This window comes from Salmonella sp. NW884 (genome assembly GCF_051700745.1).
Taxonomy (GTDB): Bacteria; Pseudomonadota; Gammaproteobacteria; order Enterobacterales; family Enterobacteriaceae; genus Salmonella; species Salmonella enterica.
The window spans coordinates 345,603-459,547 of record NZ_JAMMDE010000001.1; the positions used below are offsets into that span (position 1 = coordinate 345,603).

Annotated in this window: 119 protein-coding genes, 2 tRNA genes, 1 other RNA gene and 1 other annotated feature (2 of these 123 cut by a window edge); of the genes, 42 read left to right on the forward strand and 80 right to left on the reverse strand. The window is 50.1% G+C overall.

Features of this window, described 5'->3' with window-relative positions; genetic code table 11:
* Positions 1–278: the 5' portion of a monothiol glutaredoxin 4 gene (grxD, locus tag NA197_RS01705; RefSeq protein WP_000108176.1), read on the reverse strand. The gene continues 70 nt to the left of window position 1, outside the view; the window shows 278 of its 348 coding nt (coding positions 1–278); the start codon lies at positions 276–278; its stop codon lies off the left edge, out of view.
* A gap of 334 nt (positions 279–612) precedes the next feature.
* Here grxD and NA197_RS01710 point away from each other — a divergent pair, with 334 nt between their 5' ends.
* Positions 613–1,434 (forward strand): C40 family peptidase, encoded by an 822-nt coding sequence (locus NA197_RS01710; RefSeq protein WP_001779739.1) that lies wholly within the window; start codon positions 613–615, stop codon positions 1,432–1,434.
* Positions 1,435–1,560: 126 nt separating this feature from the next.
* A complete protein-coding gene (sodB, locus tag NA197_RS01715; RefSeq protein ID WP_000007294.1) occupies positions 1,561–2,142 on the forward strand; it encodes a superoxide dismutase [Fe] in 582 nt (193 codons plus the stop codon).
* Positions 2,143–2,224: 82 nt separating this feature from the next.
* On the opposite strand, the gene NA197_RS01720 is transcribed toward sodB, so the two are convergent.
* A complete protein-coding gene (locus tag NA197_RS01720) occupies positions 2,225–2,314 on the reverse strand; it encodes a YnhF family membrane protein (RefSeq protein WP_000102277.1) in 90 nt (29 codons plus the stop codon).
* Between the two features lie 295 nt (positions 2,315–2,609).
* On the opposite strand from NA197_RS01720, the gene purR reads away from it, so the two are divergent.
* The gene (gene purR / locus NA197_RS01725) at positions 2,610–3,635 is read left to right on the forward strand and encodes an HTH-type transcriptional repressor PurR (protein WP_000190992.1); all 1,026 of its coding nucleotides are present in this window, start codon (positions 2,610–2,612) and stop codon (positions 3,633–3,635) included.
* On the opposite strand, the gene punR is transcribed toward purR, so the two are convergent.
* Entirely contained in the window at positions 3,632–4,564 is a 933-nt protein-coding gene (gene punR / locus NA197_RS01730; protein WP_000269523.1) for a DNA-binding transcriptional activator PunR, read from the reverse strand. The two genes, purR and punR, sit on opposite strands and share 4 nt — an antisense overlap.
* A gap of 112 nt (positions 4,565–4,676) precedes the next feature.
* Between punR and punC the strand changes: the two genes are divergently transcribed.
* Both punC and cfa read left to right on the forward strand, forming a co-directional pair.
* A complete protein-coding gene (punC, locus tag NA197_RS01735) occupies positions 4,677–5,882 on the forward strand; it encodes a purine nucleoside transporter PunC (RefSeq protein ID WP_042947368.1) in 1,206 nt (401 codons plus the stop codon).
* Between the two features lie 289 nt (positions 5,883–6,171).
* The gene (cfa, locus tag NA197_RS01740) at positions 6,172–7,320 is read left to right on the forward strand and encodes a cyclopropane fatty acyl phospholipid synthase (RefSeq protein WP_000098878.1); all 1,149 of its coding nucleotides are present in this window, start codon (positions 6,172–6,174) and stop codon (positions 7,318–7,320) included.
* 41 nt (positions 7,321–7,361) lie between these two features.
* On the opposite strand, the gene NA197_RS01745 is transcribed toward cfa, so the two are convergent.
* Complete coding sequence (locus NA197_RS01745; protein WP_000493972.1) at positions 7,362–8,003, reverse strand: riboflavin synthase; 642 nt, start codon at positions 8,001–8,003, stop codon at positions 7,362–7,364.
* 216 nt (positions 8,004–8,219) lie between these two features.
* Here NA197_RS01745 and mdtK point away from each other — a divergent pair, with 216 nt between their 5' ends.
* From mdtK to NA197_RS01760, 3 genes are all read left to right on the forward strand, one after another.
* The gene (gene mdtK / locus NA197_RS01750) at positions 8,220–9,593 is read left to right on the forward strand and encodes a multidrug efflux MATE transporter MdtK (RefSeq protein WP_001175081.1); all 1,374 of its coding nucleotides are present in this window, start codon (positions 8,220–8,222) and stop codon (positions 9,591–9,593) included.
* Between the two features lie 151 nt (positions 9,594–9,744).
* Positions 9,745–9,821, forward strand: a tRNA-Val gene (locus NA197_RS01755).
* A gap of 10 nt (positions 9,822–9,831) precedes the next feature.
* Positions 9,832–9,908, forward strand: a tRNA-Val gene (locus NA197_RS01760).
* Positions 9,909–10,066: 158 nt separating this feature from the next.
* On the opposite strand, the gene ssaU is transcribed toward NA197_RS01760, so the two are convergent.
* From ssaU to spiC, 30 genes are all read right to left on the reverse strand, one after another.
* Positions 10,067–11,125 (reverse strand): SPI-2 type III secretion system apparatus protein SsaU, encoded by a 1,059-nt coding sequence (ssaU, locus tag NA197_RS01765; protein WP_001291715.1) that lies wholly within the window; start codon positions 11,123–11,125, stop codon positions 10,067–10,069.
* On the reverse strand, positions 11,122–11,901 hold the full coding sequence (ssaT, locus tag NA197_RS01770) for an SPI-2 type III secretion system apparatus protein SsaT (RefSeq protein ID WP_064000922.1): 780 nt from the start codon (positions 11,899–11,901) through the stop codon (positions 11,122–11,124). Before ssaT ends, ssaU begins: the two co-directional genes overlap by 4 nt.
* Positions 11,902–12,168, reverse strand: coding sequence for an SPI-2 type III secretion system apparatus protein SsaS (gene ssas, locus NA197_RS01775; protein WP_000999982.1), 267 nt, complete (start codon positions 12,166–12,168; stop codon positions 11,902–11,904).
* Entirely contained in the window at positions 12,165–12,812 is a 648-nt protein-coding gene (ssaR, locus tag NA197_RS01780) for an SPI-2 type III secretion system export apparatus protein SsaR (RefSeq protein ID WP_064043317.1), read from the reverse strand. The genes ssas and ssaR overlap by 4 nt, the downstream gene beginning before the upstream one ends.
* Positions 12,813–12,879: 67 nt before the next feature.
* The gene (gene ssaQ, locus NA197_RS01785) at positions 12,880–13,848 is read right to left on the reverse strand and encodes an SPI-2 type III secretion system cytoplasmic ring protein SsaQ (RefSeq protein WP_064043318.1); all 969 of its coding nucleotides are present in this window, start codon (positions 13,846–13,848) and stop codon (positions 12,880–12,882) included.
* Entirely contained in the window at positions 13,829–14,203 is a 375-nt protein-coding gene (gene ssaP / locus NA197_RS01790) for an SPI-2 type III secretion system apparatus protein SsaP (RefSeq protein ID WP_058115892.1), read from the reverse strand. The genes ssaQ and ssaP overlap by 20 nt, the downstream gene beginning before the upstream one ends.
* A complete protein-coding gene (gene ssaO / locus NA197_RS01795; protein ID WP_064043320.1) occupies positions 14,184–14,561 on the reverse strand; it encodes an SPI-2 type III secretion system apparatus protein SsaO in 378 nt (125 codons plus the stop codon). Before ssaO ends, ssaP begins: the two co-directional genes overlap by 20 nt.
* Positions 14,562–14,563: 2 nt before the next feature.
* A complete protein-coding gene (gene ssaN / locus NA197_RS01800) occupies positions 14,564–15,865 on the reverse strand; it encodes a SctN family type III secretion system ATPase SsaN (protein WP_064000923.1) in 1,302 nt (433 codons plus the stop codon).
* The gene (gene ssaV, locus NA197_RS01805) at positions 15,855–17,900 is read right to left on the reverse strand and encodes an SPI-2 type III secretion system apparatus protein SsaV (protein WP_001258216.1); all 2,046 of its coding nucleotides are present in this window, start codon (positions 17,898–17,900) and stop codon (positions 15,855–15,857) included. Before ssaV ends, ssaN begins: the two co-directional genes overlap by 11 nt.
* A complete protein-coding gene (gene ssaM, locus NA197_RS01810) occupies positions 17,885–18,253 on the reverse strand; it encodes an SPI-2 type III secretion system apparatus protein SsaM (RefSeq protein ID WP_000383700.1) in 369 nt (122 codons plus the stop codon). The genes ssaV and ssaM overlap by 16 nt, the downstream gene beginning before the upstream one ends.
* Before the next feature lie 57 nt (positions 18,254–18,310).
* On the reverse strand, positions 18,311–19,327 hold the full coding sequence (ssaL, locus tag NA197_RS01815) for an SPI-2 type III secretion system apparatus protein SsaL (RefSeq protein ID WP_077945922.1): 1,017 nt from the start codon (positions 19,325–19,327) through the stop codon (positions 18,311–18,313).
* Complete coding sequence (ssaK, locus tag NA197_RS01820; RefSeq protein ID WP_023234465.1) at positions 19,293–19,967, reverse strand: SPI-2 type III secretion system apparatus protein SsaK; 675 nt, start codon at positions 19,965–19,967, stop codon at positions 19,293–19,295. The genes ssaL and ssaK overlap by 35 nt, the downstream gene beginning before the upstream one ends.
* On the reverse strand, positions 19,964–20,512 hold the full coding sequence (locus tag NA197_RS01825) for a type III secretion system domain-containing protein (RefSeq protein WP_001531605.1): 549 nt from the start codon (positions 20,510–20,512) through the stop codon (positions 19,964–19,966). Before NA197_RS01825 ends, ssaK begins: the two co-directional genes overlap by 4 nt.
* Before the next feature lie 17 nt (positions 20,513–20,529).
* Complete coding sequence (gene ssaJ / locus NA197_RS01830) at positions 20,530–21,279, reverse strand: SPI-2 type III secretion system apparatus lipoprotein SsaJ (protein ID WP_039589834.1); 750 nt, start codon at positions 21,277–21,279, stop codon at positions 20,530–20,532.
* Positions 21,276–21,524, reverse strand: a complete 249-nt coding sequence (gene ssaI, locus NA197_RS01835) for a SctI family type III secretion system inner rod subunit SsaI (protein WP_023234466.1) — start codon at positions 21,522–21,524, stop codon at positions 21,276–21,278. Before ssaI ends, ssaJ begins: the two co-directional genes overlap by 4 nt.
* A gap of 11 nt (positions 21,525–21,535) precedes the next feature.
* Positions 21,536–21,826 carry an EscG/YscG/SsaH family type III secretion system needle protein co-chaperone gene (locus NA197_RS01840; RefSeq protein WP_000444713.1) on the reverse strand — a complete coding sequence of 97 codons (291 nt, stop codon included), beginning with the start codon at positions 21,824–21,826 and terminating at the stop codon, positions 21,536–21,538.
* Entirely contained in the window at positions 21,804–22,019 is a 216-nt protein-coding gene (ssaG, locus tag NA197_RS01845; protein ID WP_000350227.1) for a type III secretion system needle filament protein SsaG, read from the reverse strand. The genes NA197_RS01840 and ssaG overlap by 23 nt, the downstream gene beginning before the upstream one ends.
* Positions 22,020–22,112: 93 nt before the next feature.
* Positions 22,113–22,802, reverse strand: coding sequence for a pathogenicity island 2 effector protein SseG (sseG, locus tag NA197_RS01850; protein WP_058115895.1), 690 nt, complete (start codon positions 22,800–22,802; stop codon positions 22,113–22,115).
* Entirely contained in the window at positions 22,799–23,581 is a 783-nt protein-coding gene (gene sseF, locus NA197_RS01855; RefSeq protein WP_001580222.1) for a type III secretion systems effector SseF, read from the reverse strand. Before sseF ends, sseG begins: the two co-directional genes overlap by 4 nt.
* Before the next feature lie 15 nt (positions 23,582–23,596).
* On the reverse strand, positions 23,597–24,031 hold the full coding sequence (gene sscB / locus NA197_RS01860) for a SycD/LcrH family type III secretion system chaperone SscB (RefSeq protein WP_064043321.1): 435 nt from the start codon (positions 24,029–24,031) through the stop codon (positions 23,597–23,599).
* Between the two features lie 51 nt (positions 24,032–24,082).
* Positions 24,083–24,499, reverse strand: a complete 417-nt coding sequence (gene sseE / locus NA197_RS01865; protein WP_000249605.1) for an LcrR family type III secretion system chaperone SseE — start codon at positions 24,497–24,499, stop codon at positions 24,083–24,085.
* Positions 24,500–24,501: 2 nt separating this feature from the next.
* Positions 24,502–25,089: an SPI-2 type III secretion system translocon protein SseD gene (sseD, locus tag NA197_RS01870; protein WP_064043322.1), complete on the reverse strand. Its 588-nt coding sequence runs from the start codon at positions 25,087–25,089 to the stop codon at positions 24,502–24,504.
* Positions 25,090–25,104: 15 nt separating this feature from the next.
* On the reverse strand, positions 25,105–26,559 hold the full coding sequence (locus NA197_RS01875) for a type III secretion system translocon protein (RefSeq protein WP_064043323.1): 1,455 nt from the start codon (positions 26,557–26,559) through the stop codon (positions 25,105–25,107).
* Positions 26,560–26,561: 2 nt separating this feature from the next.
* Positions 26,562–27,035 carry a SycD/LcrH family type III secretion system chaperone SscA gene (gene sscA, locus NA197_RS01880; RefSeq protein ID WP_000711023.1) on the reverse strand — a complete coding sequence of 158 codons (474 nt, stop codon included), beginning with the start codon at positions 27,033–27,035 and terminating at the stop codon, positions 26,562–26,564.
* A complete protein-coding gene (gene sseB, locus NA197_RS01885) occupies positions 27,032–27,622 on the reverse strand; it encodes an SPI-2 type III secretion system translocon protein SseB (protein ID WP_064043324.1) in 591 nt (196 codons plus the stop codon). Before sseB ends, sscA begins: the two co-directional genes overlap by 4 nt.
* 6 nt (positions 27,623–27,628) lie before the next feature.
* On the reverse strand, positions 27,629–27,955 hold the full coding sequence (gene sseA / locus NA197_RS01890) for an SPI-2 type III secretion system chaperone SseA (protein WP_000972855.1): 327 nt from the start codon (positions 27,953–27,955) through the stop codon (positions 27,629–27,631).
* A gap of 262 nt (positions 27,956–28,217) precedes the next feature.
* Positions 28,218–28,460 carry a YscE family type III secretion system co-chaperone SsaE gene (gene ssaE, locus NA197_RS01895; RefSeq protein WP_000210204.1) on the reverse strand — a complete coding sequence of 81 codons (243 nt, stop codon included), beginning with the start codon at positions 28,458–28,460 and terminating at the stop codon, positions 28,218–28,220.
* Positions 28,461–28,467: 7 nt separating this feature from the next.
* A complete protein-coding gene (ssaD, locus tag NA197_RS01900; RefSeq protein ID WP_000323799.1) occupies positions 28,468–29,679 on the reverse strand; it encodes a SctD family type III secretion system inner membrane ring subunit SsaD in 1,212 nt (403 codons plus the stop codon).
* A complete protein-coding gene (spiA, locus tag NA197_RS01905) occupies positions 29,660–31,153 on the reverse strand; it encodes an SPI-2 type III secretion system protein SpiA (protein WP_064043619.1) in 1,494 nt (497 codons plus the stop codon). Before spiA ends, ssaD begins: the two co-directional genes overlap by 20 nt.
* Before the next feature lies 1 nt (position 31,154).
* Positions 31,155–31,556, reverse strand: a complete 402-nt coding sequence (spiC, locus tag NA197_RS01910; RefSeq protein WP_064043618.1) for an SPI-2 type III secretion system protein SpiC — start codon at positions 31,554–31,556, stop codon at positions 31,155–31,157.
* Positions 31,557–31,956: 400 nt separating this feature from the next.
* Between spiC and NA197_RS01915 the strand changes: the two genes are divergently transcribed.
* The 4 genes from NA197_RS01915 to mlrB all read left to right on the forward strand — a co-directional run bounded on the left by NA197_RS01915 (position 31,957) and on the right by mlrB (position 37,426).
* On the forward strand, positions 31,957–34,719 hold the full coding sequence (locus NA197_RS01915; protein WP_064043617.1) for a hybrid sensor histidine kinase/response regulator: 2,763 nt from the start codon (positions 31,957–31,959) through the stop codon (positions 34,717–34,719).
* Between the two features lie 30 nt (positions 34,720–34,749).
* The gene (locus tag NA197_RS01920; protein WP_000666334.1) at positions 34,750–35,388 is read left to right on the forward strand and encodes a two component system response regulator; all 639 of its coding nucleotides are present in this window, start codon (positions 34,750–34,752) and stop codon (positions 35,386–35,388) included.
* Positions 35,389–35,566: 178 nt separating this feature from the next.
* Complete coding sequence (locus NA197_RS01925; protein ID WP_064043616.1) at positions 35,567–36,295, forward strand: MerR family transcriptional regulator; 729 nt, start codon at positions 35,567–35,569, stop codon at positions 36,293–36,295.
* 171 nt (positions 36,296–36,466) lie between these two features.
* Positions 36,467–37,426, forward strand: coding sequence for a transcriptional regulator MlrB (gene mlrB / locus NA197_RS01930; RefSeq protein ID WP_001060717.1), 960 nt, complete (start codon positions 36,467–36,469; stop codon positions 37,424–37,426).
* A gap of 121 nt (positions 37,427–37,547) precedes the next feature.
* On the opposite strand, the gene fumD is transcribed toward mlrB, so the two are convergent.
* From fumD to ttrS, 3 genes are all read right to left on the reverse strand, one after another.
* Positions 37,548–37,760, reverse strand: a complete 213-nt coding sequence (gene fumD / locus NA197_RS01935; protein WP_064043615.1) for a fumarate hydratase FumD — start codon at positions 37,758–37,760, stop codon at positions 37,548–37,550.
* A gap of 97 nt (positions 37,761–37,857) precedes the next feature.
* Positions 37,858–38,478 (reverse strand): tetrathionate respiration response regulator TtrR, encoded by a 621-nt coding sequence (ttrR, locus tag NA197_RS01940; protein ID WP_000190927.1) that lies wholly within the window; start codon positions 38,476–38,478, stop codon positions 37,858–37,860.
* A complete protein-coding gene (ttrS, locus tag NA197_RS01945) occupies positions 38,453–40,231 on the reverse strand; it encodes a tetrathionate respiration histidine kinase TtrS (RefSeq protein WP_079849414.1) in 1,779 nt (592 codons plus the stop codon). Before ttrS ends, ttrR begins: the two co-directional genes overlap by 26 nt.
* A gap of 181 nt (positions 40,232–40,412) precedes the next feature.
* Between ttrS and ttrB the strand changes: the two genes are divergently transcribed.
* The 12 genes from ttrB (at position 40,413) to NA197_RS02005 (ending at position 52,846) form a co-directional block, all read left to right on the forward strand.
* Positions 40,413–41,147 (forward strand): tetrathionate reductase subunit TtrB, encoded by a 735-nt coding sequence (gene ttrB / locus NA197_RS01950; protein ID WP_001518945.1) that lies wholly within the window; start codon positions 40,413–40,415, stop codon positions 41,145–41,147.
* Positions 41,148–42,170, forward strand: a complete 1,023-nt coding sequence (gene ttrC, locus NA197_RS01955) for a tetrathionate reductase subunit TtrC (RefSeq protein WP_001660153.1) — start codon at positions 41,148–41,150, stop codon at positions 42,168–42,170.
* Positions 42,163–45,225: a tetrathionate reductase subunit TtrA gene (gene ttrA / locus NA197_RS01960; protein ID WP_052932023.1), complete on the forward strand. Its 3,063-nt coding sequence runs from the start codon at positions 42,163–42,165 to the stop codon at positions 45,223–45,225. The genes ttrC and ttrA overlap by 8 nt, the downstream gene beginning before the upstream one ends.
* A gap of 322 nt (positions 45,226–45,547) precedes the next feature.
* Positions 45,548–46,774 carry a PfkB family carbohydrate kinase gene (locus tag NA197_RS01965; RefSeq protein WP_064043613.1) on the forward strand — a complete coding sequence of 409 codons (1,227 nt, stop codon included), beginning with the start codon at positions 45,548–45,550 and terminating at the stop codon, positions 46,772–46,774.
* Between the two features lie 11 nt (positions 46,775–46,785).
* A complete protein-coding gene (locus tag NA197_RS01970; RefSeq protein WP_064043612.1) occupies positions 46,786–47,523 on the forward strand; it encodes a glutamine amidotransferase in 738 nt (245 codons plus the stop codon).
* Positions 47,524–47,581: 58 nt separating this feature from the next.
* Positions 47,582–48,475 carry a proline iminopeptidase-family hydrolase gene (locus tag NA197_RS01975; protein ID WP_001000508.1) on the forward strand — a complete coding sequence of 298 codons (894 nt, stop codon included), beginning with the start codon at positions 47,582–47,584 and terminating at the stop codon, positions 48,473–48,475.
* Positions 48,476–48,496: 21 nt separating this feature from the next.
* Positions 48,497–49,840 (forward strand): APC family permease, encoded by a 1,344-nt coding sequence (locus tag NA197_RS01980; RefSeq protein ID WP_064043611.1) that lies wholly within the window; start codon positions 48,497–48,499, stop codon positions 49,838–49,840.
* 163 nt (positions 49,841–50,003) lie between these two features.
* A complete protein-coding gene (gene ynhH / locus NA197_RS01985) occupies positions 50,004–50,234 on the forward strand; it encodes a protein YnhH (protein WP_418143684.1) in 231 nt (76 codons plus the stop codon).
* 7 nt (positions 50,235–50,241) lie between these two features.
* On the forward strand, positions 50,242–51,654 hold the full coding sequence (pykF, locus tag NA197_RS01990; protein ID WP_000751447.1) for a pyruvate kinase PykF: 1,413 nt from the start codon (positions 50,242–50,244) through the stop codon (positions 51,652–51,654).
* 310 nt (positions 51,655–51,964) lie between these two features.
* The gene (lpp, locus tag NA197_RS01995; RefSeq protein WP_001082307.1) at positions 51,965–52,201 is read left to right on the forward strand and encodes a murein lipoprotein Lpp; all 237 of its coding nucleotides are present in this window, start codon (positions 51,965–51,967) and stop codon (positions 52,199–52,201) included.
* An 82-nt stretch (positions 52,202–52,283) separates the two neighbouring features.
* Positions 52,284–52,526 carry a major outer membrane lipoprotein gene (locus NA197_RS02000; RefSeq protein WP_023226944.1) on the forward strand — a complete coding sequence of 81 codons (243 nt, stop codon included), beginning with the start codon at positions 52,284–52,286 and terminating at the stop codon, positions 52,524–52,526.
* Positions 52,527–52,606: 80 nt separating this feature from the next.
* Positions 52,607–52,846: a major outer membrane lipoprotein gene (locus tag NA197_RS02005; RefSeq protein WP_017465453.1), complete on the forward strand. Its 240-nt coding sequence runs from the start codon at positions 52,607–52,609 to the stop codon at positions 52,844–52,846.
* Positions 52,847–52,912: 66 nt separating this feature from the next.
* Here the strand turns inward: NA197_RS02005 and ldtE are convergent, their stop codons facing one another.
* The 7 genes from ldtE to sufA form a co-directional block, all read right to left on the reverse strand.
* Complete coding sequence (gene ldtE, locus NA197_RS02010; RefSeq protein ID WP_000817059.1) at positions 52,913–53,914, reverse strand: L,D-transpeptidase LdtE; 1,002 nt, start codon at positions 53,912–53,914, stop codon at positions 52,913–52,915.
* Between the two features lie 154 nt (positions 53,915–54,068).
* Entirely contained in the window at positions 54,069–54,485 is a 417-nt protein-coding gene (gene sufE / locus NA197_RS02015) for a cysteine desulfuration protein SufE (RefSeq protein ID WP_000729470.1), read from the reverse strand.
* A 12-nt stretch (positions 54,486–54,497) separates the two neighbouring features.
* Positions 54,498–55,718, reverse strand: coding sequence for a cysteine desulfurase SufS (sufS, locus tag NA197_RS02020; protein ID WP_064043041.1), 1,221 nt, complete (start codon positions 55,716–55,718; stop codon positions 54,498–54,500).
* Positions 55,715–56,986, reverse strand: a complete 1,272-nt coding sequence (sufD, locus tag NA197_RS02025; protein ID WP_000907944.1) for a Fe-S cluster assembly protein SufD — start codon at positions 56,984–56,986, stop codon at positions 55,715–55,717. The genes sufS and sufD overlap by 4 nt, the downstream gene beginning before the upstream one ends.
* Complete coding sequence (gene sufC, locus NA197_RS02030) at positions 56,961–57,707, reverse strand: Fe-S cluster assembly ATPase SufC (RefSeq protein WP_000948902.1); 747 nt, start codon at positions 57,705–57,707, stop codon at positions 56,961–56,963. Before sufC ends, sufD begins: the two co-directional genes overlap by 26 nt.
* Before the next feature lie 16 nt (positions 57,708–57,723).
* Positions 57,724–59,211, reverse strand: a complete 1,488-nt coding sequence (sufB, locus tag NA197_RS02035) for a Fe-S cluster assembly protein SufB (RefSeq protein ID WP_000089383.1) — start codon at positions 59,209–59,211, stop codon at positions 57,724–57,726.
* Positions 59,212–59,219: 8 nt separating this feature from the next.
* Positions 59,220–59,588: a Fe-S cluster assembly scaffold SufA gene (sufA, locus tag NA197_RS02040; protein ID WP_000418973.1), complete on the reverse strand. Its 369-nt coding sequence runs from the start codon at positions 59,586–59,588 to the stop codon at positions 59,220–59,222.
* Between the two features lie 426 nt (positions 59,589–60,014).
* Between sufA and NA197_RS02045 the strand changes: the two genes are divergently transcribed.
* Entirely contained in the window at positions 60,015–61,361 is a 1,347-nt protein-coding gene (locus NA197_RS02045) for an L-cystine transporter (protein WP_039590641.1), read from the forward strand.
* A gap of 287 nt (positions 61,362–61,648) precedes the next feature.
* Here NA197_RS02045 and NA197_RS02050 read toward each other — a convergent pair whose 3' ends face one another.
* The 3 genes from NA197_RS02050 to ydiJ all read right to left on the reverse strand — a co-directional run bounded on the left by NA197_RS02050 (position 61,649) and on the right by ydiJ (position 65,399).
* The gene (locus tag NA197_RS02050; protein ID WP_001537749.1) at positions 61,649–61,837 is read right to left on the reverse strand and encodes a YdiH family protein; all 189 of its coding nucleotides are present in this window, start codon (positions 61,835–61,837) and stop codon (positions 61,649–61,651) included.
* A gap of 98 nt (positions 61,838–61,935) precedes the next feature.
* Positions 61,936–62,346, reverse strand: coding sequence for a 1,4-dihydroxy-2-naphthoyl-CoA hydrolase (gene menI / locus NA197_RS02055; RefSeq protein ID WP_000637926.1), 411 nt, complete (start codon positions 62,344–62,346; stop codon positions 61,936–61,938).
* Entirely contained in the window at positions 62,343–65,399 is a 3,057-nt protein-coding gene (gene ydiJ, locus NA197_RS02060; RefSeq protein ID WP_064043042.1) for a D-2-hydroxyglutarate dehydrogenase YdiJ, read from the reverse strand. Before ydiJ ends, menI begins: the two co-directional genes overlap by 4 nt.
* A gap of 264 nt (positions 65,400–65,663) precedes the next feature.
* Between ydiJ and ydiK the strand changes: the two genes are divergently transcribed.
* From ydiK to aroD, 3 genes are all read left to right on the forward strand, one after another.
* On the forward strand, positions 65,664–66,782 hold the full coding sequence (gene ydiK, locus NA197_RS02065) for an AI-2E family transporter YdiK (protein ID WP_000248615.1): 1,119 nt from the start codon (positions 65,664–65,666) through the stop codon (positions 66,780–66,782).
* Between the two features lie 182 nt (positions 66,783–66,964).
* An RNA gene (rprA, locus tag NA197_RS02070) (antisense sRNA RprA) lies at positions 66,965–67,072 on the forward strand.
* Between the two features lie 62 nt (positions 67,073–67,134).
* Positions 67,135–67,893 (forward strand): type I 3-dehydroquinate dehydratase, encoded by a 759-nt coding sequence (aroD, locus tag NA197_RS02075; RefSeq protein WP_000860215.1) that lies wholly within the window; start codon positions 67,135–67,137, stop codon positions 67,891–67,893.
* 99 nt (positions 67,894–67,992) lie between these two features.
* On the opposite strand, the gene ppsA is transcribed toward aroD, so the two are convergent.
* Positions 67,993–70,371 (reverse strand): phosphoenolpyruvate synthase, encoded by a 2,379-nt coding sequence (gene ppsA / locus NA197_RS02080; RefSeq protein WP_000069333.1) that lies wholly within the window; start codon positions 70,369–70,371, stop codon positions 67,993–67,995.
* Between the two features lie 336 nt (positions 70,372–70,707).
* Here ppsA and ppsR point away from each other — a divergent pair, with 336 nt between their 5' ends.
* From ppsR to hemP, 3 genes are all read left to right on the forward strand, one after another.
* Entirely contained in the window at positions 70,708–71,541 is an 834-nt protein-coding gene (ppsR, locus tag NA197_RS02085) for a posphoenolpyruvate synthetase regulatory kinase/phosphorylase PpsR (RefSeq protein ID WP_000370992.1), read from the forward strand.
* A gap of 155 nt (positions 71,542–71,696) precedes the next feature.
* A complete protein-coding gene (aroH, locus tag NA197_RS02090) occupies positions 71,697–72,743 on the forward strand; it encodes a 3-deoxy-7-phosphoheptulonate synthase AroH (protein ID WP_001082194.1) in 1,047 nt (348 codons plus the stop codon).
* Between the two features lie 156 nt (positions 72,744–72,899).
* Complete coding sequence (hemP, locus tag NA197_RS02095; RefSeq protein ID WP_000089115.1) at positions 72,900–73,091, forward strand: hemin uptake protein HemP; 192 nt, start codon at positions 72,900–72,902, stop codon at positions 73,089–73,091.
* A gap of 35 nt (positions 73,092–73,126) precedes the next feature.
* Here the strand turns inward: hemP and selO are convergent, their stop codons facing one another.
* The 16 genes from selO to NA197_RS02175 form a co-directional block, all read right to left on the reverse strand.
* Positions 73,127–74,569, reverse strand: a complete 1,443-nt coding sequence (selO, locus tag NA197_RS02100) for a protein adenylyltransferase SelO (protein WP_023234482.1) — start codon at positions 74,567–74,569, stop codon at positions 73,127–73,129.
* A 61-nt stretch (positions 74,570–74,630) separates the two neighbouring features.
* Positions 74,631–75,344, reverse strand: a complete 714-nt coding sequence (ydiV, locus tag NA197_RS02105) for an anti-FlhDC factor YdiV (RefSeq protein ID WP_064043043.1) — start codon at positions 75,342–75,344, stop codon at positions 74,631–74,633.
* A 313-nt stretch (positions 75,345–75,657) separates the two neighbouring features.
* A complete protein-coding gene (locus NA197_RS02110) occupies positions 75,658–76,122 on the reverse strand; it encodes a C40 family peptidase (protein ID WP_001213256.1) in 465 nt (154 codons plus the stop codon).
* 76 nt (positions 76,123–76,198) lie between these two features.
* Positions 76,199–76,948, reverse strand: coding sequence for a vitamin B12 ABC transporter ATP-binding protein BtuD (gene btuD, locus NA197_RS02115; RefSeq protein WP_000080607.1), 750 nt, complete (start codon positions 76,946–76,948; stop codon positions 76,199–76,201).
* Positions 76,948–77,499, reverse strand: a complete 552-nt coding sequence (locus tag NA197_RS02120; protein WP_064043044.1) for a glutathione peroxidase — start codon at positions 77,497–77,499, stop codon at positions 76,948–76,950. Before NA197_RS02120 ends, btuD begins: the two co-directional genes overlap by 1 nt.
* Before the next feature lie 91 nt (positions 77,500–77,590).
* Positions 77,591–78,571, reverse strand: coding sequence for a vitamin B12 ABC transporter permease BtuC (btuC, locus tag NA197_RS02125; protein ID WP_000954984.1), 981 nt, complete (start codon positions 78,569–78,571; stop codon positions 77,591–77,593).
* A 202-nt stretch (positions 78,572–78,773) separates the two neighbouring features.
* Positions 78,774–79,073, reverse strand: coding sequence for an integration host factor subunit alpha (gene ihfA / locus NA197_RS02130; RefSeq protein WP_001229266.1), 300 nt, complete (start codon positions 79,071–79,073; stop codon positions 78,774–78,776).
* 4 nt (positions 79,074–79,077) lie between these two features.
* Positions 79,078–81,465: a phenylalanine--tRNA ligase subunit beta gene (gene pheT / locus NA197_RS02135; RefSeq protein WP_000672402.1), complete on the reverse strand. Its 2,388-nt coding sequence runs from the start codon at positions 81,463–81,465 to the stop codon at positions 79,078–79,080.
* A gap of 15 nt (positions 81,466–81,480) precedes the next feature.
* Positions 81,481–82,464, reverse strand: coding sequence for a phenylalanine--tRNA ligase subunit alpha (gene pheS, locus NA197_RS02140; protein WP_000018570.1), 984 nt, complete (start codon positions 82,462–82,464; stop codon positions 81,481–81,483).
* A gap of 62 nt (positions 82,465–82,526) precedes the next feature.
* Positions 82,527–82,650 (reverse strand) — a sequence feature (Phe leader region).
* Complete coding sequence (gene pheM, locus NA197_RS02145) at positions 82,601–82,645, reverse strand: pheST operon leader peptide PheM (protein ID WP_001386830.1); 45 nt, start codon at positions 82,643–82,645, stop codon at positions 82,601–82,603. (Overlaps the previous feature by 45 nt.)
* Positions 82,651–82,765: 115 nt before the next feature.
* Positions 82,766–83,122, reverse strand: coding sequence for a 50S ribosomal protein L20 (rplT, locus tag NA197_RS02150; protein WP_000124850.1), 357 nt, complete (start codon positions 83,120–83,122; stop codon positions 82,766–82,768).
* 50 nt (positions 83,123–83,172) lie between these two features.
* On the reverse strand, positions 83,173–83,370 hold the full coding sequence (gene rpmI, locus NA197_RS02155; RefSeq protein WP_001124225.1) for a 50S ribosomal protein L35: 198 nt from the start codon (positions 83,368–83,370) through the stop codon (positions 83,173–83,175).
* 95 nt (positions 83,371–83,465) lie between these two features.
* On the reverse strand, positions 83,466–84,008 hold the full coding sequence (gene infC / locus NA197_RS02160) for a translation initiation factor IF-3 (protein ID WP_001574431.1): 543 nt from the start codon (positions 84,006–84,008) through the stop codon (positions 83,466–83,468).
* A 3-nt stretch (positions 84,009–84,011) separates the two neighbouring features.
* Entirely contained in the window at positions 84,012–85,940 is a 1,929-nt protein-coding gene (gene thrS / locus NA197_RS02165) for a threonine--tRNA ligase (RefSeq protein ID WP_001144226.1), read from the reverse strand.
* Between the two features lie 259 nt (positions 85,941–86,199).
* Positions 86,200–87,054 (reverse strand): DNA/RNA non-specific endonuclease, encoded by an 855-nt coding sequence (locus NA197_RS02170; protein ID WP_064043045.1) that lies wholly within the window; start codon positions 87,052–87,054, stop codon positions 86,200–86,202.
* A gap of 20 nt (positions 87,055–87,074) precedes the next feature.
* Positions 87,075–87,365 (reverse strand): hypothetical protein, encoded by a 291-nt coding sequence (locus NA197_RS02175; protein ID WP_023239557.1) that lies wholly within the window; start codon positions 87,363–87,365, stop codon positions 87,075–87,077.
* A gap of 142 nt (positions 87,366–87,507) precedes the next feature.
* On the opposite strand from NA197_RS02175, the gene NA197_RS02180 reads away from it, so the two are divergent.
* Positions 87,508–88,467: a lipid A deacylase LpxR family protein gene (locus NA197_RS02180; RefSeq protein WP_001046434.1), complete on the forward strand. Its 960-nt coding sequence runs from the start codon at positions 87,508–87,510 to the stop codon at positions 88,465–88,467.
* 48 nt (positions 88,468–88,515) lie between these two features.
* Here the strand turns inward: NA197_RS02180 and NA197_RS02185 are convergent, their stop codons facing one another.
* On the reverse strand, positions 88,516–89,274 hold the full coding sequence (locus tag NA197_RS02185) for a DUF481 domain-containing protein (RefSeq protein WP_000770981.1): 759 nt from the start codon (positions 89,272–89,274) through the stop codon (positions 88,516–88,518).
* A gap of 288 nt (positions 89,275–89,562) precedes the next feature.
* On the opposite strand from NA197_RS02185, the gene pfkB reads away from it, so the two are divergent.
* The 3 genes from pfkB to NA197_RS02200 all read left to right on the forward strand — a co-directional run bounded on the left by pfkB (position 89,563) and on the right by NA197_RS02200 (position 91,849).
* On the forward strand, positions 89,563–90,495 hold the full coding sequence (pfkB, locus tag NA197_RS02190; RefSeq protein WP_064043046.1) for a 6-phosphofructokinase II: 933 nt from the start codon (positions 89,563–89,565) through the stop codon (positions 90,493–90,495).
* Between the two features lie 96 nt (positions 90,496–90,591).
* Positions 90,592–90,882 carry a type V toxin-antitoxin system endoribonuclease antitoxin GhoS gene (ghoS, locus tag NA197_RS02195; RefSeq protein WP_000146133.1) on the forward strand — a complete coding sequence of 97 codons (291 nt, stop codon included), beginning with the start codon at positions 90,592–90,594 and terminating at the stop codon, positions 90,880–90,882.
* A 106-nt stretch (positions 90,883–90,988) separates the two neighbouring features.
* A complete protein-coding gene (locus NA197_RS02200; protein WP_000267686.1) occupies positions 90,989–91,849 on the forward strand; it encodes a fructosamine kinase family protein in 861 nt (286 codons plus the stop codon).
* Positions 91,850–91,891: 42 nt separating this feature from the next.
* On the opposite strand, the gene NA197_RS02205 is transcribed toward NA197_RS02200, so the two are convergent.
* Positions 91,892–92,428, reverse strand: a complete 537-nt coding sequence (locus NA197_RS02205) for a YniB family protein (RefSeq protein WP_000222158.1) — start codon at positions 92,426–92,428, stop codon at positions 91,892–91,894.
* A 148-nt stretch (positions 92,429–92,576) separates the two neighbouring features.
* Between NA197_RS02205 and hxpB the strand changes: the two genes are divergently transcribed.
* The 3 genes from hxpB (at position 92,577) to tcyP (ending at position 95,510) form a co-directional block, all read left to right on the forward strand.
* Positions 92,577–93,245 carry a hexitol phosphatase HxpB gene (gene hxpB / locus NA197_RS02210; protein WP_064000644.1) on the forward strand — a complete coding sequence of 223 codons (669 nt, stop codon included), beginning with the start codon at positions 92,577–92,579 and terminating at the stop codon, positions 93,243–93,245.
* 137 nt (positions 93,246–93,382) lie between these two features.
* Positions 93,383–93,982: a metal-dependent hydrolase gene (locus tag NA197_RS02215; protein ID WP_000505804.1), complete on the forward strand. Its 600-nt coding sequence runs from the start codon at positions 93,383–93,385 to the stop codon at positions 93,980–93,982.
* Positions 93,983–94,118: 136 nt separating this feature from the next.
* Complete coding sequence (tcyP, locus tag NA197_RS02220; protein ID WP_001010662.1) at positions 94,119–95,510, forward strand: cystine/sulfocysteine:cation symporter; 1,392 nt, start codon at positions 94,119–94,121, stop codon at positions 95,508–95,510.
* A gap of 102 nt (positions 95,511–95,612) precedes the next feature.
* On the opposite strand, the gene cedA is transcribed toward tcyP, so the two are convergent.
* A complete protein-coding gene (gene cedA, locus NA197_RS02225; protein ID WP_000977510.1) occupies positions 95,613–95,855 on the reverse strand; it encodes a cell division activator CedA in 243 nt (80 codons plus the stop codon).
* A 364-nt stretch (positions 95,856–96,219) separates the two neighbouring features.
* On the opposite strand from cedA, the gene katE reads away from it, so the two are divergent.
* On the forward strand, positions 96,220–98,472 hold the full coding sequence (katE, locus tag NA197_RS02230) for a catalase HPII (protein WP_064043584.1): 2,253 nt from the start codon (positions 96,220–96,222) through the stop codon (positions 98,470–98,472).
* Between the two features lie 43 nt (positions 98,473–98,515).
* Here katE and chbG read toward each other — a convergent pair whose 3' ends face one another.
* From chbG to osmE, 7 genes are all read right to left on the reverse strand, one after another.
* On the reverse strand, positions 98,516–99,274 hold the full coding sequence (gene chbG, locus NA197_RS02235; RefSeq protein ID WP_000442730.1) for a chitin disaccharide deacetylase: 759 nt from the start codon (positions 99,272–99,274) through the stop codon (positions 98,516–98,518).
* A gap of 12 nt (positions 99,275–99,286) precedes the next feature.
* Positions 99,287–100,642 (reverse strand): 6-phospho-beta-glucosidase, encoded by a 1,356-nt coding sequence (locus tag NA197_RS02240; RefSeq protein WP_000078778.1) that lies wholly within the window; start codon positions 100,640–100,642, stop codon positions 99,287–99,289.
* A 124-nt stretch (positions 100,643–100,766) separates the two neighbouring features.
* Positions 100,767–101,609: a transcriptional regulator ChbR gene (gene chbR, locus NA197_RS02245; RefSeq protein ID WP_000983393.1), complete on the reverse strand. Its 843-nt coding sequence runs from the start codon at positions 101,607–101,609 to the stop codon at positions 100,767–100,769.
* Positions 101,610–101,619: 10 nt separating this feature from the next.
* A complete protein-coding gene (gene chbA, locus NA197_RS02250; protein WP_000459883.1) occupies positions 101,620–101,967 on the reverse strand; it encodes a PTS N,N'-diacetylchitobiose transporter subunit IIA in 348 nt (115 codons plus the stop codon).
* A 50-nt stretch (positions 101,968–102,017) separates the two neighbouring features.
* A complete protein-coding gene (chbC, locus tag NA197_RS02255; RefSeq protein WP_000073063.1) occupies positions 102,018–103,376 on the reverse strand; it encodes a PTS N,N'-diacetylchitobiose transporter subunit IIC in 1,359 nt (452 codons plus the stop codon).
* A gap of 82 nt (positions 103,377–103,458) precedes the next feature.
* Positions 103,459–103,779 carry a PTS N,N'-diacetylchitobiose transporter subunit IIB gene (chbB, locus tag NA197_RS02260; RefSeq protein ID WP_000412161.1) on the reverse strand — a complete coding sequence of 107 codons (321 nt, stop codon included), beginning with the start codon at positions 103,777–103,779 and terminating at the stop codon, positions 103,459–103,461.
* A 300-nt stretch (positions 103,780–104,079) separates the two neighbouring features.
* Complete coding sequence (gene osmE, locus NA197_RS02265) at positions 104,080–104,421, reverse strand: osmotically-inducible lipoprotein OsmE (RefSeq protein WP_001039301.1); 342 nt, start codon at positions 104,419–104,421, stop codon at positions 104,080–104,082.
* Positions 104,422–104,639: 218 nt separating this feature from the next.
* Between osmE and nadE the strand changes: the two genes are divergently transcribed.
* Positions 104,640–105,467, forward strand: coding sequence for an ammonia-dependent NAD(+) synthetase (gene nadE, locus NA197_RS02270; protein WP_000174984.1), 828 nt, complete (start codon positions 104,640–104,642; stop codon positions 105,465–105,467).
* A 120-nt stretch (positions 105,468–105,587) separates the two neighbouring features.
* Positions 105,588–106,469 (forward strand): excinuclease Cho, encoded by an 882-nt coding sequence (gene cho, locus NA197_RS02275; protein WP_001518228.1) that lies wholly within the window; start codon positions 105,588–105,590, stop codon positions 106,467–106,469.
* 74 nt (positions 106,470–106,543) lie between these two features.
* Here the strand turns inward: cho and spy are convergent, their stop codons facing one another.
* The 6 genes from spy to astC form a co-directional block, all read right to left on the reverse strand.
* A complete protein-coding gene (spy, locus tag NA197_RS02280; RefSeq protein ID WP_001229001.1) occupies positions 106,544–107,029 on the reverse strand; it encodes an ATP-independent periplasmic protein-refolding chaperone Spy in 486 nt (161 codons plus the stop codon).
* Positions 107,030–107,364: 335 nt separating this feature from the next.
* Positions 107,365–108,333, reverse strand: coding sequence for a succinylglutamate desuccinylase (gene astE, locus NA197_RS02285; RefSeq protein WP_045900106.1), 969 nt, complete (start codon positions 108,331–108,333; stop codon positions 107,365–107,367).
* On the reverse strand, positions 108,326–109,669 hold the full coding sequence (gene astB / locus NA197_RS02290) for an N-succinylarginine dihydrolase (protein WP_045900105.1): 1,344 nt from the start codon (positions 109,667–109,669) through the stop codon (positions 108,326–108,328). The genes astE and astB overlap by 8 nt, the downstream gene beginning before the upstream one ends.
* Positions 109,666–111,144 carry a succinylglutamate-semialdehyde dehydrogenase gene (astD, locus tag NA197_RS02295; protein WP_064043582.1) on the reverse strand — a complete coding sequence of 493 codons (1,479 nt, stop codon included), beginning with the start codon at positions 111,142–111,144 and terminating at the stop codon, positions 109,666–109,668. Before astD ends, astB begins: the two co-directional genes overlap by 4 nt.
* Positions 111,141–112,175, reverse strand: a complete 1,035-nt coding sequence (astA, locus tag NA197_RS02300) for an arginine N-succinyltransferase (RefSeq protein ID WP_001263889.1) — start codon at positions 112,173–112,175, stop codon at positions 111,141–111,143. The genes astD and astA overlap by 4 nt, the downstream gene beginning before the upstream one ends.
* Positions 112,166–113,392, reverse strand: coding sequence for a succinylornithine/acetylornithine transaminase (gene astC / locus NA197_RS02305; protein WP_000059506.1), 1,227 nt, complete (start codon positions 113,390–113,392; stop codon positions 112,166–112,168). The genes astA and astC overlap by 10 nt, the downstream gene beginning before the upstream one ends.
* Positions 113,393–113,837: 445 nt before the next feature.
* On the opposite strand from astC, the gene xthA reads away from it, so the two are divergent.
* Positions 113,838–113,945, forward strand: partial view of an exodeoxyribonuclease III gene (xthA, locus tag NA197_RS02310; protein WP_000673954.1) — the start only. Its footprint extends 699 nt past the window's final position; 108 of the gene's 807 nt are visible here — the first part of the coding sequence; the start codon lies at positions 113,838–113,840; the stop codon falls past the right edge of the window.

Consider the following 113,945-nt stretch of genomic DNA (forward strand, 5'->3'; position numbering starts at 1 on the left):
CGCTGATACATTTCAATCACAATATCACACCCGCCGACCAGCTCGCCGTCCACCCACAGTTGTGGGAATGTCGGCCAGTTGGCGTATTTCGGTAATTCAGCGCGAATATCCGGGTTTTGCAGGATATCAACATAGGCAAAACGTTCCCCGCAGGCTGAAAGCGCCTGAACGGCCTGCGCAGAGAAACCACAGCTTGGCAGTTTCGGTGAACCTTTCATATACAGGAGAATCGGGTTTTCAGCGATCTGGCGCTGAATTTTTTCGATAGTGGTGCTCATTGTCTCGCTTCCTTAAACTACTTTTACGACCGAAGCCTGTCATTGTAACGGGTCAGACTGGCAACGGAAAATAACATTTTCATCATGCCTTATTATTTTACCGTCTGCGGGAATAAGTTGTATACAAAATATCTTTTAAGCGGGTTGCCGCGCAGTGATTTGTAGATAACGCGTTCGTGTTTAGCATTAATTGCTATTTTTTTACATCTGTTAACGAAACATAGCTTCAGAAACCAAAAGCAATTACCAATCCGTGCTTTTGTAGATTAGAATTATCAGGTTTTGTAAATCATACGCAGGCATGAATCGCCTGCCTTTAACAGAGGATTGCTCAGTGGCGCGGATAAACAAAATCTCGATCACGCTCTGTGCTTTACTTTTTACTACTCTCCCCTTTACGCCAATGGCCCATGCTTCCAGGCAAGCCAAAGCGACGCCTGCTGTTTCTCATGTCACGAAAACGGCAGATAAAAAGAAAAGCACAACGAAAAAGATCAGTAAAACCAGCAAAAAAAACGTAAAAAAAACCTCAAAAACCAGCCGTTCTTCTTCCGCTTCTACGCCAAAACGTACCACCGCCGCCACGAAATCTCGTCATACGACGCATCGTCGTAACAGAACCGCGCCCACGTCAATCGCCGCCCTCGACGTAACGGAAAAATGCACGACGCGTAAAGGCCGTAAGCCGCACTGCGTGAAGGGGAAAGGAACATTGCCGGTCTCTATTGCCGATGCGCATCGTGCAAAAGTACAAAAAGCGACGAAAACCGCGATGTCCAAGCTCATGAATCAGATTGGTAAACCGTATCACTGGGGAGGCGCATCGCCGCGCACCGGTTTTGATTGCAGCGGTCTGGTTTATTATGCCTATAAAGATTTAGTGAAGATCCGTATCCCCCGAACGGCGAATGAGATGTATCACCTGCGTGACGCGGCACCCATTGAGCGTAGCGAGTTGAAAAACGGCGATCTGGTGTTCTTCCGTACGCAGGGGCGCGGCACCGCCGATCACGTTGGCGTCTATGTCGGCAACGGTAAGTTTATCCAGTCTCCGCGCAGCGGTCAGGAAATTAAGATCACCTCACTGAACGAAGAATACTGGCAACGTCATTATGTCGGCGCCCGCCGGGTGATGACACCTAAAACAATTCGCTAATATTTTATCCTGTCGTTTAACGACAGGATAACTTCTTCTTTTGCGCCACCTCTCAATTTGCTACCCTATCCTTACGCGCACCAGGGTTATTGTGCGTGCGCAATATTAATAATAAGGAGAGAAGCAATGTCGTTCGAATTACCTGCATTACCGTATGCCAAAGATGCTCTGGCGCCGCATATTTCTGCTGAGACGCTGGAATATCACTATGGCAAACATCATCAGACTTACGTGACCAATCTTAACAATTTGATCAAAGGCACGGCGTTTGAAGGCAAATCGCTGGAAGAGATCGTGCGCGCCTCCGAAGGCGGTATCTTTAATAACGCCGCTCAGGTGTGGAACCACACCTTCTACTGGAACTGCCTGGCGCCAAACGCTGGCGGCGAACCGACCGGGAAACTGGCTGATGCTATCGCGGCATCTTTTGGCAGCTTCGCGGAATTTAAAGCGCAGTTCACCGATGCCGCTATCAAAAACTTTGGTTCCGGATGGACATGGCTGGTAAAAAGCGCTGATGGCAAACTGGCTATCGTTTCTACCTCAAATGCCGGTACGCCGCTGACTACGGATGCAACGCCGTTGCTGACGGTTGATGTGTGGGAACACGCGTATTACATCGACTACCGCAACGCCCGTCCAAACTATCTGGAGCATTTCTGGGCGCTGGTTAACTGGGAATTTGTTGCGAAAAATCTCGCCGCATAAGTCTGAGTACGCAGAAGGTACGCCTTCTGCGTTTTAGAGAGGGATAGAATAGAGGAGACGCCCACCCTCAGAAGAGAGGAAATCAGTGCAGAGCGGCCGTTAATCCACCTGCGACAATCACGCCCAGAACAATCAGCGTAGTAATCAACGAAAATTTCAGGTCGGTACTCATCAAGTTTTCTCCTTTTTATTCCCACACAAAAAGTGATATAGCGCATTTTTGCACATTCCCGCATAAAAATCTCTCATGTTTTATATTGATAACTGTTTTTAACGCTTCCCCTTTTCCTCAAGATCAGACAAAATTCCAGGCTTACTGAATTAGCGTAACGGCCATTGACCCCTTCCTGACGTTCCGTGTCGTTTTTCCGGCGTGCCGCAACCCTGATGTTGCGATTAGGGTGTGTGTAGGCAAACGTTTACCTGGCGTTTCTCAGGAGCTTAGCGAGGGTCTGGAGTGAAATGTAATGGCAACAATTAAAGATGTAGCGAAACGAGCAAACGTTTCCACTACAACTGTATCACACGTAATCAACAAAACGCGTTTTGTCGCTGAAGAAACGCGTAACGCAGTCTGGGCGGCAATTAAAGAGCTGCACTACTCTCCCAGCGCCGTCGCGCGTAGCCTGAAGGTTAACCATACCAAGTCGATAGGCTTACTGGCGACCAGCAGCGAAGCGGCCTATTTTGCCGAAATTATCGAGGCAGTTGAAAAAAACTGTTTCCAGAAAGGCTATACGCTGATTTTAGGCAACGCCTGGAATAACCTGGAAAAACAGCGCGCCTACCTGTCCATGATGGCGCAAAAGCGCGTGGATGGCCTGCTGGTGATGTGTTCTGAGTATCCAGAACCTCTGCTTTCCATGCTGGAAGAGTATCGCCATATTCCGATGGTGGTGATGGACTGGGGTGAGGCGAAGGCCGATTTTACCGACACGGTGATTGATAACGCCTTTGCAGGCGGCTATATGGCGGGTCGTTATCTGGTTGAGCGCGGCCACCGGGATATCGGCGTTATTCCCGGCCCGCTGGAGCGCAACACCGGCGCGGGGCGGCTGGCAGGCTTTATGAAAGCCATGGAGGAGGCGCTGATCAACGTGCCGGACAACTGGATTGTTCAGGGCGACTTCGAGCCGGAATCCGGTTACCACGCGATGCAGCAAATTTTATCGCAGTCACATCGCCCTACCGCCGTTTTCTGCGGCGGCGATATTATGGCGATGGGCGCGCTTTGCGCGGCTGACGAAATGGGGCTTCGCGTACCGCAGGACGTTTCGGTGATCGGTTATGACAATGTGCGTAACGCCCGTTTCTTTACCCCGGCGCTGACGACGATTCACCAGCCCAAAGACTCTTTAGGTGAAACCGCATTTAATATGCTATTGGATCGCATCGTCAATAAGCGTGAAGAGTCACAGTCTATTGAAGTTCATCCACGCCTGGTTGAGCGTCGCTCGGTCGCTGACGGCCCGTTCCGCGACTATCGGCGTTAATCCCCGCTGTCGGGAGCCTCTTCTGGCTCCCGCAGCCACTCCCGATTCAACGTTTCGCTATCGCCCAAATAGTCCAGCAGCCATGCCAGCGCGGGCGAGGCTTCGTTTTGCTGCCACGTCACGCAACAGGCCGCATCGGGAAACGGATTCTCTAACGTCAGCGCCACCCATTTTCCGCTGTCTATCCACTGGCGGGCAAAATGCGTCGGCACCATTCCCACGCATAGTCCTGCCGACAGGCAGGTTGCCGATGACTCCCAGTCCGGTACGACGACCCTTTTTTGGTTATCCAGCAACCAGGTAATCCGTTTCGGTAAGGTTCGCGAAGTGTCTTCCCTGACCAGCGACGGCCAGTTGCGCAGGGTATCGTCGCTTAACGGCCCCGGCATCGACGCCAGCGGGTGATCGCTTGCCACTACGCAGCTCCAGCTCAGGGTCCCCATATCCCGAAAAGCGTAACGCCCCCCTACCGGAATCGCCTGCGTCGCCCCAATCGCCAGTTCGACACGCCCGTCGGAGAGCGCGTCCCAGACGCCGTTAAACACCTCCTGAAAAACCAGCAGTTCCACATCGTCAAAATGGCGATAGAAATCGACGATCATCTGCCGGGTACGTTCTGGTCTGACGATATTGTCCACCGCAATAGCTAACTGCCCGCGCCAGCCATTAGCAATTTGCTGACACTGTTGGCGAGTGATCTGCATTTTTTTGATAACAGAACGCCCTTCTTTTAAAAACCAGACGCCAGCAGGCGTCAGTTCAACATCACGGTGACGTCGTACAAAAAGCGGTACGGCCAGCCACTCCTCTAACTGACGAACGGTGTAACTGACTGCTGAAGGCACACGGTGCAGTTCCTGCGCCGCCGCGCTAAAACTGCCATTGCGCGCTACGGCGTCAACCACTTCAAGCGAGTATTCCGACCACATAATTTGCCTACAAAAATTTTGAATTCATTGGACAAATATTAACGTTTCACAACCGTAATTTCACTCCCTACACTCTGCGACAATGTCTGTCTGATAAGAAAGAGAAACAAATATGCAACCTGGAAAAGGTTTTTTAGTCTGGTTAGCCGGTCTTAGCGTGCTGGGATTTCTGGCTACGGACATGTACCTGCCCGCGTTTGCCGCCATACAGGCGGATTTACAAACGCCTGCCGCCGCGGTCAGCGCCAGCCTCAGCCTGTTTTTAGCTGGCTTTGCCGTCGCGCAACTCCTCTGGGGACCGCTATCGGATCGTTATGGCCGTAAACCGATTTTACTGCTGGGGTTATCTATCTTTGCGCTCGGAAGTCTGGGGATGCTGTGGGTAGAAAGCGCGGCAGCACTGCTGACGCTGCGCTTCGTGCAGGCCGTCGGCGTTTGCGCGGCAACGGTAATCTGGCAAGCGCTGGTGACCGATTATTATCCTTCGCAAAAAATTAACCGTATCTTCGCCACTATCATGCCACTGGTGGGATTATCCCCGGCGCTTGCGCCCTTACTGGGAAGCTGGATACTGACGCATTTCTCATGGCAGGCGATTTTCGCCACTCTGTTCGTGATTACGTTGTTGCTGATGTTGCCGGCGCTGCGCTTAAAACCATCGGTAAAAGCGCGTACCGAAGGACAGGATAAACTCACTTTCGCGACGTTGTTACGCTCTAAAACCTATCGCGGTAATGTGCTGATTTATGCCGCCTGTTCCGCCAGCTTTTTTGCGTGGCTAACAGGGTCCCCGTTTATTCTCAGCGCGATGGGTTACAGCCCGGCAGTGATTGGCCTGAGCTATGTTCCGCAAACCATCGCTTTTCTGATTGGCGGATATGGTTGCCGCGCGGCGCTACAAAAATGGCAGGGCTACCAATTGCTTCCGTGGCTGCTAGGGCTGTACGCGCTGAGCGTTATCGCCACATGGGGAGCGGGCCTTCTGAATAATACCTCACTGGTGGAAATCCTGATTCCTTTCTGCGTAATGGCGATTGCTAATGGCGCCATCTACCCTATCGTCGTCGCGCAAGCGTTACGCCCTTTCCCTCAAGCCACTGGGCGCGCTGCGGCGCTACAAAATACGCTGCAACTGGGGTTATGTTTCCTGGCAAGCCTGGTGGTTTCATGGCTCATCAGCACGCCGCTGCTGACCACCACCAGCGTAATGCTCTCTACCGTTGTTCTGGCGGCGTTAGGCTACAAAATGCAGTCTCATGCAGAGTGCGCTGAGACCGGGTTTCCTCATGCCAATGTCGCCCACGACAAGTCTCACTAAAAGCTTGTTAACCGCTGGTAATTAGCACGCTAACAATTTTCGGTTGAATCATCAAAAATTGCGGCCTATACTGATTCACGGTTGTTTATATTACGATAATTATTAGGCATTAACGGGAACCGGAGCGTTCCCGATTCACCATGGATGGCCTTTTCGGCAAGGGTTCCTCCCTTCCTCTGTTCTACGTCGGATAACTGGCTCACGGAATTGCCCGTGGGATTTCTCACAAAGCCAAAAAAGCGTCTACGCTGTTTTAAGGTTCTGATCACCGTCCAGTGATGGAGAAACTATGAGTTCATCGTGTATAGAAGAAGTCAGCGTACCGGATGATAACTGGTACCGAATCGCCAACGAATTGTTAAGTCGCGCGGATATTACAATTAATGGTTCCGCCCCGTCTGACATTCGTGTTAAGAATCCCGATTTTTTTAAACGCGTCCTCCAGGAAGGATCGTTGGGGTTAGGTGAGAGTTACATGGATGGCTGGTGGGAATGCGAGCGTCTGGATATTTTCTTCAGCAAAGTCTTACGTGCCGGTCTTGAAAATCAACTCCCCCACCATGTCAAAGATACGCTCCGTATCCTCGGCGCGCGTCTGATTAATCTACAAAGTAAAAAACGCGCCTGGATTGTCGGCAAGGAACATTACGATCTTGGTAATGACCTTTTTTCCCGTATGCTCGATCCCTATATGCAATATTCTTGCGCCTACTGGAAAGATGCCGATACGCTGGAAGCGGCACAGCAAGCCAAGCTGAAATTAATTTGCGAAAAGCTACAGCTACAACCGGGGATGCGTGTGCTGGATATCGGCTGCGGCTGGGGCGGTCTGTCGCAATATATGGCGACCCATTATGGCGTTAGCGTGGTGGGCGTAACGATCTCCGCTGAACAACAAAAAATGGCGCAGACGCGTTGCGAAGGTCTGGATGTCTCCATTCTCCTGGAAGATTATCGCGACCTTAACGATCAGTTTGACCGAATCGTCTCCGTCGGCATGTTCGAACATGTCGGGCCAAAAAACTACAACACCTATTTTGACGTTGTTGACAGGAATTTAAAACCGGATGGTCTTTTCCTGCTCCATACTATTGGTTCTAAAAAAACCGATCATAATGTCGATCCGTGGATCAATAAGTATATTTTCCCCAACGGTTGCTTGCCGTCTGTTCGTCAAATCGCCGAGGCCAGCGAATCACACTTTGTAATGGAAGACTGGCATAACTTTGGCGCCGACTATGACACGACTCTGATGGCGTGGCACGAGCGCTTTATCAATGCCTGGCCAGAGATTGCGGGCAATTATAACGAGCGCTTTAAACGTATGTTCAGCTATTATCTCAACGCCTGCGCGGGTGCGTTTCGCGCGCGTGATATTCAGCTTTGGCAGGTGGTATTTACGCGCGGCGTTGAAAACGGTCTGCGCGTTCCTCGCTAATCATCTCCCCCGCATTTCATGCGGGGGAATCTTATTTTCCGTTAGCCAATGTCGGCCTGATTTCTGACCGCATTTTCTCGTGTAGCCAGTACGCGTTCTACGGTATCGACAACCGCCTGCGTTTGCGGATCGATCTCGATATTCACACGCTCACCCAGTTTTTTTCTGCCAAGCGTAGTACGTTCCAGCGTTTCCGGAATGAGATGCACGCAGAAGCGCGTTGGCGTTACCTCGCCGACGGTCAAACTGATACCGTCAACGCCGATAAAGCCTTTGTACAGGATATACTTCATCAGGGACGCATCCTGCACTTTAAACCACACCTGATGGTTATTTTCGGAGGTCAGGATTTTCGCGATCTCCGCCGTCGTAATAATATGCCCCGACATCAGATGACCACCGATTTCATCGCTGAATTTGGCGGCGCGCTCTACGTTGACCTCATCACCTACCCTCAACGCGCCCAGATTGGTGATGCGCAACGTTTCTTTCATCAGATCAAAACTTATCTGGTTACCGTTTATTTCAGTCACCGTCAAACAGCATCCGTTATGCGCTACCGACGCCCCCGTCTCCAGCCCCTCCAGCATGTAGTCCGGTAACGTCACCACATGGGTGCGAAAGTTGGGTTTTTCATCAATCGATACCAGTTTCGCGGTACCCTGTACGATCCCCGTAAACATATCTTCAACTCCTGAAATAAATAAAAGCAGAACTGTTCAGCACAATAGCAGGTGGAAAAACAGCTTGCCAGCAATGCGCCGTTAACAACTGTTTTTTCACTGGAGAAATAGTAATACCCCGCTACAATAGACTGAAATTTCCCCTGCTATTTCTTTTGGCTGCCACTACGGCGGCTTTTTAGTCTTTCATATAACAACAAAATAAAAGGTGAATACGTGCAGAAGTATACCAGTGAAGCGCGTCAGTTATTAGCGTTAGCGATACCGGTGATCCTTGCGCAAGTGGCACAGACCGCAATGGGATTCGTCGATACCGTCATGGCAGGAGGCTATAGCGCTACGGACATGGCTGCCGTCGCTATCGGCACCTCTATCTGGCTTCCCGCCATTTTGTTTGGTCACGGCTTACTGCTGGCCTTGACGCCGGTGATTGCGCAACTCAATGGCTCCGGCCGTCGTGAGCGTATCGCGCATCAGGTTCGACAAGGGTTCTGGCTGGCGGGCTTTGTCTCCGTGCTGGTGATGATCGTCCTGTGGAATGCCGGATACATTATCCGCTCTATGCATAATATTGATCCGGCGCTGGCCGATAAAGCCGTGGGTTATCTTCGCGCGCTGCTGTGGGGCGCGCCAGGATACCTTTTCTTTCAGGTAGCGCGAAACCAGTGCGAAGGTCTGGCCAAAACCAAACCGGGTATGGTGATGGGATTTTTGGGCCTGCTGGTGAATATTCCGGTGAACTATATTTTTATCTATGGCCATTTTGGTATGCCGGAACTCGGCGGTATCGGCTGCGGCGTTGCGACTGCGGCGGTCTATTGGGTGATGTTTATCGCCATGCTTTCTTACATTAAACACGCGCGTTCAATGCGTGATATTCGTAATGAAACAGGCTTTGGCAAACCCGATAGCGTCGTCATGAAGCGCCTGATTCAACTGGGGTTGCCGATTGCGCTGGCGCTGTTCTTTGAAGTGACGTTATTTGCGGTCGTTGCGCTGCTGGTTTCGCCATTAGGTATTGTGGATGTCGCCGGTCATCAGATTGCGCTTAACTTTAGCTCGCTGATGTTCGTACTGCCGATGTCGCTGGCTGCGGCGGTAACGATTCGAGTGGGTTATCGTCTGGGCCAGGGCTCAACGCTGGATGCGCAAACCGCAGCGCGTACCGGTTTAGGCGTCGGCATTTGTATGGCTGTGGTTACCGCTATTTTTACCGTTACTCTGCGTAAGCATATTGCTTTGCTCTACAATGACAACCCTGAGGTCGTGGCGCTTGCCGCGCAATTAATGCTGCTCGCTGCGGTTTACCAGATTTCCGACTCTATACAGGTTATCGGCAGCGGTATTCTGCGCGGTTATAAAGATACGCGTTCCATCTTTTTTATCACCTTTACCGCCTACTGGGTGTTAGGTTTACCCAGCGGTTATATCCTGGCGTTAACGGATTTGGTGGTGGATCGTATGGGACCGGCAGGCTTCTGGATGGGGTTCATCATCGGCCTGACCTCGGCGGCGGTGTTAATGATGCTACGGATGCGCTATCTACAACGTCAGCCGTCCGCCATCATTTTGCAGCGCGCTGCGCGATAATACGACGATAGCCGTCGCATGGCGGCTATTTTCTCGACATGTTGCATATTTCCCCCGCAATCAGGTGATTTCAGGAAGAAAATTGCGATTTCCCTCTTGCCTCATTGCGGTTGTGACGCTAATATTCGTCCCCGTTGTCACCTACAACGTTGCGTTCATAGCTCAGTTGGTTAGAGCACCACCTTGACATGGTGGGGGTCGTTGGTTCGAGTCCAATTGAACGCACCATCATTTTAATGCGTCTGTAGCTCAGTTGGTTAGAGCACCACCTTGACATGGTGGGGGTCGATGGTTCGAGTCCATTCAGACGCACCAATCCATTATCTTGTTTAATTTTATAATACGCTATCTGGTGCTTGTGCCAGGCTAAAAGCGATTATTTTCAGTCTCTCACCTTTATCGTCAAGCGCTGCTCTATACTGTATTACCCCTCTTAACCTTCGCAGTGGCCTGAAGAAGCATACCAAAAGCATTTATGGTGTTTCGGTAGAATGCGCATAATCTATCTTCATCACCATACGTAACAAGGCTGCAACGGGTTCAAATAACGTTTCAGGAATTTTATCTCCGCGTTCCACTTCAAAAAATAATGAGCGGGCCAGCTCAACATTTTCAACAACGGGGATGCAGTTGCGTTCAGCGATGTTAACAATATAGTTAGCTTGAGCATCACTGCCTTTTTCCAGGACGCGTGGTATTGGCATATCGGTGGGATGATAGCCAAGACAAACCGCAATATGCGTTGGATTACGCACTACCGCAACAGATTGTTTAACAGATTGAGCTAAACTCCCACTTTGTATTTCACTCTGCATTTCCCGACGCCGCGTCTTCATTTGAGGGTCGCCCTCCAGATCTTTATGCTCCTGTTTTACGTCATCTTTACTCATTTTTAGATCTTTTCTAATCTTATAATATTGAAAAGAATAGTCCAGTATGCCAACGACGATATAAAAAGCCATCACCCCTACCCATAACCATTTTATTAAAGAAGAAACCACAAGCACGCCACAGGCTAACCCACAGTACGGTAGCGCCCGAAAAGTACTGGCATAATAATAAAAGAAAAAGGCAAAGATAAGAGATAGCATGATAACTTTTAGGCTGGATTTACATAATTCTACTACGCTATGTAAAGAGAATATCTGCTTAAAATTACTTACCGGATTTATATGCTCGCTTTTAAAACCAATGGCCTTGCTGGCAATAACCACCCCCACCTGAAGAAACACGCTACCCACAGTAGCAACTATTACCCCAGCGCCCAGAAACAGCAGTGCAGAAGTCAATGACTCTATTAAAGCATGACTCAATTGCGTTAATGCATAAGAAAATGGTTTATTTACTAATTGTAATGTGAAAGTTATTGACTCAATCAGTATCAAAATCATCTTTTCAGTAAAGAAATGAAAATACAAATAAAGCGCAATCAGCTGAAATAATGATGTTATTTCAATACTTTTGACAACCTGCCCTTCCTTACGGCCATCACGTAATTTCTTTTCTGTAGGCTGTTCTGTTTTCTCGCTCATACAGATGGAAACCAGTCTTTTAGATAAATATAAAATTTATCGCTTTCAACCAAATAGTGATGAAGAGCATAAGGGAATGAGATCAGGAGCGTCAGTAGAACTAATATACTTTTGAGCGGCATTGAGAAGAAAAACACATTCAATTGTTGTGCCGACCGATTTAAAAGACCTAAAGCCAGATCGGCTAATACCATACATATTATAGCAGGAAGAGAGAAGCTGATGCATAATTGATAAAGCGTTCTCCACTCTGCCTGGATATATTTTAAAAATTGCCGGTCAAATAATAAAGTATGCCCTGGTGGTAAATATTGATATGACTCATACAGAATATTTAATATAAACTCCATGCCGCCGCTTATAAAGAAAATAACACACAAAAACTGGCTGAAAAGCAAGCCAAAAAGTGAGGTTTCAGCTTCCATTGTAGAATTGAATATCGTACCCATTGTCGCGCCACGTAAAGTATCAAGCAGAAACCCCGCCATATCAACGGCCCAAAAGGGAACCGCCGCACAAAACCCAATTAAAAAACCAATAATCACCTCTCCGGTGACTAACCCTAACCAACTGTAATCTTTACCAATATGCATCATAATCTTCTGCTGGTAAATGATTGGTAATATCGGAAAGGTAAGTGACATAAGCACGCCATTACGTAAAAGTGCGGCCCCTAAACTGCCACTTTTTAATAAGGGAAGTAATAAAGAGAGGCTCAATGGTCGAATAAAAGCCACAGCCAATGCAATAAGCCACTCATTTACCTGTTGTGCCATTCAACCATGCTCTCCAATTCGTAACATTATCTGCCGGGTATAATTCAACAGGATACCGCTAAGCCATGGGTAGCTGACCATTAAGGTTATTGCAATTGCCAATAATTTAATCATAAACTGTAGCGTTTGGTCCTGTATTTGAGTCAAGGCCTGAACAAGGCTTACGATGACACCAACTACCGATGCCACCAACACTACCGGCATAGACGTAAAAAGGACGATCCATAAAAGTTGCGTTACAAATTGCGTCAATTCAGAATCATTCATGAAAAGCTCTGTACCAATTGCGCCAGTGTCAGATCCCAACCACCTGCCAGTAAAAATATTAGCAGCTTAAACGGTAATGAAATGGTCATCGGCGACACCATCATCATCCCCATAGCCAGCAGTATATTTGAAATAAGCAGGTCAATAGCCAGAAAGGGAAGATAAATAAGTAATCCAATCCGAAATGCCTGCGTTAACTGACTCACCGTAAATGCCGGAATTAATATGAGCAAAGAATCAGGTTTTATCTTTCTTTTTATGTCTTCAGGCCAGGTTCGTTTTATCAAATTCCGAAAATAATTGGCTTCCTTCTCTTCAGAGTTTTTTTGCAAAAACTGTCGATAAGGCGCTAATGCTTTACCGTCCCACTCAGACGTCCAGAAAGGAGCGCCAGCGACCTGAACCGGATGCCAGCGCTCTTTTACAGCTAATAGCGTCGGCCCCATAATGAATAAGGAAAGTACAAGCGCAAGGCCATACAGTGCGATATTTGGGGGAACTTGTTGAATACCCAGAGCATTTCGTAAAATCGAAAATACCACCGCCAGTTTAAGGAAAGAAGTTCCCATGACGATAATGAGAGGCAGTATTGAAAGCAGAAACAATATACCAATCAGTTGCAAAGGCGAATCGGGTAAAGACATACTGTATCTCTCATGACACGACCTGGAACGCTATTATATTGTTCGCATATTATTTTTCTTATCAGGTTTACGCTGTATTTTTGGAAAGATACCAACGTGTAATACGCACCATAAATTCATTGCCACAGGCAATCAACTCACCTTGCCCAATAATACGGTCATTTACTCTTATCGTCACCTCTGGCGCAAAACGTCCCCCTACAGGCAAAACGTCCCCCGTTTTAAGTTGTCGTAATTGTCCAATTTCCAGACTCACACGTCCGACCTCAAAGAGCACCTGTTGTGGTATCTGCTCAAGTTCGACTGAAGACGTTCCGTCACTCTTTGACATTGGGCTCCCTGACGCAAGTAGCGTTTCGATATCCTGGACTAATTCGTCAAATTTCATCGTGTTATCCTCTGTCAGCAACACCCTTGCGTAGATTCCCCCAGGTAGTTGAATAGCAAAAAAACCGAGTCTGATGTCGCCGAAGCAATGAATCCGAACGCCCATGCCGATTTCGATAGACTCAAGTTCGATTAATGTAAGCTGGCACCAGCCTGAATATACAGGGACTACCACAGGAGGGGTAGGATAAATCTGTTGACGCTCAGCAGAAAGTTCTCCGACTATATTGCGCAGAAAACCCGTTGGCCATGTAAAAATAATGCTATGGAACTCATGTTCTTCAACTGTCCATTTAATATGCAACGCTAGCTGATGTGGTAGATTACTGCAGGATGTTGGCGGTTCGTTCTGACAGAGGGTTGCATTACTGGCTTGCAATAACGGCGCCAGCCCCCATTCAGCTATTCCATATAGCAATTCAGGATCGATAACCGATCGATTAGCGGTGCCAATTAACCCTTCACACCAGCGCTGCCAGCATTGTTCTGCAATCCACACCCTACCCAGCTCATTATGATAATGTATGGTAAATAACGTCCCTTGCTGTACTGGATATTGTTGCATACTCAATGTCAGCTCACCAATGGTAGCGCCTTGCGTTGGAAGCATCTCCATCCACGGACGCTCTTCATTCGCTATTCTTAACATAGAATATCTCCAGGGAAATTATATACCCCATATGCAACAACTGAGACTCCAGCCACTGCTTTAGCGCTTTCATCGAACGGTAAATTTCATGATGAGGGACATTGACTCTTAACTGGATTAGCCCCCCTGATTCACATACTTCACACTCTACACCGTCAAGATAACCGCCACTAACACGATAACGTTGCGTGAAAAGCACATTCTTATTCAATGCTGCAGGAGGATTATTCTCACCAATGGGTAATGCCTGGTGCATGAGTTGTTCAAAGTCCATACGTTCCGCCTCCGCCTCGTTATCATCCTGATAAGACTGGCATGGCAACCCAAGACTTCCTTCAACTTTGGTAATACGCATCGCTTAATACCATAGTAATTTTTTCTTTCTTTTTCATAAGCGCATTAAAATTCTTCTGTAATTCGCTTCGCCGGGAGACAAGCTGCTGATACTGATTCTCTAACTGCTGCCGTTGCGTCAAAAAGCTCTGCGCCTGAGTGAATAACCCGGCCATTTGTTGTTTCTTATCCAACAATAAATGACAAGATAACGTACCTTGCCAGCCCATTAATTCTTTCAGTCTGGTAGACACTGCTAAAGCGCGCGTCTGGCAAATCTGCTGTTCCGTAATAATCGCCTGTTGCTGCTGATCAAGTACGGTAAGTTTGCTGCGTAATTGCTTTTCACGCCGCGCGATTATCTCCAGCAAAGTTTCCATGATCACTCGGTGAGGATTTGGTGTAATTTTTCTATGAGTAGCTCGGGTCCGCATACTTCATCCTTACTTTGTCGCAAAAATGTGCAAATATCCGGATAGGTATCAATGGCTTTGTCAGTATCTGTATCAACTCCTCGCTGGTATTCCCCAATGCGTATTAACAGTTCAACCTCCTGGTAAAGCGCCAGGCGCCGTCGCAATATCGCCGCCAGTTGACGATGCTCATGGCTGGTAACGACTGGAAAAACGCGGCTGAGCGTTGCCAACACGTCAATGGCAGGATAATGTCCCCTCTCTGCAAGCCGCCGGGATAGCACAATATGTCCGTCAAGCAGTGAACGGACTTCATCCGCCAACGGCTCATTCATATCATCGCCTTCCACCAGTACCGTATAAAATGCGGTAATACTACCTTTTTCCCCCATTCCTGTACGTTCTAAAAGTCGTGGCAATGCACTAAATACGCCTGGCGGATATTCTCCAGAAACCGCGGTCTCTCCGGCGGCCAGAGCGATTTCCCGTGCGGCCCTGGCATAACGCGTCAGTGAGTCGGCAAGCAAGACGACTCGCTTTCCATTATCGCGAAAAAATTCTGCTATCGTGGTGGCCACAAACAGCGCCCTCACACGCTCTAAGGCGGGTCTGTCAGAGGTTGCGACAACAATGACACAACGTTTTCGGGTCTCTTCAGACAGTGTAAAATCGATGAACTCGCGGACTTCTCGTCCACGTTCACCAATTAACACCAGAACATTGCTGTCTGCGTCTGGAGCATTACACAGCATCGCCAGAAGCGTGCTTTTCCCCACGCCAGGAGCAGAAAAAATACCCACTCGTTGCCCTTCGCCACAGGTCGCAACGCTATCAATAGCGCGAATCCCCGTCATTAATGGTTGAATGATAGGCTGTCGAACCATTGCGGGAGGAGGCATTGCATCATAGTCTTTCCAGCAGACGTCGGGCAGTTCGCGGCCATCAAGGGGACGACCAAAGCCATCAATGACTCGCCCTAATAACGCTTCGCCCACGGGAACCTGATGGCGTCGCCTTAAGGCCATCACTTGCTGCCCGCAGTGAAGTCCGATAGTACTCGTAAAAGGAGATAGCAAAGCTTTGCTGCCATTAATCCCCACGACTTCAGCAAGTTCTTCTCCAGGCTTTATACAGCACAACTCGCCCATAAATACCTCAGGCAACCACGCATTTAACAACGTTGCGCTGACATCCTGAATTCGGCCCCATCGACAATAACCATCGGGGGGCGGATATTTCAGCCTCAGACGTTGCATCAATTCATTCTTCATTGTCCGCCAACTCCTCTTCGCTAAGGTCAATACTTTCTACCACTTGTATAAGGCTCTCCTCTCCTAATTCCTGCCATGACAAAATCGGTACGTCGAACAAGGTGGCTTCTGTAATTTTTCGCAAGAAACGTCGGGTGTCGACAGAAGTGACAATGAATAATTTGGCTGACTGCTTCAGCGCTTGCTCGATAAGTTGCAGGATCTGCGTCTTATGACGAGACGACAGCGCAGTATAGGTCCCCATTGCCGTCTGGCGAATGGATTCACGCACGAGGTTTTCAATACCTTCGCCGATCCGCAAAATCGGCAGCGGTTTTCCTTCCGGATTAAGACGACGCAGAATATGACGACGAAGCGCGATACGGACATATTCTGTCAACATCAGGACATCTTTTTCACGTGGCGCCCAGTCAATTAAGGTGCCGAAAATAAGACGTAAATCTCTAATAGAAACCCGCTCTGATACAAGCCGTTGCAAAGTTTCAGCGATTTTATTAATGGGTAACTGGCGCTGAAGCTCTTTCACTAGCTCAGAGTAGTTTTTTTCCATCGCATTCATTAGATAACGCGTTTCCTGAACACCAATAAACTCTCCCATATGCCGAAGCAGGACACATTTTAATAAGGCAGAGATACGTTGGCTGCCCGCGAAAACGTCCAGTCCAAAACCTTGCGCCTTATGGGCCATGTCTTTTGTAAGCCAACAGATCTGCCCCATCCCGTTCGGTAACGTCTGGCTGTCACCCACCACACTAGCGTCCGCGCCTATTAATAAATAATCCGCCTGAGCGGGAATAGATAAACTAAATACGGGTTCCTGATATAGCAGTACCGTCAATTTTTCGGTGGGTTCAGGCAAAACCTCAATATTCACCTCAGGGAGAGGGACTCCGGTATCCTCAAATAAAAACCATCTCATGGCGTCAATATCACGAATCAGGTCGGCAGAATGTAACGTCGGGCTAAGACGTAAGATTAGAGGACATGCGCCGGGAACCATACTATCTTTTTCCGGTGCTTCGACGCCATTTGCGGAAACCACAGACTTTTTGCGGCGAATGAGGATAATTGGCAATGCTAACAACGCTGAAAAGAAAGCGAGAGTGATAAAAGGAAAGCCAGGAATTAAAGCGAGGAGCATTAAAACCACAGCGGTTAATATGAGAGACTGAGGTTGTCTGGCAATTTGAGAACTCAACTCTGTCGCCAGGTTCTGGCGTTTCTCACCCGGAACACGGGTGACAATAATTCCCGCGCTAAGGGAAATCAGCAGCGATGGAATTTGCCCACATAAACCATCTCCGATTGACAGTACGCTATAAGTGTGAACAGCCTCACTCATCGACATATCATATTGTACGATAGCAATAATGATACCGCCGATAATATTAACCAGAACAACAATAATACCGGCAATCGTATCGCCTTTAACAAATTTCATCGCACCGTCCATCGCACCGAGAAAACGGCTTTCCTGCTGGACGTGCTGTCTTAATGTACGGGCATGGTCTGCATCGATAACTCCGGCACGCAAATCGCCATCGATACTCATTTGTTTGCCTGGCATCCCATCAAGCGAGAAACGTGCGCTAACTTCCGCCACCCTCTCGATACCTTTTGTAATGACAATAAATTGCACGATAGTAATGATGGTAAATACGACCAACCCAACGGTGAGATTTCCTCCTACGACAAACTTACCGAAAGCATCCACAATATTACCGGCATTATGCTGTAACAGTACCAGCCGTGATGTGCTGATTGTGAGTGACAAACGATATAATGTAGTAATAAGTAATAAAGACGGAAATACCGATAAATCGAGAGGGTCACTAAGATAAATAGCAATTAAGAGCAGGATCACTGAAAACATAAGGTTGATAGTAATCAGGATATCAACCATCCAGGTCGGCAAAGGTAACAGCATCATCACGATAGCGATTAATAACACCGTCGCCAGAACCATATCCTGGCGACCCGCGCATACACTGAGCCACTGTTGCGCCCTGATTCCCTCACCTAACCATGAACGCATTGCGACTCCAGAAATTTTATTTGTCGATGATGTAATCGTAACCAGAGCTCGGCGGAGCTGGAAAGAGGAGGAGAACAGCTCATTGCAAGCCCATCGCGCAACAAAAATAATCGTTGAGGAATACCCTGGAACGCTGCAGGTTTCCAGTGAGTTAAGGCTTTAAAAAGCAGATCTTCGTCTAAGAAAGTTTGCTTGAGTATCTGACATAAGTGAATACGACCGTTATGATAGTTTAGATAGGTTTCATATTGTCCTTGCCGCCAGAACATATTGGTTGCTAAAGGCCGTTCAGCCAATCCTGCTAATTGAATAAAAAGCTGAATATTACGTTCAGTAATGAGATCCCAATCCATCCTGCCGCCTCATGATGAGCCAGAACGCCAATTTACCTAAATATTGAAAGCCAGGTATCAGAATAAAACCTGATTTATCTTTACTTCACGAAGCGTTTCGAGAATTTGTTCACGTTGATCTTCGTCGTTAAAACAGTTATCGGGTATCAGCATAAACTGCGCATCAAGTTGTTGGAGTAACCGATTGAACATCTTCGATGAAGAAACTATAGCGGTAAGTCTATCAAGCAACCAATCACTGAAAAGCCAGCGCTCACAAATGATATCGAGTAGTAGCGGCAGTAATGTATTAGGCGGCAACTGGCAAATCCACTCCTCACGCTGGCACTCTTTTTCAAGGCCAAGGAATAACAGCAAACGACGCAAACGTACTAATGCTGCGGCCAAACGACTTTGCTCCGAAGGTTCGATGCATATGCTAAGTTCAAAGGCTATGGCTCTTAGCAAAATACGGACCCGTTCACAGCGATCCGGCCAGTCTGCCACGCGTCTGAACCACTGCGATAAGGGCATTTCATCGTTGTCTATCGCCTGTTGCATAAAACGCTTCAGCGAGGACAGCGTAGCGGTATCCACTTCGCCAAGTTCCAGTAAACTAAAAACGGCAAGTTCCCATCCCTCCTCCGCTGTAAGCATATCCAGTTGCGATTGCAAATCGCGTTTTTTCTTTTTTGACAACCCGCCGGCAGTAAGCGCCATTGCAAGAGCGATAATTTGATACGCATTCTGTAAATCAGGATCACTATTCTCTTCGGTAAGCGGACGCAACGCTGCCCCATTATCCTCCTGTATTTGTTTTATCAAACGCAGCAAAGCCTGCTGTCTGCGCTCCAGTTTCTCAGCATCCGTGAATTTATAACTTTCGCGCAGTTTACCACTCAGCGCCATTCCTATTTCTTCCATCGTCTCATAGAGCGCTGCCCCCGTCGTTTCCTGTAACTCCTGGAGAGCTAACATTGAAGGCGAAATAACCTCTTGTTCCTCTATAACCTGGCCAGGGGTAAATGCTGTAGGGGGCGTCATTTTTATCTCATTAATTTTAATATCCATCGCTACCTCTTTTATCTTCACCATTACGTAACCATTTCAGTAATGCGTTGAAATGACGAGAAAGTGAAAACTCAACGGCATATCGTGTTGAGGAAAGTTCAGCCTGATCGGGAGAGAAACCAGGCTCGATAATCAACGTAAACCGCTTGCCAAAAGTTTCACGCATCAATGCCTCTTTTTCAGGATGAATACGCAAATAAAGCGCTCCCTCTTCCGCCATAGCCGTGGCCTGGCGTGCCAGACGATGGCACATAACACTGTCTACCGACTGTTGGTCGAACCAGGCCAACAGAACCTGTTCTATACTATTTTTAATATGATGCGCTGCTTGATCGACCAATGAACGAAATTGATTTTCATCTTCTTGTAAATGTTTTACATGCTGTTCCAGCCATTCCACTTCCATTTTTTCCAGCGTATTTTTACGCAACCACGCTAGTTCTTGTTGCTGCTCAACTTTCTGTTCACGCTGATAACGATAGGCGTCTCGGATGATTTTTTCAGCCTTACGGTAAGCGGAGCTCACAATAGCATGTGAAACTCTCTTAGCTTGTTGCTCTTGTGCAAATAAAGTTAATTGTAATGTTATCCACTGTGACTCAATAATATTTCGAGCGGGTAGCTTATGGTTAATTTCCGTCAGAGGAAGTGAAGTAAAACTCATAGCAAATGCTCCATGAAGATAATCTCGGTAAGAGAAGTCTTCGGCCAAAGTATACGCTGCGGAGGGGGTAATAATACTAATAGCGCATGTAAAACCGCATCATCATGCGCTTCCCGATTAAGAATGGCGGTACCGATCTGCAATGCAGTTTGTTGCATCACTTGCGGAGGAAGTAATTTGCCATCTCTTTGCCCCAACCAACCATATAGCTGCCAGATCTCATCCTCGCTAAACCACTGTAGAAGCAATTGCCGATACTCTGGTAGCATAAAATAGTCACTACACCTGAGTTTGAATAATCCCAGCCCAAAGGCAAATGCCGATATACGCGGCGCAAGACGAACCTGCCGTTTTTGCCTATCATTTAAACAGGCTGGAATAACAGAGCTTCCTCTTAGTCTATTTAACGCTCTGTCAAGAAGACGATCCAACTCGGGCCGATCGCCATAACGCCAGCAGTTTGAAGGATGAAAACCCAGCTTATCCAGCCATTCCGGTACAGCGTAACGAGCAGGTTGCCAGAAATAACGATAAAGTTGCAACACCTCGGGATCAGGTCGTCTCAAAAACGGCGTCTCAGGCAAAAATAGCCGATCAGGATGCCCACTCCTAATAACAGTCCTGTCAACGATAACATCAACTGATAAGGGTATTTCATCAACCAATTCACCACCTTCCCTTTATTGGCGTTGATAACGTCCATAATCCAGAATGTTTGTCTCGCGGGTACGTCAGGTACCATTCTGAATTCAGCTGGCTGCATCAAGATACTAATCTTACTGTATTGCAACCCAGGGATTGACATCTCTATTAAATCTTTAATTTTTACCCGAAAGGCCTCCATATTGACCTGAGGTGAATATTTTATAAATACGGCAACTGAGCTCGGAGAAGCGTTACTTCCCTCATCATAAGTCGGTAGCGCAATGGTCACTTTTGCATTAATCACGCCCTCCATCTGACTCAGCATTCCTTCAATTCTTTGTTCTTTTAAAAAATTAATCTTCTGCTGTTCTTCCTGGGGTGATACCACTAACTGATTAGCCGGAAACATCTTATCCGCCGTTGTAAACTGACGATGCGGATAACCGTTAAGTCTAAGTAGCTCAACCGCGTTAATAAACTGCGACTGCTCGACACGTAAGGTTACACCATCCTCTTCCTGTTTTTTTTCCGCATCAATATGATGCTGCATAAGTAATGCCAGCATTTGATTCGCCTCATCTTCTGGCAATGAGCGATAAAGATCCACATCACATGCCGTAAGAAAGAACGTAAGGACAGTAAGAAATACTATACGATGAACCTTCATGTCATGCTATCCAGCTTATTAAGCGCTTGCGATGCTGCGCCTGATATTCTGGCAAGATAATCGACGCCTACCGTTAACTGCATATAATCCATTTGTCTGGTCAACATAACCTGCGGTAATAAAGCACTGGCGTTACTGGTGGATGCATCATCTTTCAGCAATTGTTTAAAAAAATTAATTTGCTCCTGGCTCGGTTCTGCAGAGGACTTTACATAAGATTGAGTGCTTACAGGCACTACGCTCATATCAGAAATATTCAATTTTCAAACCCCTCATTTGGTGCAGGAAATAACAGACGCAGTGCCATAGCCTCTGGCAAATCAATATCCGATAAAATTTTCGCGGCTTTGAGCGGCTCATTTAAACCCGCCAACAATAATGCCAGACATACCAACTGTAATTTTTTATCCGGAACAATAACCGTTAGCGCTGGTAACATCGCATGTACCTGGGAAATCAAGCTATGGTTAACGCCCGCAAACATGATTTCCAGCAGCAACCTTCGAACATCGTCGCTAATAACTTCAGATTTTAGCAATGATTCCACTAAGCATATCCTTGATCATTTTGATCATTGAACTTTCGTAATTAATAAATGTAGAATACTGCTGTAAGGCAAATTGCACTTTAATCATCGATTCTGGGTTGAGCAAATCATTACCATTCATTTTGTCATTAATGGCCTGACCTGCCTGGTGCGCCATGTGGGAGAGCATATCCACTAATTGTGCAATATCCATAATGCTTTTCCTTAAAATAAATACATCGTAAGGATACTGGCAACATAGCAAAATTTTGAAAGCAATGAACATCCGGTATATACCTGAAAACGATTACTCCGGCGCACGTTGTTCTGGCTTCACCTGAGCCAGCAAACGATATAATGGGCTGCTGACCTGCATACCGGTCATTGCCATCCCATCCATACCGAAGCGAGTAAAACTCATTAGTCCGTAGGTAATATCATTAAGACGCTCTAATAAATGAGGCTGTAGTCCCAAACTACCACTCCAGTATGAATGCGTCATTACCGTCGCGGTTAAGGCTAATCTACCGCCCAGGGAGACGGCTTTAGCAATCGCCATACTTTTGCGTTGATTGGCGAAACAATTAGCAATATAAAAAACGGCATTGCCTATACTGTCGTGAGCCATAGGCAAATGATGTTTATGATGGTAGATAAGACAGGCGACATCCGCGATGGCAATAGCAAGGCCAATTCCCGCCAGGGCTAAGAGCGGTGCGCCTCCACCACTTAGCACTGTTAATGCTATTCCAGCGGAACAGCATAAAATCTGTCCGCCCAAAATGACCGTTTGCCAACTAAAAATTTCTTTTGGAAAACACTCTATCACTCGTTTCGCAAGCCCGGCCAATAACCGCTCTTTTCCTTGTTGAGGACCTATTCTACCACTCTCCATATTGGTTTCCGGATGTGGCAATGAGGGACATGGAGGTGATTCCTCAGGCGCGTTAACAGGACGTTGCCCTGCTACCTGAGCATTTGGGCTAACAGGTTTCATGGTTCTCCCCGAGATGTATGACCAGAACTGTCCATTAATGCAGGTGTAGTAGCAGATTGACAGAGCGCTGCCATTTGTTCCGCCAATAACACACTGGGATCGGTATGAAGTTCATCAACAGAATTTTCCTGATCGTCGCCGGAGGGGCGGGCAAGGCAATAATCCAGTACCGCACCTATCGCCGTCAGGCTAACGGAGGTAATTACACTCCCCATGTCCAAAGAGGCCGCTATATTTTCAGCGGCGGGCAGCGGAAACTGTAGGTGTATAACCAACGAAGAAATAGCGATTCCTGAACGTATTAATAAAGAAAGACAATTAGCAAGGGTGTTAGCGCAGTTAAGACTTGCCCCACATTTTAAGGCCAGCGCACTGACCACAAGAGCAACGCTATCACTGGCGGTTTGTAACGGCTCCTCTTGCTGACATATCAATTGATAATTATGATACGCACAGCAAGCATCCCCAATAGCAATCACGAGCGCCGCCCCCGCAAGAATAGCAATGGGTAATCCTGCCCCGCCAGAAATTACCGCTGCAGCAACCGATAATCCAAACACGACTGTCGCACCCAGCGCACGAATCGTGTATTGCATAAAATGTATAGCATAATCCCTCTGCTGCCTTATTTGTTCAGGCGTAAGCAGCACTGGGGCTGCGGGGGTGCCTGGGGCTGGAATTTCAGGGGGAGGAAACGATACCTCCTTCGCTTGTATATCGGAAGGAGGACTATTACCATCGACTATATTGCTTGCCGCTGACGGAATATGAATTTTCATATTTCGTTCTGTTATTTAAGCAATAAGAGTATCAACCATTTTTTGCGCATTCTGGCGAATCTCACTCCATGAGGCATCCGCATAGCTCATCTTGATTGCGGTTTGAAAAGCCTCTCTCGCCAACCCGGGTTCCCCCATCATTTTGAGACAGACGCCCGTTTGGTAAACCGGTTCTGGATGGCTGGCATCCAGCATCAAGGCATGTCCATAGAAATTAATGGCCGTCGTGTATTCTTTAAGCATCATCCAGGTGCCAGCCAATGCAATATGGGCACGCCAACTCCATGGCTGGGCCATCACCAGCCAGCTAAAATCGATTACGGCGCGCGAATAATCCCCCTCCTGCCATGAGGCGTAACCAGTGGCATAAACGGTTTCCGGATCAACAGATAATAGCTGTTTCAGAATGTCTTCGGGTATTTTATTTTTCTGATTTTCTTTCATCATCATACCTATTGATTGTTATTTTCACGTTATAATGATTTACGTCAGGAAGGTCATTTAAAAACGTCGCTGGATAAGATGCTCGGCGGATAAAATTGTCCAGTTATCGCCATCAAGCTGTGTAAAGGTCGCTCCCATTACTGTCAGGATGCGCAATAATTTCCTGCGTAGCATGGCTTTTTTTTCATCCAGAACGTCGGTGATTATCAACATCTTTAAACATGTTAACTGCGGGTGATGCACAAATATCCCGCGTAAAAGTCCCAGTAAGTGAAACAATTGCTGTGGTCGAGGTTGCCCGGGCGTCAGGCGTCTAAACTCACAAATAATCATTTCTTTTGCCTCAATACGATAGATCACCAGGTAAGGCGATAATATAAACTGCTGCCCAAGTAATATGGCGGTCTCCCCTAAATATGCAGGCTCAGTAAACACCTGATGCCGACGCAACCATTGCTCTATTTCTTGCACCATGTTTACCTCGTTAATGCCCGGAGTATTTCAGCAAGAACCGCGACCAGTGACGACCCCACGCCCATGATTTGTTGCATAATTTCAGTTGCTTTCTCCATAATTTCCGTCAGGGATTTATTATAGGATTGGAACCCATTTTGTTGCAGGTCGGCAATCGCTTTATCTTGATCACTTTGACGTTGCGCTGCACCGGCCCCCAGGCCCATGACGCCTCCAGCTGTGTGGCCTACGGCTTGACCCGCTATAAGACCGGTCTCCCCGCCTACGGCCCCTAATCCTATCGTCAGCACGCCCGACAATATTGCGCCACCCGCAGTAATCATTGATGCTCTAAACGCTTCATCAATTGTTTTCATTTGCGTCTGTAAAACATTGACTTGCAGTTCCCAGGACAGTCGTTGTTTTTCTACGTTATAGCTGCGCATGATATCGCGCAGCTTTTTGGCAAGCTCCATTAGCTTCATCCAGATATCATCAAATAACAGAAGCATTGATTCAGTACCCATTCCCTCCCCGGAGGGAGCTTGACTGGAAGAAGGCGTTAACCAGGAAGACACTGGTAATACCAGTGCTACGTTGCTCGCTTCCATATTTTTATCCTCAGATTAAGCGCGACAGCCAGCTATTCTCGCCTGAACGCTACTATAGTGATCAATGGTTTCTAATACATCTCTAAGCGCGGCACCGCTACCCTTATAAAGCTCCTCTAAGCGTTTTTGTTCTATCCTTTTTTGATCTTCCGTTTGTTGCATTATGAAATCCAGAAACCGTTGCTGAGTTATTAATTGCTCTATTTTCTTTTCGATCTTCGCTTTTTCTGTATTAACCATGCCAGTATTCATCTGACTGGCGCCCTCGGTTGCACATCTGATAGCCTGTAAGCCTTTAAATGAACAATCCCTCAGTAAGGCATACAGGATTTTTTTGAACATATTCCAGAGAACTTTCTTACGAAAATTTTTTAACAAAAATTTTTCCCCTTCTTGCGCATATTTTTCCAGGGCTTCTTTTGCCGCTTCTTTTGCCATGGCTTTCACCCCCTCTTTCGTAAAGCTTTTTCCCGCATTTTTTGTCATATTTTTTTCTACGTTACGAGAAAATTCGGCAGACTCCTCTTCCATCTCGCCCGGCGAAACCATTTCACGTTCAATCGCCTCAAATTGTTTGGAAAAATTTTCACTCACCTCTTCGCCAAACTTTTCAGCCAACTCCTCTATTTCTGCTTCCCCTGCACCAACCATACGCTCAACCATTTCTTCGCCTAAACCGGAGTCAAGCACTTTTGAAGCTGCGTCAGATAAGCCTCTCGTCGCCATAAAAGCACGACCAATCTGGAAAACATCCAGTGCCATCGCGACGGCTTCACAACCAACTTGAATTTTACTTGCCACGTCAATAATCGCCTGGCAGGTATCGTGGTCAGCACCGCACATCATTGCCGTTTCAGCTCCGGCTTTAACCATTCCTGCACAACCTGCGGCTATATAAGCTACGCCGCTAGCCATTTCTGCGGGATTACCGGACAGAAAACCTTCCACAACTTTTAAGGCGCCAATCACGGTTTCAAATATGCCGGTAAGCCAGTCAAAAATAGCGCCAAAAATGCCCGCTTTACGCGCTTTATCCTCCTGCTCTATCGCTTTCTGGATCTGCTCCTGATACTCCTTTACCTGCTTATTACGCAATGCATTTTGCACCTCAGTTGCCCGCTCAAGCTGTTGGCATAACGATTGGGCGTTATTACCAAAAACGTTGAGTATTAATGTCGTCATCATCATTGATAAAACAGTGGGATTGATATGCAAAAAGTCAGGCAATGATGGACGCTTATGATCTCCGGGTACGGCATCAAGCAGTTGCTTCAACGCATTGCTTGCCTCCTGAAGACTAATTTTCCCGGATAGCAGACACGCGGCGTTGCCATCGCCAAAAGTAGAATTCACACGATGCTGGCGCTTTCCCAGCGAACCCGAGGAAACGCAACTGACATTGCTTAAGTGATAATGTGTTAAGGCGGTTACTCCTGCGGCGCTATCGCTATTACTGTGAATTCGATTCATTTTTAGCTCCTGTCAGAAAGTTGCTGTAACATCTTTTCTGCACGTAATCGGAGGATTTGATGTTCACTGACCTCGCCGCAAATACGCACCACGGCCTTTAACGCTTTTATTGCATAACAAACGTTATCACACGCGAGGTAGCATTCCGCTGCGGCCCATGGCGCCTGCGGCGCATCAATCTTAATTTGCGCCGCGCGTCCATAAGCGTATATCGCTTCCCCCCAATGTTTTTGGGCCTGGCAGCATTCCCCTAACCGAAACCAGTAGTCAAATGACCAGGCATCATATATCGTCAGCAATTGAAAAAGTCGCGCTGCGCCGGCGAACTCTTTTACCTCCATAAGCTGCATGGCATAGCGATACAGAGTATTAAGCGGCTGTGTAACATCGTCATCCAACAACATACGCAGCGAGCCGCCACGCCGGAAAAATCGCATCGTGTCATGAGCCTGTTGTAGGGTCGGGTCTTTTTTCATGAGTACGTTTTCTGCGCTATCATACTGGAAATTTCCCCCCACTTACTGATAAGCCCCGTCAGTTGGGTAAGGACAGCGTTAAGCTCCTGAGACATTTTTTGAATTATTATCTGCCCCTGACTCATAAGATCGGTATTCCGGTTGGCGTCGTTATCCAAAGCCGCTTTGATCGCCTGTAGGCCACCTTTATCCAGCTTCCCATGATCGCCATATCTAGCCATGTATTCATCAATGGTCATACCATCGATGAGAATACCATTATCACGCATGTATTTAATTACATCCTCAGGCACCTCCTCTTTGGTTTTAGCATCCCCTTTGGCTGCTTTAGCAATCACCTCATCCATCTCATTTGATTTTTCCTGGGTATTTCTGGCACGTTCAGCGTTCTGCTGGACTTCAATAAATTTATCGTTTGCGATAGCCTGAATAACCATAAGGAGAATAAGCAAAACACCATACCCTTCGGCAAACGGATTTTGCTGGGATAAGTCATCCTGCCCCCCGGTATCAGTGTTGCTGACGCCGAAGCTATTTTTAAACACAATAGGGTTTTGACTTCCCCATAAGATGTTTCCTGAAGACATTATGCTTTACCTTTTTGTTTTTCCTGACGGTATCTCCACCGGGGCTTGAGCATTAAGTTGTTTCAGTCGTACTTCAAGTTGTTTAAACAAACTTACTATTTTCTTTAAATCCTTCTCGGCCTCCTGGTTAACCCCGGCAACGCCTTGTGGAAATAGGTTATGAAGAATACTCTCTGTCTCTCTGCTCTTTTTGGGGCTCTCTGCCCTTTCAGCAAGCTGTTGACTCACCTTAGCCCGGATTTGGTGAAATTTTTTAAGACAGTGATTTAGCTGCATGTAACTTTGCTCTAAATCACGATATTCACTAAACGCAGCCTTTTTCTTTATCATCATTCCCCTCCATATACACGATAGATAATTAACGTGCTAACTAAGAGCCTATCCCATTAGGGCTATTTTACTTGCCGTTTTGGACCTGGGCAGTGCTCGCCAAAACGCGTTAGCGTTTTGAACGCCGCTAGCGGCGGCCCGAAGGGCGAGCGTAGCGAGTCAAACCTCACGTATACATGTACGCTCCGGTTTTTGCGCGCTGTCCGTGTCCAGGCTGGCTGCGCCAATTAACGCCTGGTGGGATAGGCTCTAAGATATTTTTACTTTACTCTTGCTCACTCACTACAAGTGCGCTGTTATGGTAACGATAATAAATAATGTTGATGATATTTTCGGCCTGCTCGATCGCTTCAAGCAATAAGGTGTTTTGCTGATATTGCTGCGGATCCTGTAACCTACCGTTGTTCTCTTCTAACTGTTTCCGGGCAGCCCTTAATTGTAAAATTATGCCTTTGGCCTCTTCACGCGAATGAAGCAGCAAATCTTCTAACCGGGTCAGAGTTGTCATTTTCCACTCACTTAAAATCTAATGGATAGTTAATCAAAGTATCATAATGTTTAATCGTTACCACATCGGCACTCAGATGGACAATTTCTCCCCCATTGGGTAACAATGCCCCTACACGTAAACGCTCTTTATTCGTCAGTAATAAGTAATTACCATGGCGACTCTGTACAAAGCCAGCCACTGGCGCAGGCAGATACTTGCTTTCATCATGAGAAGGCGCAATATCCTGATAAATTAAAGAAAGAGCGGGGTCCTTTTTCTTTAATGCTGCTAACGTTTCTTGCAAAATGCGTTGATGAGATTCATCCAGTACACCACTGATAACAAAAGAGCGCCGCATTGGCGTAACATTGACAAGGCCCACTAAACCGTTCTCTATTATCGCAGAAATAATATCATCCCCCTGAGACTGATGAGAATGACTAATCTGCCAGTGCAATAACCCGGGAATATCTGCAAGTAATGGTTGAACCTTACGCCATTGCTGATCCATTTGTATATCATCATGAATTAACACGCTTCCCGGCCCTTCGCTGGATACTTCAGCATGCGGGTAACCCATTTTTATCAAAACATCCTGCACTTCTCGTATCAATAAGTCATCACAGATTACACCATCCCTATACATGACCCCCCATGATTCGAGAGTCGCTCTCACCTTTTGCATCTGTTCGCTTGACGCGCAATAACCGGACAACTGCAGGCTTCCATCTTCTTTCCATTGTGCCCGCACATAATGAATATTGCTTTTGTCTAATAAAAACTTAACCCGCAAAGGTAAATCATTTACCGTTTCAGGCTGACCGCCAATACTTAACAGGACACCCATTCCACCGATGAAAATCAAGAATACGCCAGCCAACCACCAGTACCCTGATCTGGAAACGGGTATTTGATAATCAGCAAGTTCACAATCCTGTTTACCAAACGCGATAGCCACTCCCGCAACCTGCAAAACCCCACTGGATGGTAGCGGCTTATTTGGATTAAATCTGCGGCCATTAACTCTAACTCTGGCTTTCCCGGCATCAACAAATAAACTATCTGCCTGTTCTCTCAGAATAATTTTTTCATTTATAGTAAGCGGAATACAAATATCGCATCCTTTCTCCCCCAGTGACAGGTTACCTTCATTCAGCCATACTTCCCGGCCTTGTAAAACGTGACCTAAAAAACGTATTTTCCAGGAGCTCTTTGGATTAACCATGAGATATGCCATTATTTACTACTGAGGCTTTAATCAAAAACAGCCTGATTACACTATGTACTTGAGTCGTATCATTGCGAAACAAATGGCCTACGACAGGAATATCGCCCAATAAAGGGATTTTGTTTTGCGAGTGGATTTGTTTACCTTGTTTAAATCCTCCCAGCAATAGACTCTGTCCGGCTAATAATGTGGCTTGCGAAGCAATTTCAGAATTTTGCACTTCGGGTAGCGGATCTGTTTCGCTTTGCGTATCACTTTGTTGTCCATCCTGAATATTAAGATTAAGCATTATTTTTTGCGTGCCATTGTCATTTAACAAGCGAGGTGTAACGCGCAACAAAGAACCCGTAGTGATGGATTCAAGTTTAGCCACTTTTTCTCCCTGCAGTTTGGTATAGAAAGTAATATTTTTATCCAGCACAGCCTGGATATTATTTAAAGTCACCACAGATGGCTGGGAAAGTACATAAGCCTGAGAGCTTTTTTCCAGGGCATTCAAACGCACCATAAAGTTTGAGGTATCGCTGATTACCGTTGAAAAACCGCTAGCACCACCGTCATTCAAACCTGTATTGAACGCAATTTTCTTGCCACCCAGCGACACTGCCGTTCCCCAGTCGATGCCTAACTGGTTAATATCTCCAGCATTAACATCGATAATTTTCACCGAAATCTCTATCATCTGCTGGCGTTGATCTAATTCTGTGATGAGTTTCCGATACCCGGCCATATTGGCCGCATAATCACGAACGATCACTGCATTCTGGCGTGGGTCGGCAGCAAACATGGGCAATGCCTGTGTAGCGGGTGAACCATTGTCCGTCGATGACGCCGGGACGCTGGTTTTACTCATCTCACGCAATACACTCACGACCCCTGGAACCACGACGGACTGATCGCGATATTGGTATTGGGTATCCATCGCAGTGGCATACTTAAGCGTGTATATACTTACACTAACCGCACTGTCTTTTCGTTTGATTAACGCATTATCCAACACCGAAGCTAATTGACTAATACGAGTCAGGCAACTGGGAACACCGCTCACCTCCACAGCTTTGGTACCGGTAATTTCTTTAACCTCGCATCCCGGTGATGAAAGGATATTCTGGCTGCGTAAGTAATGAATGAACCGTCCAGTAGATAAAATATTGAAAGTGATAACCTGATGTTTTAATAACGATGCAGGATATACATATAACATGCTGCCATCAAACCAGGTAAGCAAATCATATTGTGCTGCCAGGTTATTCAAAATGTCGACCGGTGGTCCAGGCGGAATTTTCCCACTAAATGTAGCTGTTATCAATGGGCTAATAGTAATAGCCGTATCATAGTTCTCTGAGAGCAGATGTAAAACCTCTGCTAATGGCATTTGTCTGGCATAAAGGGTGAAGTCATTACCTTTCCATGATAACTCATCACTCTTTGCTGTATTGAGTATAAATAGTAAAATTAAGATTAAACGTTTATTTACTACCATTTTATACCCCACCCGAATAAAGTTTATGGTGATTGCGCATTACATTTTTTAAAATGCAAGTTAAAGCCAGGTGTTTTTCTATCTCAATAGCAATAAGCTCAGAGCTACTACTTGTGGTATAATAACCGTTTAACCATCCCCCATCCGCTGTGAGCTGTATAGCATAATCATGGACGTCCGGGTGTGCTGCAAGCAGTAGTGTCACATAGGCAAGACAAGGCTTAGGTAAGCTTTCCAGGTCATTTAAGAACAAAGAAATAGAAAATGCTTCTGAGAAAATTTCTCCTCTGGCAGGATGCCCATCAATAGTCATTATCCAGGATCGGCTATTACCTTCGGCCTTGATATCCTGAATTAATGGAATGCCTTTTAAAACTGCCAGCATGAATCCCTCCTCAGACATAAATGGGAGTTTCTATCAAATTCGCTCACAACCACATCCGTAAAAAGCCTGATTCACATTTATTTCGACTATACTCTTCTTGTACAATATCAGGATGCTGTCTACATATACCTTGTCACAGGCGATTCTATCATTCGGATTTTCCGATAAATTCACAATTACACTTTCAGCATTGACATAAAAAATTACAATTTGAAAAATTATTTATTAAATAAACTGTTACGATGTTTTTACATCGCCACCTTATTAAAAAGTAATTGTAGTCATCGACTGGGTTATATATGAAGAAATTTATCTTCCTAATGATAACACCATCGATTAATCTTCTGATGAAACTATATGTACTGCGATAGTGATCAAGTGCCAAAGATTTTGCAACAGGCAACTGGAGGAAAGCATTATGAATTTGCTCAATCTCAAGAATACGCTGCAAACATCTTTAGTAATCAGGCTAACTTTTTTATTTTTATTAACAACAATAATTATTTGGCTGCTATCTGTGCTTACCGCAGCTTATATATCAATGGTTCAGAAACGGCAGCATATAATAGAGGATTTATCCGTTCTATCCGAGATGAATATTGTACTAAGCAATCAACGGCTTGAAGAAGCTGAACGTGACGCTAAAAATTTAATGTATCAATGCTCATTAGCGACTGAGATTCATCATAACGATATTTTCCCTGAGGTGAGCCGGCATCTTTCTGTCGGTCCTTCAAATTGCACGCCGACGCTAAACGGAGAGAAGCACCGTCTCTTTCTGCAGTCCTCTGATATCGATGAAAAAAGCTTTCGTCGCGATAGTTTTATTCTTAACCATAAAAATGAGATTTCGTTATTATCTACTGATAACCCTTCAGATTATTCAACTCTACAGCCTTTAACGCGAAAAAGCTTTCCTTTATACCCAACCCATGCCGGGTTTTACTGGAGTGAACCAGAATACATAAACGGCAAAGGATGGCACGCTTCCGTTGCGGTTGCCGATCAGCAAGGCGTATTTTTTGGGGTGACGGTTAAACTTCCCGATCTCATTACTAAGAGCCACCTACCATTAGATGATAGTATTCGAGTATGGCTGGATCAAAACAACCACTTATTGCCGTTTTCATACATCCCGCAAAAAATACGTACACAGTTAGAGAATGTAACGCTGCATGATGGATGGCAGCAAATTCCCGGATTTCTGATATTACGCACAACCTTGCATGGCCCCGGATGGAGTCTGGTTACGCTGTACCCATACGGTAATCTACATAATCGCATCTTAAAAATTATCCTTCAACAAATCCCCTTTACATTAACAGCATTGGTGTTGATGACGTCGGCTTTTTGCTGGTTACTACATCGCTCACTGGCCAAACCGTTATGGCGTTTTGTCGATGTCATTAATAAAACCGCAACTGCACCGCTGAGCACACGTTTACCAGCACAACGACTGGATGAATTAGATAGTATTGCCGGTGCTTTTAACCAACTGCTTGATACTCTACAAGTCCAATACGACAATCTGGAAAACAAAGTCGCAGAGCGCACCCAGGCGCTAAATGAAGCAAAAAAACGCGCTGAGCAAGCTAACAAACGTAAAAGCATTCATCTTACGGTAATAAGTCATGAGTTACGTACTCCGATGAATGGCGTACTCGGTGCGATTGAATTATTACAAACCACCCCTTTAAACATAGAGCAGCAAGGATTAGCTGATACCGCCAGGAATTGTACACTGTCTTTGTTAGCTATTATTAATAATCTGCTGGATTTTTCACGCATCGAGTCTGGTCATTTCACATTACATATGGAAGAAACAGCGTTACTGCCGTTACTGGACCAGGCAATGCAAACCATCCAGGGGCCGGCGCAAAGCAAAAAACTGTCATTACGTACTTTTGTCGGTCAACATGTCCCTCTCTATTTTCATACCGACAGTATCCGTTTACGGCAAATTTTGGTTAATTTACTCGGGAACGCGGTAAAATTTACCGAAACCGGAGGGATACGTCTGACGGTCAAGCGTCATGAGGAACAATTAATATTTCTGGTTAGCGATAGCGGTAAAGGGATTGAAATACAGCAGCAGTCTCAAATCTTTACTGCTTTTTATCAAGCAGACACAAATTCGCAAGGTACAGGAATTGGACTGACTATTGCGTCAAGCCTGGCTAAAATGATGGGCGGTAATCTGACACTAAAAAGTGTCCCCGGGGTTGGAACCTGTGTCTCGCTAGTATTACCCTTACAAGAATACCAGCCGCCTCAACCAATTAAAGGGACGCTGTCAGCGCCGTTCTGCCTGCATCGGCAACTGGCTTGCTGGGGAATACGCGGCGAGCCACCCCACCAGCAAAATGCGCTTCTCAACGCAGAGCTTTTGTATTTCCCCGGAAAACTCTACGACCTGGCGCAACAGTTAATATTGTGTACACCAAATATGCCAGTAATAAATAATTTGTTACCACCCTGGCAGTTGCAGATTCTTTTGGTTGATGATGCCGATATTAATCGGGATATCATCGGCAAAATGCTTGTCAGCCAGGGCCAACACGTCACTATTGCCGCCAGTAGTAACGAGGCTCTGACTTTATCACAACAGCAACGATTCGATTTAGTACTGATTGACATTAGAATGCCAGAAATAGATGGTATTGAATGTGTACAATTATGGCACGATGAGCCGAATAATTTAGATCCTGACTGCATGTTTGTGGCGCTATCCGCTAGCGTAGCGACAGAAGATATTCATCGTTGTAAAAAAAATGGGATTCATCATTACATTACCAAACCAGTGACGTTGGCTACCTTAGCTCGCTATATCAGTATTGCCGCAGAATACCAACTTTTACGAAATATAGAGCTACAGGAGCAGGATCCAAGTCGCTGCTCAGCGCTACTGGCGACAGATGATATGGTCATTAATAGCAAGATTTTCCAATCACTGGACCTCTTGCTGGCTGATATTGAAAATGCCGTATCGGCTGGACAAAAAATCGATCAGTTAATTCACACATTAAAAGGCTGTTTAGGTCAAATAGGGCAGACTGAATTGGTATGCTATGTCATAGACATTGAGAATCGCGTAAAAATGGGGAAAATCATCGCGCTGGAGGAACTAACCGACTTACGCCAGAAAATACATATGATCTTCAAAAACTACACCATTACTTAATATTATCTTAATTTTCGCGAGGGCAGCAAAATGAAAGAATATAAGATCTTATTAGTAGACGATCATGAAATCATCATTAACGGCATTATGAATGCCTTATTACCCTGGCCTCATTTTAAAATTGTAGAGCATGTTAAAAATGGTCTTGAGGTTTATAATGCCTGTTGCGCATACGAGCCTGACATACTTATCCTTGATCTTAGCTTACCTGGCATCAATGGCCTGGATATCATTCCTCAATTACATCAGCGTTGGCCAGCAATGAATATTCTCGTTTACACAGCATACCAACAAGAGTATATGACCATTAAAACTTTAGCCGCAGGTGCTAATGGCTATGTTTTAAAAAGCAGTAGTCAGCAAGTTCTGTTAGCGGCATTGCAAACAGTAGCAGTAAACAAGCGTTACATTGACCCGACGTTGAATCGGGAAGCTATCCTGGCTGAATTAAAGGCTGACACGACCAATCATCAACTGCTTACTTTGCGCGAGCGTCAGGTTCTTAAACTTATTGACGAGGGGTATACCAATCATGGGATCAGCGAAAAGCTACATATCAGTATAAAAACCGTCGAAACACATCGGATGAATATGATGAGAAAGCTACAGGTTCATAAAGTGACAGAGTTACTTAACTGCGCCCGAAGAATGAGGTTAATAGAGTATTAACCAGGGGCATCCGATGGTATTAAGCATTGGTCATATTTTGATGAGCCTTACGCCACGCAGTATTGCTCATCATCGACAAAATCCATACGGATGCCCTGGTATGCCGCACCATTTATCACTACCTTAGTCTTCATTTAATCATGATATAGTAGAATCCCCTTATTTAACGGGCTTTACCATGTCGTATTCTATCGGCGAATTTGCCAGACTATGCGGTATCAATGCCGCCACGCTAAGGGCATGGCAGCGACGCTATGGTTTATTGAAACCGCAGCGTACTGATGGCGGGCATCGCTTATACAGCGATGACGATATTCGACAAGCGCTTAGCATCCTCGACTGGGTGAGAAAAGGCGTACCGATAAGTCAGGTCAAACCCTTACTGTCGCGTCCGGTCATTCGCCTGGGCGATAACTGGATAACGATTCAGGAGACGATGCTTCAACATCTCCACGAAGGGCGAATTGACTCGCTGCGGCAGTTGATTTATGACTGTGGCCGGGAATATCCCCGCGCAGAACTGGTGACCCATTTATTGCGCCCGTTGCGCAGCAAAGTGTCCGCGCATCTTCCCGCCGTGATGACGCTGCGCGAAATATTGGATGGCATCATTATTGCCTACACCTCTTTTTGCCTTGAAGGCGACAGAAAAGCGCCTGGCAACAATGCTTTTATTAGCGGATGGCATCTCTCGGATCACTGTGAAATCTGGCTGGAAGCGTTGACTCGTACCGGACAAGAGCTGCGGCTCAATGTGCTTCCCTCTCCACCAGCCGTGCTGGCGCCCGAGCTGTTCGCCCAGAGAAAATGGTTCCTGGTGACCACCGGAAAACTCACTGCCGGGCAGAAAAAACAGCTTGCCCAGTGGCGCAACGTGGTCGCTTCGCTGGAGGTTATCACACTATAAGCGCTGAAATAGATTTCTTCCCCTCATTCTATCTTATTGATATTTAAGTACATCAAAAAAATCTCCGCGAAAACTTAGACAAAAAAACAAAGTTGTGTAAGTTTTAAATCAGCGTGAGATAACATTTTGCGCCATTGGCGTCAGTCGTCGTACTTTCAATAAGGGGGAATCATGAATAACAAACCCGTAGTCGGCATTAGCGGATGTCTGACTGGCGCCGCGGTACGCTTTGATGGCGGACATAAGCGTATGGATTTTGTCATGAACTCTCTGGCGCCGTGGGTGGCCTACAAACCGATCTGCCCGGAGGTGGCGATCGGCCTGCCCGTGCCCCGCCCTGCGCTGCGTCTTATCCAGACGACCTGTGGCGACATTCGGATGCGCTATAGCCATGCCCCGCACGATGACGTCACCGAGCGAATGAATGCCTTTGCCGATCGGTTTCTGCCAACAATAGGCGAACTGGCGGGGTTTATTGTGTGTGCAAAATCGCCCAGTTGCGGAATGGAGCGCGTTCGCCTGTATGATGAAAAGGGTAACAGGGGCCGCAAAGCTGGCACGGGGCTGTTTACCGCCGCGATGATGGACAAATATCCCTGGCTGCCGATAGAGGAAGATGGTCGCCTGCACGATCCGGTACTACGCGAGAATTTCATCGCACGTATCTTCGCGCTACATGAATTAAATGCGCTACGCGCGCAGGGCTTGAGTCGTCACAGTTTGCTCGCGTTTCATAGCCGATACAAACTTCAGCTTCTCGCCCACCACCAGGCCGGCTACCGCGAAATTGGCCCTTTCGTCGCGCGTCTGCATGAGTGGGACGATCTGGATGCCTTCTTTGTCCGATACAGAGAAAAACTGATGGCTATCCTGCGCCACCCCGCTTCACGTAAAAATCACACCAATGTGCTGATGCATATCCAGGGCTATTTTCACCGCGCGTTAAACAGCAGGCAACGCGCGGAATTACGCGAGGTGATTCTCGGCTACCGGGCGGGCCGACTACCTATCCTGGCACCGTTAACGCTGCTGAAGCACTATCTGGCGGAACATCCGGATGACTATCTACGCAGCCAGAATTATTTTGAGCCGTACCCTGATACATTAGGGCTGCGCTTAGCCATCACCTGATAACCCTGCGCATCGCTAACGGCGGGTACCCAGCCCGCCATGGTGACAATCGCGACGATTCAAAGACGATGCCCACTGTCATTTCGCTATTGCCAACAGACTGTTTCCACCCTGATAGCGGCTATGACCGCGCCAGAACGTTAATCACGGTTTCCATCGCCTGTTTTTCTAACGCGCTACGTTGGATGCGTTGATTCGCCAGCGCGGTTCTTAACACGCCCGCAATAACAATATATTTAGGCTCCTGCCCCAAATCGCGCATTTCCAGCACGACCTTGCCCACCACCCGGCACATCTCGCGGTACAGTTCGTCATCTTTTGTCGGTTTTGTCATACGTTTTACTCGTCGCCAGCTCAAACCAACAGAATATAACAGTCTTCTCAATTAAACAAAATTTGATGCAAATCAAAGAAATAACGCGGTTTATTATTCATGGCTCATACGTTGTTCGTATTCTGGTCTCTGGCGAGGCCATTTTTTCGAAACGCCTAATCAGTTCCGCCAGGCTACCGGCCTGCATTTTTTCCATGACTCTGGCGCGGTGCACCTCTACGGTACGCACCGCGATATTCATCGCTTCCGCAATTTCCCGGTTCATAAATCCTTTTGCCACCAGGCTGGCCAGCTCACGCTCTTTCGGCGTCAACTGCTGGTAACACAGTATAATCTCACGGCGCGCCACCGCTGCCGATGAAACCGTCAGCGCACGCTCCAGCGCCGCCTGTAGCGGTTTTACTGATACCGGTTTTTGCAGAAAATCGACGGCGCCGCGTTTCATCTGCTCCACGGCCATCGGTACATCGCCATGCCCGGTAAGAAAAACAACCGCCAGGGTACTTCCGCACTGGCGCAACGCATCATGAACGCCCTGCCCATCCAGTACCGGCATTCGCATATCCAGTAATACGACCCCGGCTTGATACAGACTGGCCTGCGCCAAAAAATCCGCCCCCTGCGTCCAGCATTTTACATCATATCCCAGACTTTCCAGTAAAAACGCGCACGCGTTAGTGACCGCCGTATCATCATCCAGTAGATGAATTGTCGCCATCCCTGCCCCCATTTTCATGTAAGAAATGTATCGTAACCACCGTTCCCGACAGACCGTCCGGCGCGGTCTGGTTCCTGATGCTGATATCGCCCCGCCCATACCGCACCAGCCGCTGGCAAATCGCCAGCCCTAAGCCCATCCCCTCTTTGCGGGTGGTCATAAACGGCTGAAACGCCTGACGTAATAGCGCCTCGTCGATTCCCCCGGCGTTATCCTGTAAAACGATGCTGATGCCGTTTTCAGTGCGTTCAGCAACGATCCATAAATGGGTGGCGCCCGCCTGAGCCGCATTAAGAATGATATTCGCCAGCACCTGTTCCAGCAGCACTGACGGCAGCGTTACGCACAGCGCAGCGCTAACCTCGGTATGCAGAGTCACTGTCGGAAACTGTTGCGCCATACGCAACAATTGCCAGACATGATCAATCGCCTCGCGAATGGCTATGGCCTTCCACGCTTCGGTTAGCACCGGGTTGCCCTGCGCCTGGCTGACCCAGTGACGCAGGTTACGCAGAGTATCCGCACCGCGTTGCGCCTGCTGGTCAATCTGCTCCAGCGCCGGCAGCAAGGGATGCTGTTCATCTGCAGCGCGCAGTCGAATCAGGCACCCCTGGGCATAATGTCGAATCGCGGAAAGCGGCTGATTAAGCTCATGGGCAAACCCGGAGGTCATTTCACCCAACACGCTCATTTGCCGGGCGGTTTCCAGCGCCCGCTCATGCTGATGAAGAACTACGCTATTACGTTCCAGTTGCTTTCCACGTCGACGCACCAGCAGCATGACCCAAATATAATTGAGCGTGAGCAACAGGAACGCCAGAATCACGCCGCCGACCATTAGCTGGTGCTGGATTAACCAACTTTTGACATCCAGCCACAGTCGACGCTGCTGAGGGTGCTGACGAACATCACGCAGCAACGCTTCCACCTGACTGGTGGACGCAGGCGCGCCCCAGTGAAATGGCGCGGCGGCGGGCGCGTTGAATAGCGCTCGCGTTACGCGATCCGCCAGCGCATCGCTTACCGCAGGTAGCGCCGCGAACGACCAGTCAGGATATAACGGCGTACTGGTTAAGCAAGGCAGGGGCGTCGGTCGGGAAAGCAGCGCGATAAAGTCCTTTTTATTAATCAATCCTTCCTGATCCATATTTTCTAACAGGCACACTGGCACAATTGCCGCCTGCACCGCTTTTTCGCGCAGCATATAGACTAAGGCATCGCCAGGAAATCCGGTAAAACGGAGATGAAAATCGCGCTCCGGGCGTAAGCCCGCGTCGCTGAGCGCTTTATAGCCTAATAAATAGCCGCCAAACGCCTGAGCATCAATCGCGCCGACGGTCTTACCGATGAGATCATGCGCCGTGGTGATGCCGCTATCGCGTCGGGTCAAAATCACGCTGCCAATAACATTACTCACTGCTTTCCCATCGCGCGTGGAGCGCAGGGAAGCTAACCAGCGCAGCGGCGCATGGCTGTTCAGTTGGACAAATTGCGCCGGGTTGGTTATCACAAACTGCACGGTTCCCTGGTTAACGGCCTCCTGCATTTGATGCAGATCCAGCGGCTGGATGTGAAAGGTTTCGCCTGGAAGCTGTTGGCTTAATGTCTTTGCCAACGGTTGCCAGTGGCTACGCGTAGACGCCTCGCCGCGCATGGCCAAAATACCGATATTCCACGTCCCTGCCCACGCGCCATGACAAAGTAGCCCTACTGCCGCCAACACCGCCAGGCGCCTTACGGTTTTACCTCTCACCCCAATATCCCTGTCAATTATGTTGTTTTAGATCAACAACAAGCCGGGTATGTGGTTAACCACAATAGAGCGCACCCCGTCTCGATTTTTACACTGTAAATCATCAACATTTTTTATTCATTACACATGAACCAACATCGTGACAAATGTTTCATTGTTGGCAATGTGGACGGGAGTCAATATGGACAGCAGTAAACGGCAATTTCTCCAGCAGCTTGGCGTCCTGACCGCTGGCGCCTCGCTGGTTCCGCTGGCTGAAGCGAAATTTCCTTTTTCGCCGGAGCGGCATGAAGGCTCTCCCCGACACCGTTACGCCATGCTTATCGACCTGCGGCGTTGTATCGGCTGTCAGTCCTGTACCGTAAGTTGCACTATTGAAAACCAAACGCCGCAGGGCGCATTTCGTACGACCGTGAACCAATACCAGGTCCAGCGTGAAGGTAGTCAGGAAGTCACGAATGTGCTATTGCCGCGTCTGTGCAACCATTGCGATAACCCCCCCTGCGTGCCGGTCTGCCCGGTACAAGCCACCTTTCAGCGGGAAGACGGCATTGTGGTGGTGGATAACAAACGCTGCGTCGGCTGCGCCTATTGTGTCCAGGCGTGTCCTTACGACGCCCGATTTATCAATCATGAAACGCAAACTGCCGATAAATGCACGTTTTGCGTCCATCGTCTGGAAGCCGGGCTGTTACCCGCTTGCGTAGAGTCCTGCGTCGGCGGCGCGCGGATTATTGGCGATATCAAAGATCCCCATAGCCGCATCGCCACCCTGCTTCATCAACATCGCGACGCTATCAAGGTATTAAAGCCGGAAAACGGCACGTCGCCCCATGTTTTCTACCTGGGTCTGGACGACGCCTTTGTCACCCCATTAATGGGCCGTGCGCAGCCCGCGCTTTGGCAGGAGGTCTGAATGACGCATTCACTCATCATTGAAGAAGTGCTGGCTCACCCGCAGGACATTAGCTGGCTGCCGTGGGCGGTACAATATTTCTTTTTTATTGGCATTGCCGCCTGCGCCGCACTGTTTGCCTGTTATCTTCACTGGCGGAAAAAAGACGCCGCAACAGAAGAAAATCGGGCATTACTGATTGCCATTACCTGTGCGATTACCGCACCGCTGGCGCTGACGGCGGATCTGCACCAGACCGCCCGCGTCTGGCATTTCTATGCCTGGCCGACGCCCTGGTCGTGGATGCCCTGGGGAGCGTTATTCCTGCCGCTGTTTACCGGATTTCTCGCCCTATGGTTCCTGGCGCAGCAAATAAAACGATTATTCAATAAAAGTTACAACGTCACAAAATGGTTGGCGTTAGCCAGCGCGCTTTGCGCGGTGGGCCTGTTGATTTATACCGGCCGCGAAGTCTCCGTTGTGCTGGCGCGCCCAATCTGGTTTAGCTACGCCTTCCCCGTGGCGATGTTTCTTAGCGCCTTACAGGCGTTCTTCGCGCTGATGATTGTCGCCGCCCGACGCGACTCGGTAAGGCTGCCAAAAATATTGTGGGGACAAATCTGGACGCTGGCGGCGCTGGGGCTGGTGGTGGCCATGTGGGTCAGCGGCGATACGCTTTCCGGCACGGCAATCCGTCAGTGGATTACCGTCGCCCTGTCAGCCAAATATTACGCTGTCGGCTGGGTGGCGCTGTGGGTATTCACACTGCTGTTCTGTAGCCTGGCGCTACGCCATCCGTTATCACAGCTAAGACGCGTCCTGCTGGTTCTCAGCGCGCTGGCGCTATGTTGGCTGATGCGCTGGACATTGTTGATTCAGGTACAAACCGTCCCCAAGTTCAACGCGCAATTTAACCCTTACTCGTTACCAGGCGGAACGGATGGCTGGCTGGCTATTCTCGGCACCTTCGGCCTGTGGATAGCGCTACTGATTATTATTCGTGAAACGCTGAACGGACTCACCAGGAGATTACAACATGGCTAATTTAACCCGTCGTCAGTGGCTAAAAGTCGGTCTCGCCGTCGGTGGGATGGTCACTTTTGGTCTGAGCTACCGTGATGTGGCGAAACGCGCAATTGATGGCCTGTTAAACGGGACGTCCGGCAAGGTAACGCGCGACCGCATCTTTGGCAATGCGTTAATTCCGGAGGCGCAGGCGCAAACACACTGGCAGCAAAATCCACAACAAACCATCGCCATGACGCAATGCTTCGGCTGTTGGACACAGTGCGGTATCCGCGCCCGGGTTAATGCCGATGGCAAAGTAATACGCATCGCCGGCAATCCCTATCACCCCTTGTCGCAGGAACACCCGATTGACTCGTCCGTCCCTTTTAGCGAAGCCATGGAGCAACTGGCGGGAGAAAGCGGTCTTGACGCCCGCTCAACCGCCTGCGCGCGCGGCGCCACACTGCTGGAAAGCCTGTACAGTCCGCTGCGACTGCTTGAACCAATGAAACGCGTGGGTAAACGCGGCGAAGGGAAATGGCAGCGCATCAGCTTTGAGCAGCTTATTGAAGAAGTCGTGGAAGGCGGCGATCTGTTTGGCGAAGGTCATGTGGACGGACTGCGCGCTATTCATGCGCCGGATACGCCAATTGACGCAAAGCATCCCAGTTTCGGGCCCAAAACCAATCAGTTACTGGTCACGAATACCAGCGACGAAGGCCGCGATGCGTTTCTGCGTCGTTTTGCGCTAAATAGCTTCGGCAGCAAGAATTTCGGCGCGCATGGCGCCTACTGTGGACTGGCTTACCGGGCCGGCTCCGGGGCGCTGATGGGCGATCTGGATAAAAACCCGCATGTCAAACCCGACTGGGAAAACGTGGAGTTTGCGCTCTTTATGGGCACCTCCCCAGCACAGTCCGGTAATCCCTTTAAACGCCAGGCGCGTCAGTTGGCGAGCGCCCGGCTGCGTGAGAATTTTCAATACGTCGTGGTCGCCCCCGCCCTCCCCTTATCAACGGTGCTCGCCGATCCTCGCGGTCGCTGGCAACCGGTCATGCCCGGCAGCGATTCGGCGCTGGCAATGGGGATGATCCGCTGGATCATGGATAATCAACGTTATAATGCTGATTATCTGGCGATTCCCGGCGTACAGGCGATGCAGCAGGCCGGCGAGCAAAGTTGGACCAACGCCACGCACCTGGTCATTGCGGATGAACTGCCGACGCTTGCCGGACAACACCTGACGCTGCGCCATCTTACGCCCGATGGCGAAGAGACCCCCGTCGTGCTGAATACCGACGGCGAGTTGGTCGATGCGTCCACTTGCCGACAGGCACGGCTTTTCGTGACGCAGTACGTTACGCTCGCCGACGGCCAACGGGTCACGGTGAAGAGCGGGTTGCAACGCCTGAAAGAGGCGGCAGAAAAGCTCTCGTTGGCGCAATACAGCGAACAGTGCGGCGTGCCGGAAGCGCAAATTATCGCGCTGGCGGAAACCTTTACCAGTCACGGACGTAAAGCCGCGGTCATCAGTCACGGCGGCATGATGGCCGGCAATGGGTTTTATAACGCCTGGTCGGTCATGATGCTTAACGCGCTGATCGGCAACCTCAGCTTGTCCGGCGGCGTCTTTGTCGGCGGCGGCAAATTCAACGGCGTTAGCGACGGCCCCCGCTACAACATGAACAGTTTTGCCGGAAAAGTGAAACCGTCCGGGTTAAGTATTGCCCGTAGCAAAACCGCTTATGAAGCATCGGAAGAATACCGCGACAAAATTGCCGGCGGGCAATCCCCTTATCCAGCCAAAGCGCCGTGGTATCCCTTTGTGGCAGGCCAGCTTACCGAACTGTTGACCTCCGCGCTCGAAGGCTATCCTTATCCGCTTAAAGCCTGGATTTCCAATATGAGCAACCCGTTTTACGGTGTTCCCGGTCTACGCGCCGTGGCGGAAGAAAAGCTAAAAGACCCTCGCCGACTGCCGCTCTTTATCGCGATTGACGCCTTTATGAATGAAACGACGGCGCTGGCGGATTACATTGTGCCGGATACGCACAATTTTGAGAGCTGGGGCTTTACGGCGCCCTGGGGCGGCGTAGCCAGTAAAGCCACTACCGCCCGCTGGCCGGTTGTCGCCCCCGCCACTCGCCGAACGGCGGACGGGCAACCTGTCTCAATGGAAGCATTTTGTATTGCGGTAGCAAAACGGCTCCATCTGCCCGGCTTCGGCGACCGGGCGATAACCGATCCGCAGGGCAATGCTTTTCCACTGAACCGGGCGGAAGATTTCTATCTGCGCGTAGCCGCTAATATCGCCTTTATGGGCAAGACGCCGGTCGCGCTGGCAAATCAGGAAGATATTTCGCTTACCGGCGTCAGCCGCATTCTGCCAGCAATTCAGCACACGCTTAAAGCTGATGAGGTCGGTCGCGTGGCGTTTATCTATTCGCGTGGCGGCCGGTTTGCGCCCGAGGATAGCGGCTATACGGAGCAACGGTTAGGTAACGCGTGGAAAAAACCCTTACAGATCTGGAATGCAGATGTCGCCGCCCACCGTCACGCCATCACCGGGGAGCGTTTCAGCGGTTGCCCGGTCTGGTATCCGGCGCGTTTGTCAGATGGTCGTGCGATTGACGACCAGTTTCCCATTGGACAGTGGCCGCTGAAACTGATTTCATTTAAATCAAATACCATGTCCAGCTCAACAGCCGTCATCCCGCGCTTACACCATGTGAAGCCAGCAAACCTGGTGGCGCTGAATCCGCAAGACGGCGAGCGTTATGGACTGCAACATGGCGATCGGGTACGGATCATTACTCCGGGCGGTCAGGTCGTGGCGCAAATCAGTTTGTTAAATGGCGTGATGCCAGGCGTCATCGCCATCGAACACGGATATGGCCACCGCGAGATGGGCGCAACGCAGCATTCTCTGGATGGCGTGCCTATGCCGTATGATCCACAAATCAGGGCAGGCATAAATCTTAACGATCTGGGCTTTGCCGATCCGACAAGAACCATTACCAACACCTGGCTCGACTGGGTTTCTGGCGCGGCGGTACGTCAGGGGCTGCCGGCAAAAATCGAGCGTATATAACCCCAGGGCCGGAGAGCGATATCGTCTTATTTCGTCGAGGGTAGCGACTGATAAGCGAACGCTGTCCGGCTGCATATACTCACTGAATCGTGCAAGCCCAACTATTTTACGTTCATCCCGTCATATTACATAGAAAATATATGACAACACTCACAAAACTATTTTCCCCTTCTGTAAGCAATTAATATTTAACACATTGGCTGCGCTTCTGATTATTGACATTCATTTGGGGTTACTTCCGGTTGACCGCATAATCTGTGATTGAATTCACCGCATGACAACATTGCCATAAATACAATTCAACTCACTACCCGGAGGCAATATGTTTAAAGAAGAAAGACGTCATGCCATCATTAATTTACTGATAAAGGATAATAGTGTTAGCGTCAGTAAACTTTCAGACCTTTATAAGGTTAGCCAGGAGACTATTCGTTCCGATCTACGCTATTTCCAGAAATCAGGTATGCTTCAGCGTTGCTATGGCGGAGGAATTTTAAACCGTGACGCGCTGAGTAAGCTTATCACTGAAAATAAGATTGATATTTCCAGCACTATCGCCACGCCAATCCATCAGGATGCAAAACTGCGCCGGGAAAACACAAAAAAAGCAGGCAAGGTATGTGTTTTAGGCTCATTCAATATTGATGTTTCAGCAACCGTGCCGTGGTTTCCACAAAGCGGAGAATCCATTCTGGCCAGCCAATTTGGATTCTATCTTGGCGGTAAAGGAGCCAACCAGGCTTTAGCGGCAAACAACGCTGGCGCTGCGGCACATTTTATTTTTAAAGTGGGCAAAGATCAGTTCAGCGCATTTGCTATGAATCATATTATTCAATCAGGCATCGCCTCATACAGCGCGTATCAAACAGATAAAGCACCCACCGGTAGCGCATTGATCTATGTCTCCGCCGTGGATGGCGATAATATTATCGCCATCTACCCTGGCGCCAATATGATGCTCACCACGCAAGAGATTAATGAGCAACACCGTTATATCGCCGAGTCTGACGTTATGTTAATGCAGCTCGAAACGAACATTGAAGCGTTGACTGAATTTATTCGCCTGGGAAAACAAGAAAATAAAATGATCATGCTGAATCCTGCCCCCTATACGAAACAGGTGACGCATTTATTATCTGATATTGACATCATCACGCCGAATGAAACTGAAGCCTCTTTTTTATCCGGCGTAACCATTACTGATATTAATGATGCGAAAAAAGCCGGAAATATTATTCTGCAATCCGGGGTGAAAAAAGTCATCATTACCCTTGGCGCCCGTGGCTCTCTGCTCTGTGAGCACGCCCGCACGTTGTATATTCCTGCGTGGAGCGCCGTGGTAAAAGATGCCGCTGGGGCCGGTGACGCTTTTAATGGCGCCTTAGCCGCCGCGCTGGCGCGACAAGCAGACATGGTCGCAGCCATTCAATATGCCTCCGCTTTCGCTTCTCTGGCGGTGGAACAAGTCGGTGCGTCGAGTATGCCTCAGCACTTGCAGGTTTTACATCGAATGCGTACCCAATCTAATAAAGTCATTAACATTAATTAACAGGTGACATAATGAAAATCTTATTTATTGGCGAATCCTGGCACATTCATATGATTCACTCTAAAGGTTTTGATAGCTTTACATCGAGCAAATATGAAGAAGGCGCAGACTATTTATTATCCTGCTTACGCCAGGGTAATATCGATGTGGACTACATGCCTGCCCATATTGTGCAAACTCGTTTTCCACAAACTGCCGAAGCATTAGCCTGCTATGATGCGATCGTCATCAGTGATATCGGTAGCAATACGTTCCTGTTACAAAACAGAACGTTTTATAATATGGACATTATTCCTGATGCATTACAACTTATCGCAGATTATGTTGCTGAGGGCGGCGGTCTGTTGATGATCGGCGGCTATTTATCCTTTACGGGAATAGAAGCAAAAGCCAATTATAAAAATACGGTTCTGGCGGAGGTATTGCCGGTTGATATGCTGGATGTAGATGATCGCGTAGAACTACCGCAAGGATGTAAAGCAGTAAATACTGCGGTAGAACATTTTATTACCCAGCCATTTAGCGAATGGCCGCCGCTGTTGGGCTATAACAAACTTATCGCCAAAGAAAATAGTCAGACCCTTGCTGAAATTAATGGCGATCCACTGTTAGTTATGGGTACTTACCATAAAGGGAAAGTATGTTGCTTTGCCAGTGATTGTTCTCCGCACTGGGGAAGTCCGCAGTTTCTGCAATGGGAACATTACGCCACCTTCTGGTGTAATGTTTTACACACAATAAAAAAATAATATTACCCAGGCGAATATAAATTTCGCCTGCCCTGCCACACACTGAGTCATTAAGAATATGAATGATACTTATCTCTATGGCGAAATGTTTTCTGAAAACATATTGACAAGCTATCGGATTTATGGCGACAGAAAATCATTACTCACGCCGCTCATTATCCTTCATGGCGGCCCTTCTGGCGGCTTTGATTATTTATTAAATTATCGCCGTCTGGCTGATGACGGGCGCATGGTAATATTTTACGATCAATATGGTTGCGGTCGTTCAACGCATTTTCCTCATGCCGACGCGTCTTTCTGGACTATTGCGCGTTATCTCCGTCAATTAACCCAATTAATTCATCACCTGGGTATTGGGCACGGGTATTCGATACTGGGACATTCCTGGGGCGGAATGCTTGCCGCAGAGCACGCCTGCTTACAGCCTGCCGGGCTTCGCGGGACGATACTGGCCAGTTCGCCGGCCAGTATCGCCCTGTGGCAACAGGAAGCCATACGGCTCTTTAACGCTCTGACGCCAATGTCCGATGACGATATCAAAAACGTCATTATGCCCGCCGTCATTTATCAAAACCCACCGGAACAGCTGGTCGCTTATTATGCCAGACACGTTTATACCCTCGCGGAAGAAGCCGTTCATGTTCAGCGATCTAATGCGCAGTTCGCCGCCGACCCTACGGGTTATCACATTTTATGGGGAACCAATGAACTGGCGGCAAATGGCAAACTTGCCGACTGGGATATTACGCCCCATTTGTGCCAGATACGCTGTCCTGTTCTGGTACTACGCGGCGAAAACGATCAGGCAACCGAGCGCGTCGTCTCTCCGCTGCTCTCTCACATTTCAGACTGCCGCGCGGTCACTATTCCTGGCAGCAGCCATAACCCGCATGAAGAAAATATCGCGCCCTGCCTCGCAGCGGTAAGCGCGTTTTTACGCGATCTGGCATAAAAAGCCATTAAGGTATTTATCATGAAAAAAGTCAAAAAATTGTCTCTTACCGATTTAGTGCTTTATGGTCTGGTGTTTATGGTGCCTATCGCACCAGTCTCTCTTTATGGCGTCGTTTATAATCTTTCGCACGGTATGGTTGCGCTGGTTTATATTATTGGCGCTATCGCGATGTTTTTTACCGCGTACAGCTACTCTACCTTATCGCAGCATATCTCCTCGTCGGGTTCGGCCTATGCGTATGCTGGCGTATGCATTAATCCCGCCGTAGGGTTTCTGACCGGATGGATATTACTGCTGGATTATCTTTTGTTCCCTACGCTCGTAGCGGTGCTGGGCGGTGTCGCGGTCCACGCTATTTTACCGCAAATCCCGGTCTGGGTCTGGCCGTTGATTTATGTGGCTATTGGCACCGGAGTCAACTATCTCGGGATACAGCAAACGGCGAAATTCGATAAGTTACTGGTCTTTATTCAACTCGGTATTCTGGCGATTTTCGTGCTACTCATTATCCGTCTGATGATGCAGGACAGTAGTCAGATAACGCTTTCCTTCCGGCCTTTTTTCGATTCACAGTGGTTCACCCCTGGGCTCATCGCAACGGCGATTTCGGTGGCTGCGCTGAATTTTCTCGGCTTTGACGCTATCAGTACATTAAGTGAAGAAAGCGAAGGCGGGGGACGCGCCGTCAGTAAAGCAACACTGTTGGCGTTAGTTTTGGCGACGGTACTGTTTATTATCGTTGTGGCGTTTGCGGCGTTCGCCACCGGTAACGTCGACCGCTTCGCGGAAGGTAATTCGACGAATGAAGCATTTTTCACCATTGCCGGCAACGTTGGCGGTATCTGGCTCAAAGTGGCGTTTTCCATCATTGTGGCGTTTGTGTGCGCCGTCGGCAACATTATTACCGCGCAAACGGCGGTGTCCAGAGTGCTATTTTCAATGGGGCGCGACCGAATGTTGCCCGCCTTCCTCGCTCACGTCCATACCACGCGTAAAACGCCGGATTATGCCATTCTGTTTACCGGCGGCGTCACCCTGCTGCTCAGCTACCTGTTTTCCGGCAAGATTGAATCTATCTCCACGCTGGTGAACTTTGGCGCGCTTTTCGCTTTTTTTGTCGTGAACCTGTGTGTGTTTATCCTGTTCAATTTCCGGATGAAAGCCCAGCGGCGCATTTTCGCCCATGTTATTTCGCCGATCATGGGGATGATCGTCATCGGCTACGTCTGTTTAAACATGAACATTCACGCTCTGATACTCGGAATTAGCTGGGCAGCCATCGGGATAGCGATACTGTGCTATCGAAAAGCACACAACCAAAACATCGCCATCGACCTGGAAGGCAAAAAGTTGCTCGATTGACATTATGCGCAACAACACCCGCTGTTGCGCAACGCCGCCCCTGTTCGGGCGGCGTCATCGCCAGCGACATCGTAAACAGCGTAATAACAAACCGTTGTGGATCTGCACAGATGTCTTTTGAAACAGGGTTTTCATTTTCCTTTTTTGTAAATTTCAGCGTATAATGCGCGCCAATTGTCTCTTGAATGGTTTCAGCGCATTGGACTGTAAAACTCAACGACTAAAATTATCCCCTTCCCGTTGGGCTGAAACGCGAGCACACATTCCTCTGCACGCTCTTTCGATGTCACCTATCCTTAGAGCGAGGCATCATCACTTTAGCAACACAGGCTTAGCTTCCGGGCCGTGCGCGCCCGAAGCCAGATTTCCATATCCTCCTCAACTTAAAGACTAAGACTGTCATGAAAAAGACGAAAATTGTTTGTACTATCGGTCCGAAAACCGAATCCGAAGAGATGTTAAGCAAAATGCTGGACGCGGGCATGAACGTGATGCGTCTGAACTTCTCTCATGGCGATTATGCAGAACACGGTCAGCGTATCCAGAATTTGCGCAACGTGATGAGCAAAACCGGTAAAAAAGCCGCTATTCTGCTTGATACTAAAGGACCAGAAATCCGCACCATTAAACTGGAAGGCGGTAACGACGTTTCGCTGAAAGCGGGTCAAACCTTCACTTTTACCACCGACAAATCCGTGGTCGGTAATAATGAAATCGTTGCCGTCACCTATGAAGGCTTCACCAGCGACCTGAGCGTTGGCAACACCGTCCTGGTTGACGATGGTCTGATCGGTATGGAAGTGACCGCCATCGAAGGCAATAAAGTCATTTGTAAGGTGCTGAACAACGGCGATCTGGGCGAGAACAAAGGCGTTAACCTGCCGGGCGTTTCTATTGCTCTGCCGGCGCTGGCTGAAAAAGACAAACAGGACCTGATCTTCGGTTGCGAACAGGGCGTTGACTTTGTTGCGGCGTCCTTTATCCGTAAACGTTCTGACGTTGTCGAAATTCGCGAGCATCTGAAAGCCCACGGCGGCGAAAACATCCAGATTATCTCTAAGATCGAAAACCAGGAAGGCCTGAACAACTTCGATGAAATTCTCGAAGCTTCCGACGGCATCATGGTTGCGCGTGGCGACCTGGGCGTAGAAATCCCGGTTGAAGAAGTGATTTTTGCGCAGAAAATGATGATCGAAAAATGTATCCGCGCACGTAAAGTCGTGATCACCGCGACTCAGATGCTGGATTCTATGATCAAAAACCCGCGTCCGACCCGCGCAGAAGCAGGCGACGTAGCGAACGCCATCCTCGACGGTACGGATGCGGTTATGCTGTCCGGCGAATCCGCAAAAGGGAAATACCCGCTGGAAGCCGTTTCTATCATGGCGACCATCTGCGAACGTACCGACCGCGTCATGAACAGCCGTCTGGACTACAACAACGACAGCCGTAAACTGCGCATTACGGAAGCGGTATGCCGCGGCGCGGTAGAAACCGCCGAAAAACTGGAAGCGCCGCTGATCGTGGTAGCGACCCAGGGCGGTAAATCCGCTCGCGCCGTGCGCAAATACTTCCCGGACGCCACCATCCTGGCATTGACCACCAATGAAGTGACCGCCCGTCAGTTAGTACTGAGCAAAGGCGTGGTATCGCAGCTGGTGAAAGAAATCAATTCTACTGATGATTTCTACCGTCTGGGCAAAGATGTCGCCCTGCAAAGCGGCCTCGCCCAGAAAGGCGACGTCGTAGTGATGGTCTCCGGCGCGCTGGTTCCAAGCGGCACCACTAACACCGCCTCTGTTCACGTACTGTAATAATTGTTGTGTGAATTAATTTGTTTAAAAAAGCGCCCTTCCGGCGCTTTTTTTATTTAATCGATAGCCACTATTAATAAAAAAATCAAATCGGATTTTACTATCTAATTGCGGATTATCTAAGAAGAATCCGATGGAAGCCCCCTGTTTTCTTTCGGTTTTTTAGGGACTTTCATGCATTTCGATGCTTCTTTGAGCGAACGATCAAAAATAAGTGCATTCCCATCAAAAAAATATTCTCAACATAAAAAAGTTTGTGTAATACTTGTAACGCTACATGGAGATTAACTCAATCTAGAGGGTATTAATAATGAATCGTACTAAACTGGTACTGGGCGCGGTAATCCTGGGTTCTACTCTGCTGGCTGGTTGCTCCAGCAACGCTAAAATCGATCAGCTGTCTTCTGACGTTCAGACTCTGAACGCTAAAGTTGACCAGCTGAGCAACGACGTGAACGCAATGCGTTCCGACGTTCAGGCTGCTAAAGACGACGCAGCTCGCGCTAACCAGCGTCTGGACAACCAGGCTACTAAATACCGTAAGTAATAGTACCTGCGTAATAAAAATGGCGCACATCGTGCGCCATTTTTTTTACCCACATAACCACACAAAGTATAATGTTATTGTTATGAACCGTACTAACCAGCTGATCTTAGGTGCAGTAGTTCTGGGTTCCACGTTACTGGCAGGTTGTTCAAGCAACGCTAAAATCGATCAGTTGTCTTCCGATGTACAGACGCTGAGCGCTAAAGTTGATCAACTGAGTAATGACGTAAATGCAATGCGTTCCGACGTTCAGGCTGCTAAAGACGACGCAGCTCGCGCGAACCAGCGTCTGGACAACAAAGTAGTATCCCACGTCCGTAAGTAATTTGACGCACGATATAAAATGGCGCACATCGTGCGCCATTTCTTTACCCGAATAACCATGCATAATATAATGATATTATTATGACCCGTACTAACAAGCTGATCTTAGGTGCAGCAGTTCTGGGTTCCACGTTACTGGCAGGTTGTTCAAGCAACGCTAAAATCGATCAGTTGTCTTCCGATGTACAGACGCTGAGCGCTAAAGTTGAGCAACTGAGTAATGACGTAAATGCAATGCGTTCCGACGTTCAGGCTGCTAAAGACGATGCTGCTCGCGCGAACCAACGTCTGGACAACAAAGTATTCCGCATCTGTAAATAATTTGACGCACAATATAAAATGGCGCACATCGTGCGCCATTTTTTTGTCCGTCGTTTGCTGCGAAGGCTACTGCGTCGCGCGCGTTTGCCCCTCTTCCCCGACAAAACCGTTCTGAGCGGATTCGACTGCGGTCGTATTTACCGCCGGCGTCTGCCCGGCGCTCACGCTGACAGGATACCCGGCTCGCCGGTATAGCGCCTTATCGACCAGGCGACTATCCACCCCTTGCGCGTTTCTGAACGCGGTAAATTCCGCAGGCAACACGTAGGGCATCGTCTGCACGTTTTGCTCTTCTTCCGGCGATAGCGGCCTGTGTACCTCTACATAACGAATGCCATTCGGCTCGACAGAGAATTTCACCGGCTGGTTAATCACTTTTACCGGCGTCCCCGTTCTGACCTGCGCAAATAACGCTTTGATGTCCGGCGCGTTCATGCGAATACAACCGGAACTCACACGCAGACCTACGCTATCCGGCGCGCTGGTGCCATGAATGAGATATTCCCCATTACCGTGCGCCAGACGCAGCGCATAGCGTCCCAGCGGGTTATTTGGCCCGGCAGGGATCACCGGCGGCAGCGTGATCCCCCGCTCAAGCGAACGTTGGCGTATGCCTGCCGTCGGCGTCCACGTCGGGTTGGGGATCTTTTGCCCTATCCGGGTGTCCATGACGGGAGTTTCCAGTCCCTGCAAACCGATGCCGATGGGATACACCTGAACGCGGTTTTCTCCCGGCGGGTAATAATACAACCGTAGCTCCGCGAGGTTGACGATAACGCCTTCCCTGGGCGCATCCGGCAATAGCATCTGCGAGGGAATGGTAATTAGCGTACCGGGCTTAGGCACCGGCGCAATCGTATTGTTCGCTTCAAGAATGAGCATCGCCGCCGTATCAAAACGCCGGGCGATAGCCTGCAGGTTTTTATCACCTTCCTGTACGGTATAGGTTTGATTCTGACCAATAAGACGGCTGCCTTCGGGCGGTAATGGATAATCAACCGCCCAGGCTGCCTGTAACGCGCTATACGCGCCGATAATAGTTAGCGTAATGAAAGACGCACGTTTCATACCAAACCTCCTGTATTCCTGGTGATGCCCTCTGCGACGACTGGTAGCGCTTCGCTTATCAGAACAACAAAATATACGCTCTGTCCACTCTGGATAAAGCGACGTCGCCGTCCGACAAAGGATTTGACATCAGGTAGAACGCTGTCTGTACAGTTTAGCTAAGAGTGGCGGCCTTAGCGCGAATTGCGCGAATCATTGCTTCCAGCCCCTGAGAACGAGAAGGTGTGAGGTGTTGCGTAAGCGCCATTTTTTCGAACCATGGCCGGACATCAAAATGCACAATATCCTGCGCCGTCATTTGGTGGTACAAAATAAATACCACCGCCATAAGGCCTTTAACGATCGCCGCGTCGCTGTCGCCCTGCAATTCGATAATGCCGTTGGCGTTTCGCCGCATCACGATCCACACCTGGCTCTGACAGCCATGAATCGTATTTTGCGGATTGCGATCCTGCGGATTTAACTCCGCCAGGCGCTGCCCCAACTCAATAATATATAAATATTTCTCTTCCCAATTAGCGCAACGCGTAAAGTTACGCAGCAATTTTTCTTTATCCGGTAGCGCAGCCATAAAACCTCACTGTTATCCCAATAAGCGGTGGATACGCGTTAATCCTGCCACCAGTCGGTCCACTTCTTCATGGGTGTTATACATCGCCAGCGAAGCCCGGCACATTGCCGGCACGCCATACCAGGCCATGAGCGGCATCGCGCAGTGATGCCCCGTTCGTACCGCGATGCCGTAATTATCAAGAAAGCTGCCGACGTCGTAAGCATGGTGTTTACCCAGATTAAACGCGATGACGCCCAACCGCTGCGCCGGACCATACAGCGTGATATCAGGCACCTGCGCCAGTTGCTCCAGCGCATAGCGCATCAGCATCTGCTCATAATCGCCAATCTTATCCAGTCCCAGCGACGTCACATAGTCAATTGCCGCGCCGAGACCGATGATGCCGCCAGTATTCGGCGTTCCCGCCTCAAAACGCCAGGGCGCTTTCGCCCATGTCGTTCCCTGCGTCAGGCTGACGGTCGAGATCATCGACCCGCCCCCTTCCCACGGCGGCATTTCTTGCAGCAACGCCTCTTTAACATACAGAATACCGATGCCGGTCGGCCCGTAAAGTTTATGGCCGGAGAAAACGTAAAAATCGCAGTCCAGCGCCTGGACATCAACAGCATGGTGCATCACGGCCTGGGCGCCATCCACCAGCACTTTCGCCCCATGCTGGCGCGCCAGCGCAATCATGTCCGGCAGTGGGTTTTCCGTCCCCAGCACATTGGAAACATGGGTAATGGCCAGCAGTCGGGTTCGGTCATCGAACAGTGCTGCTAAGGTCTCCAGCCGCAGCGTACCGTCAGGATGCAATGGGATCACGCGCAGTTCAGCGCCTTTGCGCTCGCACAGCATCTGCCAGGGAACGATGTTGGCGTGATGCTCCATCTCGCTGATGATAATGTTATCCCCGGCGCGAATATTTTCCGTTCCCCAACTGTTGGCGACAAGGTTAATGCCCTCCGTCGTACCGCGCACGAACACCAGTTCTTCTGCGGAGCGGGCGTTAATAAACCGCGACGCCTGCTTACGCACATTCTCCATGCTTTCGGTCGCCTGCGCGCTTAACGTATGGATACCCCGATGTACCGCAGCATAGCCGTGACGGTAGAAGGCAGATTCAGCATCAATCACCTGATTAGGTTTTTGAGCGCTGGCTGCGCTGTCCAGGTAAGCCAGCGGCAGGCCGTTAACTTCACGCTGCAGTATGGGAAAATCCGCCCGTATTTTTTCTACAGGAAATGTCATACCAGGCCTCCGGGCAGTCGCTGGCCGATTCGCGCCAGCACCTGCTGTTTAAGGGCGCTATCATGGATAGCTTCCGTTAACTCTGCGGCAAACGCGTAAAGAATCATGTGCCGCGCCTCCTGCTGCCTGATGCCGCGTGATTGCAGATAAAACATCTGCTCATCGTCAATACGCCCGATCGTCGCGCCGTGGCTGCACTTCACGTCATCGGCATAGATCTCTAATTGCGGTTTGGTATCGACTTCAGCCAGTTTCCCCAACAACAGGTTATTATTGGTCATCTGGCCGTCGGTTTTAATGGCGTGTTGCGCCACGTTAATCAGGCCATTAAAGACCGCGCGTCCTTTGTCGCTGACGATGGTCTTGTGCAACTGGCGGCTGTTACAGTAGCCTTTGTTATGTTCCAGCCATGTCCGCGTATCGCAGACTTCATTTTTCACCGGCATCGCCAGACTATTCAGTCGAAGCGTCGCGTTTTCACCATTCAGTTGTGAGCTGCTGTGGTGACGTAGTACTGCGGCGCCCAGCAGAAAACTGTGGCTAAACGCCGAGGCGTCTGTCGCCAGCAGAAGATCGTTATGCGCAAAGTGATAGCTGGACGCATTTTCAAACGCCAGTTTGATATGACGCAGTTGCGCATTGTCTGCAACGTTCATCGTCAGACGCGCGCCGGTAAAATGTTTTGCCGCTGTAAGGCTGACATAATGCTCAATAACCGTCGCTTCCGCGCCTTCCGCCAGCGCCAGATGGTGGCGATAATGCGCGGTGTTCAGCTCGTCGCCATCCACGCCCTGCGTGATATGCATTAACAGTAGCGGCCTGGTCGGACGCTGATTTCGCCGTACCTGTATATACGTGACACATTGCGCCAGGCTTTCCGTCAGATGCAGAAAAACCTCAGGCTGTACCGGCGCGGCAAGCGTCTGGCGCTCATCCCTGACGCTAACGTCAAATCCGCTGTTTTGCGTGCTATCACTGAGATCTGGCATAAACCGACCATCGACAAACACCAGCCGCACGGCATCGATTTGCAGCGCCAGCGCATCACGCTGTGCGGCGCTGATAGTCACACACTGCTGGATAAACTGGCTATGGGTTAAGCCCTCCAGCGGCGTGTATTTCCAGTCTTCATGTTTACGCGTCGGCAATCCCAGACGTAACATCTGTTGTAAATGTTGTCTTGCCTGCTCAGTTCGACTTTCTCTTTTTTCCTCAAAGAGATGCTGCCATTGCTGTAGCGCTTTACTGCTGTTCGGTAAGCCAGCCATAACCCTGCTCCTCCAGTTGTTTGACCAGAGTAAAATCGCCGGATCGGACAATTCGCCCCTGATAGAGGACATGGACGTAATCGGGTTTGATATAGTCCAGTATGCGCTGATAGTGGGTCACGATAATAAAAGCGCGTTTATCGTCGCGTAACGCGTTGACGCCTTCCGCCACAATTTTCAACGCATCGATATCCAGTCCGGAGTCCGACTCATCAAGGATGCACAGTTCCGGCTCCAGCACCGCCATTTGCAAAATATCATTGCGCTTTTTCTCCCCGCCGGAAAAACCGACGTTTACCGAACGGGTCAGCAAATCTTCCGGCATTTTCAGCAATGCGATCTTCTCTTCCATCAGATCCTGAAAATCAAAGCGATCCAACGACGCCTGCCCGCGGTAGGCGCGCACGGCATTCAGCGCGGTTTGCAGGAAAAACTGGTTACTGACGCCGGGGATTTCTACCGGGTACTGGAAGGCCATAAAAATCCCTTCGCCCGCCCGTTCCTCCGGCGACAGTTCAAGCAGATCTTTACCTTTGAACGTAACCGAGCCGCCGGTGACCTCATAATCTTCACGTCCCGCCAGAGTGGCGGAGAGCGTGCTTTTCCCGGAACCGTTCGGCCCCATAATGGCATGAACTTCGCCGGGGCGAATCTCCAGATTCAGGCCACGCAAAATCGCTTTTTCTTCCACACTGACCTGTAAATCTTTAATGCTTAACATGGGTTTTCCTTCATCATTAACCGACGCTGTGCTCAAGGCTAATCGCCAGCAGTTTTTGCGCTTCAACGGCAAACTCCAGCGGCAGTTCCGAGAAAACGTCTTTGCAGAAACCGTTGACGATCATCGAAATAGCGTCTTCTTCGCTGATGCCGCGTTGCAAACAATAGAAAAGCTGATCTTCACCGATGCGTGATGTTGTCGCTTCGTGCTCCAGTTGCGCGCTGTTATTGCGGCATTCAACATACGGGAACGTATGCGCGCCGCAGTCCGCGCCAATCAACATGGAGTCGCATTGGGTGAAATTTCGGGCGTTGGTTGCCGTCGGCATAATTTTTACCAGCCCACGGTAGCTGTTCTGGCTGTGGCCGGCGGAAATGCCTTTTGAGATAATGGTTGAGCGCGTGTTTTTACCGATATGGATCATTTTGGTGCCGGTGTCAGCCTGCTGATGTCCACTGGTCAGCGCAACGGAATAGAACTCGCCGATAGAATTATCACCGCGCAGAATACAGCTCGGGTATTTCCAGGTAATCGCCGAACCGGTTTCCGACTGGGTCCACGACATCTTGCTGTTTTCCCCTTCGCACAACGCCCGCTTGGTCACAAAGTTCAGAATGCCGCCCGTGTTGTTGTCGCCCGGGAACCAGTTTTGTACGGTGGAATATTTTACTTCAGCATCTTTATGGATGATGACTTCCACTACCGCGGCGTGGAGCTGATAACTGTCGCGTACGGGCGCGGAGCAGCCTTCGATATAACTCACATAGCTGCCTTCATCCGCCACCAGAATCGTGCGCTCAAACTGACCGGTTTTCTCGGCGTTAATGCGAAAATAGGTGGATAACTCCATCGGGCAACGCACGCCTTTGGGAACATAGATAAATGTCCCATCGGAAGCGACTGCCGCATTCAGCGCGGCAAAAAAGTTATCGTTCCCCGGCACGACGGTGCCAAGATATTTCCTGACCAGGTCAGGGTGATCGTGTATCGCTTCGCCAAAAGAACAGAAAATAATGCCCTGTTCCGCCAGTTTTTCACGGTATGTGGTCGCTACGGAGACCGAATCAAAAATCGCATCGACGGCGACCTCTTTCCCTTCGCGAACCGGAACGCCAAGTTGCTCGAAGGCGTCTTCAACCTCTTTACTCAAAAAGGTATTCGCGCCCGTTTGCTGTACGGCTCCCGGCTGGGAAACGCAGCTATCGTCGCAGTTTCCGCATGATGGCGCAGAGTAATAGCTGTAGTCCTGATAGTTCAGTTTATCGTAGTGCGCCTTCAGCCAGTGCGGTTCATCCATGTCCAGCCAGGCTCTATAGGCATTGAGACGAAATTCCAGCATCCACTCAGGTTCGTTACGCTTTGCGGAAATCGCGCGCACCACCTCTTCGCTGATGCCTTTTGCCAGTTCATCAGTGGGTAGTTGCGTGAAAAATCCTTCTTTGTAATTAAGGCGTCCGCCTGTCCAGATGCCGACCTCTTCCGTTGCTTCAGTATTACGAGACATAGTACCGCCTATACCCCAAAACTTTCGCCGCAGCCGCATTCATTCTGGGCTTTGGGGTTATGAAATTTAAATAACTGGTTCAGCCCTTCCTGTACGTAATCCACTTCTGTTCCGTCAATAAAAGGCATCGCCTGTAACGGTGCGAAAAGCTTTGCGCCTTCGGCTTCAAAAACCAGATCGTCTTTATCCGGCTCCCGAACGGTATCCAGAACATAGCCAAATCCGGCACATCCCGTCTGTTTTACGCTTAACCGCACGCCCAACATGCCCGGCTGCTTTGCTGCCAGTTCACGTATGTGCGCAGCCGCCGCTGGCGTTAACGTCAGCCCTTGCCAGGGGAAGTCCTCCGGGTTAAACGTGCCTGAATGCAATTCCATAGAGTTACCTCGCGTTCTTAATCACCAGGATATAACAGCATGTTAGTGATAATGATTATCACTTCAACCCCTTAACCGCAGGGGCTTTCCAACAAATGGTCATATTGAGCGCCTTTTATTAAGCATAGACCCTGTCCGCCAGGTCATACGACAGACAAAAAATCACTTAACATTTTGATAAGTAATGATTTATAAGATGTTAACCGTTCTGGCAGGTCAAAAACGAAAAGATGTATAGAAAATGACTATTTAATTAATAGGCTGTCGACATTGCCGGGCGGCGAGGTCAGAACCCCATTTTTTGTATGGATACCTGGCGTTGCGCTCTTTATAATCCGCTGCGGTTCTATAACTCAGTTTGAGCTATAGGTTTATGTAAACTCTTTCCGGCATTTCAGGTGCTGAATGAGGCAAGAGGCTTAAAATATGGTTGTTACGCTCGCGTATATCGCACTTTTTTTGGTTTTCTCGTGGGTCATCTTGAGAATTAATCAAAAAAGCGATTCCCTGTCGAAAAGCGTTTTTATCGCTATCTTTTTAGGGGCTGTTATTGGTTTATCCCTGCATTTTATTTCAGCAAATCACACTAAAACTATTATCGAATGGTACAGCATCGTCGGCAATGGTTACGTCCACCTGCTAAAACTGGTCGCTATACCGCTAATTTTTATTTCTATTCTTTCCGCCATCAATAAACTGGAAAATAGCGCCGGCATCGGAAAAATGTCGCTGACGATCGTCGGATGCATGTTATGCCTGGTGATGGTTGCCGGTTTTATCGGATTACTGACCGCTCATGTGCTGAGGCTTGACGCCAGCGCTTTTGTGCACATGCCGTCAATGTTAACTACAGAAGAAGTCAATAAGACTGCCGCGGTGTCGATTCCCCAGTTAGTGACATCGCTGATTCCGACTAATATTTTTCTTGATCTTACGGGGGCCAGAAGTGTTTCCGTTATCGGCATCGTTATCTTCACGCTAATAGCGGGGATCGCCCTGTTAAAGGTCAAAAAAGAGGCACCGGAAGAAGGTCAGAAATTAAGCGCAGGCATTAACGCTATTCAGATCTGGGTCATGAAGATGGTACGTATCGTTATTGCATTAACGCCCTATGGCGTCATGGCATTAATGACTACCGTATTTTCATCATACCGCCTTGAACAATTCGCCAGCTTACTTGGTTTTATCGGCGCCTGTTATATCGCGATTTTCATGATGTTTATCGTGCATGCCATCTTGCTGATCCTCAGCGGTAATAATCCAGCGCGTTATTTCAGAATGGTCTGGCCCGTCTTAACCTTTGCGTTTGTTTCCCGCAGCAGCGCAGCCTCTATCCCGCTGGCCATTTCCGCCCAGGAAAAATTTGGCGTACAAAGCACCATTGCCAATATTTCCGCCTCGTTTGGCTCCAGTATGGGGCAAAATGGCTGCGCCGGGATTTATCCGGCTATTATGGTAGCGATGATTGCGCCCACCATCGGCATTGATCCGCTCTCGCTGCATTTTCTGGCCGCGATGTTGCCTGCCATTGCGCTAGGGTCTATTGGCGTAGCCGGCGTCGGCGGCGGTGGTACGTTCGCGGCGCTGATTGTCCTGTCGACGTTGAATTTTCCCGTTGCGCTGGTCGGTATTTTTATTGCCATCGAACCTATCGTTGATATGGCCCGCACGGCACTGAACGTTAACGGATCGATGATGTCAGGTGTGCTGGCTAACCGTATTTTGAATAATCATACGGCTGACGACATGCCAGCGGTTATTGACAGACCTTAGTTTTTTACGCGCCCGGAAAAGAAAAACCCTTAAGTCTGTTCAATACAGGCTTAAGGGTTCCGGCCCCATCCGGCGCTTATCTCCGGCACTCTTAATGGCTTAGCTCTTGAAGGGGCATAAGAATAATCTCATAAAGAACGCGCGCCTTTTTAGCACAAATGGCGATCTGTATTTTTTTTAAACAAAATCAAGGGGGTTATCTATTACCTGGGGACAGTGTCTGGTGAGATTGCCTGGTAACATAGCCGGATGGCGGCTAACGCCTTATCCGGCCTACACAGACTTTATTAATGCACGCCCAACCGCCAAGCGAAATAGATCTCTTCTTTCAGTTCGGTTGCAGAGAGGGTGAGGAGATCGGCAAACTCTAACTCCAGCTGTTTTAAACGCTTCAAATACTGCGCGGGAGAAAGTTCGGTTTTATCACGGCGTAAAAATTCAATCGCCAGTTGGGTTGGGTCTAAATCAGTAGACATATCATCCTCGCTTATGTGTAAACGTGCACAGTATATCACCTTTTTCTGCGCACATTTTGACCAAAAGCAATATGCATCACACTTTTATGGTGACAACGTCACACAATCGCCGTAGTAAGGCGCGAAGAACAGCACAGACGTCCCTGTTCATCAAAGATCTCTATCTGCCAGACCTGATGGCGAGCCCCGGTATGCAACGCTTTACAGACGCCTCGTACGCGCCCCTGACGCGCCGACCGTACATGGTTGGCATTCACCTCCAGCCCCACCACCTTTTGCTCCCCCTGCGTACACAGATAACCTGCGACCGAGCCGATACTTTCCGCCAGCACCACAGACGCTCCGCCATGCAGCAAGCCGAACGGCTGTTTGGTGCGATGATCGACGGGCATTGTCGCTTCCAGCGTATCGTCCCCAATATGCTCAAAGCGGATATCAAGCAGGCCAACCATATTTCCTTCCCCCATCGCATTAAGCGCATCAAGGGTCACTTCACGTTTCCAGATCAACCTATAATCTCCAGTAATGCCTGCAACGGGTGACGCACGCCCGTACCTTCAATGCGTTTAACCTGGCTTCGGCAGGAATAGCCGGTTGCCAGGCAGCGGTTTCGCGGTAGACGTTGCATCGCCTGATGCCAGGATAGCTCATAAATTCCCAGCGAATTTTTATGATTGGTGAGTTCATGTCCATAAGTGCCCGCCATACCGCAGCAGCCTACGCTGACATTTTCCAGCTTCGCGCCAAAATGGGCAAAGATGGCGGCCCACTGCGCAGGCGCGCCGGGTAAAGCCGTGACTTCCGTACAATGACCAAAAAAGTACCACGGTTCGCCGCTCACCTCGACGGACAGTCTTGCATTTATTTCCTGCGCCAGCCATTCATTCACCAGCAACACATGAAAATCGCCGCGCTGTTCGCCCAGCGCCAGTTTATATTCGTCGCGATAACACAGGACCAGCGCCGGATCGACGCCCACCATTGGCATCCCCAACGCGGCGATCCGATTAAGGAACTCAGAGGTTTTTTTCGCCGTTTTCGCAAAGCGATTAAGAAAACCTTTAATATGCTGCGCCTTACCATTCGGCGAGAACGGTAACAATACCGGCCTCCTGCCCAGTTTTTCCGCCAGGCGGATAAAGTCCGCTACGACCCGAGCGTCGTAGTAGCTGGTAAACGGATCCTGAACTACCAGTACCGTTTTCGCTTTTTGCTCGGCGCTCATGCGCTCCAGTTGCTCAAGCGTCATATTAGCGGACGGATGGCCCACCAGTTGCTGTTGCAATGAAGGGGCAGAAAGCAGAGGTAAATCCACCATACCGATATGTTTTTTCGCCAGATTACGAACTACCGGTTGGTTAATAAAAAAGTTAAAGGTCTTTGGCGCACGCGCCATCAGCGGCGCGTAGGTCTCAACAGTCGCCACAAGATGATCGCGTACCGGACGCAGATAACGCGTATGGTAAAGCTGTAAGAAACGCGAACGAAACTCCGGAACATCGATTTTAATCGGACACTGGGTCGTACAGGCTTTACACGCCAGACAGCCGGACATGGCCTCTTTAACTTCATGGGAAAAGTCATACTCGCCTTTGCGTTTGTGCCAACTATTCCGGGTGCGGGCAATCAGCGTGCGTAAGCTGGCGCGTTTTTCTGGCAACTCCTTTTCCAGCTTCAACGGATCGACGCCGCGATCGGCCAATAGACGGAGCCATTCCCGCACCAGTGTCGCCCGCCCTTTCGGCGAGTGGATCCGGTTAAGGCTAATTTTCATCGACGGGCACATCGGGCTTTTCGCATCGAAATTAAAGCACAGGCCGTTACCATTACACTCCATAGCGCCGCGCCAGGTCTGCCGTACCGCCAGCGGAATTTGCCGATCCCAGGTGCCGCGTTTTACCGCATCCACCTTCATCATCGGCGCCTCTATCCCCTGCGGCGGACAGATTTTACCCGGGTTAAGTCGATTATGCGGATCAAAAGCCGCTTTTATTTTGCGCAGCTCGCCATACAGAACTTCTCCGAAAAAGGCCGGGCTGTATTCCGCACGGAAACCTTTTCCATGTTCGCCCCACAACAGCCCGCCGTATCTGGCGGTCAGCGCGACGACCTCATCGGAGATCTGTTTCATCAACAGTTCCTGCTGCGGATCGCACATATCCAGCGCCGGGCGCACATGCAGCACCCCGGCATCCACGTGGCCGAACATGCCGTAACTTAAGCCATGACCATCCAGCAGAGCGCGAAATTCGGCGATGTAATCGGCCAGATGTTCAGGCGGCACACAGGTATCTTCTGCAAAAGGAATCGGTTTGGCAGCGCCTTTCGCATTACCCAGCAGCCCTACCGCTTTTTTACGCATCGCGTAAATACGCTCAATACCCGTCAAATCGGTACAAAGTTGCCAGCCGATCACGCCCGCTTCCGCACGCGCCATCAGGCCATCCAGCCGGTGGCACAGCGCCTCGACCTGTCCGTCAATAAGCGCTTCATCGTCACCCGCGAATTCCACGATATTCAGGCCAAGCATCTCTTTATCCGGCACATCGGTAATCAATTCGCTAACGGAGTGCCAGACAATATCTTCCCGCGCAAGGTTAAGGACTTTGGAATCGACCGTCTCGACAGATAAGGCGCGCGCGTCAACCATAAAAGGGGCGTTACGCAGCGCGGAATCAAAGGAGTCGTATTTTACATTCACCAGACGGCGGACTTTGGGTATCGGGGTAATATCCAGCCGGGCTTCAGTAATAAACGCCAGCGTCCCTTCCGACCCCGTTAAGATGCGAGTGAGATCGAAGCGGGTCATGTCATCGTTAAAGACGTGGCGTAAATCGTAGCCTGTCAGGAAACGATTGAGCTTTGGAAAGCTATCGAGGATAAGTTGACGGTTTTCCAGGCAGGACTGATAGACGGTCTGATAGATGCGGCCTGGCATCGTCGTGTTTTCACCCAGCGTCCGGGCAAGCTCTACGGGCATCGATTGCGTGTCAAGGATATCGCCCCCCAACAATACGGCCCGTATGCCTAAGACGTGATCTGACGTTTTCCCATAGACCAGCGAACCCTGACCAGAGGCATCGGTATTAATCATACCGCCAAGCGTGGCGCGATTACTGGTGGAAAGTTCCGGCGCAAAAAAATAGCCATACGGCTTTAACGCCTGATTAAGCTGATCTTTTATCACCCCCGCCTCTACCCGCACCCATCCCTCTTCAGGATTAATTTCAATAATGCGGTTCATATAGCGGGACATATCAACAATAATGCCCTGGTTTAGCGCCTGGCCATTCGTGCCAGTACCGCCGCCTCGCGGGGTAAATATCAGCGACATAAAGCGCGGCTCCGCCGCCAGACGGGCAAGAAGCGCGACATCCGCCGTAGAACGGGGAAACACAACAGCATCGGGAAGAAGCTGATAGATACTGTTATCGGTCGACATTGTCAGACGGTCGGCATAGCTGGTTGCCGTATCGCCCGTAAACCCTTGCTGCTCCAGCGCCTGCAAAAAATTGAGCACCAGCTGAACGACGCCGGGTGCCTGAGAAATTTGTGGAATCATTATATTGACCTTTTCCTGCGGTCTATGTTGTGAACGGTGGCGCCCAACCCGGCGAGCGCGAGCGGTCTACGCACAGGAAGGGATGCTTAATCGTTTGCGTGTTGCGTTATTTGTTGTATCACATTTTTTTCCTGTGCGCCCAACAGAATTACATGCAGAATCGGCCTGTTAAAAACCGCTGAAATTGCTCATCATTATAGGGTGTGGTTTGCATGTTCACGTCGCGCCAACGTTCTGGCGCAAAGACAAAGGTGAAAAGTATTTATGGTAAATGTTCGTCAGCCCAGGGATATTGCGCAAGTGCTGCTATCGGTGCTGTTTTTAGCCATCATGATTGTGGCCTGTTTGTGGATAGTACAGCCTTTTATTTTGGGGTTTGCATGGGCAGGTACGATTGTTATCGCGACCTGGCCCGTTTTGCTGAAATTACAAAAAATATTGTGGGGCCGCCGCTCGCTTGCCGTACTGGTCATGACGCTGCTGTTAGTGCTGCTCTTCGTTATTCCCGTCGCCTTGCTGGTGAACAGCATTGTCGATGGTAGCGGCCCGCTCATCCATGCAGTGACCGGCGGCGATATGACGCTACCCGATCTGGCATGGTTAAATAATATTCCGTTGGTTGGCGCCAAACTGTATGCCGGATGGCATAGCCTGCTGGATATGGGCGGTAGCGCTATTATGGCGAAAGTGCGGCCTTATATCGGCACAACCACGACCTGGTTTGTCGGTCAGGCGGCGCATATCGGACGCTTTATGATGCACTGCGCCCTGATGCTGTTGTTTAGCGCCCTGCTTTACTGGCGCGGCGAACAAGTGGCGATGGGTATACGCCATTTTGCCTGTCGTCTCGCGGCTAAACGCGGCGATGCGGCGGTTCTGCTGGCTGCCCAGGCGATCCGCGCCGTGGCGCTTGGCGTGGTGGTCACCGCGCTGGTACAGGCGGTACTTGGCGGCGTCGGGCTGGCGATTTCCGGCGTGCCTTACGCTACCCTGTTGACGGTAGTGATGATCCTTTCGTGTCTGGTTCAGTTGGGGCCGTTGCCGGTATTGATTCCAGCCATTATCTGGCTTTACTGGACAGGCGACACCACCTGGGGCACCGTGCTGCTGGTTTGGAGCGCCGTCGTCGGCACTCTGGATAACGTGATTCGCCCGGTACTCATCCGCATGGGCGCCGATTTACCGCTGCTTCTGATCCTTTCCGGGGTAATCGGCGGCCTGATTGCATTCGGTATGATTGGTCTGTTTATTGGACCGGTGCTTCTGGCCGTGACCTGGCGTTTGTTCTCCGCATGGGTACATGAAGTTCCGGCGCCGACGAATGAACCAGAGGAGATCCTTGAAGAGCTGGATGATATCGAGGAAGCCAACAAGCAGTCATAATCCCGTCGGGCGGCATTGCCGCCCGATGCTTTAGCGACGTTTATCAATTCAACGCACACTCCATTTTGATTCGCCCGTCTGTTCCCCGCCGCATCTCATTTCTGTCGCAAATCCGTTACAGTTTTTAAACTATTGAGACGAATCTGATCGACGCAAAAAGTGCTCATGCCTACTATTAGCACACGGTTATAAATCAACACATTGATTTATAAGCATGGAAATCCCCTGAGTGAAACAACGAATTGCTGTGTGTAGTCTTTGCCCGTCTCCTACGATGGGCTTTTTTTTTTACTTCAAGCGGCCAGCCTCACCGTTCATAATGGCGAGAAGAAAAAAAACTGACAGGACACTCATGAAAACCGTCACCGTAAAAAATCTTATCATTGGCGAAGGGATGCCCAAAATTATCGTGTCGTTGATGGGAAGAGACATCAATAGCGTGAAAGCGGAGGCGCTGGCCTACCGCGAAGCTACATTCGATATTCTGGAGTGGCGCGTGGATCACTTTATGGATATCGCATCGACTCAATCCGTTCTTACCGCTGCGCGTGTTATCCGCGATGCGATGCCTGACATTCCGTTACTGTTTACTTTCCGCAGCGCCAAAGAAGGCGGCGAGCAGACAATAACCACTCAGCATTATCTCACGCTTAATCGTGCCGCAATCGACAGCGGCCTGGTCGATATGATCGATCTTGAGCTATTTACCGGTGATGCTGACGTTAAAGCCACTGTCGATTATGCCCATGCGCATAATGTTTATGTCGTGATGTCTAACCACGATTTTCACCAGACGCCGTCCGCAGAGGAAATGGTTCTGCGGCTACGTAAAATGCAAGCGCTCGGCGCGGATATACCCAAGATTGCCGTTATGCCGCAAAGCAAACATGATGTATTAACGTTACTCACTGCCACGCTGGAGATGCAGCAACATTACGCCGACCGTCCGGTAATTACTATGTCAATGGCGAAAGAGGGTGTCATTTCACGTCTGGCAGGGGAAGTGTTTGGCTCTGCCGCCACGTTTGGCGCGGTGAAGCAGGCTTCAGCGCCGGGGCAAATCGCCGTAAATGATCTACGCAGTGTATTAATGATTCTGCACAACGCCTGACCCGGCATTATGCAGGCGTCGGGCAACTTACGCCCTATCCGGCCTACACAACATGTTTCTTGTGCAGGCCGGATAAGCATAGCGTTATCTGGTCGCGGTTTACTTCTTCAGTTCCGCCAGACTCAGCCAGGTCTGTACCACGGTGTCCGGGTTCAGCGACAGGCTGTCGATCCCCTCTTCCATCAGCCAGGCGGCAAAGTCTTCATGGTCGGACGGACCCTGACCGCAAATTCCAACATATTTGCCCTGTTTTTTCGCCGCGCGGATCGCCATCGACAGCAGCGCTTTCACCGCGTCGTTACGCTCGTCAAACAGTTCAGACACCACGCCGGAATCGCGATCCAGCCCCAGCGCCAGCTGCGTCATGTCGTTAGAACCAATCGAGAAGCCATCAAAATACTCGAGGAACTGTTCAGCCAGCAAGGCATTGGACGGGATCTCGCACATCATGATGATCTTCAGCCCGTTCTCGCCGCGTTTAAGTCCCTGGCGCGCCAGCTCTTCGATGACCGCTTTCGCCTGGTCGACCGTCCGCACGAACGGGATCATGATTTCGACGTTGGTAAGGCCCATATCGTTGCGCACGCGTTTCACCGCTTCGCATTCCAGCGCAAAACAATCGCGGAAACTTTCTGCGACGTAACGACCCGCGCCGCGGAAGCCCAGCATCGGGTTTTCTTCATGCGGCTCATAACGTTCGCCGCCGACCAGGTTGGCGTATTCGTTGGACTTAAAGTCAGACAGGCGAACGATGACGCGTTTCGGGTAGAAGGCGGCGCCTAACGTCGCGATCCCTTCCGTCAGTCGACCAACGTAAAATTCACGCGGCGAGTCAAACCCTTTCATCATCTCACGAATGTCGTTTTGCAGCGCGGCATCCTGGTCGTCAAACTCCAGCAGCGCGCGTGGGTGAACGCCAATCATACGGTTAATGATGAATTCCAGTCGCGCCAGACCTACGCCTTCATTCGGCAGGCAGGCAAAGTCAAATGCCCTGTCCGGGTTGCCGACATTCATCATGACCTTCAGCGGTAGCTCTGGCATGGTGTCTACGCTGGAGCTTTTTACGCTGAAATCCAGCATGTCGGCATAAACATAACCGGTATCACCTTCTGCGCAGGAGACGGTTACTTTTTCGCCATCTTTCATGCGTTCGGTGGCGTCGCCGCAGCCGACTACCGCCGGAATGCCCAATTCGCGGGCGATAATCGCCGCGTGACAGGTGCGCCCGCCACGGTTAGTGACAATCGCCGCCGCTTTTTTCATGATCGGTTCCCAGTCCGGGTCGGTCATATCGGTGACAAGCACATCGCCAGGCTCAATACGGTTCATTTCGCCGATATCGTGAATAACTTTTACCGTACCTGCGCCGATACGATGACCAATGGCGCGACCTTCGGCAATGATTTTCCCCTGCGCATGTAGCGTATAACGCTCCATCACCTGGCCACGGGAGCGCACGGTTTCCGGACGTGCCTGCACAATAAAGAGCTTACCGGTATGACCGTCTTTCGCCCATTCAATATCCATCGGACGACCATAGTGCTGCTCAATCTGCACCGCTTGTTTCGCCAGTTCCTGCACTTCTTCGTTGGTGAGCGAGAAAATGTCGCGCTGTTCCTGCGGCACATCTTCAATCTTCACTTGCTTGCCGTGCTCCTGGGTGGCGGCGTAAACCATGCGGATTTTTTTCGACCCCATGGTGCGGCGTACGATGGCCGGACGGCCTGCCGCCAGGGTTGGCTTATGGACATAAAATTCATCCGGGTTAACCGCGCCCTGCACCACCATTTCACCCAGTCCCCATGCCGAGGTGATAAAGACCACCTGGTCAAAGCCGGATTCGGTATCGATAGAGAACATCACCCCTGACGAGGCGAGATCGGAGCGAACCATCCGCTGCACGCCAGCGGAAAGCGCTACGCCGCGATGATCATATCCCTGGTGAACGCGATAAGAGATGGCGCGATCGTTAAACAGAGAAGCAAATACGTGTTTCACTGCCACCAGCACCGCGTCGAAGCCCTGAACGTTAAGAAACGTTTCCTGTTGGCCCGCAAACGAAGCATCTGGCATATCTTCCGCCGTGGCGGAGGAACGCACGGCAAAAGAGGCATTTTCATCATCCGACGAAAGCTGCGCATAGGCATCGCGGATGGCGTTTTCCAGCGCCGGCTGGAAAGGAGTGTCGATAATCCACTGGCGGATCTGCGCGCCCGCTTTCGCCAGCTGGGAGACATCATCAATATCTGTCTTATCCAGCAGCTCATAAATGCGCTGGTTTACGCCGCTTTGATCCAAAAACTGGTTAAACGCATCGGCAGTGGTTGCAAAACCATTCGGAACGGATACGCCCATGCCGGAAAGGTTAGTAATCATTTCACCCAGGGAGGCATTTTTGCCCCCAACTCTGTCTACATCATTCATGCCGAGTTGGTTATACCAAAGCACCAGCGGTGACGAGCCATTGTTGGACATCGAACAATCCTTTTGTGATAAATGAACGAGTTTAAGAAACACATAGTTGCGTATTTATCCTGGCATACTTAAACCCGCGAAAAAAACGGTGAATCGTTCAAGCAAATTTATTTTTTCATTTTTTCAGATTGTTTACGTAGTTGCGCAAACCCGCGCATAGCACGGCATTCCCTGAATAACCCCCGGTATAAACTGCGTTTCCATGAAATGAAACACACTTTTCATTAATTATAAAAAGTGCCTGTCATTTTATAAAATAAGCGACAAGTTATACGTTTCCCGTTACTTTTAATTTATGCTTTCAGATAATTATGTTTACTCTTCAGGATGAACAGAATGGATAATGTTGTTGATCGCCATGTTTTCTATATTTCTGATGGTACCGCCATCACCGCCGAGGTCCTGGGTCACGCGGTTATGTCGCAGTTTCCGGTGACGATCAGCAGCATCACGCTGCCATTCGTGGAAAACGAAAGTCGCGCCCGCGCCGTCAAAGACCAAATTGACGCCATTTATCAGCAAACCGGCGTTCGCCCGCTGGTGTTTTACTCGATTGTTTTACCTGAAATTCGCGCCATCATCTTGCAGAGCGAAGGCTTCTGCCAGGATATCGTCCAGGCGCTGGTGGCGCCGCTTCAGCAGGAGATGAAACTGGATCCGACGCCGATCGCTCATCGTACTCATGGGCTTAATCCGGGTAACCTGAACAAGTATGACGCGCGTATTGCCGCTATCGATTATACCCTGGCGCATGATGATGGCATTTCATTGCGCAACCTCGATCAGGCCCAGGTCATTTTACTTGGCGTTTCGCGCTGTGGAAAAACGCCCACCAGCCTCTATCTGGCAATGCAATTCGGTATTCGTGCGGCTAACTACCCTTTCATCGCCGATGATATGGATAATTTGACACTGCCCACATCGTTAAAACCGCTACAACATAAACTGTTCGGCCTGACAATTGACCCTGAACGCCTGGCGGCAATTCGCGAAGAACGCCGTGAAAACAGTCGCTATGCCTCGTTGCGTCAGTGCCGCATGGAAGTGGCGGAGGTTGAAGCGCTGTATCGTAAGAATCAGATCCCCTGCCTGAACAGCACCAATTATTCCGTTGAAGAGATAGCCACCAAGATTCTCGACATTATGGGGCTTAACCGCAGGATGTACTAGCAAACTAGTTTAATGGGTTGGTTTTTGTTATCATGCCGTTCTGCCTGCGAGGTGTGACACGCCTCGCACTTGAAATCAGCAGGGATTGGTTTATCGTGATGCCCATCACTTCCCGGTAGTCCTGCCGTTGAAGCAACAAATTTCTGAGACTTGTAATGAACAGAACCGACGAACTCCGTACTGCGCGTATCGACAGCCTGGTAACACCAACCGAACTCGCGCAGCGGTATCCTGTATCGTCCTCCGTCGCCAGTCACGTTACCGACTCCCGACGCCGGATAGAAAAGATTTTAAATGGTGAAGATCCACGGCTACTGGTCGTCATTGGCCCCTGTTCGATTCACGATCTGAATGCTGCCATGGAATACGCGACGCAGCTCCAGGCACAACGCCAAAAGCATCAGGCGCGTCTGGAGATCGTCATGCGCACCTATTTTGAAAAACCGCGCACCGTCGTGGGATGGAAAGGCCTGATTTCCGATCCCGACTTGAATGGAAGTTACCGCGTCAATTATGGGCTTGAACTGGCGCGTCGCTTGCTATTGCAGGTGAACGAACTGGGAGTACCGACCGCCACAGAGTTTCTTGATATGGTCACCGGCCAGTTTATTGCCGATCTGATCAGTTGGGGAGCGATTGGCGCGCGTACCACCGAAAGCCAAATCCATCGGGAAATGGCTTCTGCGCTCTCTTGTCCGGTCGGCTTTAAAAATGGTACAGATGGCAATACCCGCATTGCCGTTGATGCTATTCGCGCCTCCCGCGCCAGCCATATGTTTCTCTCGCCGGATAAAGACGGACAGATGACCATCTACCAGACGAGTGGCAACCCGTATGGGCACATCATCATGCGCGGCGGTAAAAAACCGAACTACCACGCTGAAGATATTGCCGCCGCCTGCGACACGTTGCATGAATTTGATCTGCCGGAACATCTGGTCGTCGACTTCAGCCACGGCAACTGTCAAAAACAGCATCGCCGCCAGTTGGACGTATGTGATGATATTTGCCAGCAGATTCGTAATGGCTCCACGGCAATTGCCGGGATTATGGCAGAGAGTTTTTTGCGGGAAGGCACGCAAAAAATTATCAGCGGTCAACCGTTAATCTATGGTCAATCCATTACCGATCCCTGCCTGAACTGGGAAGATACGGAAGTTCTGTTGGAAAAACTTGCCGCGGCGGTAGACAGCCGCTTTTAATAGCTCGCCCATCCTGCCGGGATGGGCGTTTCTTCGATGCGTTACCCACCCTTTTCTCTACGCGCGCGTATATCACTCCACAGAATTAGCACTTGCTGTTATCGCATTAATTATTGATAATAATAATCATTGTGAGTTTGATTATTAATAAATAACATGTCGCGTATGGATAACACCGAGCTGCCTCACCCTAAGGAAATAGACAATGAAACGCTTCTCCCTGCCGCTGAACGGCGCGTCAACAGTCAGGCGCTATTAGGTCCGGACGGCAAAGTCATTATCGATCACAACGGTCAGGAGTATCTGTTGCGCAAAACTCAGGCCGGTAAGCTGCTGTTAACCAAATAGCGCTCCCGCCAGCAGACGATGCTGCTGGCATCTGGCTAACTTGAACAACTGACCTCCAGCCGCTTTCCCCACTCCGGCGGTCGGCTGGCATAGTCATCATCTCGATCGGTAAAAGGTTGACGTAAAACTTCATGCAACCGATGCAGTTCCGCCATGTCTCCTTGTTCAGCCGCATCTATCGCGCGTTGCGCCAGCCAGTTGCGCAACACAACCGCAGGATTCACGCGTTGCATCTGCTGCTGGCGCAGCGCGTCATCCACCGCCTCTGTGCGCAATCGCGCCCGGTAGCGATCGAACCAGGCATCGAACGCCGCGCGATCGATAAACGTATCCCGCAACGGCGAGGAAGCGCTCTGTTGCTCCGTATGGCTTAACATCCGAAATGTACGGGTATAGTCACTCCCTTCGCGCGCCATCAGACTAAACAATTCATTCAGTAAAGCGTTATCGTCTTTTTGCTCGGTAAAGAAGCCCAGCTTCTGGCGCATTCGCTGCCCATAGTGCGTTAACAACGCGTCCTGGTAGCGATCCAGCGCTCTGTTTAACGCGTCGATCTCAATAAAAGGGGTTAACGTCTGCGCCAGACGTTGTAAATTCCACAGCGCCACCGACGGTTGATTATCGAAGCGGTAACGTCCCTGATGATCGGAATGGTTGCCAATGAAGCCGGGATCGTAGTCGTCGAGAAAACCAAAGGGGCCATAGTCGATGGTCAGCCCCAGAATCGACATGTTATCCGTATTCATAACGCCGTGCGAAAAACCGACGGTTTGCCACTCGGCGATGAGTCTTCCGGTACGCGCCGCCACCTCTTCAAACCACAAAGCATATTTTTCCGGGACATCCTGCCATTGCGGCCAGTAATGACGAATAGCGAAATCAGCCAGTTGCTGAACTTTTTCCGGCTCACGGCGGTAGTAGAAATGTTCGAAATGACCAAAACGCATATGACTTTGCGCCAGACGCATTAACATCGCGCCCGTTTCCTGCGTCTCTCGCTGAACCGGCGTATCGCTGGCTACGATAGATAACGCGCGCGTAGTGGGAATACCCAGATAATGCATGGCTTCGCTGGCAAGACTTTCTCGTATGGTTGAACGCAGGACGGCGCGTCCATCCCCCATTCGCGAATAGGGTGTTAATCCGGCGCCTTTCAGATGCCAGTCGAGGGTCGAGCCATCCGCCAGGAGCTGTTCGCCCAGCAAAATACCGCGTCCGTCGCCGAGTTGTCCCGCCCAGATGCCGAACTGATGCCCGCTATATACCTGCGCGACAGGCGACATACCGGGTAATAAGGTTTCGCCGCCCCAAACGCCAGCGCCATTGGTAGCGTCAAATAACGAAGCGGGAATGGCTAACTGCTGCGCCAGTTCGTCGTTATACCAAATCAGTCGCGCATTTTTTAACGGTGTGGGTAAAAGCGCGGTATACGTTGCTGGCAATTCATCGCGCCAACGGGCAGTAAAAGACAGGGTCATAGGGCCTCCTGTCTTCAGTGTAGACGGTTAATCACCGGTTAAACACCGGCAAACAGAAAGGTTATCGCTGAACGAGTTTAATGAGCTGGCTTACCGGCACCGAAGGCCATAGTCCGCCCTGGAATGCGCTAAACCCCAATGGCGCTGCGCGCGCAAACATCGCCTCAGTATCAATACCGGCAATCATCAGCGACTCGCAGCTGGAGGAGATCTGGGCAACGATAGCGTGCATGAATGGTTCGAATGAGATCATTTCAGCTCGCTGCTGAATAAAATTTTTATCCAACATGACTCGTTTGAAAAGCCCATCGAAAATAGCTTTAGTCGACGCCTCGCCTGCCCCAAAAATTGCCAGCATTAATGGGAAATGCATTGCCAGATTAGCTAACGTTTCATTGTTTTTGCCCTGGTTTAACCCAGGATAATTCTCATTTATAGCTAATTCAAGAAACGGAAAGCGCGCTGCCCGGGAAAAAAGTTCGCTATCTAATAATAATAAGTCACTAATTGCAGGCGGTAAATTAAGCCATGCAATAAGTTTATGCTGAATAAAAAAGTGCTGACAGGTTTCTAACAACGCCAGTTTTTCAACAAACAGATAGTATTGTTCCTCCACCGAAAGGCGAGGCGCTACCAACTCAGTCGGCATCCGCACGGCACCGTCTTCAGCGGCAAACGTTGCAATAATCTCTAAACCAACAAGCCGAGCGTTTTCATCCATGACGGGAAGGAAAAAGAGTTCGGAATGGTAAAGCTCATCAAGTGAAGCAATCATTACGCCAGTCCCATGGTTAGGGCGCTATTCGCCATCCAGTCACTACGGACGGAAACAGACGTAACTTCAGATACTAATTGAAGCGTCATCATTTTTCTTGTTTACCGGTGAACCGGTTCCTTTTTTTAACTTACTCTGATTATAAACCAATATCCAATGTTGTACTTTTAACAGGGCGTGAACACGCCCGTTTTTAATAAAAGTACGTTTGTAAATGCTACGGTTATATCATTATATATGATGACAACAGATGTCATAAGTTCAACCGGCGATATGTTAAAAATAGACTATAAAATTTATATCGTCTGCGAGGTTAAATTCGCCGTGCCTGCCAGAAGTTTTTTCGCCAGTACACATTATCCAGCGATGAACGCATCACGCCACGACTGGTAGAGGCATGAATAAACTCATTATTTGTATCGTAAATACCAACATGTAAACCACTTTCGCCCGAACCGGTTTTAAAGAAAACCAAATCTCCGGGCAGCAATTCATCTTTATCGATTCTGGTGCCGATTTTTGATTGTTCACGCGTATCACGAGGCAACTGCAAATCAAACTTGTCGCGCATAGTGACTACCACAAAGCCGGAACAGTCCACGCCTCTGCGACTCATGCCGCCGTAGCGGTATGGCGTACCGCGCCAGGACTGCAACTGATCGTTCAGACCCGCAATGACGGTAATGGAGTCTGATAATCTGGCATTTGGCGCCGGTGCCCGATGAGTACTGCATCCTGCCAGGAACAATGCTGTGATAACAAGAAGCCAAAAACGCATGCCGCAACAATCCTCTGTTTTTATTTTGGTATTAATTTAGCGTCGAAATTACCTGCTTTTCAAGAAACGATTTTACTTAAGTGGCCGAAATGAGCATTGGATGCCCCTCGACGTCGAGTCGTCGAAAGCGCAGACCGTAGGCTTGCGCCAGATAAGAGGGGGTGAGCACCTCTTCCCGGCGGCCGCAGGCAATGAGTTTACCGCGCTTTAGTAACCAGGCTTTATGCGCATGGCGCAGCGTGTGGTTCAGATCGTGGCTACTCATCACAATCGCAATTCCTGCCTGACATAAATGATGTAATACCCGATCCAGAGCGTTTTGTTGCGCAACATCGAGACTGTTCATCGGCTCATCAAGCAGCAATAATTGACCGACCGGATTAGCGTCGGGATGAATTTGTAGTACAACGGCAGCAAGGCGAACACGCTGCCACTCGCCACCGGAAAGCTGATTCACGCTTCGCCCCAGTTTGTCGCCCAATCCAAGCATATCGGCCACCTCGTTAAGCTGCCCGGTTCGCGTTTTATCAGGTTGATGCAATGTCAGGTAATGCCAGACCGGCATGGCGAACGGCGGATTTTGCTGTTGCGCAAGATAAGCGCGGTGTTGGGCAAGCGTTGCCGTCGCCCATGCCTCCAGCGGCGCTCCGCCAAACCTGATGCTCCCCTCGCCGGAGGTTAACCCCGCCATACGCGCCAGTAGCGTGCTTTTCCCGGCACCGTTCGGCCCGACAAGATGAAGGATCTCTCCTGCGCTTACTTCGCCGGAAAGCGGCCCCAGGCGGGTGCTCTCGGCGACATCCTTTAATTGCATCAATTGAGACATTATTTTGCCAACGCGATTTTTATGCTTTCCATCACAATAGGATCTTCAGGCGTCATATCCGGCGAAAAACGCTGTACCACCTGACCATCCCGGCCTACCAAAAATTTTTCAAAATTCCACAGAATATCATCCGGATAGAGTGGCGTACGCCCTTTGCTTACCATCCGTTCGTAAAAGCCGCTCTTCTCCGGCGCGACTGCCGTTGGCGCAGCGGCTATCAGTTTTTGATACAGCGGATGGCGCGCGTCGCCATTCACATCAATTTTACTGAACATCGGGAACGTGATGCCCCAGGTGCTGGCGCAATAGGTTTTAATCTCCTCTTCGCTGCCTGGCTCCTGCCCCATAAACTGGTTGCAGGGAAAACCCAACACGACAAGCCCCTGATCTGCCCACGCCTTCTGGATATTTTCCAGCTGTTCATATTGCGGCGTCAGGCCACATCTGGAAGCGACGTTTACAATGAGCAGCACTTTTCCGGCGTATTTTTCAAGTGTAGTGACCTCTCTATCAATCGTCGTAACGTGAGTATTAAGAAGCGAGTTTTGCATGGTGTCTCCCTGATGTCGGTAGAATAGCGGGTTTCATCGTTAGCCTTTAATCATAGACTGCGAATGATGAAAGCAGTTGTTTACCGATGCGCTAACGCGCGGATTTGAGCAGCAGCCAGATAAACACTGGCGCCCCCAATGTGGCGGTGACCACCCCGATAGGCAGTTCAGCCGACGCCAGCGCCAGTCGGGCGACCACATCAGCCAATAGCAGAGCGATAGCCCCGGCCAGCGCGCAGCCGGGAAGTAAAACCCGGTGATCGGTTAAACCACATAAGCGCAGGATGTGCGGAATAACCAGACCGATAAAACCAATCGCCCCCGCCATCGCCACGCTGACGCCCACCATCCAGCCGGTGGCGACGACCAACAAATTGCGCCAGAACCACAGCGGCAGGCCAAGCTGCCGCGCCGAGGTTTCCCCTAGCGCCAGCATATTCAGCGGTTGCGACTGGCAACATATCCAGATCAGTACCGGGATGAGCGCAATCATTAGCCAGCTCTGCTGCCAGTCAACGCCGCCAAATCCTCCCATCATCCAGTACATTAATTGCCGCAGATCGAAAGAGGTGGAAAAATAGATAGCCCACGTCATCAGCGCGCTACAGATAATGCCCAGCGCGACGCCCGCCAACAACAAGCGGCTGGTAGAGAGATGGCGACGCGCAAAACGCAGCAGGATTAACGTAATAATGAGCGCGCCGGCTATAGCGCACAGCCCCAGCGCCCATCCTGGCAGTTGCCCCTGCCCCAGTAAGACGGCGGCAATAAGCCCAACACCGGCCCCATTCGAAACGCCGAGCAGACCCGGTTCAGCAAGTGGGTTTTCAAACAGCGCCTGCATCACGGCGCCAGATAGCGCCAGCGCAGCGCCAACCAGCAATACCGCAAGCGTGCGGGGAAGGCGAATTTGCCAGACAAACAGTTCCCCCCGGGCGCTTAACCAGTCACCGGGGGCAATCCACTGTTCGCCTGCGCATAAGCTCAGAAGTGTAGCCAGTAGCACCAGCAGTGACAGGCTCAGAAGCCAGCGAACGTTTCGTCGCTGTTGTTGGCGGGCAAAAGTCAGCATGTTATCCATTCAGCTGAAAAGAGGTAGCGTGATTTTACGGTGGGTATCCTTTACTTGAAAGAAAAAAGGCCGCAATGCGGCCTTTTTAGTTATACGGGTCATCTTTCAGGCTGACAAATACGCTGTCATCCCGCTGATCTACTTTCGGGATGGCAGCGTATCTGCCGCAATACACCCTGATGGATGTTATGCCTGGATCTGATTACTCTTCTTTGGGCGAAGCGTTTTCGACCCGGCTCTTTAACTTCTGCCCGGGTCTGAAGGTCACCACGCGCCGTGCTGTAATAGGAATATCTTCACCCGTTTTCGGGTTACGCCCCGGACGTTGATTTTTATCACGCAGATCGAAGTTACCAAAACCAGAGAGTTTCACCTGCTCACCGTTTTCCAGAGCACGACGGATCTCTTCGAAAAACAGTTCAACCAGTTCTTTGGCATCCCGCTTGCTAAGCCCAAGCTTATCAAACAGATATTCTGACATTTCAGCTTTTGTAAGCGCCATAGGTTCAATCCCTCAATGATGCCTGGAATCGCTCTTTTAATGCCTCTACACATTTGGCGACGGTAGCGGCAATCTCCTCTTCTTCGAGTGTACGGTTGGTATCCTGAAGGATCAGGCTGATAGCGAGGCTCTTATAACCCTCCGCAACACCCTTACCGCGGTACACGTCAAATAAGTTTACGCCAACTACCTGATTTACGCCAACTTTCTTACATTCGGATAAAATATCCGCTGCGGGAACGTTTTCTGCAACAACAACCGCAATATCGCGACGGTTGGCCGGGAAGCGTGAAATCTCCCGCGCCTGCGGCACGATACGGTCTGCGAGCTTATTCCATTCCAGTTCAAACACCAGCGTACGACCATTCAGATCCAGTTTACGTTCCAGTTCAGGGTGAACAACCCCAATAAAACCAATACGTTCATCTTTCAGATAAATCGCCGCAGACTGTCCCGGATGCAGAGCCGGATTCATCTCCGCCTTAAACTGGATATCACCCAGTTTGCCGGTTAAATCCAATACTGCTTCCAGATCGCCTTTCAAATCATAGAAATCAACGGTCTCTTTTGCCAGGTTCCAGTGCTCATCATAGCGGTTACCGCAAATCACGCCAGCCAGCATCAGATCCTGTCGAATACCCAGATTGGCTTGTGTATCCGGAACGAAACGTAAACCGGTTTCAAAAATACGCACGCGATTCTGCTGACGGTTTTGGTTATAGACCACCGTTGCCAGCAATCCGCTCCACAGAGACAGACGCATCGCCGACATCTCAACGGAGATAGGGTTCGGCAGCAGCAGCGCTTCTGCGCCTGGATGGATGAGCTGTTGTACTTTAGGATCGACAAAACTATAGGTAATCACTTCCTGATAGCCTTTGTCGTTCAGCATGGTTTTAACCCGCTTCAACGACAGATCGGCTTCACGGTGCGTCCCCATGATTAAACCGGCCTGGATTGGCTCGTCCGGAATATTGTTATAGCCGTAAACGCGGGCCACCTCTTCCACCAGATCTTCTTCAATCTCCATATCGAAACGCCAGGTCGGCGCCACGGCTTTCCACTCGTCCTGCCCTTCGGTCACTTCACAGCCCAGACGACGCAGAATATCACTGACCTGCTCATCCGCAATATGATGCCCGATCAGGCGATCCAGTTTACTGCGACGCAGAGTAATGGTGGCGCGTTTCGGCAACGTTGCTTCGTTGCTCACATCAATTATCGGACCCGCATCACCGCCACAGATATCAAGAAGCAGACGAGTAGCGCGCTCTATCGCTTTATATTGCAGCGCCGGGTCCACCCCGCGCTCGTAGCGGTGAGACGCATCGGTATGCAGACCGTGGCGGCGAGCGCGACCGGTGATAGACAGCGGATTAAAGTACGCACACTCCAGCAGCACATTTTGCGTTTCGCCGTTCACGCCGGAATGTTCGCCGCCAAAAATACCGGCTATCCCCAGCGCCTTATGGTGATCGGCGATCACCAGCGTGTCCGCATTTAACGTCGCTTCGCTACCGTCCAGCAGGACGACGGTTTCACCCTCTTTTGCCATCCGCACGACAATACCGCCATCAATGCGATCTTTATCGAAAGCATGCATTGGCTGACCCAGTTCGAGCAGCACATAGTTCGTGACGTCAACCACCGCATCGATGGAGCGAATACCGCAGCGACGCAGTTTCTCTTTCATCCACAGCGGCGTCGGCGCGTTAACATTGATGCCTTTTACCACCCGGCCCAGATAGCGTGGACACGCATCAGCGGCCTCTACTGTAATCGGCAGCGTATCGCTGATAGTTGCCGTAACCGGCGCCATTTCAGGCTCCTGGAGCGGCGCTTTGTTCAGTACCGCCACATCACGCGCAACGCCGATGATACCTAAGCAATCCGCACGGTTCGGCGTGACGCTAATTTCGATGGTATTGTCGTCAAGCTTCAGGTATTCACGGATATCGGTACCCAGCGGCGCATCCGCCGGCAGTTCGATAATGCCGCTGTGATCGTCAGAAATCCCCAGTTCGGAGAAGGAGCACAGCATCCCTTCAGACGGTTCGCCGCGCAGTTTCGCCGCTTTAATTTTGAAATCGCCCGGCAGGATGGCGCCAATGGTGGCCACCGCTACTTTCAGCCCCTGACGACAGTTTGGCGCGCCGCAGACGATATCCAACAGGCGTTCTCCGCCAACGTTGACTTTCGTTACACGCAATTTGTCAGCGTTCGGATGCTGGGCGCACTCAACCACTTCCCCAACCACAACGCCATTGAAGCTTCCCGCGACCGGCTCAACGCCGTCTACTTCCAGGCCAGCCATCGTAATCTGGTTAGCCAACGCATCGCTATCAATTGCCGGGTTAACCCACTCGCGTAACCACAGTTCGCTGAATTTCATTGTTTTATCCTGCCTTTATTTAAACTGTTTAAGGAAACGCAGATCGTTTTCGAAGAATGAACGCAGGTCGGTGACGCCGTAACGCAACATGGTCAGACGTTCCATCCCCATACCAAAAGCGAAGCCAGAATAGATTTCCGGATCGATACCGACATTACGCAGCACATTCGGATGCACCATCCCGCAGCCCAACACCTCCAGCCATTTACCGTTTTTACCCATCACATCCACTTCCGCAGAAGGTTCGGTAAACGGAAAATAAGAAGGACGGAAGCGAATCTGCAGATCCTCCTCAAAGAAATTACGCAGGAAGTCGTGCAGCGTACCTTTGAGGTTGGTGAAGCTGATGTTGGTATCAACAATCAGACCTTCCATCTGATGGAACATCGGAGTATGCGTCTGGTCGTAGTCATTACGGTATACACGGCCCGGCGCAATAATACGGATCGGCGGTTGCTGCGCTTTCATCGTCCGGATCTGAACGCCAGACGTCTGGGTCCGCAGCAGACGGGTCGCGTCAAACCAGAAGGTATCATGATCGGCGCGGGCCGGATGATGACCCGGAATGTTTAACGCATCGAAGTTATGGTAGTCATCTTCGATTTCCGGGCCAGTCGCCACGGTAAAACCAAGCTCGCCGAAGAAACTTTCAATACGGTCAATGGTACGCGTGACCGGATGCAGACCGCCGTTCTCAATACGGCGCCCCGGCAGGGAGATATCGATGGTTTCAGCGGCCAGACGGGCGTTAAGCGCTGCGCTTTCCAGCTCGGCTTTACGCGCGTTAAGAGCCTGTTGTACCTGCTCTTTCGCGGCGTTAATGACTGCCCCGGCTGCCGGACGCTCTTCCGGCGGCAGATCGCGTAGGGTCGTCATCTGAAGGGTTAAATGCCCTTTCTTGCCCAAATATTCGACGCGTACATTGTCTAACGCGGCAACATCTGACGCCTGGTTAATGGCGGCCGCTGCATTGGCAACCAGCTCTGCGAGATGTGACATGGTTTTCCTCATTGTGTCGGTGAAGACACCGGTTCATTGGACGTAATCTCTCGATTTCAGATACAAAAAAAGCCTCCATCAGGAGGCTTTTTTGCGCTGTTTTTCGTTTCGTTTTTCACGCGCTAGCCTCCTGGGATCAGGTGCTAAAGTAAAAAAAGAAACGGAAAATAGCAGCGTTCATGCTTGCGTTACCTTATGTGGTAAAACCGAATATCCTTTATTGAAAAGGGTTACAGGTCAATTGTCAACTCACTGAACAGTAAATAAAAGAGAGGGAGCCAGGCTCCCTCTTTTCACTGGCTTATGCCAGAGCTGCTTTCGCTTTTTCAACCAGCGCGGTGAACGCGACTTTGTCGAATACGGCGATATCAGCCAGGATCTTACGGTCGATTTCAACAGAGGCTTTTTTCAGGCCGTTGATGAATTTGCTGTAAGAAATACCGTTCTGACGTGCTGCTGCGTTGATACGCGCAATCCACAGTTGACGGAACTGACGCTTACGTTGACGACGGTCACGGTAAGCATACTGACCAGCTTTGATAACTGCCTGGAAGGCAACGCGGTATACGCGAGAACGCGCACCGTAGTAGCCTTTGGCTTGTTTCAAAATTTTCTTGTGACGTGCGCGTGCAATTACACCACGTTTTACGCGAGCCATATGTGCTCTCCTGTATCTATTCTAATTAAAAAGTTAAAAACGTTAACGGCTTATGCGTACGGCAGGCACGCGATAACCAGGCCCAGATCGCCTTTAGAAACCATGGCTTTCGGACGCAGGTGACGTTTACGTTTAGTCGCTTTTTTGGTCAGAATGTGACGCAGGTTAGCGTGCTTGTGCTTAAAACCACCTTTACCGGTTTTTTTGAAGCGCTTAGCAGCACCGCGTACGGTCTTAATTTTTGGCATTTTAATAACTTCCACTTCGCATTGTTAATAAACGAAACATAGGCGAACAAAACCTGTGAAGCCCGAAGGCTTCACAGAATTGTTACTTGAAGGCCTTACTGTTTCTTCTTAGGAGCAAGCACCATGATCATCTGACGGCCTTCGATCTTCGTTGGGAAGGATTCGACCACTGCCAGTTCTTGCAAATCGTCTTTCACGCGATTAAGCACTTCCATACCGATTTGCTGGTGGGCCATTTCACGACCGCGGAAACGCAGCGTGATTTTGGCCTTATCGCCCTCTTCGAGAAAGCGAATCAGGCTGCGGAGTTTTACCTGATAGTCGCCTTCATCTGTCCCAGGACGGAATTTAATTTCCTTCACCTGGATAACTTTTTGCTTTTTCTTCTGTTCCTTAGAAGACTTACTCTTTTCATAGAGGAATTTGCCGTAATCCATTATACGACAAACCGGCGGCTCGGCGTTAGGGCTGATTTCGACTAAGTCTACTCCGGCTTCTTCAGCTTTTTCCAGAGCTTCTCTCAGACTCACAATACCAAGCTGCTCGCCTTCCAGACCTGTTAAGCGAACTTCTTGCGCGCGAATTTCGCTATTAATACGATTCGGACGCGCCGTTTGAACTCGTTTTCCGCCTTTAATACTTTATTCCTCCAGTTGTTGAAGACTGCGGCTGCGAATCTCTTGTTGCAGCTTCTCAATCACGTCATTTACGTCCAGACTGCCCAGGTCTTTACCGCGGCGGGTGCGAACGGCAACTTTGCCTGCTTCCACCTCTTTATCACCACAGACCAACATATAAGGGACACGACGTAAAGTGTGCTCGCGGATTTTAAAGCCAATCTTCTCATTTCTCAAGTCTGCTTTTACACGAATGCCCGCATTTTGTAGTTTCTGCGTCAATTCGTTAACGTATTCAGACTGCGAATCGGTAATATTCATCACGACTACCTGAACAGGCGCGAGCCATGTCGGGAAGAAACCAGCGAACTCTTCGGTCAGGATACCGATGAAGCGTTCCATCGACCCAAGAATCGCACGGTGAATCATTACCGGCACCTTACGCTCGTTGTCTTCGCCTACATAGGAGGCGCTCAGACGAGACGGTAAGGAGAAGTCCAGCTGTACTGTACCGCACTGCCATGCACGATCGAGGCAGTCATATAAGGTAAATTCAATTTTCGGACCGTAGAATGCGCCTTCACCCAGTTGATACTCAAACGGGATATTATTTTCTTCCAGCGCAACCGCCAGATCCGCCTCAGCACGATCCCACATCTCATCGCTGCCGATACGCTTATCAGGACGAGTGGAAAGCTTGACGACGATCTTCTCGAAGCCAAAGGTGCTGTACATATCGTAGACCATACGAATACAAGCGTTAACTTCATCGCGGATCTGCTCTTCGGTGCAGAAGATATGCGCATCATCCTGCGTAAAGCCGCGTACGCGCATCAGACCATGCAGCGCGCCTGATGGCTCGTTACGGTGGCAGCTACCGAATTCCGCCATACGCAGCGGCAAATCACGATAGGATTTCAGACCCTGGTTAAAGATCTGAACGTGGCCCGGGCAGTTCATCGGCTTGATGCAATATTCGCGGTTTTCTGAAGATGTGGTGAACATCGCATCTTTATAGTTGTCCCAGTGCCCGGTTTTTTCCCACAGCACACGGTCCATCATGAACGGGCCTTTAACTTCTTGATACTGGTACTCTTTGAGTTTAGAACGAACAAAGACCTCCAGCTCGCGGAAGATAGTCCAGCCGTCGTTATGCCAGAACACCATGCCCGGCGCTTCTTCCTGCATATGATACAGGTCGAGCTGCTTACCAATTTTACGGTGGTCGCGTTTTGCGGCCTCTTCCAGGCGCTGCAGATAAGCGTTCAGGGCTTTTTTATCTGCCCATGCCGTACCGTAAATACGCTGCAACATCTTATTATTGCTGTCACCGCGCCAGTATGCGCCGGCAGTTTTCATCAGTTTAAAGTGATGGCAGAAACGCATATTCGGCACGTGCGGACCACGACACATGTCGACATATTCTTCATGATGGTACAAGCCTGGCTTGTCATCATGAGCAATGTTTTCATCAAGAATGGAAACTTTGTAGCTTTCACCACGCTTCACGAAGGTTTCACGCGCTTCGTGCCAGCTGACTTTCTTCTTGATAACGTCGTAATTTTTCTCGGCGAGCTCATGCATCCGCTTTTCGAGCGCTTCGACATCTTCCTGAGTTAGCGTGCGGTCAAGATCAACGTCATAGTAAAAACCGTTGTCGACAACCGGGCCGATCGCCATTTTCGTGTGCGGCCAAAGTTGCTTGATTGCGTGACCTAACAGATGCGCGCAAGAGTGACGAATGATCTCCAGACCCTCTTCATCTTTTGCGGTGATGATGGAAAGCGTCGCATCATTTTCAATCAGATCGGAAGCATCAACCAGCTCGCCATTCACACGGCCCGCAATGGTGGCTTTCGCCAGGCCAGGACCAATGTCCAGAGCAACATCCATCGGGCTTACAGGGTGGTCATAATGGCGTTGGCTGCCATCAGGAAGAGTAATAACAGGCATGTAATATCCTTATTTGCAGTGGTGACCCATACGCAAGATCACATACAAAGAGAAAATGAATTTATTGACAGTGAGTTGTGTATCCATCTAGCCAACCATTGCTAAATTGGCGCACAACCTTCGACACAGACGAAAATCGCTATTTTCGTCCGGCATGATGATGGTAACACTAAAAAAAGGGAGATTGCATCACTCTGTAGCAAATCAAGACCCTTGACAGGATTTCTCCGTTATCTTTCTACGCGCCCTATAGCGCTTCTCATCGACAACCTAACTTCTGCGCCAGACTCCCCTTTGTTGTTTTCACCTCGCTGGCTACCGCTTCAGGCAAAGCAGACCACAGCGTCAGCACTGGCTTCGTTTTATGTTCGATAGCCTCCACGGTAACCTGATAGTCGCAAAAATTCGCCGAACGGGGCGTATTCTGATCCATAATAAACGCAGCGTAATTTCCTTCACTTTTTGACGGCGCCGTTCCGGTGAATAAAACCTTCCAGTACCCGCTGGGAATTTCTACCGTCGCATCTTCTGGCAATGTGGCGATATGCCGCTCAAAAAGGGGGCCGGTCACTACGTGCACTACAGATACATCAGCCTGTTTGGCAAGTTCGCGCACCCGGTTTTCCAGTGCAGCCCATGCTCCCTGGTTCAGGGCGGATTTCTGCGGCGTAATATTCGATAAATAATTTAACGACGGCCAGTCCGAAACGCCGCCCAATCCTGCCAACGGCGCCTGGTGTCCCCTGTCGACTTTTAATAGCGTATGGGCATTTTTATAGGCCGAAGGGGCCAACGTATCCGAGGACGGTAAATCGGGGTCCTGCGCCCAGTTCCGCGGGCGACCGCTTGCCTGGCTGGTCTTTGTCACGCTATAGGCAACCCAGTTGGCAAATTTCGTGGCGCTATTATTATTGAGCGTATAGACATGGCGATAGATTGTTTGTTGACTTCCTCCTTGAGGACAGCCAACGCTACAGTTATCAGGTTGCTGAACGAGTACGTTACGATGGGGTAACTCGGGTGCCGATGTTGTATCCTGGGGAGGATACGATGTAGTACATGCGCTTAATAATACTACGGGCAGTAATTTTAGCAGATTAATGGTTTTATTCATTTTTTCTTCCTTAATAATAACTACCCTAATAATTCAGATGGCAATAATTTGGTTATATTACCCTGCCAGCCGTTAGATGCGCTCATCATTAAAGACAACACTATCACGGTAAAAATTAATAACAGATAAACATCGAAGCCATCAAAGAAAATGAGCTCAAAAGAATACAACATGATATTCATGTTGATACCAAAAAACATCGTATTATATGCATAATCGTGAAGCCAATAATTTCTCGCACTCAGATAGCGAATGAAAAATGGATATTCAATAATATCTGGCGCATGTTTTTTAACACCATTTTTCAACATTAAGGCAACGTATCCTCTCAATGACTCGCTGCTGGCAGGAGTTTAGTTATATTTAAAGGTTTAATAAGCACTGCGCATCATGCTGCTGTGCTTATTACTTTGTAAAAATAAGAGTATTCACTTTCATATTCAGGGGTAAAAAGTGAACAAATACAGCTATTGCGCAACGATGATTGCCGCCATACTCAGTACGACCACAATGGCCAATGCCAGTAGCCTTGCTATTTCAGTGGCGAATGATGATGCAGGTATATTTCAACCATCCTTAAATGCCCTTTACGGGCACAAGGCTGCAGACCGGGGTGATTATACTGCCGGGCTCTTTTTAGGCTACAGCCACGATCTCACTGACGCCAGTCAACTCTCTTTTCATATCGCGCAAGATATTTATTCTCCATCTGGCGCCAATAAGAGAAAGCCTGAAGCCGTCAAAGGCGACCGCGCGTTCAGCGCCTTTCTTCATACCGGACTGGAGTGGAATTCATTAGCCACCAATTGGTTACGTTATCGTTTAGGTACCGATATCGGCGTTATTGGTCCTGACGCAGGCGGTCAGGAGGTTCAGAATCGGGCGCATCGAATAATAGGCGCAGAAAAATACCCTGCCTGGCAGGATCAAATTGAAAACCGTTATGGTTACACGGCAAAAGGAATGGTCTCCCTTACGCCAGCTATTGATATTCTGGGTGTCAATGTGGGCTTCTATCCAGAAGTCTCTGCTGTCGGCGGCAATCTCTTCCAGTATTTGGGGTACGGCGCAACCGTTGCGCTGGGAAATGATAAGACCTTCAACTCTGATAATGGGTTTGGGTTACTGTCCCGCCGAGGGTTAATACACACTCAAAAAGAGGGATTGATCTATAAAGTATTTGCTGGCGTTGAGCGCAGGGAAGTTGATAAAAACTACACGTTACAGGGGAAAACGCTGCAAACAAAAATGGAAACGGTGGATATTAATAAAACCGTGGATGAATATCGCGTCGGTGCCACCATCGGCTATTCTCCCGTCGCATTTTCTCTTTCTTTAAACAAAGTTACGTCGGAATTTCGCACCGGAGACGACTATTCTTATATCAACGGCGACATCACCTTCTTCTTCTGAGGCGTCACCACGGAATAACCGGGTTACGTAACGTAACCCGGCGCAATATTACATCTTATAGCCCAGCGTTACCGTAGTGCGGCGATCGGTATGTTCAGGCGCTGATTCAGGCGGCTGCGAGTTCCACGTTAAATTATACCCCACCTTTAGACCAAAATGTTCGTTAATGGCGACATTGAGGGCTGTTTCCGAATTTAGTGTGGTGTCTTCTGCGCCAAATACTGACACCCCCTGTGTAAACTTAGCATTGTCAGTTAACTGCCAGGCATAGCTGCCGGAAGCATAACCCAACGGCTGCGTTTCAGTGGTATCGTCCGTATGTTCGTCATAGCGAACCCCTGGACCGAATTCAAAACGGAAGCTGTGCACTGGACCATTAAGGAACTGCCGCCCGTAACCGGCGGTCAGTACGTCGCGCTGACGATAACCGTTGAAACGGTCTGTCAGCCAACTGGCCTGGCCAAAGGTATAATCATAATCCGTCATATTAAAACGGTTACGCGCGCCTACCGCATATTTTTCTGAAGAGCGTTCATCATTAGAGGAGGTATTGCTGGCATTGCCCCATAATGACCAGGCGGTACGTTGTCCATACCAGGTCATCGCCGTGTCAGCCGTTAAGGAAGAACTTTTAGTATTGCCTGACTGAGCAAGGTAGCCCGCATTCAGATTACCTTCAAAAGGTTTTTTCGCGGTGGAGGGATCATCCATGACAGTAAAAACGGAATCATCGGCGGCGGCATACAGAGACGCGAACACGCCACCCGCCAGCATAACTACAGCGGGTACTGCCTTCAAAAGCTTCATTTATATAGAGTCCGTACAACTAAAAAAGAGACCACGACGGTCCCGGAAACTTTCATAGGGATCAATGACAAACGCCCCTGGAAAGGTAGCGAATTATAAGAAGCCCCGAATAACATAGCAATCAATTACTATTTCATTTTTTGAATAAGAACCCTCCCGAAGCATTCATTTATTTATATAACTTTACATCGTACTTCTTTAAATAAAGATCCGGAAAATCATATTGTTAATTCCTTCACTTTCCGGAGATTAAGTGCCAGACTGAAATCAGCCTAACAGGAGGTAACGATGGTACGTATCTATACGTTGACGCTTGCGCCCTCTCTCGATAGCGCAACAATCACGCCGCAAATTTATCCCGAAGGTAAACTGCGGTGCTCCGCGCCGGTATTCGAACCCGGCGGCGGGGGTATTAATGTCGCTCGCGCCATTGCGCATCTTGGCGGCGCCGCGACCGCCATTTTCCCGGCTGGCGGCGCTACCGGCGAACATCTGGTCGCACTACTGGCTGACGAAAATGTCCCCGTGTCTACCGTCGATGCGAAGGACTGGACGCGTCAGAACCTGCACGTCCACGTCGAGTCCAGCGGCGAACAGTATCGTTTTGTTATGCCCGGCGCCACGCTGGACGATGACGAATTTCGCCAGCTTGAAGAACAGGTACTGGAAATTGAATCCGGGGCAATTCTGGTTATCAGCGGCAGCCTTCCGCCCGGCGTTAAGGTCGAGAAACTCACGCAACTGATTTCCGCCGCGCAGAAGCAAGGCATTCGCTGCATTATTGATAGCTCTGGCGAGGCGCTCACCGCCGCGCTGGCGCTTGGCGATATCGAACTGGTAAAACCTAACCTGAAAGAATTGAGCGCGTTGGTCAATCGCGATCTGACGCAGCCTGATGATGTGCGTAAAGCTGCCCAGGAATTAGTGCAAAGCGGCAAAGCTCGCCGGGTAGTGGTCTCTCTGGGGCCGCAAGGGGCGCTGGGCATAGACAGTGAGAATTGCATCCAGGTTGTTCCTCCCCCGGTGAAAAGTCAAAGTACCGTCGGCGCAGGCGACAGTATGGTGGGCGCGATGACGTTAAAACTGGCGCAAGACGCGTCGCTGGAAGAGATGGTGCGCTTCGGTGTGGCGGCAGGCAGCGCCGCTACGCTCAATCAAGGTACGCGTCTGTGTTCCCGTGACGATACCCAAAAAATATACGCCTATCTTTCCGCGCAATAATCGTATCCCCCTCGGCGAGGGGGATACCGGAAAATCGGTTAACGGGCGGCGCATCCGCCGCTGTTAAAAACACAGTTGCTCCCAACGAGGTGAACGATGGCCAGTGGCGATATTACCCGTTATGTTATTACCGTAACCTTCCATGAAGATTCCCTGACCGAGATTAACGAACTCAATAACCATCTGACGCGTAGCGGTTTTTTGCTGACATTAACGGACGATGAAGGGAATGTGCATGAGCTCGGCACCAATACGTTTGGCTTTGTTAGCGCTCAGAGCGCTGATGAAATCAAAGCGCTTGTCGCCGGACTTGCGAAAAGCGCGTTAGATAAGGATGTCGACATTACCGTGGCGACCTGGGAGGCGTGGAGTAAAAACGCACAATAAGTGCCATTCCCGCCGCGGCGCGTCCGCGATGTGCGTTAGTTCGTATTTTTCAACCGCATTTTTGCGCTAACCTTATGATCTGGCAGACAACGTGGGGAGAGACATTATGTGGCAAGCTATCAGTCGTCTTTTAAGCGAGCAAGTCGGTGAAGGCGAAATCGAACTGCGTAATGAACTGCCAGGCGGAGAAGTTCATGCCGCATGGCATTTACGTTATGCAGGCCATGATTTTTTCGTGAAGTGCGATGAACGAGAAATGCTCCGCGGTTTTACCGCAGAAGCCGATCAGCTGGAGCTGCTCTCCCGCAGTAAAACCGTTGTTGTGCCTAAGGTATGGGCGGTAGGTTCGGATCGGGATTACAGCTTTTTAGTCATGGACTACCTCTCGCCCCGCCCGCTGGATGCCCATAATGCGTTTATTCTTGGGCAACAGCTGGCGCGCCTGCACCAATGGAGCGACCAACCTCAATTCGGCCTCGATTTTGATAACGCGCTCTCTACCACGCCGCAGCCGAATACCTGGCAACGCCGTTGGTCGACTTTTTTCGCCGAACAGCGCATTGGCTGGCAGCTTGAACTCGCCGCGGAAAAAGGCATTACCTTTGGTAATATTGACGCCATTGTTGAACATGTTCAGCAACGTCTGGCGTCGCATCAACCGCAGCCTTCTCTTTTGCATGGCGATCTATGGTCGGCGAACTGCGCGCTTGGCCCTGACGGCCCCTATATCTTCGATCCAGCCTGCTATTGGGGCGACAGAGAATGCGATCTGGCGATGCTGCCGCTGCATACCGATCAGCCACCGCAGATTTATGACGGCTATCAGTCCGTTTCGCCGCTACCGCTGGATTTTCTCGACAGGCAGCCGATTTACCAGCTCTACACCCTGCTTAATCGGGCAAGGCTGTTTGGCGGTCAGCACCTGGCTACTGCGCAAAAAGCGATGGATCGGCTGCTTGCGGTATAGGTACAGCCCATGCCGGATACGGGCTATCCGGCATTTTTCAGTTTACATGAAACCTAACAAGGAAAAGAAAAAGTAGCCGAGCACGATAATAATGACCGGCAAAATATAGAGCGGGAAAAACTGTAAAAAGATGGTATGGTGCGGCACCACGATACGTGACTCTATCTGCTCACGCGTTAGCCCTTCCGCGCCTTTTGCTTTTTCCAGGATCAACTGATCTTCCACGCCTTCACGCAAAAAACGTGACTGGCGGCTCATTCTGGCGCCGGAATCCTGCATCGCCAGCCCGACAAAAATCAGAATAAAAATGAGCCAGAAACCGATATTCAGGCTTCCCTGAAAATTCGGCGTCGGCGAGTTGTACCAAAAAACATTCAGAAACGGCGTATTCACGCGCATCATGTCTATCATTACGTGGGTAAAATCCAGCATTACCGCATTTATCCCCTCCTGCTTTTCACTGTGCGCATACATAAATTTAAGGACTGAGATGAGCGTGGAAAGCAGTGCCGGAATAAAAATAACCCACCCTACAACTCTTTTTAGGATTGCAATGCGTCCAGCTTGTTGATACGTCATGAGTTCCCCTTGATAAAGACGCGTCGTTTTGGCCTAAGTCTACCTGTTGATTCCCGTTTTCGCCTGATCTTTAAGGGCGATATACTAAGAACATGGTCATAATGAACGCTTAATTTGTTATTTTTTAATCTCAACAGGAGAGGTTGTGATGTCAACCCCACGCCAAATTCTTGCTGCAATTTTCGATATGGATGGACTACTGATCGATTCCGAACCGCTCTGGGATCGCGCTGAACTGGACGTGATGGCAAGTTTAGGCGTAGATATTACTCGGCGCCATGAACTGCCAGACACGCTTGGGCTACGCATTGATATGGTTGTCGATCTCTGGTTTGCGCAGCAACCGTGGAGCGGCCCCGATCGCCAGGAAGTGACAAACCGTGTTATTGCCCGCGCGATTACGCTTATCGAAGAGACGCGCCCTCTTTTGCCGGGTGTGCGCGAGGCCGTGGCGCTGTGTAAAGCGCAGGGGCTATTAGTGGGGCTTGCCTCGGCATCGCCGCTGCATATGCTGGAAAAAGTGCTCACCATGTTCGAACTGCGCGACAGTTTTGACGCGCTGGCCTCTGCGGAAAAATTGCCCTACAGCAAACCGCATCCGCAGGTCTATCTGGATTGTGCGGCCAAATTAGGCGTTGATCCATTAACCTGCGTGGCGCTGGAAGATTCGGTGAATGGTTTAATCGCGGCAAAGGCGGCGCGAATGCGCGCCATTGTGGTGCCAGCAGAAGAAAACCAGCATGATCCGCGCTTTGCGCTGGCGAATGTCAAACTTAACTCGCTGGCAGAGCTGACGACGGCGCATCTACTCGGTTAAGATGTTTCCGAAACAAAGTCAACGGGCAATTAGCCGCTGAGCCAGACGGCAAGCGGCTTTGACAGAGACAAAGAGTTACAACGTCACCACTTCCGCCTACTGTATAAAAACCCTATACTGTATGAATTGACAGTTTAATGGGTTTTATCATGACGGCGGAAGGACATCTTCTTTTTTCTATAGCCAGCGCGGTTTTCGCCAAGAATGCCGAGTTAACGCCCGTCCTTGCGCACGGCGACTGGTGGCATATTATTCCTTCGGCTATTTTGACCTGTCTGCTGCCGGATATCGACCACCCCAAATCTTTTCTTGGCCAGCGCCTGAAATGGGTATCGAAACCGATCGCCCGCGCGTTCGGTCACCGGGGGTTTACCCATAGTCTGCTGGCGGTCTTTGCCCTACTGGCGACCTTTTATCTCAAGGTACCGGATACGTGGATTATCCCGGCGGATGCGCTGCAAGGCATGGTACTCGGCTATTTAAGCCATATCGTCGCGGATATGCTCACCCCCGCAGGCGTTCCCTTACTGTGGCCGTGCCGCTGGCGTTTCCGCCTGCCTATTCTGGCGCCGCGCAAAGGCAATCAACTGGAGCGATTTTTATGTATGGCGTTGTTTGCCTGGGCGGTGTGGATGCCACAGTCCATGCCGGAAAACAACGTCATACGCTGGTCTTCGCAGATGATCACTATCCTGCAAATGCAGTTCAATCGTTTTATAAATCACCAGATTGATTAGTAAATCAACGCCAAAGTCATTTTTGGTATAAACCATTCCATTTGAATATAAGAGCCAGCTCACAGTTCTGCTAATCTTGCGCGAACAGAATCGCTAAAACACAGCGCTTCATAATAAAAAAATCAGGAGAACGGGGATGAATTTTCCATTAATCGCGAACATTGCGGTGTTCGTCATTCTGCTGTTTGTACTGGCGCAGGCCCGTCATAAACAGTGGAGTCTGGCTAAAAAAGTGCTTGTCGGCCTTGTGATGGGCGTGGTCTTTGGTCTGGCCCTGCACACCATTTATGGCGCTGACAGTCAGGTGTTAAAAGACTCCATTCAGTGGTTCAATATTGTCGGCAACGGTTATGTGCAATTGCTACAAATGATTGTGATGCCGCTGGTATTCGCCTCTATTTTAAGCGCCGTGGCACGACTGCATAACGCCTCTCAATTGGGGAAAATCAGTTTTCTGACTATCGGCACGCTGCTATTTACTACCCTTATCGCAGCGCTGGTGGGCGTGCTGGTCACCAATCTGTTCGGACTGACGGCGGAAGGTCTGGTTCAGGGCGGCGCGGAAACCGCGCGTCTGAATGCCATTGAGACGAGCTATGTCGGCAAAGTGGCCGATCTCAGCGTGCCGCAACTGGTGCTGTCTTTTGTACCGAAAAATCCGTTTGCGGATCTGACTGGCGCAAATCCTACGTCTATTATCAGCGTGGTGATTTTCGCCGCATTCCTGGGCGTGGCCGCGCTTAAACTGCTGAAAGATGATGCGCCAAAAGGCGAGCGTGTGCTTGTTGCTATCGATACCCTGCAAAGCTGGGTGATGAAGCTGGTGCGTCTGGTGATGCAACTTACGCCTTACGGCGTACTGGCGCTGATGACGAAAGTGGTTGCCGGCTCTAATCTGCAGGACATCATTAAGCTTGGAAGCTTCGTGGTAGCGTCATATCTTGGTCTGGCGATAATGTTTGTGGTTCACGGCATACTATTGGGCGTGAACGGGATTAGCCCGCTGAAATATTTCCGCAAGGTGTGGCCGGTGCTGACATTTGCCTTTACCAGCCGTTCCAGCGCCGCCTCCATTCCACTTAATGTCGAAGCGCAAACCCGCCGCCTGGGCGTGCCGGAGTCCATCGCCAGCTTTGCTGCCTCTTTTGGCGCGACCATCGGCCAAAACGGTTGTGCCGGTCTTTATCCTGCGATGTTGGCGGTAATGGTTGCGCCGACGGTCGGCATCAACCCCTTAGACCCCGTATGGATAGCCACGCTGGTGGGTATCGTTACCGTAAGTTCGGCGGGTGTTGCCGGCGTTGGCGGCGGCGCGACCTTCGCCGCGCTGATTGTGCTGCCTGCCATGGGCTTACCGGTCACGCTGGTCGCGCTGTTAATCTCCGTCGAACCGTTGATTGATATGGGCCGTACCGCACTGAACGTGAGTGGCTCAATGACCGCGGGTACGCTGACCAGCCAGTGGCTGAAGCAGACCGATAAAACCATTCTCGATAGTGAAGAAGACGCTGAACTGGCGCATCGATAATACATTATCGGGAGTTCACATCGTCTGAGACACGACGATCGGCAACTCAAAATGTCTGCCACTAAAAACGCCGGTCTCCAGTACCGGCGTTTTGTTTTTTTCTTAGTCAGCGATTTCGTTTTCCTGGCGAACCTGATTCGCCCAACGCTGCGCCGATTCTGGCACGCTAAAGGCGGGCGACCGTTGAAATGACTCCCCCGTCAGAACAAAGGCAACATATTTACCGCGCAGTATCCAGACGTCGCGAAACGTATCCATTTTTATCGCATGTTCCGGCGGCGCGGGTTCAACACGCGGAATATAGCTAATAATCTGGCGATTTTGCTGGCGAAGAGGTTTCATCATTAATGCTTCACTAAAAGAGGCTAAGAGCCTATCCCATTAGGGCTATTTTACTTGCCATTTTGGTCCTGGGCAGTGCTCAAAATCCTCACGTACTACGTGTACGCTCCGGTTTTTGCGCGCTGTCCGTGTCCAAACTGGCTGCGCCAATAACGCCTACTGGGATAGGCTCTAAGGCTAAAAATCAGAAAAACACTATTTTAGCCGATCTTCGCCCCCGACGTCCTGTTCCGCGCGTGCGATTTCCCTGTTATACCCTGTCTGCCGTTCCGCTCTCCCCCAGCATAATTGCTGAAATGTTCTATAGTTAGAGTGATTTTGACTACTACCACGCCCATTTCAGTGATGAAAGCAGGAGACGAGTTCAATGTCGCATAATGAAAAATCCCCCCATCAGTCCCCCGTGCATGATACCCGTGAATCACAGCCCGGCCTGGACTCCCTGGCTCCGTCAGACGGTTCACATCGCCCCACGCCAGAACCGACGCCGCCGGGCGCGCAACCGACGGCCCCCGGCAGCTTAAAAGCGCCCGAGACCGCGAATGATAAGCTCACCGCCCTCGACGCCTTTCGTAAAGGCAGCGAAAATTATGCGCTGACCACCAATCAGGGCGTGCGCATCGCCGACGATCAAAATTCTCTTCGCGCCGGCAGCCGTGGCCCTACGCTGTTGGAAGATTTTATCCTGCGCGAGAAAATTACCCACTTTGACCATGAGCGTATCCCGGAGAGGATCGTTCACGCCCGCGGATCTGCAGCGCACGGTTATTTCCAGCCATATAAAGACCTGAGCGACATCACGAAAGCCGCGTTTCTGCGCGATCCACAGAAAATTACCCCGGTCTTTGTTCGCTTTTCGACAGTACAGGGCGGCGCGGGGTCTGCTGATACCGTACGTGATATCCGCGGTTTTGCGACCAAATTTTATACCGAAGAGGGAATTTTCGATCTCGTCGGTAATAACACGCCGATCTTTTTTATCCAGGATGCGCATAAGTTTCCGGATTTTGTGCACGCCGTTAAGCCCGAACCACATTGGGCTATTCCGCAAGGGCAGAGCGCGCACGACACCTTCTGGGACTATGTTTCCTTACAGCCTGAGACGCTGCACAACGTCATGTGGGCAATGTCGGATCGCGGTATTCCACGGAGTTATCGGACGATGGAAGGGTTCGGCATCCACACCTTCCGTCTGATCAATGCACAAGGGAAAGCGACCTTTGTCCGTTTCCACTGGAAACCGTTGGCAGGTAAAGCCTCACTGGTGTGGGATGAGTCACAAAAACTGACCGGTCGCGATCCGGATTTTCACCGCCGGGATCTGTGGGAGGCCATCGAAGCGGGCGATTTCCCGGAATACGAGCTGGGCCTACAACTCATTGCCGAAGAGGATGAATTTAAATTCGATTTTGATCTGCTCGATCCGACCAAACTGATTCCGGAAGAGTTGGTGCCAGTACAACGCGTCGGCAAAATGGTGTTAAACCGTAATCCGGATAACTTTTTCGCTGAAAACGAACAGGCGGCATTTCATCCAGGGCATATCGTTCCCGGCATTGATTTTACCAACGATCCGCTGTTACAGGGGCGTCTGTTCTCTTATACCGACACGCAAATCAGTCGTCTGGGCGGGCCAAACTTCCACGAAATTCCGATTAACCGCCCTACCTGCCCCTACCATAACTTCCAGCGTGACGGTATGCACCGGATGGATATCGACACCAATCCGGCGAACTATGAACCAAACTCCATTAATGACAACTGGCCACGCGAAACGCCGCCAGCGCCAAAACGCGGCGGCTTCGAATCATACCAGGAACGCGTGGATGGCAATAAAATCCGCGAACGCAGCCCCTCTTTCGGTGAATATTACGCGCATCCTCGCCTGTTCTGGCTCAGCCAGACGCCGATAGAGCAGCAGCATATTATTGACGCGTTCAGCTTTGAGCTGGGTAAAGTAGCCCGCGCGTATATTCGGGAGCGGGTGGTCGATCAGTTAGCGCATATTGATGTCACGCTGGCTCAGGGCGTCGCGCATAATCTCGGTTTTGCACTCACCCATGAGCAAACGCAAATTGCCCCGCCTCCTGATGTCAACGGTCTGAAAAAAGATCCGGCGCTCAGCCTGTATGCGGTGCCGGACGGCGATGTTAAAGGCCGAGTGGTCGCTATTCTGCTGAACGACAAGGTTAACGCCGCCGAACTGTTGACCATTTTGCAGGCTTTAAAAGCCAAAGGCGTCCACGCAAAACTGCTCTATTCACGGATGGGTGAAGTAACGGCTGATGACGGTTCAACATTAACTATTGCGGCAACCTTTGCCGGCGCGCCGTCGCTAACGGTCGATGCGGTAATAGTACCGTGCGGCAATATTGCCGATATCGAGAGTTGCGGCGATGCCCGTTACTACCTTCTGGAAGCCTACAAACATCTGAAGCCCATCGCACTGGCAGGCGACGCCCGACGGTTTAAGGCGCTTTTAAACATTGATAGCCAGGGGGAAGAAGGACTTGTTGAGGCAGATAACGTTGACCACCACTTTATGGACACTCTGCTGACGCTGATGGCGGCACACCGTGTCTGGTCGCGTGCGGGGAAAATTAACGCGATTCCTGCATAAACAGCAAAAAATGCGGCGCATTCTTGCGCCGCAAACTCAGGAGCTAAATATCAAGAAAACTGCCAGGACGATATCCACGTTCCGCAATCGCTGCCTTGAGTGACGCAGACGTCAACACCTCCAGTTCAGTTAAGCGGGGGTAACAATAGGCGCTCTGGCGAATAATGTTGTCCACAAACGCCGGATGACACATCACCTCCAGAGAGGCCTCTCCTCGATGCGCCGAGGCATCCAGAATGCGTAAAAAGCACGCTTCGGTGATCTCCTCGCCGTAAAATTCACTACTAAATCCTTGAGTGCTGCGCAAATCCGACGGCAGATCGTCGGCGTTCAACACCGTCTGGCGGTCAATACGTAACGCAATCCCGCGCTGCGCCGCAAAGCGGGCGACGATGGGGAAAATTTGCGGGAACATATGCACATGATGGTGACTGTCGAGATGCGTTGGCTCGCGGCCAAATACGTCGATGAAACGCTGATACTGACACGCCAGTTCATGCGCAATTTCATCCAGCGGAAGCGTATCCTCCTCCGCCATTTGCCAGATCCATTTCCCCAACAGGCCGTCTCGCGTCAGGCCCGGCATCTCTGACACCGGTTTGCCTAACGTCAAAACAAAATGCATTCCCACCCCAAGCGCAGGCAGCTCGCGGCTAAGCTGCGCCGCATGGTCAATAGCCTCGCCATTGACCAGCGCCGTCGTGGAGGTCACAACGCCGTTGCGATATGCTTCAACAATGCCGTAATTTTGCCCTTTACTCAGGCCAAAATCATCGGCATTCACAATCAACACGCGTTCCATAGCCTACCTCTGTCAGTGGTGCTTACCTTTAAGCGCTTCGATGCAAGCGGCAAAATTAGGCAGCCATTTTTCATGCGCCAGAATGAGTTCACGCGCCAAGACTTCTGCGTCGCGGTCGGAATGCACCAGCGGACTCAGGTTAAGCGCCAGCAGCACATCATTAAAGTTTCCGCTCAGCGCCGCATTGCTGGCCGCGACCTCAAATCCTTTAATAGTGTGGATAAGCCCCAGCACTTTTTCGTCAAAACGGGTGATACGCGGGTGCGGCGTCGCGCCATTGCGTCCCAGAATGCAGGTCATTTCCACCGCCCAGTCCGCCGGGATATTCTCGACATGCCCATGATGTGGAATATTAACGTAATGCTCAGTCTGCTTGTCATTATAAATAGCGTTAATGACTTCACAAGCGGCATCGGAATAATAAGCGCCGCCGCGTTGCTCAAGCTCTTTCGGCTTCACGTTTAGCTCAGGATTTTTGTACAAGTCGAAGAGTTGTTTCTCCACTTTTTGTACGACCTGAGCGCGCGCGCCGCCTTTGTAATATTCGCCCATTTCAATCGCCAACATCTCTTTTTGCTTGAAGTAATACAACAAATAAGAGCACGGCAGCATGTTCAGCGAGCGAATCAATCCTTCACTAAACGGCAGATCAAAGATATTTTTTACGGTTGACGCTTTCAACTGACCGGACGCCACGCCATCCAGTAATTCTGCGAACCGTGAGGTGCCATTCACCAGCACATCTTTAATAAAGACCATATGGTTTAGACCAAACAGGTCAATGGAAAGATCGTCATTCTCATTCAGCGCCAGCACGTCATGAATAAACATTTTCATGCCGACAGGAATATTACATACGCCGATGAATTTTTTAAAGTTGGTATGACGATAAACCGCTTCCGTCACCATCCCCGCCGGGTTAGTAAAGTTAATGACCCACGCATTCGGACATAATTCTTCAACATCCTTAATGATGTCAAAAATAACCGGAATGGTACGCAACCCTTTAAATAAACCGCCAGCGCCGTTGGTTTCTTGCCCCAGATAGCCGTGGCTAAGCGGGATACGCTCGTCCAGCTCACGGGCTTTGAGTTGACCAACGCGTAGCTGGGTAGTGACAAAATTAGCGTCTTTCAGCGCTTCCCGGCGATCCAGAGTTTTATACAATTTTAGCGGAACGCCTGCTTTATCAATCATTCGCTGGCAGAGATCATAAATAATGCCCAGCTTCTCTTTCCCGTCTTCAACGTCAACCAGCCATAATTCGGTGACAGGTAATTCATGGTAGCGCTTAATAAAGCCTTCAAGTAATTCAGGGGTGTAGCTGCTCCCGCCACCAATAGTGACGACTTTTAATTTCTGGCTCATAATATCTCCCTTCAGTGTATGACACTGATATGTATTACGCTATGCCCGCTCGTAAGAAATAGCGTGACGTTCCCCGCGCTATTGGGGCAAGCGTGAAATGTAACTAATCGAGCAATGTAAACCGTTACTCATTAATTTCCGTCAATCGCTTCCGATAACTATTCGGCGTGAATGAGGTCATCTTCTTAAACGTTTTAATAAACAGACTTGGACTGCTATACCCGGCTTCATAAGCAATATCCGTAACCGAATAGTTGGTCATTTCCAACTGTTTCTTGGCAAAATTAATGCGAATCTCATTAATGATTTGCATCGGCGTTTTGCTGTAATAACGTCGGGTGGCGCGCGTCAGATACTCCTGGGATTTTGCCGACAGGCGCACCATATTTTCCAGCGCATGTTCGCCAAACTGCGTTTTATCATGCATTATCTCCACGGTTGCTTTCAGCCATTGTGGAATATCATCATAAACCTGCTCTTCGCGGTAATGACGTAAGCGGTTTATAATATAAAATGTCACCACTTCGATAAATTCGTCGAGCCCATTGCCGCGAAAATTCAACGACGCAATCACCGTTTCAATATAGGTAAGGAAGGTGCTATTCGCCCTGTATACCTGCGATGCCACAAAACAAAACGGCAGTAACGGAAGATAATGCTGTTCAAAAAAACGTTTACTAATTCCTACGTTCAGAATACGCGTTGCGCCAAACTCATAGAAACTTTGGTGATTCGACCCCACCGGGATAAAAACAAAATCTCCACGTTCCAGCAGCACACGCTTCCCGTTAATCTCCTGGTAATAACGTCCGGTTAATACCAGGGTAAATTCATAATAGTCGTGCTGATGCAGCCCGGTGACGCTTTCCGTCTTGTTATAGATAAACACATGGAAATTTTTGCCATTGAAGAGCTGCTGCTCATAAACCGTTTTGATTTCCGTTGCGTTAACCTGTAGCTGCATCATCCGCCCCCTGTTATTTCAGTTTCTCATGGAGCTCAATCAACTCAGCGATCAGTTCACGAGCCAGCATTGAGGTCATCAAATGATCCTGAGCGTGAACCAGGACCAGACTGACTTTCATTTTGCCTTCGCCCTGATCGCCTTCGATGAGTTTTGTCTGCACAAGATGCGCTTCATTGAGCGCTATGCGCGACTGGTCCATCATCGCTTTCGCCGCCTCAAAATCGCCTTCTTTCGCTTTTCTGAGCGCGCCATATGCCAGGCTGCGCGCCTGACCAGAATTGATGATAAGCCCCATAACGACTTCTTCGAGTTCCTCAGCCGCTGTCTGGTTATCTACAACATTTTCAAGATCAAACATAGTCTTTCCTCTGATTCAGCCCGGCATGGCATCCCATGCCGACGCGGAGTTTAGAATTTCAGTGCGTTAGCGATATCTTCTTCGCTTTCTTCCTGCTCGATGGCGTTCTGCGCTTTGTTAGCCACCACCACGAAGGGGAGATAAATCAGGGTAGCGACCGCCAGGTTAAATAGCGCAACCAGCAACGCGGCGACACTGCCGTTGGTGTTAAAGAACGCCCCCAGCCCGGTTGGCATGGTCCACGGCGCAATATTGGTAATCGGCGGAATAATACCCAAATAGTAAGCCACCAGCGTAATCGCCGCCAGAATCGGCTGTACCAGAATGAAGGGGATAAACATCACCGGGTTCATAATAATCGGCAGGCCAAACAGGATGGGTTCGTTAATCTGGAAGATACCTGACGGCAGCGCCAGTTTTGCCACCTGGCGATAGTCCGCGCGACGGGATGCCAGGAAGATAGCGATGATCAGACCCAGCGTTGCGCCGCTACCACCGAGGAAGATATAAGAATCCAGCATCGGTTTCGCCCAGATATGGAACGTTTTACCGGCTTCCAGCGCCGCATCGACGGAGCCATACTGTTGGTAAATAGAGATGTTTTCCAGCGCCCAGGGCGTCATGATGCCGCTATCCAGCGCGGTCAGCGCCAGCGAACCATGAATACCAAAGAACCACAGCAGCGGTACAAAAATGACATATGCCCACCCTACCACGCTACCCAGCGATGCCAGCGGCGTAGAGATAGTGTCCATAATAATCTGATGGAAGTTAGAACCGTAATTAGACAGCGCCCAGGCAATAATCCCCATAATAGAGAGAATAATAAAGCCGGGAATTAATGCTGAGAATGAACGAGACACCGAAGCCGGTACGCTGTCCGGTAGTTTAATCACCCAGTTGCGCCGGACAATAAATGTAAACATCTCCGCGACCACCAGGCCAATAATAATACCGGAGATAATATTCGCGCCGCCCAGCCAGTTAGCGCCTACGGCATAGGCCTCGCCGACACTATACGGCGTTACGGTCATAAATGCCGCCACGGAGAGCAGTCCAGCGGCCAGCGCATCAACCTTGCGCTCTTCCGCCAGCGCCATGCCGATAAAAAATGGCGCCATGAGCGACATAATGCCCAATGTGCCGTTATAGACGTTCCCGCCGATGCCTTTCAATCCATTAAGTGTTTCAATGGTTGAGGCATCAAGCCGAATGCCCATGGAATAAAAAAACGACCCCTCCCCAAAGCTCAGGAAAACGTTATTAATTAATACAAACATCGCCCCCGCAAGGGTTAATGGCATTAAACGAATAAAGCCGTTCTTGATTGCATTAACGTGTGGCTGCTTTCCTATTTTTACAGCAAAAGGAAGGAGTACCTTTTCAAGTGAAGCAATAACGTTACTCATAGAAAAATACCCTTAAATACCGCAATAAAATATTGCGGTTAGTGTATGAAATAACTCTTTGACGGGAAAAATTAAAAAATAATTAATTCGCGGCGGCTTTTTTAATTGCCGCTACCGCAGCTTTAAGCACGCCTAAGCCATCTACCTTGCCGTACAACATTGAATCAATGACTTCTACCGGTTTACCGGGTAATAAACGCTGAATTTCGGGGAGCATATAAGCAATTTGCGGGCCTAATAACACGACGTCCGCTGCCGGGCCTTTTTCACCGGCCAGGGTTTCAGGGAATGCTTCAATAATCACCGGCACTTCATATTTTTCAGCCTGAGCGCGCATTTTTGATACCAGTAACGATGTTGACATGCCCGCAGAACAAAACAGATAAATGTGTTTCTTTTCCATAAAAACCTTCCTCATGTGCGATTATCTGTCAACCAGATACGCCGCAAGCCTCAACCTGCATCCATACTCTGGGCGACTTGCGTAACCGGATTTACTTTTTTAGGTGGCTGAAATGAGTATACGGGATCGGACCGCCGGATGGTATTTCCTTGACCCACTAAATTGTCTCTCATTGACCTGGCGTTATGACCCCCCTCACATTTCGGGCAAATAATTCGCGATAATAAATAAGGTTATGGCAGGCACAAAAAAACCGGCTCGCAGGCCGGTTTCCTTGAATGTTCAGGCAATGTACAGTTGTTACTGCTTCGGCGCCTGTGGGTCAGTGTCGTACTCCGCACAGGTCTGATAGCCGGAGTTAATCACGTGCCCGGTATCGTCCAGCGCAACAAAGTAGGTTTCCGCTTTACCATCACGTTGACCCAGGATGTAGGTCTGACAGGTACCACGCGCATGAATCATGCTCACTTCAGATGACGGTTTGCCCGCAATCTGCGCAACTTGCGCCCTGCTCATTCCTTTTTTAACATCTTTAACGACAGGCTCAACAAATTGGTCTTTTGTACGATCATACGCCGTACAGCCTGCCAGCATAGTCATTACCGCCGCTGCGCTTAAAATTCCTGCTACGTTTTTGTTCATTTTCCGTCCTCTTGTTTATCAGCGTGTTATGTAAGCCTGGAATACATCAGAATATTTTTCAAGCCGCGCCTCGCCACAAAAAGCCTTTCGGAAAATTCTCTAACGCAGCGACATGTTGTATTAAACACCGCTTAGCCCGCCAAACCTTGTTGTTTCAGCGGCGAAGGGTTAGCTTTAACAGGGTAAAGATTCATTTTTTTAATGTCGAAGGGGGTTAAATGACTCTGCAGCAAGAGATAATCCAGGCGCTTGGCGCGAAACCGCATATCAACCCTGAAGAAGAAATTCGCCGCAGCGTGGATTTTCTTAAAGCGTACCTGAAAACCTATCCCTTTTTGAAATCGCTGGTGTTAGGCATCAGCGGCGGGCAGGATTCGACGCTGGCCGGGAAACTCAGCCAGATGGCTATCGCCGAATTGCGGGAAGAGACCGGTGATAATGCGCTGCAGTTTATCGCCGTTCGTCTGCCTTATGGCGTGCAGGCCGATGAACAGGATTGCCAGGACGCCATTGCTTTTATTCAGCCGGACAGAGTACTCACCGTCAATATTAAAGGCGCCGTCCTCGCCAGCGAACAGGCGCTGCGCGAAGCGGGAATTGAGCTGAGCGATTTTGTTCGCGGCAATGAAAAAGCGCGTGAGCGAATGAAAGCGCAATATAGCATCGCCGGTATGACTCACGGCGTCGTGGTGGGCACCGACCATGCGGCGGAAGCGATAACCGGGTTCTTCACCAAATATGGCGATGGCGGTACCGATATTAACCCACTTCATCGCCTTAACAAACGCCAGGGCAAACAGCTTCTCGCAGCGCTGGGCTGTCCTGAGCATCTGTATAAAAAAGTCCCCACCGCCGATTTGGAAGACGACCGCCCTTCACTGCCTGATGAAGCCGCGCTGGGCGTAACGTATGACAATATTGACGATTACCTGGAAGGCAAAACGCTGGACTCCACCATCGCTAAAACTATCGAAGGCTGGTATGTAAAAACTGAACATAAGCGCCGTTTGCCGATTACGGTATTCGACGACTTTTGGAAAAAGTAAGCGTACTTCTACTGTTGTGCCGGATATCGCTCGTCTATCCGGCCTCCTCTCTTCCCAGCCTCTTTTTTAATCACCCATCCGCTGTTATACTGGATGAATAACCAGTTAACGGAGATCACTGTGGTACGGCGTCAATCAGCCCCCCGCCTTGAGTTTGAAGCGGCGGCCATTTACGAATATCCAGAACATTTACGTCCTTTCCTCAGCGAAGCGCCAGCCTTACCGGGCGTCTATATATTTCATAGCGAAAGCGATACGCTGCCACTTTATATCGGTAAAAGCGTAAATATTCGCAGCCGGGTGCTCTCACATCTGCGAACGCCTGACGAGGCCGCTATGCTGCGACAGGCGCGGCGGATAAGCTGGATCTGCACCGCTGGGGAAATGGGCGCGTTGCTGCTGGAGGCGCGACTGATCAAAGAACAACAGCCGCTGTTTAACAAGCGGTTACGGCGTAATCGCCAGCTTTGCTCTCTACAGTTGAGCGAACAAAAGATTGAGGTCGTTTCCGCCCGCAGCGTCGATTTTTCCCATGAGCCGAACCTGTTTGGGCTCTTCGCCAACCGTCGGGCAGCGCTGCAAAGCTTACAGAACCTCGCCGATGAACAAAAATTGTGTTATGGCCTGCTGGGGCTTGAACCGGTAAGCCGTGGGCGCGCCTGTTTTCGTTTCGCGCTGAAGCGCTGCGCTGGCGCGTGTTGTGGGCAAGAAACCCCGCAGGCGCATTTTCTTCGTCTGCAGGCCTCGCTGGAACGGTTACGTGTGGTTTGCTGGCCCTGGAAAGGCGCTATCGCGTTAAAAGAGAGCCGCCCACAAATGACCCAGTTCCACATTATTAACAACTGGTTATGGCTGGGGGCGGTACCCTCGCTGGATGAGGCCGCCACCCTGGTGCGTACCCCTGCGGGCTTTGATCAGGATGGCTATAAAATTCTCTGTAAACCACTAATGTCAGGTCAATATGAGATCATTGAACTGCACACCGACTGTCGCCAGTCATAAAGAAAACCGCCGATCCTGTCCACCTCAACGATTGTGTTGTCGACAAGACCGGCGGTCTTAAATTATGCGGAAAGTTATTCTGCCGCAGCAGGCATTTTACCTTCTTGCGCCGGGCGTTCTGTCAGACGCTTCTCAAAATTAGCGTTATATTGCTTTTTCTGCTCCGGTGTCAGAACGTTATAAATTTTATTCTGGGTTTCCATATGCGCCAGCATATTGGCCTTGCGCTGCGCTTCCATTTTCGTAATTTGCGCTTCGGCTTTGGCTTTATCGAAGGTATCGCTGGCGATAATATCATGCATGGCGCGACGCTCTTCCAGCGGCGGACGTTTCATTTGCTCGCGCTGCGCTTTCATAATGTCGCGAATTTGTTGCTTCTGTGCGTCCGTCAGGTTCAGGTTTTTAAACATCATATCGTGATGTGGGCCAAATTTACCTTTATGCTGCATCATTGGCTTCGCATCCGCTGGCGCGGCGGTGGTAGTCTCAGCGGCATGAGCGAGATTCGCAGCACCCATCGCCAGGGTAGAGGCAACAAATAGAGCAGTCAGTTTACGCATATTTCCATCCTTCCTTTCAGTTATTTTTACGGCATATTTAAAACAGCGCCGTGTTGTCGTGATTAACTTTAACCGTCTTAGCGTCAATTAGTCAGAACAACGGTAAAACAATGAAAGTATAAAAAACACTTTTTCGCCAATTGTGAAGAAAAAAAGAATAAATTGCGCAGAGTTGAAAGAGAAATATACAACAGCATGATATAGCAGAAATTATGCAGAACTATAACTCAGCAACGCTTATTAATAAAGCAATTCTCCAGGAATAATCCGTAATAGCATGAAAATGTGTCCCAAATCATCCCTGTAACCCTAACGTAAGCTTACAGGGACGTTTATCAGGGCAGTCTTTCCAGCATTAATCCAGCCCGCAATCCGCAGGCGACAGAGGGATTAGGAAAGAGAACATATTCAACGTCATGAGTCACCGTTACGCGCTTATCCCCCTCCTCGGCCAGCAACGTTCCCTTCGCAAAGGCAGTAAAATTCAGCGTTTGCGCATCCATATAAAGCGCGAACTTATCGCTGTGACGCGTGATTTGCGACACCACCCGATAGCGTAGCGGCGGCGAAAACGAGGTTGACGTTTCGACACCGCTCAGCAGCGCCGACAACGCCTGCGAGGTTACATTGAACTGCGTCAGATCGTTTTGCCCAAACGGCAACGCCTTTCCCAACTCCAGCGTACAGGAAAGCGCGCCGAAATGTTCAGAGCTAAAGTGCGTAAACGTACCGCCGGGCGCCTGATGAAATACCAACGCCTCCAGTCCTGCCGCGCCCAGCCACGCCAGAAAATCGGTCTCCCACGGGCGGTCGCGCTGCGGCAATACGCCAAAACGCAAATGATGCGAGCCACGAATGGCGGTATGCAGATCCAGATGCCAGCGTACCCGCGTCTGGCCAGATGAAAAGAAGGTATCCAGACTTAGCTCCAGCTCACGCGCCCGCCGCGTTTCATCGCTTTCGGCAAAGGACTGCCAACGCCCGCCAAACATACGGTTCATATCGCTGTGACAATAGCGTATTCCCGCCGCCAGCGCCTGCGGATTGCCGAGTACCACCAGCACTCGCCACGTTAACGTCAAGCTGCCTGAATACAGCGCCGACAGCAGCTTATCCAGCATCTCGACCGGCGCGGTTTCATTGCCGTGTATCCCCGCAGAAAGAATTAACGCGCGGTCGACCGGCGCATCGGGCGTGAGTTCAAGCAGACCATGGCCTAACCAGCGCCAGCGAAAACCCGCGCCCTTCCCCTGCCTCACCCGTGGTGTCGTGCCGCTTAGCGTCAACGCCAGAAAGTTATCCATCAGCCGCCCCCGTTTGCTGGAAAGGATAAACCGACCCCAAATCCAGCAGACGCGTTAACACATCCAGCGCCTCCCGGCCTTCTCGCAATAATAACGGATCGGCCAGATCGGCAGCGGTCAGGCGATCGCGATAATAACGATCCGCCCACGCGTTAAGGGCCGTAAACAGAGCGTCATTCATCATTACCGCTGGATTCACCGCCCGTCGTTCTTCTTCTGTTAACACCACGCGTAATCGCAGACAGGCCGGGCCGCCGCCGTTGGCCATACTTTCTCGCAAATCAAACACCTGCATCGCGCTGATGGGGTTATCCTCCGCCACCAGCTTATTCAGATAGCGCCAGACGCCGACATGATCCTGACATTCCCGCGGCAACACTAACAGCATTGAGCCGTCGTCACGGCTTAACAACTGACTATTAAACAGGTAGGTCGCCACAGCATCTGATACAGAAACCTCTCCGGCGGGCACCTCTATCGCCATAAAACCGTCAACGCGCGTACGCAACTGATTAATGAGCACTTTCTGCCGGGCAAACGCCGCTTCGTGACAAAACAATACCTGTCGATTCGAAACGGCGATGACATCATTATGGAATACGCCTTGATCGATGACCTCCGGGTTCTGCTGAGCGAAGATAACCTGTTGCGGATTCACCTGATTAAGACGCGCCACGGCCTCGCTGGCTTCGCGGCTCTGGCGCGCCGGATAACGAGCGGGTCGTATTTCATTCTCCTCTTCGCGCCCATAGACAAAAAGCTGCACGCCTGCCGAACCATACTCGCCGCCAAGACGGTTATGATTCGCCGCGCCTTCATCTCCCAATAATGCGACCTGCGGTAACGCGCTATGCACTGAAAACTGGTTTTCATCGCGAAATATGGCGCGTAGCAGCGCTTCGGTCACAGGCGCCTCAAGAGCGCGATGAAATTTATTGTTTAAATTCGCCACCGTCAGGTGGACTTTCCCGTCCAGCGCGTCTGCCGATGGGCAAACCGTCGCCGCATTCGCAACCCACATTGGCGACGCGGAACTCACGCTGGAAAGCCAGCGTGGCGCCTGACGCGCAACCTTATCCAGAATCTGCTCATCGCTACCCGTGAAGCCGAGCTGACGCAACGCCGGAATAAAAGGTCGCTCATGCGGCGGGATCACCGCCTGGGGAAAGCCGGCATCCGCCAGAGCCTTCATCTTTAGCAGCCCCTGTTTTACCGCCAGACGAGGATTCGACACCTGAAAACGGTGGCGGGTCGATGCCTCATTGCCGAAGGATAGCCCGGCATAATGGTGCGTAAGCCCCACCAGCCCGTCAAAATTAACTTCATGCGCCGTCATACCGCCTCCCTGCGAGAAAAGTCGAGGCCGGGGCTTAATGTCGCAGGCAACGTCAGTTCGGGAGATTCCAGACTGGCCATCGGCCAGGCGCAATAATCGGCGGCATACCAGGCGCTGGGCCGATGGTTGCCAGACGCGCCGACACCACCAAACGGCGCAGTACTCGCTGCCCCGGTGAGCGGTTTATTCCAGTTAACGATCCCTGCCCGCGCCTCCAGCAAGAGCTGTTCGAACTGCGCGCGATCCGTCGACACCAGCCCACACGACAGACCAAAACGGGTATTATTCGCCAGACGAATCGCCTCATCGAAATGCGCATAACGCCAGACGTTCAGCAGCGGACCAAACACCTCTTCATCCGGCACATCCGCGACGCCCGTCAGCTCAATGATGCCAGGCGTCAGCAGAGAGGTTCCCTCTTTGACCTTCCGCGGCGCCAGTAACGTGCGCCCGCCTAATGCCTCTCGTTGACGCCAGGCCTCCATCACATGCTGTGCCGCCTGCGCTGAAATCAGTCCGCCGATAAACGGCTGCGGATCGTCGTCCCATCTGCCGGGCTGCAGACGTCCGGCGATGTCAACCAGCCGCGCCAGAAATGCATCTCCCTGCGCACCCTGTTTTACCAGAAGGCGTCGCGCGCAGGTACAGCGCTGTCCGGCGGTAATAAACGCCGATTGCAGCGTCAGATGTACCGCCGCATCTATATTTGCCGCATCCTCAATAATGAGCGGGTTGTTTCCGCCCATTTCAAGGGCCAGGATTTTTTCCGGCTGGCCGGATAGCTGGCGATGAAGCTGATATCCGGTACTGGCGCTGCCGGTAAACAGCAGTCCGTCGAGATCGTCGAGCGAACTTAGCGCTTGTCCGGTCTCCCGGCCGCCCTGCACCAGATTAAGAACGCCTGCCGGTAGCCCCGCCCGTTCCCAGAGTTTTATTACCGTTTCCCCGGTCCATGGCGTTAGCTCGCTAGGTTTGAAGATCAGCGTATTGCCTGCCAGCAACGCGGGCACAATATGGCCATTCGGTAAATGGCCGGGAAAGTTATAAGGGCCGAATACCGCCAGCACACCGTGAGGACGATGGCGCAACGTCGCGGCGCCATCGACAAGTTCGCTTTTTTGTGCACCTGTTCTGGCGTGGTAAGCCTTAATCGAGATGGCAATCTTATTGATCATCGCCGTCACTTCCGTCGCCGCCTCCCAGCGCGGTTTACCGGTTTCACGCGCGATGACCTCCGTGAGATCGGCTTTATGCGCCTCCAGCAGGGCGGCAAATTTCTCTACGATAGCCTGTCGTGCCGCAAAAGGCTGTCTGGCCCAACAAGGAAACGCCGCGCGCGCCGCCTGACAGGCCTCGGCGACCTGTGCCGCATTAGCGTCATTCCCCTGCCAAAGTATCTCCGCACTCACCGGATTCGTTTTGCGGCGGCGTTCGCCCTGACCGGTTATCCAGTCGCCGTTTATCCATAGCGTCATACGGTTTTCTCCTCAGCGCAAAGGCGTACCAGCCGAACGTGGTCGCCCGCGCGACATTTCAGCGCATCCAACTGCGCTGCGGTAAGTACAAGTCGTGAAGTCTGCGGATCGGCACGCACCAGCGCGGCCCGAAAGTGGTGATAGTTTTCATTGGCGACCAGACATGCCGGATAGTCGCCAGGCGCGGGTTGCCCTTCCGCGACTTCCACCAGTCGGCTTTTACGAATGGCCCGCACGCGGTCAATATCACACTCCAGCGTCGGCCCACCGTCGAAGATGTCGATATAGTGGCGATAGCGAAAACCTTCCTTTTCCAGCACCGCGCGGGCTGGCGCCGTTTGCGGGTGGACTTCGCCAATCACGGCCTGTGCCTCTTCAGATAAGAAGTGGGTATAAATAGGATGTTTGGGCATCAGCTCGGCGATAAACGCTTTTTGCCCGGTACCGCATAAAAAATCCGCCCGGCTGAAATCCATAGAAAAAAAGCGTTTGCCGAGACTTTGCCAGAAGGGAGAATAACCGTGCTCGTCAATGACGCCGCGCATTTCCGCCACCACTTTCTCATTGAATTTATCGCGAAACGCGGCCATAAACATAAAGCGCGATTTTGACAACAGGTAGCCGTTACCCTCTTTACGCCATTCGGGATCGAGAAACAGCGTGCAAAGCTCACTGCTGCCAGTGTGATCATTACTCAGGAATAATGTTGGCAACGCGTTATATACATTCAGCTCTTTGGAGGCATGAACCAGCGTACCGACACGATAGTTATACCAGGGGTCGTTAAGGCCGACCGCGACCTCAATGGCGCAGATCCCGCCGACCTCACCCGTTTCACTGTCTTCGAGAACGAATACATACCCTTGTTCGCCTTTTGGCAGCTCGCCGGACCAGGTTTTTAGCGCGCGTTCAATGCGGGCCGCCAGCGTCGCTTCATTTGCCGGTAGCGAGGTTAAGCCGCCGCCCGTTTTGCCTGCAAGCTGCATCAGCGCGGCGATATCCGCATGTTCGACAGGACGAATCACCCGCATGATGCGCCTCCCGTCTGAAGGCGTTCGCACGCCAGGGCAAAACGATCAAGCCCGGTGGCTATCTCCTCGTCGCTAACATTTAACGCTGGCGCAAAACGCACCACGTCGCCGCCGGCGATGAGCACCATCACGCCTGCTTTTGCCGCTTCCTGGGCGATGAGTTTGGCTTTTCCGGCAAACTCCGTCTGTAGCACACAGCCAAGCAGTAGCCCCAGCCCGCGAATTTCACTGAACATGCCAAAACGTACATTAATGGTATTTAGACGTTCAATAAACGCATCGTGGCGCTGTCTGACGCCGTTTTGCATCTCCGGCGTATTGATGATATCCAGTACTTTTCCGGCAACTGCCGTCGCCAGCGGATTACCGCCGTAGGTGGTGCCATGCGTGCCTGGCGTCATGACGCTGGCATAGTCTTGCGTAGTCAGCATCGCGCCGATCGGGAAGCCGCCGCCCAACGCTTTAGCGGTCGTCAGGATATCGGGCGTAACGCCATAATGCATATATGCATACAGTTCGCCGGTACGTCCGACGCCCGTCTGCACCTCATCAAAAATCAGTAACGCCTGATGCCGGTCGCACAATTCACGCAGCCCCTGCAAAAAAGCTTTCGTGGCGGGGATCACGCCGCCCTCGCCCTGCACCGGTTCTACGATCACGGCGCAGGTATTGTCATCAATTAGCGCGCTGGCGGAGTTCAGATCGTTATAGGCTGCATGACGAATATCCGGCGGCAGCGGCGCAAAGTCCTGTGAATAGGTCGGTTGACCGCCAGCGCTGACGGTAAAGAGCGTGCGACCATGGAACGCGTTTTTAAAGGCCACAATGCCGCTTTTATGATTGCCGACACGATCGTGGGCATATTTGCGCGCCAGTTTTAATGCTGCTTCATTTGCTTCAGCGCCTGAATTACAAAAGAAAACGCGTTCGGCGAAGGTCGCGTCGATCAGTTTTTTCGCCAGTCGCAGCGCCGGTTCATTGGTGTAACCGTTCCCGGTATGCCAGAAGCGATTCGCCTGTTCATTTAACGCCTCGCGCAGCGCCGGATGCGCATGTCCCAATGCGTTGACCGCGATCCCGCCAGCAAAATCAATGTACTCTTTCCCCTGCTGATCCCACAGGCGTGAGCCTTCTCCGCGTACAGGAATAAAAGGCGCGGGAACATATACCGGCACCATCCATTCATCAAAGTTTTCGCGCGTAACTGACAGAGACATAGCGACCTCTTTTGGTAAAAATAAAGTTATTTATATGTTAATTAATATGAGTGTTTGCGCTGTAAATGTAGATTGCAGCATTCGCGCCAGCCAGCGTTAACATTGCATAAACAGAAGTGATAAACGGTAAATCAATGGGTTACAGCGTAGCGATATTCACTTTTACTGCATGAAAAGTGAATATTTCCGCATAATCGGTGGCTAAAAAGAGGAAAAAGCGAAATATTATTCAGTTGCCAAATATAATTCTGGAATTGTGATCTTATACGAAATTTACTGGAAATTACCGCCCCGTTCTGGCGCATCTGCACGCAAACTGTGCCATTTTCGCGCTATAGAAAACACCATACGCTTCCATTGGCCGAATCTGACGATGAGTGGCAGTCACCCGGTAAAATTTCTGTTACCATCCCAACACGATTCACCTTGCAAAGTGGCAGTGACTATGAAATTTGTCTCTTTTAATATCAACGGCCTGCGCGCCCGTCCCCATCAGCTTGAAGCGATTGTCGAAAAACACCAGCCCGATGTGATCGGTCTACAGGAGACAAAA

Bases quoted from the DNA above. Each gene is read 5' to 3' on its own strand.
- ssaP (WP_058115892.1), bottom strand. From the start codon at position 14,203: ATGCGTATTACCAAAGTTGAAGGAAGTCTTGGGTTGCCATGCCAGTCT.
- NA197_RS02170 (WP_064043045.1), bottom strand. From the start codon at position 87,054: ATGAATAAAACCATTAATCTGCTAAAATTACTGCCCGTAGTATTATTA.
- sseE (WP_000249605.1), bottom strand. From the start codon at position 24,499: ATGGTGCAAGAAATAGAGCAATGGTTGCGTCGGCATCAGGTGTTTACT.
- sufD (WP_000907944.1), bottom strand. From the start codon at position 56,986: ATGGCTGGCTTACCGAACAGCAGTAAAGCGCTACAGCAATGGCAGCAT.
- fumD (WP_064043615.1), bottom strand. From the start codon at position 37,760: ATGACAAAACCGACAAAAGATGACGAACTGTACCGCGAGATGTGCCGG.
- sseF (WP_001580222.1), bottom strand. From the start codon at position 23,581: ATGAAAATTCATATTCCGTCAGCGGCAAGCAATATAGTCGATGGTAAT.
- ssaV (WP_001258216.1), bottom strand. From the start codon at position 17,900: ATGCGTTCATGGTTAGGTGAGGGAATCAGGGCGCAACAGTGGCTCAGT.
- spy (WP_001229001.1), bottom strand. From the start codon at position 107,029: ATGCGTAAACTGACTGCTCTATTTGTTGCCTCTACCCTGGCGATGGGT.
- btuC (WP_000954984.1), bottom strand. From the start codon at position 78,571: ATGCTGACTTTTGCCCGCCAACAACAGCGACGAAACGTTCGCTGGCTT.
- astA (WP_001263889.1), bottom strand. From the start codon at position 112,175: ATGCGGGTGATTCGTCCTGTCGAACATGCGGATATCGCCGCGCTGATG.
- ssaD (WP_000323799.1), bottom strand. From the start codon at position 29,679: ATGGCATATCTCATGGTTAATCCAAAGAGCTCCTGGAAAATACGTTTT.
- rpmI (WP_001124225.1), bottom strand. From the start codon at position 83,370: ATGCCAAAAATTAAGACCGTACGCGGTGCTGCTAAGCGCTTCAAAAAA.
- spiC (WP_064043618.1), bottom strand. From the start codon at position 31,556: ATGTCTGAGGAGGGATTCATGCTGGCAGTTTTAAAAGGCATTCCATTA.
- sseD (WP_064043322.1), bottom strand. From the start codon at position 25,089: ATGGAAGCGAGCAACGTAGCACTGGTATTACCAGTGTCTTCCTGGTTA.
- ghoS (WP_000146133.1), top strand. From the start codon at position 90,592: ATGGCCAGTGGCGATATTACCCGTTATGTTATTACCGTAACCTTCCAT.
- ttrA (WP_052932023.1), top strand. From the start codon at position 42,163: ATGGCTAATTTAACCCGTCGTCAGTGGCTAAAAGTCGGTCTCGCCGTC.
- hemP (WP_000089115.1), top strand. From the start codon at position 72,900: ATGTCGCGTATGGATAACACCGAGCTGCCTCACCCTAAGGAAATAGAC.
- mlrB (WP_001060717.1), top strand. From the start codon at position 36,467: ATGAATAACAAACCCGTAGTCGGCATTAGCGGATGTCTGACTGGCGCC.
- chbA (WP_000459883.1), bottom strand. From the start codon at position 101,967: ATGTTTGATCTTGAAAATGTTGTAGATAACCAGACAGCGGCTGAGGAA.
- aroD (WP_000860215.1), top strand. From the start codon at position 67,135: ATGAAAACCGTCACCGTAAAAAATCTTATCATTGGCGAAGGGATGCCC.
- ssaR (WP_064043317.1), bottom strand. From the start codon at position 12,812: ATGTCTTTACCCGATTCGCCTTTGCAACTGATTGGTATATTGTTTCTG.
- ssaN (WP_064000923.1), bottom strand. From the start codon at position 15,865: ATGAAGAATGAATTGATGCAACGTCTGAGGCTGAAATATCCGCCCCCC.
- NA197_RS01965 (WP_064043613.1), top strand. From the start codon at position 45,548: ATGTTTAAAGAAGAAAGACGTCATGCCATCATTAATTTACTGATAAAG.
- ldtE (WP_000817059.1), bottom strand. From the start codon at position 53,914: ATGAAACGTGCGTCTTTCATTACGCTAACTATTATCGGCGCGTATAGC.
- astC (WP_000059506.1), bottom strand. From the start codon at position 113,392: ATGTCTCTGTCAGTTACGCGCGAAAACTTTGATGAATGGATGGTGCCG.
- chbG (WP_000442730.1), bottom strand. From the start codon at position 99,274: ATGGAACGCGTGTTGATTGTGAATGCCGATGATTTTGGCCTGAGTAAA.
- sufS (WP_064043041.1), bottom strand. From the start codon at position 55,718: ATGACATTTCCTGTAGAAAAAATACGGGCGGATTTTCCCATACTGCAG.
- sscA (WP_000711023.1), bottom strand. From the start codon at position 27,035: ATGAAAAAAGACCCGACCCTACAACAGGCTCATGACACGATGCGATTT.
- ssaE (WP_000210204.1), bottom strand. From the start codon at position 28,460: ATGACAACTCTGACCCGGTTAGAAGATTTGCTGCTTCATTCGCGTGAA.
- selO (WP_023234482.1), bottom strand. From the start codon at position 74,569: ATGACCCTGTCTTTTACTGCCCGTTGGCGCGATGAATTGCCAGCAACG.
- ssaK (WP_023234465.1), bottom strand. From the start codon at position 19,967: ATGAGTTTTACTTCACTTCCTCTGACGGAAATTAACCATAAGCTACCC.
- ssaM (WP_000383700.1), bottom strand. From the start codon at position 18,253: ATGGATTGGGATCTCATTACTGAACGTAATATTCAGCTTTTTATTCAA.
- astE (WP_045900106.1), bottom strand. From the start codon at position 108,333: ATGGATAACTTTCTGGCGTTGACGCTAAGCGGCACGACACCACGGGTG.
- cedA (WP_000977510.1), bottom strand. From the start codon at position 95,855: ATGATGAAACCTCTTCGCCAGCAAAATCGCCAGATTATTAGCTATATT.
- sseB (WP_064043324.1), bottom strand. From the start codon at position 27,622: ATGTCTTCAGGAAACATCTTATGGGGAAGTCAAAACCCTATTGTGTTT.
- ydiJ (WP_064043042.1), bottom strand. From the start codon at position 65,399: ATGATTCCACAAATTTCTCAGGCACCCGGCGTCGTTCAGCTGGTGCTC.
- pheS (WP_000018570.1), bottom strand. From the start codon at position 82,464: ATGTCACATCTCGCAGAGCTGGTTGCCAATGCAGCGGCCGCCATTAAC.
- osmE (WP_001039301.1), bottom strand. From the start codon at position 104,421: ATGAACAAAAACGTAGCAGGAATTTTAAGCGCAGCGGCGGTAATGACT.
- lpp (WP_001082307.1), top strand. From the start codon at position 51,965: ATGAATCGTACTAAACTGGTACTGGGCGCGGTAATCCTGGGTTCTACT.
- sufC (WP_000948902.1), bottom strand. From the start codon at position 57,707: ATGTTAAGCATTAAAGATTTACAGGTCAGTGTGGAAGAAAAAGCGATT.
- ssaT (WP_064000922.1), bottom strand. From the start codon at position 11,901: ATGGCACAACAGGTAAATGAGTGGCTTATTGCATTGGCTGTGGCTTTT.
- NA197_RS02000 (WP_023226944.1), top strand. From the start codon at position 52,284: ATGAACCGTACTAACCAGCTGATCTTAGGTGCAGTAGTTCTGGGTTCC.
- nadE (WP_000174984.1), top strand. From the start codon at position 104,640: ATGACTCTGCAGCAAGAGATAATCCAGGCGCTTGGCGCGAAACCGCAT.
- ttrC (WP_001660153.1), top strand. From the start codon at position 41,148: ATGACGCATTCACTCATCATTGAAGAAGTGCTGGCTCACCCGCAGGAC.
- ssaO (WP_064043320.1), bottom strand. From the start codon at position 14,561: ATGGAAACTTTGCTGGAGATAATCGCGCGGCGTGAAAAGCAATTACGC.
- chbC (WP_000073063.1), bottom strand. From the start codon at position 103,376: ATGAGTAACGTTATTGCTTCACTTGAAAAGGTACTCCTTCCTTTTGCT.
- ttrR (WP_000190927.1), bottom strand. From the start codon at position 38,478: ATGGCGACAATTCATCTACTGGATGATGATACGGCGGTCACTAACGCG.
- thrS (WP_001144226.1), bottom strand. From the start codon at position 85,940: ATGCCTGTTATTACTCTTCCTGATGGCAGCCAACGCCATTATGACCAC.
- NA197_RS02175 (WP_023239557.1), bottom strand. From the start codon at position 87,365: ATGTTGAAAAATGGTGTTAAAAAACATGCGCCAGATATTATTGAATAT.
- aroH (WP_001082194.1), top strand. From the start codon at position 71,697: ATGAACAGAACCGACGAACTCCGTACTGCGCGTATCGACAGCCTGGTA.
- NA197_RS02205 (WP_000222158.1), bottom strand. From the start codon at position 92,428: ATGACGTATCAACAAGCTGGACGCATTGCAATCCTAAAAAGAGTTGTA.
- sufB (WP_000089383.1), bottom strand. From the start codon at position 59,211: ATGTCTCGTAATACTGAAGCAACGGAAGAGGTCGGCATCTGGACAGGC.
- ssaQ (WP_064043318.1), bottom strand. From the start codon at position 13,848: ATGTTAAGAATAGCGAATGAAGAGCGTCCGTGGATGGAGATGCTTCCA.
- NA197_RS02120 (WP_064043044.1), bottom strand. From the start codon at position 77,499: ATGCAAAACTCGCTTCTTAATACTCACGTTACGACGATTGATAGAGAG.
- ssaL (WP_077945922.1), bottom strand. From the start codon at position 19,327: ATGGTGAAGATAAAAGAGGTAGCGATGGATATTAAAATTAATGAGATA.
- spiA (WP_064043619.1), bottom strand. From the start codon at position 31,153: ATGGTAGTAAATAAACGTTTAATCTTAATTTTACTATTTATACTCAAT.
- punC (WP_042947368.1), top strand. From the start codon at position 4,677: ATGCAACCTGGAAAAGGTTTTTTAGTCTGGTTAGCCGGTCTTAGCGTG.
- pykF (WP_000751447.1), top strand. From the start codon at position 50,242: ATGAAAAAGACGAAAATTGTTTGTACTATCGGTCCGAAAACCGAATCC.
- pfkB (WP_064043046.1), top strand. From the start codon at position 89,563: ATGGTACGTATCTATACGTTGACGCTTGCGCCCTCTCTCGATAGCGCA.
- NA197_RS02045 (WP_039590641.1), top strand. From the start codon at position 60,015: ATGGTTGTTACGCTCGCGTATATCGCACTTTTTTTGGTTTTCTCGTGG.
- ssaG (WP_000350227.1), bottom strand. From the start codon at position 22,019: ATGGATATTGCACAATTAGTGGATATGCTCTCCCACATGGCGCACCAG.
- rplT (WP_000124850.1), bottom strand. From the start codon at position 83,122: ATGGCTCGCGTAAAACGTGGTGTAATTGCACGCGCACGTCACAAGAAA.
- NA197_RS02200 (WP_000267686.1), top strand. From the start codon at position 90,989: ATGTGGCAAGCTATCAGTCGTCTTTTAAGCGAGCAAGTCGGTGAAGGC.
- NA197_RS02185 (WP_000770981.1), bottom strand. From the start codon at position 89,274: ATGAAGCTTTTGAAGGCAGTACCCGCTGTAGTTATGCTGGCGGGTGGC.
- NA197_RS01925 (WP_064043616.1), top strand. From the start codon at position 35,567: ATGTCGTATTCTATCGGCGAATTTGCCAGACTATGCGGTATCAATGCC.
- cfa (WP_000098878.1), top strand. From the start codon at position 6,172: ATGAGTTCATCGTGTATAGAAGAAGTCAGCGTACCGGATGATAACTGG.
- sseA (WP_000972855.1), bottom strand. From the start codon at position 27,955: ATGATGATAAAGAAAAAGGCTGCGTTTAGTGAATATCGTGATTTAGAG.
- sseG (WP_058115895.1), bottom strand. From the start codon at position 22,802: ATGAAACCTGTTAGCCCAAATGCTCAGGTAGCAGGGCAACGTCCTGTT.
- NA197_RS01745 (WP_000493972.1), bottom strand. From the start codon at position 8,003: ATGTTTACGGGGATCGTACAGGGTACCGCGAAACTGGTATCGATTGAT.
- NA197_RS02005 (WP_017465453.1), top strand. From the start codon at position 52,607: ATGACCCGTACTAACAAGCTGATCTTAGGTGCAGCAGTTCTGGGTTCC.
- ssaJ (WP_039589834.1), bottom strand. From the start codon at position 21,279: ATGAAGGTTCATCGTATAGTATTTCTTACTGTCCTTACGTTCTTTCTT.
- NA197_RS01975 (WP_001000508.1), top strand. From the start codon at position 47,582: ATGAATGATACTTATCTCTATGGCGAAATGTTTTCTGAAAACATATTG.
- NA197_RS02240 (WP_000078778.1), bottom strand. From the start codon at position 100,642: ATGAGCCAGAAATTAAAAGTCGTCACTATTGGTGGCGGGAGCAGCTAC.
- NA197_RS02215 (WP_000505804.1), top strand. From the start codon at position 93,383: ATGGGTTTTATCATGACGGCGGAAGGACATCTTCTTTTTTCTATAGCC.
- pheT (WP_000672402.1), bottom strand. From the start codon at position 81,465: ATGAAATTCAGCGAACTGTGGTTACGCGAGTGGGTTAACCCGGCAATT.
- NA197_RS01720 (WP_000102277.1), bottom strand. From the start codon at position 2,314: ATGAGTACCGACCTGAAATTTTCGTTGATTACTACGCTGATTGTTCTG.
- NA197_RS01970 (WP_064043612.1), top strand. From the start codon at position 46,786: ATGAAAATCTTATTTATTGGCGAATCCTGGCACATTCATATGATTCAC.
- astB (WP_045900105.1), bottom strand. From the start codon at position 109,669: ATGACGGCGCATGAAGTTAATTTTGACGGGCTGGTGGGGCTTACGCAC.
- sufE (WP_000729470.1), bottom strand. From the start codon at position 54,485: ATGGCTGCGCTACCGGATAAAGAAAAATTGCTGCGTAACTTTACGCGT.
- ihfA (WP_001229266.1), bottom strand. From the start codon at position 79,073: ATGGCGCTTACAAAAGCTGAAATGTCAGAATATCTGTTTGATAAGCTT.
- sscB (WP_064043321.1), bottom strand. From the start codon at position 24,031: ATGATGATGAAAGAAAATCAGAAAAATAAAATACCCGAAGACATTCTG.
- ydiK (WP_000248615.1), top strand. From the start codon at position 65,664: ATGGTAAATGTTCGTCAGCCCAGGGATATTGCGCAAGTGCTGCTATCG.
- ssaI (WP_023234466.1), bottom strand. From the start codon at position 21,524: ATGAGCGTAGTGCCTGTAAGCACTCAATCTTATGTAAAGTCCTCTGCA.
- chbR (WP_000983393.1), bottom strand. From the start codon at position 101,609: ATGATGCAGCTACAGGTTAACGCAACGGAAATCAAAACGGTTTATGAG.
- btuD (WP_000080607.1), bottom strand. From the start codon at position 76,948: ATGTCTCAATTGATGCAATTAAAGGATGTCGCCGAGAGCACCCGCCTG.
- ssas (WP_000999982.1), bottom strand. From the start codon at position 12,168: ATGAATGATTCTGAATTGACGCAATTTGTAACGCAACTTTTATGGATC.
- ydiV (WP_064043043.1), bottom strand. From the start codon at position 75,344: ATGATTGCTTCACTTGATGAGCTTTACCATTCCGAACTCTTTTTCCTT.
- chbB (WP_000412161.1), bottom strand. From the start codon at position 103,779: ATGGAAAAGAAACACATTTATCTGTTTTGTTCTGCGGGCATGTCAACA.
- sodB (WP_000007294.1), top strand. From the start codon at position 1,561: ATGTCGTTCGAATTACCTGCATTACCGTATGCCAAAGATGCTCTGGCG.
- sufA (WP_000418973.1), bottom strand. From the start codon at position 59,588: ATGGAATTGCATTCAGGCACGTTTAACCCGGAGGACTTCCCCTGGCAA.
- NA197_RS02110 (WP_001213256.1), bottom strand. From the start codon at position 76,122: ATGCGTTTTTGGCTTCTTGTTATCACAGCATTGTTCCTGGCAGGATGC.
- ynhH (WP_418143684.1), top strand. From the start codon at position 50,004: ATGCGCGCCAATTGTCTCTTGAATGGTTTCAGCGCATTGGACTGTAAA.
- ttrB (WP_001518945.1), top strand. From the start codon at position 40,413: ATGGACAGCAGTAAACGGCAATTTCTCCAGCAGCTTGGCGTCCTGACC.
- astD (WP_064043582.1), bottom strand. From the start codon at position 111,144: ATGACGCTATGGATAAACGGCGACTGGATAACCGGTCAGGGCGAACGC.
- hxpB (WP_064000644.1), top strand. From the start codon at position 92,577: ATGTCAACCCCACGCCAAATTCTTGCTGCAATTTTCGATATGGATGGA.
- ppsA (WP_000069333.1), bottom strand. From the start codon at position 70,371: ATGTCCAACAATGGCTCGTCACCGCTGGTGCTTTGGTATAACCAACTC.
- purR (WP_000190992.1), top strand. From the start codon at position 2,610: ATGGCAACAATTAAAGATGTAGCGAAACGAGCAAACGTTTCCACTACA.
- ssaU (WP_001291715.1), bottom strand. From the start codon at position 11,125: ATGAGCGAGAAAACAGAACAGCCTACAGAAAAGAAATTACGTGATGGC.
- NA197_RS01875 (WP_064043323.1), bottom strand. From the start codon at position 26,559: ATGAATCGAATTCACAGTAATAGCGATAGCGCCGCAGGAGTAACCGCC.
- NA197_RS01920 (WP_000666334.1), top strand. From the start codon at position 34,750: ATGAAAGAATATAAGATCTTATTAGTAGACGATCATGAAATCATCATT.
- ppsR (WP_000370992.1), top strand. From the start codon at position 70,708: ATGGATAATGTTGTTGATCGCCATGTTTTCTATATTTCTGATGGTACC.
- NA197_RS02050 (WP_001537749.1), bottom strand. From the start codon at position 61,837: ATGTCTACTGATTTAGACCCAACCCAACTGGCGATTGAATTTTTACGC.
- NA197_RS01915 (WP_064043617.1), top strand. From the start codon at position 31,957: ATGAATTTGCTCAATCTCAAGAATACGCTGCAAACATCTTTAGTAATC.
- NA197_RS01980 (WP_064043611.1), top strand. From the start codon at position 48,497: ATGAAAAAAGTCAAAAAATTGTCTCTTACCGATTTAGTGCTTTATGGT.
- punR (WP_000269523.1), bottom strand. From the start codon at position 4,564: ATGTGGTCGGAATACTCGCTTGAAGTGGTTGACGCCGTAGCGCGCAAT.
- tcyP (WP_001010662.1), top strand. From the start codon at position 94,119: ATGAATTTTCCATTAATCGCGAACATTGCGGTGTTCGTCATTCTGCTG.
- katE (WP_064043584.1), top strand. From the start codon at position 96,220: ATGTCGCATAATGAAAAATCCCCCCATCAGTCCCCCGTGCATGATACC.